The organism is Dysgonomonas sp. UBA7710, assembly GCF_002482385.1.
Lineage (GTDB): Bacteria > Bacteroidota > Bacteroidia > Bacteroidales > Dysgonomonadaceae > Dysgonomonas.
This window is the reverse complement of sequence record NZ_DLFW01000020.1, coordinates 1-94917: the sequence shown is the minus strand read 5'-3', so window position 1 is coordinate 94917 and position 94917 is coordinate 1. Positions and strand designations below refer to the sequence as shown.

Sequence of the window (94917 nt, the reverse complement as noted above, 5' to 3'; positions counted from 1 at the left end):
TTGAAGTCCCCTCGGCCATGACCCTGGATGAGATATGGGCATTGGTCAATACCTCGGAACAAACCCGCAGGCACTGCATGCAACTCGAGAACTGCGTCTATGACTTCTTCGAGCTGACAACCCTCAACATGGTTCAGCAGGGACTGCTTGGTGAGATTGTACACGGGGAAGGAGCCTACATACACGGGCTTCAGCCATTCTGGGATCAGTACTGGAACAACTGGCGCATGGATTATAACAGGAAGCACAGGGGCGACCTCTACCCTACACATGGATTCGGGCCTGTATGCCAGGCCATGAATATACACCGCGGGGACAAGCTGAATTACCTCGTATCGGTTGATGCAAAGCAGCTATCAAGTGTAAACTTCATAAAGGAGAAGACAGGCGAAGAGGTAAAGGATTTCCGGAACGGAGAACATACCTCAACCCTTATCTCCACGGAAAAAGGCAAGTCCATCCTTATCGAGCACAATGTAAATTCGCCGCGCCCTTATAGCCGTATGTACCAGTTGACAGGCACAAAAGGCTTTGCCAATAAGTATCCGGTACAGGGATATGCCCTCGATGGAGGAGCGATAGACCCTGAGGTCGCAGCCAATCACGAAAATCTGAGCGCGCACAGCTTTGTTCCCGATGATGTACGCAAAGCCCTGATGCAGAAATATAAACATCCGATTGCAAAAGACATAGAAGAAAAGGCAAAACAGGTAGGAGGCCATGGGGGCATGGACTTTATCATGGACTACCGCCTGATCTACTGTCTCCAAAAAGGACTGCCGCTGGATATGGACGTCTATGACCTGGCCGAATGGTGCAGCCTGATACCCCTTACCGAGATTTCACTGGATAATAACTCGGCTCCTGTGGAAATCCCCGATTTTACCCGTGGGGCATGGAATAAGCTGGACGGACTTAAATTCGCAGAATAAAGAATAATATCTCAACTTTGGATAATGAAATAATCAAAAGAAAGATAGAATTTATAAAGCAGTAATCTAACAATTATAGGCAACCCACATCCATCATATCATATCAGATCAGGCTTTTGAAATATTGGATCTTCCATACAATCAGTTTGGGAAACAGGCTCCGGGAATAAACGATAAAATTACCTCCTTTTGCGAAATGAAGTATAAAACGACATTTACCACATTTGGAAAGATTGAGGTTAACGGAGATAATGCCGATCCTCTTTATAAATACCTGAAGTAAAATAGCAAAGGAATCCCATGGGATTCTATAAAATAGAATTTTACTAAATTCCTGATCGACAGAGAAGGATATGTCATTGACCGATATGTTCCGATAACTAATCCGTTAAAGATTGCCGGACTATCGAAACACTTTTGGCAAAATACTATATGCGACTATGGTCTTTACATCCTCAATATCTGGATTCGGCAGGGCTTAATGCCTCCTGGCGTGAAGGACTATTGGCAAAGAATGTGCTTCTAGGTAATACAAAGGGATATACGAATCATCCTCAGTTGATCCGTTTCAAGAATAGCACCGATCCGTCTCTTTACATCGATGCCTTCCTTACTGAAATATACAAAGAAGCTGTAAGAAGGAATTTTTCATACAGTAAAGAAAAGATCCGTATGATTGAGGGTATTCCTTCAATTCCTGTTACGGAAGGTCAATTGGAGTATGAGCTTGAACATCTGAGGCGAAAACTCCAGAAACGAAGTCCGGAATTTTTAGTGAAGTTACCTTCATTAACTGGTCTAAAACCACATCCTCTATTTAAGACAATAGAAGGAGAAGTTGAGGACTGGGAGATCATAATATAATGCTAATAATAACTAATATCCATAAATATGAGAAAATCCCTATACGTGTTACTCCCTGTAATTATCTGTTTTTTAGTAGGATTTACGGCCAGCTATTTTCAATCGGAATCTATACAGACATGGTATCCGACATTGAATAAACCGGAAATAACTCCTCCCAATATAGCTTTTCCTATCGCATGGGGTATAATATACCTATGCATGGGTATTTCTATTGGCTTGATATTAAATTCAAAAGAGGGTAACAAGAAATTTCTTACAGCATTATTTGCGGTTCAGTTATTTCTTAATTTTACATGGAGCATTTCATTCTTCTATCTACAAAATCCTCTTTTAGGTTTTATCAATATTATCTTGTTGGATCTGGGTGTTTTATACTATGCTTTCAAATGTTATCCGACACAAAAAGTTAGTGGAATCTTGTTTGTTCCTTATATCCTTTGGCTATCCTTAGCAACATATTTAAATGCTTATATCCTTATATACAACTAACAAAGGTCAATCTGGCAATAAAGTCTTTTGAAAAGAGGCTAATAAATTATATACCAGTATCTTTGTATTGCAATAAAACTATTGAATTATGTCACAACAATTAAAAATCGCATTAGTAACAGGCGATAGCCGTGGACTAGGCAAGAATATGGCTATAAACACAGCCCGAAAAAGGACTGGATATAGTCCTTACCTACAATAGTAAAAAAGAAAGAGCTTTAGAAACAATAGCAGAGATAGAGCAACCCGGACAAACAGCTATTGCTCTCCAACTCAATACTGCCGATATAAAAAGCTTCCATTCTTTTTTTGAACTTCTCAAGCGAGAATTATCTAACAACTTTGGTCCTCAGAAAATAAATTATCGGGTAAATAACGCAGGTATTGGAATTAATTCGCCTTTTGCCGAAACAACAGAAGAGTATTCTGGTCCTCTTTTCAGAATGTATTAATGTCCTTACTTATATATTTATTGATCGTAAATATGTGTTTTTACTCTATTCTTATCTATTAATAAATACTATAAAAATTAGGTTTGATACATATTCCAATCCGTACATTCATTGAATACCTGTTGTAGTCTTGAAAACTATCTCCGTAGCCGTCCTGCAATCGGAGAAACAAATATTGGTTTGAACTCTTCGAAACCTTAAAGGCAATACTTGCCACAGTATTTATATTACCAAAACCCTTACGTTGGTTCAATTGTATTTCAAACCACCATTTTTGATTATTATCCACACAATTAATATTTATTTGCCCTAAGCCTTTGTAATCCAATAGATCTTTATTGTTTCCCCCATCCACATAAGGAATCCAAAACTCTCCTGAAATATTTAATCTGGAATTGATATAGTATTTTGCTGCTATACTCAGGTAATTCCAACTCCGGGAATCTGTTTTTTCTTTGCCGTTAGATTCGTGTTTGACCTGAAAAAAGATTGTTCCTAATAATTGATTTCCACGTAGAATGGATTTAGCAAGTCCAATCCCCGGATTATAATTCGTATCACGAAAAGGGCTGGATTCAGCATAAATATTCCAGAATGATTTCTGAGTATAAGTTATATAAGCAAAAGTTTTAAATGGTAGTATACTTTTAGTCAGGCGATGCCTTATACTTACCTGGAACATGGCATCTGCAGTGCTATTTGTCACTTTCTCGTTCAAGGGAATGCCGGTAATAAAATAATTGTCTTTGTATATACCAAATGCCGGTGTTCTATCCAAGGCTACCAGTGTTTCTTTCTCAGAATTGTATATTATCTCCCGTTTAAATATACTCAATAAGTCATGTTTTTTATGGATGCTATCATTCTCTGTCTGAGCTGATAGAATGAGTGGTGTAAACAAACAGACAAATAATACATATATTAAAGATCTATCCATCTCTTATTAAATTTATAAAAGAATCGGAAGACAAAATTGAATGACGTTTCCCAATCCTTTAAAATTTATCAATAAATGCCTCCTCCAAGTGCCTTATAAAGATCTACCGAGTATTGAAGCTGTTCGAGCTTATCACTTACCTTTCCTAACTGAGCCTGTAATAAGTTCTGCTCAGCAGTTAATACTTCCGTATAATTGGCTTCTCCTGCTTTTAGCAACTCTTGCGTAAAATCAACAGCATTATTCAATGAAGAAATCTGAGATTCCCTGATTTCATTCTTGCTGATAGATGCTTTGTAGGAATATAATATATTTGAAACTTCTTCTCCGGCTGATAATACAGTCTTTTCAAATGCCAGCAAGGCTTCCTGCTGTTGGGCTTTTGTTATCTTGAGGTTTCCGGTCAGCTGTTTTCTTGCAAAAAGCGGTTGTGTTAACCCTCCGATAATACTGGCAAAGATATTTTCCGGTTTAAAGAAATTAGACAACGTATTAGCTCCATAACCAATCATTCCCGAGGTAAGTGTAATGGAAGGATAAAAAGCTGCACGGACTGCATTGGTCAATTCAAATGCCGAACGAAAATCCAGTTCTGCCTGCTCTACATCAGGACGCTTGGCTAACAATTGAATGGGAACTCCATAGGCCAGCTGAGATACAATTACTTGATCTGAAATAGTAGTACGTGCCACATGAGCGGATTTTCGGCCGAGCAATGTACTGATGGAGTTTTCCATTTGCCAGATCTGACTTTCGAGGTCGGGTATTGTAATCCGGGTACTGTGTAGCAAAGATTTACTTTGTTCTACGGATGCAGCATTAAGCATACCTGCATCCATCAAATCTTGCATGGTTGCCGTACTCTCATCTAATAAAACAACAGTTTCTTTTGTTATTTTAAGCTGTTCATCCAGTGCCAGTAAGGAATAATAACTTGTGGCAATATTGGCAATCAATGATGTCTTTATCAAATTATGATAAGCATGACTGTTCAGAAATTGAGCATATTTAGCTTTCGACTGACGATTTAGTTTTCCCCAGATATCCAACTCCCAGCTTGTACTGACTCCCAGTGTATAGGTTGTTGAGTGGTAACCCAAAACATCTTTACCGTTATTCCCCTTACTGGAGCGGGAGTGTTCTACCTGCCCGACTAAAGAAACGTTCGGGAAATAAGCAGCCTTAGCCATCCCTAAGTTTGCTTCTGCCTGCTGTATACGGGTTACTGCAATCCGCAAATCGAAATTGTTCTGCAGACCCTCTTCTATCAATCCCTGCAAGACTGCATCTTTAAAATATTCCCTCCAGGGAATATCAGCGATTGTGGTTGTATCTGCCGAAAGTTTGTCTCTGAATAAGCTATCAGTATTTACTTCCGGCGATTTATATTGATTTGATACCTGGCAGGAAGTCAGTCCTATTGAGACTATAAGCCCCAACAGAACCAATCCTTTTATATATATATTCTTCATCTGATTATTTATTATCATCGTTTTCTTCTGAATTAACCAACCCTGATTTACTGAACTTTTCCTGTAAAGTCTGGAATATGATATAGAGGGAAGGTATTACAAGGATACCGAGTATCGTTCCCACAAACATTCCTCCGACAGCACTGATACCGATAGAGCGGTTACCTATTGCTCCGGCTCCGCTGGCAAACATCAATGGCAGCAGTCCACAGATAAAAGCAAAAGATGTCATTAATATCGGCCGTAACCGGGCAACTGCTCCATTAACGGCAGCATCCACAATACCCATCCCCGCCTGTCTCCGTTGTATGGCATATTCCACAATTAAAATTGCATTTTTAGCCAATAGGCCGATAAGCATAATCAGGGATATTTGCACATAGATATTATTGACAATGCCATCTTTTAACCCGAAGATCAGAATGAAGATATAAATTCCGGCAAGCCCAACCGGGAGGGATAGAATTACACTTAAAGGAATTATATAGCTTTCATACAATGCCGCTAACAAGAGATAAACAAAGATCAGGCATAAGCCGAAAACAAGCATTGTCTGGCTACTACTGTTAGCCTCCTCCCTAGTCATTCCCGAGTACTCATATCCGTATCCATCAGGCAGTGTTGTTGCGGCAACTTCTTCAACAGCCTTCAACGCATCACCGGTACTATATCCTTCCGAGAAGTTTGGAATAATCATGGCATCGATAGAGGTAAACATATTGAAGCGGGATAAGGCCTGTGGTCCCGTTACATCTTTTATTGTTATAAATTCAGTAATAGAGGCCATTTCCCCATTGGCAGTCTTAACGGACAGTTTATTCAGATCATCTAATTTAGTCCTGTATTTAGGATCAGCCTGCACCATGACCCGGAACTGTTTGCCATACAAATTAAAGTTAGACACATACATACTTCCCACATAAGCCTGCATGGAGATCATTACATCATTCAGTGTAATACCTGCTTCTTTAATTTTAGCAATGTTGGCATGTATCTCCTTTTGAGGAAAGTTAGGGTTAAAATTAGTCATGGCAATCATTACTTCTTTTCGTTGCTGCATGGCTGACAGGAAATCTTGTGCTACACTATAAAATTTATGAATATCCCCTCCGGTCTTATCTTGTAAACGCATATCCACACCTGTACTTAATCCAAATCCCTGTAAAGTTGGAGCGGGACTAAATAAGAATGTCGCATTATGTATGCTTTTAGTTTTCTGAGTCAAAATAGCTCCGACTTCCTGTACTGTTTTCTTGCGTTTACCCCAGGGCTTAAGCTTCACAACAACCGAGCCATAAGAACTTCCCACACCATTCATCAGGTTAAGCCCGGACAATTTCATGATATGTTCCACCTCTTCCATTTCACTGATGATCCCAGCAACCTCAGTCATTACAGAATCAGACCTTTCAAGGGATGCTCCCGGTGGTAAGGTTACCATTCCCATAAGAGCTCCGCTATCTTCCTGCGGAACAAAACCGGTCGGAATAAACTTCATAATTGCAATAAGTACAATAATGCTTATACCTATGATAGCTCCCGTAATCCAACGATGCCCTTTTCTTCCCAAAAAGTGCAGAGATTTCTTGTATTTGGATGTTCCACCATAAAAAAATGTATTGAAATTATAATAGAAACGCTTTATGAAACTTTTCCTTTTAGAGGATTCTTCTTCGTGAGGTTTTAAAAATAAGGCGCAAAGAGCAGGACTGAGAGTTAAGGCATTGACTGCTGATATAATGATGGCAATAGCCAGTGTAAGCCCGAACTGTTTATAAAATACACCTGTTGTACCTCCAAGAAAACTGACAGGGATAAAAACCGAAGCCATCACCAGAGTTATTGAGACTATAGCCGGAGCAATTTCTTTCATTGCATCGTTTGCAGCACGTTTTGGATCTTTCTCTCCTGCTTCCATCCGGGCATGTACAGCCTCGACGACGACGATAGCGTCATCGACCACAATCCCGATAGCCAGAACCAGGGCAAAAAGAGTAAGCAGGTTTATTGAAAATCCGAATAAAAGCAAGAAAAAGAATGTTCCGATAATAGCTACAGGAACTGTTATGGCCGGAATCAATGTAGAGCGTACATCCTGAAGAAATATAAACACAACAAGGAATACCAGAATAAAGGCTTCAATTAAAGTGGTTACGACTTTATTTATCGATACATCGAGGAATTCGCTGGAATCCATCACGTAAGTTACTTTCAATCCGGGAGGGAAAGATTTTGAAGCTTCATCGACTGTTGATTTTATATTTTTTATTAATTCACGAGCATTTGATCCTGCCGTTTGATTGACTGTTATAGCAACGGTTGCTTTTCCATCAAGATCACTTAATACCGAATAATTTAATGCGCCAAGCTCTACATCTGCAATATCTTTTAATTTTAATATTTGCCCGTCAACCGATCGGATTATAATATTGGAAAACTCTTCTGTAGTACTTAGTCTCCCGGTATATTTTAAGGTATATTGAAAACTCTGGTCACTATTCTGCCCGAGTTCACCGGGAGCAGCTTCTATATTCTGGTCACTCAGGGCGGCTATAGCTTCCGACGGATTTATCTTATATGTATTCATTTTATCCGGTTTGAACCAGATGCGCATTGAATAGTCTTTGGCCCCGAATACACTGGCATTACCAACTCCATAAACCCTTTTTATCTGAGGCAGGAGATTTATATTGGCATAATTCTGAATAAACTTATCATCATATTGTTTGTTGTCTGATGAAAAAGCAATCATCATAATGGTACTAGTCTGTTGCTTTTGTACGGTTACCCCAACCTGAGTTACCTCCTGAGGGAGTAATGGTACTGCTTTAGATACCAGATTCTGAACATTGACAGCGGCAATATCTGGATTTATTCCCTGTTTAAAATATACGGTTATAGTGGCAGCTCCACTATTGGAAGCAGACGAAGTCATATAGGTCATTCCTTCCACTCCGTTTACGGCTTCTTCAATAGGAACAATGACTGATTTCATTATCACATCCGCATTGGCTCCGGCATATGTAGTCTGTACCTGTACTGTAGAAGGAGCAATGTCAGGATATTGCTCTATAGGGAGTGACATAAGACCAATCAACCCTAATACTACAATTAAGATGGATATTACAGTAGATAATACCGGCCTTTCTATAAATATCTTTAACATTGTTATAATAAATATTTTAATTTATACTCCGGTTGTTTAATTCTTGATACTGATTTTTTTACCATCATTCAGCGTCGCAATCCCATCTGATATAATCAGGTCTCCATCCGAGAGGCCATCCGTAACCATATAATTCTTCCCGTCAGACAGTTCTGTAACAAAAACAATTGTCTGTTTCACAGAATCTCCCTGCAACTTATATACGAGAATTTTATCCTGTTGAGCAAAGGTTGCTTTTTGAGGAATGATAACAGATTCCCTGATTTGTTCCGGAATGATAACTTTTCCGCTGGCTCCACTCCTCAACTTTCCCTGATGATTTGGAAACTCGGCTCTGAAATTGGCTGATCCGGTGGAAATGTCGATAATACCGGATATAGTCTGAATTTTTCCTTTTTCAGAATAAAGGCTTTCATCGGATAGTCGCAGATTCACGTGAGGTAGATTCTTTATCTTTTCAGCCTGAGTTTTTCCTTGTGCTTTATTCAGAAAATCTTTCAGTTCATTTTCACTGAGAGAAAAGTAGGCAAATACATTTCCTGTACTGGCCACAGTAGTCAAAATGTCATCTTTATTAACCAGACTTCCTATACGGAATGACACAGTACCTACGACTCCGTCTACCGGGCTCGTTACATTAATCCAGGACACCGTCGCTTGCGCACTCTTTAAAGTGGCTTCAGATTGTTTCAATCTTGCTAAAGCTGTTTTATAAGCATTCTCATATGTCAATAGCTGGGTACTGCTGATAATATTCTTTTCAGCCAGCGGACGGATTCTCTCAACATTGAGTTCTGCCGTATTAAGTTCTGCTTGTGCACTGTTTAGGGCTGCTTCAGCGGTAGATAGCTTTTCTTCTGATTCCGGGGAGTCAACTTTGAACAGAACCTGTCCTTTTCTCACAGTTGCCCCTTCATCTACATAAATAGCGTTGATGAATCCTTCAAGACGGGGCCTTATTTCTACATCTTCCTGACCTTTTATCGTTGCCGGATATACAGACTCCAGAACAGCTTCCTGTTTGATGATTTTCAGTACAGGATACTCCTGACGTGAAGCATCTATCTTATTTTCATTTTTTTTACTGCACGCTGCAAGGAATAGCAGAATAGATATTCCACATAGAAATTGGTTGATTCTCATATGATTTTAATTATTGATTTTACCTAATTCGCTAGATAAGAGTAGTAATTCTTTAGTCAGGTTGTTAGAATTGATTCTTCTGTAAAGGGATTTGTTCAATACGATAATCTCTTTTGAAGCCTTTTTATAAACAGTGTATCCATTCGGAGATAATTCAACAAAAACAACGCGAGTATTCTGAATACCCCTAACCCGTGTAATCAATCCTTTCTTTTCAAGATTGCGTAATATGGTGGAGGTAGTCATCGGGTCTATTCCTGTTTTTTCGGAAAGATGTATCTGTATTATTTCATGCCGGCTTGCCGTAAAATGATAAATAGCCGATAGAATCTCGAATTGAGAATGAGTGAGTCCACAGTTATCCAGAATTTGCTTTTTAGTCCTTGTCCAGAGTTTAGTTATCCGGCCAAGAAGTAAGTCTATTTTTATACCGCTGTTTTCTCTCATAAATGATATTTTTTAATGTGGTTTTTAGACAATAAGTACACATATTTAAGAGTAAATAAGTTTTACTTGTATTGAAATTATTTGAAGAACCCAATTGAGTTACAAAAATGAGAGATTTTCATTTCTCGTAATTGTTCAAAAAAGCACTTTAATTGTTCTATTATGTAGTTATTTACATTGTTTTGATCTTTTTATATCATTTAGAATTGTTCCAAATTTTTATTTTTATACTTTAGTAAGCAGGAAACTGAATATTCAATAATTATAATTGATTATGAATAAAAAAGAGATATGGAAGTCGAAACAAACCACAAGGTTGGACTTAAAGAAACTAGGTTATCTGAATAATTTTATTCTATTAAAAAATCCAAATGCGGAATATCGAATAAATGAACCTTACGTGTTTGAGGAAATTACTTTTGCTTTGTGCACAAATGGTTATGCAAGTATTAGAATAAATATGGAGGAATATGCCATAGAAGAAGAGTCCATCCTCATTATACCATCTGACCATTTAATAGAATTGGTTGCAAAGAGTGATAATCTGGAGCTAAAAACTTTATTCTTTTCTTTTGATTTTATATCTGACCTTAGTTTACATAACCGTTATGAGGCTATTGAAAAAACACTTAGAGTCCCGTGTTTAAAAGTTTCACAAAAAGATATGTCTATCCTGGCAGAGTTTCACTCTCTAATATTGCATTTATATGACAGCGATGATGATGTAATTATTCGGGAGAATATGATAAAAGGGGTATTGTCCGGGTATCTGACTAAAATTAGCAGCCTGTATCTGTCCATCGATTTGAATCAATATAAAGTTCCGGTATATAAAAACAATGTCATGAAGCAATTCATAGACTTAATCGGATTATACCACAAAGAAGATCGAACGGTTAATTTTTATGCAGATAAAATGAATATGACAGCACGAGGTCTTTCTCAAAATGTTTATAAGGCAACAGGAAAGATGGCATTAGTTTGGATTAATGATTTTGTTATAACGAAAATAAAAGTTTTATTAAGAACAACCAACCTGACGGCAACACAGATTTCAGATGAATATAATTTTCCTACGCCATCTTTATTCGGGCGATTCTTTAAAAAACATACAGGTATGACTCCTAATGATTTCAGGCGCAATTGAATTTTTGTAGTACGGTTTTATAAAAAAAGAAGACAAAAAGATTGAGTTGAATAACAACTAACCTTTTGTCTTGTTTTGGGTTTCTAATTAAATATTTTTAGAAAATATAAAATATACTAGCCTGTAATACACTGTTCTTAAAATCAGGCTTTATATTAGAAGAGTCAAACTTTCCAACTTTAGTCAGACCGGCATAGTATCTTGCTCCAATTCCAATTTTATGGAACTGATAACCGATTCCACCTGTAATACCTAAATCGACCTTGTCCGCAAATTTATCAAATCCGGTATCTTTTACATCAGAGACTAACATATTGAATTGAGGTCCGGCTTCAATATAAATACCTATACTGGTTTTATATTTTAATAAAATAGGAACTGAGATATATGACAATTCCAGTTTATCTTTATCGAAAAGATTGTTATCATCTTTAATTTCCGCACCTTGCGTTGAGAAGAGGAATTCCTGCTGAACCGACAAACCCTTAATCAAATCAAAGCCAACGATAGCCCCTGCATGAAAACCCATCAAAGGATCTGTTCCAAAATCTGCATTTGTGAAATTACTGTAGTTACCACCGGCTTTAATTCCGAAATGAAGCCGACTCAAAATACCTTGAGCCGAGGCTCCGGTTGATACCATTACTAAAAGAATTAAAAGAATTTTTTTCATAACATCTCTTTTTTATTAATTACTTATTGATATTGGATTAATCCATTTCAGAAAAGTTATATCTTTTCCTGATTGCAAAGATCAATCCTTTCGCTCGATCTTTTTCGTTCTAAAAACGTCGTTTTTTGTTCCAAAAAGACATTTAGAATAAATCTTGAATGTTCAATAAGTATTATTTCTTCTAATTCAATTATATGCGTATAAATTACAACCCGAATCTGTCTAATTTCTGTTTGGCCTCATTCAATGTTTTATTAACGAACTTATTACCCCAGTTAAATCGTTTTATAAATGTAAGTTGTATGTTGAATTCATTTACACTCAGGTTATCTTTTCCATCAATAAATAAATACACACGGTTATAATAAGAAGATAGACCGAAAGACCATGAATCCAGATTATAGCCTGCAGCTATACGGCTATTTAGCGTCGGATAAATCTTCATTTTCTCATTAAATATTTGTTTGGGATTATTATGTCCCAAATTGACTCCCAGATCGATAGAACCTGTAACAAACCAAGATTTGCCCAAGACCCATGAGTATGCATATCCTCCTGTGATTCCTAATTGTATATTTTCATGTATATTCTCCATATTTGAGAATAATTTCACGGTGTCTGTATTAAGTTTTGTGTAATAGACAGCTGCTCCCAGAAGAAAGCTCCCGGCAGACTTTAGTTGTCGCTCATTTTGATTGAACGCAGCTTTGTAAGAAAATTTCTTATTATTAAAAACCCATTGAAAAGTCCCACCATACATATGGAGCTTCATTTTGGAGTATGTTGTATAACTTCCATCCGGGTTGATTATTTCATTATAAAATCCACTATGTTTTTGTAAAGATAAACTGTATGCAAACTTACGTCTATAACCATAATACTGAAATTCTAGTGAATTTGTTTTTCCTTTTTTAGGATCCCTTAGAAATCCAATCCTACGACTAAAGGCAAATGCATAATTCTTCCATGACGCACCAACACCTATCCCTACAGGAGCATTGATCCGGTATATGAATCCGGCGTATTCTTGTTTTGTCATTTTATCCAGGCCTGAAATCTTTGTTGTTATATAAGAACGTGCGGAGAAATCCCGATCAAAAGAGCTTATGTATGTACTGTCCGTCTGAGAAGAGACCTTGATACCGGACAATAATATTGGGAGAAGAAATAATAAACGGATTCGCAACATATATCAGAGAGTTTTTATTCTTTATAAAACGCAAAGATTAATTATTCTCTCTTCTCTAGAACTGTTCAATAAATGTCTTTTTTTGTTCCAAAACGGACTTTGTTAACAAGGTCTCATACCATTACATAATGGCCCTTTCTATAACTAAACCTACTTTTTATATTAATCTCATCACCAGAAGAGGATAATTCTTTGCAATATAAAATCTTCTCATAGGGACTTAATCTGTCAAAAATCATTCAGGAACATAGATAATTTCACCATTTTCAAGTTCGTAAGCAATCCCTACTTTACGTCCTTTCTGCTGAGATGATGATTGATCCTGTGACGGTGTGTATTTATTTATCTTGCCTCCTTCTTTGGTTATTATTTCCATATTTTCTTTTCCCGGATTCTTTACAATAGTATAGTCTTCCTTCGTAAATACCTCCGTCATACTCATATGCATTACCATAGCAACCATCAATGCTACGGCAAAAACCATTGCTACATCAAATAGATTGACTACTACACTTAGCGGATCCGTGTCCTCTTCCTGCGAAAACTTACTCATTCTTCTATGTCGACGACGCATAATTATTCTTCCCTTTCTTCTCTTTTTATTAATATTCTTGCCACGTAATCTAGATTATTTACATCACAAGCATACCAACGCTGTTTAAACTGTAACGTTACCAGTCCAACGGCACTTACCACTAAACCCACAACTGTTGTAGCAAATACTACTTGCATATTGTAAGCCATGCTTGAAATATCTCCTGTAGATAAGCCGACTAATGCAGGGCTCATCGCAATCAATGTACCTATTAAACCTAATACTGGCCCCATCTTTGCTAATAATTTAGATAGGGATATATCTTTTTCCGCTTCATTTTCAAAATTAGATATAAGGAAATCTGAGTAAGCCTCACTGGGTGGAATCGTTAGTAAGTCTCTCATATAGCTAATAAACAGAGAATTGTCTTGTTGGGGCAAGGCAGCCTTCAGTAATCCTATAGAAGAATAATTTAGATTCTTTATTTTATCCGTTAGCGCCTTATCATTTTTTCTTTTCACCATATATTGATTATAAAAACCGCCGATTAACAGCAATGAACGGGCGAAAAGAAACAGCAAAATGATAATATCAGGAATAAGCAGGCTATTGGCCACCCAGAATAATACTTTTGAAATAATCTCCATTTGTTAGTGTTTTATTTTAGTTGTTTTTAATATTTTCCGTCTCTGCCTAAGAGTCCATTTAATTTTATTCCATAAAAAACCGATAGAAAAAGCAAGGATAAAAAGAGCAAAGGATAATACCAAGGCTCTAATATTGACAGGTCCATCGACAGCAGCATAAGTCACATTGCCATTTACTGTAGTAATAAGACCGACAATACAAATAAATAGGCTTACAAGAAAATGAATTTCCAGTCGAAGTTCCTTCTCAGGATAAAGATACTTTATCAGAAAACTCAGAGCCGGTAATCCGACCAATAAACCTCCTGCCAACAGATAAGAAATAAGCCCGAAATCTGTTCCCGGCATAGTAAAAATGATTTGCGTCAATAAATAGAATATTACAGGAAAAATAAGCAGAGTAGGGTACCAGAACAAAGGTTGTATCCATTTTTTTAATTTTGTCCCGAATATCTCGCGCAAAGCTGTAAAACAAAAAGTGAAACAGATGGCAGATTCGATTGAGATAAGTACTGCAGCATCCTGTAAAATCTTAGTGTGCGTTAGGAAGTCTGCCAATTGTGTTTTAGACTGTAAAATCGCATATGGACACATTTTAATAATAAAAACGGAACAAATTGAACTGAAGATTATCGATTGCCACGGCTTCCAAAAACTTAGTTTCAGAATACAGTTTACAAAAATGAAAAGCATCAATATCCGGATAATAAGTTCCATTTTTTCTATAGCTTATATTTAAAATAAGTGGATGGCAGGATGCCTATCATCCACTTACTCAGATTGCTCTTTTTGTCTCTTTTTACGTAAAATAACCAGTAATACCACGAATATTACAAGCACCATTGATACGACAACTATACCGTTCAATGAATTTTCTTTTCCATCCTCAGACTGAGAAACCCCTTCTTTCTTCAAAACAGTGCCCTGCTTCATAATTTCGGAAGAGGCATCTGCCGATTTCATTTTCTGAAGTTGCTGCTTATAAGCATTTGTATTTTCCGACTTCGCTTTCTTTGCTATAAAATCCTGTAATTTAATATTTGAGCCTGAGAAGTTAGAACCTGTCGCTCCAAATTCTTTTACAAGGTCGGTATGCAAATTAGCAATATCCATCAGCTGTTGATCTGTAGCTTTCCATAAGCCTTTACGGGCTGTCTCTAACATTACAGCAGTAATCTCCTGCATGGCTGCCGGATTTTGCTGTCTGAAGAAGGATTGTATTCCCAGATTATGAGAATCCTTAACATATACTTCATATAACTGGTTCCACATTTCATTGTCGATAACATCAGGCTTCATCACATTCCATGCATATGTATTCGTAAAAGTCTTAGTAAACACCTGAGCCGAAGAACTCCCTCCTTTCATCTTTTCCTTAATAAAAGCAGGATTGAGCAATGTTGTGCGGCTTTCGACTCCGATTGCCTCTCTTAGCTCCTGCATCCGGATTTTATTCCGGTTACGATAATCGGATAAATAAGTATCAGGTTCTTTTCCTGTCACATTCTTAACGGCCAGATTTACGCCTCCCATAAATTCATACATATGATCGAGGCTCAAAGAACCCCAAGTATTATTCTGACGTGGCTGAACAACTATATCGGTTTTATTGAGGGCAATTTGAAACAAATCTTTAGTAAAAGCACCCCAATTTTTATCATCTCCATATATAGCACCCATATTATGCATATAAGTTTCGGCGACTTCGGTTGTATTTTCCCATGCATCACCCTTCTCTACCAAATCCATTATACCTGTTCCATAATGACCATTCACTCCGCCAAACACTCTCATGGTTGATAATTCGCGTGCAGTCTGAGGACTAACTCCTTTGTCAACCAACATTCTTTCCGAATCTACTGTACCTTGCGCTACATAATTATCAAAAACATCATCTTTTGCTCTGGCTGCCATAGATACGGCTTTAGTTATCATTATCAGTCTGGATGCAGCTAAATCCCTAAGCTGCCCGGAGGTTTGCACCACAATATCTATACGCGGACGCCCCAATTCTTCTGATGGAATAAGCCGTAAATCCGTAACACGATTCATCCGGTCTCTGACAGGTTCTACTCCTAACATATATAGTGCCTGAGCAACAGTTGCCCCTTCACTTTCTATAAATTCACCTGCCCAGAAAGTATAACTTACTTTGCGCGGATATTCTCCATGCTTTTTTTGATATAGAGATAGTGTAGCTTCTACCAACATTTTACCATTATCCCAGGCTCTCAAAGAAGGAGTAGCCTCGGCATTAATCGAATACAAGTTGCGGCCGGTAGGTAATGCATTGGGATTTCTTACAGCATCTCCTCCGGGAGAAGGTGCAATATATCCTCCATTAAGAGAGTTTAAAAGGGAATTCATCTCAGCTTCCGGAGATGTCTCTAATAATTTTTTATAATTAAATATATTTCGTATTGTTCTCTCTATCTCTAATACAGCTATGCTAAAATCTTTATCTTCCAGAGAAACAGATGGTCTTCCTTTGTCTTCTTTTCTATCTACTATTTGTTGATTTTTTTTCTCTTCTTCAATTTTTTTCTTTACAAAGTCAGGCATTTTTCCTGTCTTAGGCATATTAGCTGGCATCTTTATTTTAGACGCTGAGTTTTTATCTTCGGAAGAAGTGGGCATTTCATTCATCATCGATGTCATCGTCATCTCTCGGGGATTCAGTATTCGGTCTATATTATTAGCCTTTTTTATATCATTTTCTGAAAGATCTACGAGTGAATAGAGCGAAGAAGCATCCTCATCCTTCCCACTTAAGAGGGGCTGTATCTTTATTTTAATGGGGTTTAGATATTTTTGAGTGATGAAAGAATTATTCTCATATTGTTGCTTTGTTATTCGCTTCTTCAGCAAATCCAGTTTAGCCAGGCTGTATGCCAATGGATCTGCGCTGATAGCTACAGTAGTAGATATTATATCCTCTCTGCTGTATAGCTGCCCTAGGGTATACAATTTACCTGTCATTTTTTCATTGGCGACTTCTTCGGCAAAATTTTCAATATAACTGATATCGTCAGATGTATATGGTTTAGAAGGATTACCATCTAACTGTAAATCGCGATGAATACCCATATCAATAGCTATTGATTTTATCTTTAACGAAATTCCTGCCTGTTCCCTTTCTGATGATGCGTGATATTTTTCAATAGTTCGAAGTAGTCCATCAAATTGGTTACGGGTTTTACTTTCCATAAAAGGAGGGGTCAGGTATGAAATAAGTGCGGCGTGAAGACGTCGTTTCGCAATAATTCCTTCCCCCACATTCGAAATAGTATAATAATAAAAATGAGGCATAGTTCCCATTAGGCAATCAGACCAATCATTTTGGGATAAAGCAGTTTGTTTTCCGGGAGTGAATTCCAAACTGCCATGCGTACCAAAATGAATAAACGCATTTGCTTTGAATCCTTTCTGTGCCCATAAATAAGGAGCAATATAAGAATGCGGAGGCGCAACATCTGCTCCATGTATTATTTTAAAATCATCATCTCCTACAGCAGCTTTGGGTTGCGGAAAGATCGCAATATTTCCGAATCTAATACATGATACAGCCAATGCAGATTCATTATCATGTACTCCATTCATAAATTCTCCCGGAGCTTCTCCGTATTTATTCACAACCTCGTTGTATTTCTCAGAAGGAATTACCTCACTAGCCCAGTTTTCATAATCAGTCTTCTTTATCCATAAAGGATTTCCGTTTGTCATAAAGTTAGAAATCTCTCCTTTTGCATAATTTCCAAATAAACAACCTTGCTTATTTAGTAACTCTATAAAATCATTGAGTGACTCTGGTAGTCCATCTACTTTATAACCTTCACTTTTGAGACGTTTTAGAAATTCATAAAGAGATGGTGCAACTTCAAGTCCTGTAGCCACTAACGAACTTTGTCCCGGACCTTTAAAATATGCAATCGCTATCCGCTTATCTTTATTAGATATTTTCTTTAATTTCAGATAGTTGTCAACATTGGCTATAAAGTTCTTTAGACGTTCCGGCTCCGGATCAAACACAAAATACTGGTTGCTATGCTGATTCTGCGTAGAAATAGGCAGTGGATATATTCCTCCGTCTATTTCCGGCAATACAATACGCGCAGTAAGAAATCCCCCAACTTGTCCCCGTTTGTCATTTACCCATTCATCATGACTCTGCATAACAGGATAAGGACAAAACAGTGGTATGTTTTGTTGTTTCATCCATTCTACCAGATCATCCCCTCCCAACCGTCCCATTGGGAGATAGACTACTGCGTCGGGATTAATTTCTTTCAGAAAGGTCAGGCGTTTAGCTGATGCCGAAATAGGATATATGTTATATCCGGCTACCTCTAAGCCCACAATAAGACTGTCTATATAACTTCGGTTTCCTTCGAGGGGAGAAGTCATCCCTGATATAAAAGCAATTCGTGGAGCTCCTTCCTTATAGATATCGTTCTCTTTCAAATAAGAAGTGAGTTCTTCGGCTGTGTTATAGTATTTCTTATCATCCAGATAGTACAGGATATCGGAAGGAATAATAATTGGTTTTTCTGCTTGTTTGGCTGTTAGTTTCTTATTGTCAAATTCTTTACGAATATAATGCAGCATATTTTTGAAATTTTCTTTACATCTGTTCCCGTAATAAGTATCGAGTTCATTTTGCTGCAAGCTATCTATATTTTGATTTTTTATTATGTCAGATGAAAACACAAAAGTATATACTGCCGCCCCTTTTTTTCCTGCGATCTCTATGTTTTTCACTTGTCCTTCAGTCAGTCTCAATCCCGGTCCAAATAATAAAACCGCATCATAATTTTTCAGATCGGAAGCATTTTCTTCTCCGACTTCATCTACACAGATAAAACGGCTATCATTGGATAGGATAATATTAGAGACTTGATAAGACGGGAAATTAACTAAAGCTATTTTCGTCGGAGAAAGAAGAGTATTGTATAGCAGATATAATACTATTACAAGAAGTATAGCTGAAATACCTTTAACTAGTATTTTCCTTTTCAATAAATTTCTGGCTGACATAAAACTAAAAGATTGAATCCTTATAACCGGATATACCGGTTATAAGGATGAAAATTAATTATTGAAGAAAAGCTATTAATAGAAAGGATAAATATATTCGAACGTGATGTTTCCGGACTTATCTTTATCATCTAAGAAAGTTTTCATAATCACTTTTGCATATTTTCCACTTGCTGTGCGAATAATGAATACATTGTTATTGAAAGACCATACTGCAGATTTATTGTCGTACCATGCCCAACCTTGATTGTCGCCTACTTTAAATGCCGAGTTACCCGGCGTTGTTACATATTTAGGAGGCATGCCACCCGAAGCCATTACTTTAATTTCCGAATCTTCAATGAATCCACTTGAAGGAACGGTTGCCACATCTTCAAATTTTTTCTTGTCTGTACTTAATACAGCCCCTTGCCCTTTCCCGGACAATCCACCATTGGTTCTGATGTTAAAACGAAGAAAACCTAGATCCCAATTGGAATCATCGGCGTACTTCTCCTGATCCACAGTAACAAAATCTCCCTTGTCAAATGAGAAATATGTCCATTCTGTAAAACTCTGAGCCTCAAATTTCACTTCTTTTATGCCAGGAATGATTCCTGCAATCTGCGAGACCTCAATAACAATAGGTGCTAGCCCTGTTGCTGACAATAATATTTCAGCCTTACGAGCTTCTTTATAGTTGTCATATTCTGTAACGGTCACATTAACCTCCGACGTTCCATTTCCTGATGTTGGAGTGACTATGCACCAAGATTGGTCTGAAACAATTGTCCAATTGACATTTGAGGAAACCTGAAAAGTCTTATTCAATGTTTGAGAATCAAAAGATAGACTTTCTACTGAAACCTTTAATTTGTCATCGTCTTCATCACTACACGATGTAAATATCCCTATGGCAAAGAATATCGCAACAAGCGTAAGGGAATACTTAAAAAAACTAACTCTTTTCATTTTGATAATTTTTAAAATTGATTTTATTTAAGATTATTAAAATTTGAACATTACAGAACCAAACAGACGGCGTCCCGGGTCATATGTAGTAAATTTTTTAGCATCAGTATAATTGAAAATATTCTGAATACCTCCCGAGACATTAACTTCCATATGATCTTTTTTCCACGGAGTAAGTAGTACTGTCAGCTTCCACAGACTAAAGGCTGATTGAGGATTCGTTGTAATTATCTGGACAGTTTCTCCCGTTTCCGGATCAAGAGAAGTTTCTTCCGCATCATTAATTTTAGGTGAAGACCAATGACCTGCTAGTGAGATGGAAAAATCTTTTTTGAATAGTTGATCTTTATAAGTCGTACTATAACTAAAGGCATGCCGGGTATTTCCTTTTAACTGCAACTTTGTGTTCATGTTTCTGGCATCAGTATAAGCATAGCTTCCATGAAAATATAATTGTCTTAGAGGGTAATAATCTATACTCAATTCTGCACCTCGTATACGGGCCTTGTCAACATTACTATAACGCATTTCAGTACTTTCAATACCGTTTTCATCTTTTACGAGGACGTATGCCGATTGAATTTTGTTGTTGATATTATTTTGATAAATATCTACACTAATATTAAAAAATTGTGCTCTATATTCGGAAGAAATATAGAAATAGTCCGATTTCTCAGGCTTTAGATCCGGATTTCCAATATTATGAGAAACTGAACCCATCATAAAATCTGAGTATAGTTCGGTTGCATCAGGTGCCTTAAATCCCCGACTGTACCCACCTCTGAATCTCCAGTCTCCCGGACTAACCATTATATTTATCTTCGGACTGAATGCATTACCAAAAACAGAATGATGAGTATAACGGAATCCTCCAACAACATTAAATAAAGGTATAATTTGCCAATCGAACTGGCCGAAACCATTTACATCGTTTACTTTACGAGTCTTAACTTCCTCTCCATACTGAATTTCATTATAATCTTTGTTCCAGTTAAATTCCCCTCCGAAAACAGCCTGTAAATTAACCAAAGGGCTATATATATCTATCAGACGAATATTCTGGACATGAGACGTCGCATTTTTTTCAGATTCATTGAGTTTCTCAAATACGGTTTCCCTTGTGTAAAAATCTCCGTAGTAAGACATTCTCAATTGGTTGTAATTTCCAACTTTCTGATCTACTGAAGCTCTAAGAGTTTTATTGTTACTTTTATAATGGGTATTCTTGGTACTCTCTTCTGGATTAGTCACTTCGTTTAAGTATAGAATTCCTGATGCCATAACTTTTGTCAGATTATTACTCCATCCCAATTTCTGCTCTACATTCATATTCTCACCCGGGTTCTTTGTGTATGCTTGTGGAGTTTCAGGTGTTAGATCATATCCATCGTAAGAGTTTCTATAAAACAAAGTCTGGGAAGTTATATTCTTGAATTTAGTACCAACACTAGCATCAAATACCAAATCGTTAAACTTTGAATAACGGGCTTTAGCCCATCCCTCTAATTTTCTCTCAGGAGTTTTAGTTATTATATTTATTGTCATGCCAATTGCGCTAGACCCATATAAGGCTGACGCAGCTCCTTTAATCACTTCAATTTGTTTAACATTCGACATACTCAGACGTTCAAAATCAATCGGTCCTCCGGGAGTATTAGATAGACGCTCTCCATCGACAAGAATAAGGATATATTTATTCTCAAGGCCCTGTATGCGTATATTATCTCCACGAGGGTCACTGTTGAATTGTAATCCTGGGATATTATACTCCAAAGCGTCCATGATATTCTCAAAATCATTTTGGAGTAATTGCGAGGAAGATATCACACGGGTTAAGACAGGAGTATTAGCTAATGTTTTTTCTGTTCGGGTCCCTGTAACCACAACTTCTTGTAAGTTATGTGTATTCTGTGTCAATTTTATTTTTTCATATATAGAAGCTGAAGAAGATCCGATATCCTGTATTTTTTCCTGATATCCTGTAGAACGAACAATTACTTCATAGCTTAATGAATCCGGTAAATTCAGTTCATAATATCCATCTTCATTACAAGATACCCCAATATCTAAGTTTTTGACAAATAAGGTTGCATATGGGATTCCCCTGCCACTAATATTATCGACAACTTGTCCTTTTATAGCAATAGAGCTTAAAGTTCTTGTAGTCTGATCCGGTGTTTGGTTCTGGATGTTTTGAGCACATAGCCCTCCGCTCACAGACAAGCACACCAAGAACAATGCAATAAACGCATACTTTGGTTTCATAGTTATAATAAATATATTGGAAATGATTTTATCATTTCTTAATCATGTCCTAACCCCGGGACTAATGATTTAATATGATTAAGGCAGGTTTTCTGACTCTCCCAACTCACAAGCCTTCCCGATATTCATCAGTGGCTGAGGATTGTAATCTCTTCATATTTGTCTAAATATAAAGATGGGATCACAGCAACGGGTATTGTTCCGGATTTTCACCGGATTCCCTCTCATCAATTTACAGGATGTAAATGATTCACCATAATCGAGCGCAAAGGTATTGTTTTTTTTGTAAAATATACTAATAAAGAAGAATATTGATATCTTTTAGTCTATATAAAAAGGATTTACGACACCTTGTAAATCCTTAATTTTCAAAAAGTGTTTGTAATACTATAAAAGTATTAACCTAAATTATTTATAAAAATCAGCAAAACCTTTTTTTAATTCAGTCCATTTGATTGGATCATGCCCTGTTACTACCAATGCATTTGTTCGGTTGGCAATTGCTCTTAGTTTGGCTACAGACCGGGCGGTATCCTGAGCAGAAGTCAAAAATCCGGGCAAGACTTTGTTTTCCCAATGATCCGTTGTATAAGCTGCGTCAGCTGTTAAAATAATAGAACCACTTTGGGGTAAGTTAACGATAAAGCTACAATGTCCGGGCGAATGGCCAGGGGTTGGAGCCATAATAACGCTACCATCTCCCATAATATCATATATATCATGGTTGTTAATATTGATGATGTCCCAATTAAGATTCGGCCGATCGAAATCATTCCTTATATAACCACCCTTTGCAAACCAATCGGCTGTATAAGCATATTCATATTCTTTACGGTGTACGATATGTGTTGCATTTGCAAATCTTCCGACTGCACCTGTATGATCTAAATGTAAATGTGATTGTAATACATATTTTATGGAGTCAGGATCAATTCCTAAGTTCTTTACTGTATTATAACACCCCTCCTCTTCTGCCATTTCGGGCCAATATACATCACAAATGTCTCCCCAGTACTCTCTGGCTTTTGTAGCGCATTCTACTGCATTTCCTCCATCGATGATGATATTTCCTTTGGGGTGTGTAATAAGGAACCAAGGTACAGGTATTTCATATGGGGTTAAGGATGCATTCATCTTAATATTATTCTCTCTGCATTTCAATACTCCTGTATTGAACATATATAATCTGACGGATTGTTCTTTTTCCATTTTTTTATTTCTGTTTTTTAATCTATAAAATACCAGCCCCGGGAAATGAGCATTAGCCCCGGGGCCGGTAAGGCTCATACATATAGAACATCTCTTACGAATGCCATATTTCTTCATCCGTAGGTACACGCATACGCGTAGAAAGCGGAGCTATACGAGTGATGTTTAAAAGGTGTTTGTATGTGAAATTTTCAGATATGGAATTATTCCCCCAGCTACCACAACCCAACGTATTGGTTACAGGTAAGCCGTTTTGTAATGATCCTCCGGCCGTTGTTGCACTTGGCGCATTAACAATAAGACGGGAAACAGATAACTCGCTTCCTGCTTTAATTATATTTGCTTGGTTGTTTGAATGAATAGCTGCTGTATGTCCACTTCCTTCCATATTTAAATTTGTTTTGGCAATTTGAATAGCCTCTTCAAAAAAATCATAGGGAAAGGCTGCAAGTACAGGACACATTTTTTCTTTGCTGACAATATCCTCTTTTCCGATACCCTTGGCTTCGACGATCATTACCCTTGTGGTTCCCGGAATCGATATTCCAGCTTTTTGAGCAATAACAAATACATCCTGCCCTACGATATCACGATTGATATTTCCGTTTATAAATAATGTATTTACTAATTTCTCCCGATCCGTTTCCGGTACAAAATAAGCACCATGGCGAACAAAGGCTTCGAAAACATCAGACTTCTCCGCTCTTGGATAGATGATACTCTGCTCACCTGAACAGATAATGCCATTGTCAAAACTACGTCCGGTGATTACCTTTTCCGCTGCGTCGTCCAAATCAATATAACGATCCAGAATCACCTGTACATTCCCTGCACCCACACCGAAAGATGGTTTTCCCGAAGAATATGCCGATTTAACCATAGGCATACCTCCTGTTGCAACAATTACGTCACATTCTCTCATCAGTTCCTGTGTTTTGTCTAGTGTTGGTTCTTCTATTATTTGAATCAAATCTTCCGGTACACCATGAGGGCAAACAGCTTTTCTAATAAGGTCTACCGTATGTATACAAGTGTTTTTTGCTTTGGGATGTGGAGAGATAATAATCGCATTTTTAGTTTTCAATGCAAACATTACTTTTGACATGATGGTGACCACCGGATTAGTCATCGGGATGATACCCGCCACTACGCCGATCGGCTTTGCTATCTCAATCAAGTTTGTAACTTCGTCGATGCCGATAATCCCCATTGATTTCTTTCCTTTCAGGTCTTGCCATAAGCCTTTTGACTTATTCAAGACCTTGGCTCTTTTGTCCTGGTAATTTCCCATTTCGGTTTCGGTATGTCCACGATGGGCTAAATCATCAGCATTGTCGAACATTGCTTTTGCAGTAAGTCTTACGACAAGATCTGCTTTTTCCTGATCGAAATATTCGTCATAGATAACCTGTGCTTTCCTGGCAGCAACAACCATTTCTTTAATTTCCATTGTTTTTATTTTTAATATAGTTCTCGAAATATTCCTCTTATGTCCTCCCGAGCAAATGCGACATAATTATTTGCTAGCAATCGTTGTTGTGTTTTTTCAACGTTAGCGGTAAATGTCTCTATATCGGATTCAGTCATTCCATATTCCCGGAGTGTTTTTTTAGGGAGCATTCTTCCCAGAATGTAATCTAACTGTTCGTAAACATTATAGGTCGATACATGTAGGCCGTCAGCGAGTATCTGATTGAGTTCTATAATATCTCCTCCCGGCTTTTTCTGTTGATATACGTGCAGCACTTTGGTAAAAAACTGGTAATTGGCTTCCCCGTGAGGTACGTGATATGTTCCGCCAAGGGGATAGGAGAGAGCATGTATAGCACCCACTCCGGCATTCCCGAAAGCAATGCCTGCGTAATTGCTTGCTATAAGCATATCTCTCAGCCGGGTGAAACGATATTCTTCTCCCTGCATAGCGATATTGCGAAAGATATCAAGACTAATGCGGATTGACTCTTTACTGAATAGCTGGCTGTAAGCAGTTGCTTTGGGAGACAAATATGACTCTACGGCATGTATGAGGGCATCGATAGCACTAGCGGCATAGAACCTGAAAGGAAGTCCTTTTAGTAATTCAGGAATTAAGACAGCTTCGTCTGCCAATAACGCATCGTCCGCTAAGCCTAATTTTGTATGTTTCGATTTCAGCTCAGCGATAGAGATGTTAGTCACTTCACTTCCTGTACCGCAAGTGGTAGGTATAATGATTAATTGTTTATCTTTTACGATTGGTATCTTTCTTTCAAAAGCATCACAGACATCATCCACATCTTTAAGGACAAAGAGTTTGGATATATCGATCACGGTTCCGCCACCTACTGCGATAATCCGGTCATAGTTAATATTTTGAACATCTTTCAAAATACTGTTCATCATTTCGTCCGAGGGTTCACCCAATCCGTATTTTTCCTGCATAATATAATGGCAGGAGAGATTAAGCGGTTTCATAAATGGAGTGAAAAGAAACTCATTGGTTATCACCAAGTCATTTGGTCCGAGATCAAATTCTTTCGCAAATTGCATGAAAGAATTGAACTCGTGGAGCCTTGTTTTTAATTTAAATAGCTGCATACCATATATTTATTAATGTTTTTATAACAGTCTATTTCATTCGGGCATGGACGTAAAAAGCTATATGTTAAAATATAACATATCCTCATCAGGTAATTCTATTACCCGAAAAAGCAAAACAGGATAATAAAAGTATTACCTATGCCAAAACACGTCTATGCAAATCATTCATTTTGCATATGCCTAAATACTGCGGATACCAAGTATCCAAAATTGTGATTAATAAAAAGTGCATTTCTAATGTTCCTCTACCCCGAAACATAAGACAACGACTACCTTGGCAGGTCTTCTGACTTGTTCCGGATTTTGCAGTCTTCCCATTTTTACAAAATAGTGACTATTTGATTGCAAAATCCCATTGACGGAACTTACAGCTGAGGGGACAGTCCCGGACTTGCACCGGATTCCCTTTTCAATTCTTTCCTCCGATAAGAGGTTGAATCACCAAGACGGCACAAAGGTAAGAAAAGTTTGATATAAAAAATCTTTCCAATGACTTTTTATATATTTTCAAACGTGTTAAATAAAGGAGAAAAGAAATTTGTATATAAAGATATTCTAAATAAATATGGACGTCACTTTTTGCTATTGTAGAAACCCAAGACACTCTTTTGATTGTGAATCTAATGACGGGCGTATCAACTCTGGATGGCAGTAAGCCCTGTTTTCCGGTATGATGCATTCCTTCCGTGCAATACTGTCAGGTGCCCGTATAAGCAAAAGACTTTCCATTATACAGCGGCTCCATTTCATGTAATCTCTTTTGAATTTGCTTTTGTTCAGAAAGTAAAAAAGCTCGGGATTTAGAAAAAGGGATGTTTTTTTCTTCAGAAAGCTCTAATATAAATTATAATAGTTGATAACTGATTAATTATATAAATCAACTGAACTCGAGTATTCAATTAACTATTTGAATAAACTTGTTTTTATATATCTTTCTCCAACTCTATCAGTAAATCACTTTTGCTGGTCGTATCTCCATCTTTGAACCGTCCTTCCCATTCTTATTCGAACAGTGGATTTGAGTATTGTTCAAAGATTTCTGGCGGAACTTACAGCAGCGGGTACTGTTCAGGATTTGCACCTGATTCCCTCTTTCATTTTTCCGTGGATCGGAAGCATGATACCAAAATCCAGACAAAGATATTAATCTCTTTCAATAAGAGGTCAAGTTTTCAATAAGTCATTTTAAGTATATTTTGATCTGATAGGAATGGATAATTTCATCAGACGAACATATTGGTATTATTCACTGGAAAAAGGAATAAAAATAAAACTAACCATGAGCATTTTATCTTCATGGTTAGTTTAGTTACGTTCAATTGATCTCTTTTCTTAATATTCTTGCTGCCTCTACCATGTTTGTGAGGGCAGTCTTCGTTTCATTCCAACCTCTTGTCTTTAATCCGCAATCGGGATTTACCCACAGTTGCTCTGAAAGGATTACTTTTGCTGCTTTCCTTATCAGGTTAACCATTTCCTCAACAGATGGTATACGAGGGGAATGAATGTCATATACTCCGGGACCGATATCATTTGGATATTTGAATTCAGCAAAAGCATCCAGCAATTCCATTTGCGATCGGGAGCATTCGATGGTAATTACATCAGCATCCATCAGTGCAATATATTCAATGATGTCATTAAACTCTGAATAACACATGTGTGTATGTATCTGTGTCTCGTCATTAACAACACTCGCCGATAAGCAGAAACAATTAACGGCCCAGTCAAGATAAATTTTCCAGTCTTTTTTTCGTAAAGGTAGTCCTTCCCTGATAGCGGGTTCGTCTATCTGAATTACACTGATTCCTGCCTGTTGCAGATTGTCAACTTCTTTTCTTATGGCCAATGCAATTTGCTTGCAAGTTTCGGAACGAGGCTGATCGTTTCTCACAAAAGACCACTGTAGAATAGTTACAGGACCAGTTAACATCCCTTTCACAGGTTTGTCCGTAAGGGCATTAGCATAGGTAGTCCAATATATAGTCATAGGATCGGGGCGTGAGACATCACCATAAATGATGGGAGGTTTTACGCAGCGTGAACCATAGCTTTGTACCCAACCATTTTGAGAGAATGTAAACCCGGCCAATTGTTCTCCGAAATATTCAACCATGTCGTTACGTTCAAATTCGCCATGTACCAACACGTCCAATCCAATACTTTCTTGCCACTGAATAGCTTTTTGAGTTTCAGCCCGAAGCAGATCATTGTATTCTTTTTCAGACAAGTTTCCTTTCTTAAACTGTGCTCTCCACGAACGAACTTCTTTTGTTTGGGGAAAAGAGCCGATTGTTGTTGTCGGGAATAATGGTAAGTTCAATATGTCTTGTTGTTTTTTACGACGGATAGCAAATGGATTTTTGCGTCTGCTATCATCTGCAGATATATTCTCTAATTGTTTTTTAACATCCGCATTATGTATCAAACTCGAACTTTGCTTCTTCCGAATAGATTTTTTATTAGCTTCTAATTTTTCTAAAGTCTGATTTGATGGCCTTTCTTGTAATAACTCTTTCAAGGTTGCCAGTTCTTTTACTTTCTGCTCGGCAAATGCCATCCATTGTTTAATTTCAGGGGTCAATATATTTTCCTTTGTCTCTAACTCCAAATCGCATGGCACATGCAGGAAAGAAGATGACGCTGCAATAAAAATACGATCTCGTTCTAATTGGTCTGATGCCCTTTGTATCATTTTCAGAGATGCTTCAAAGTCATTTTTCCAAATATTACGCCCATCAACAATACCTAAAGAAAGTTTTTTATCAGAAGAAAATAAATTTAGAATGGTATCCAATTGCTGCGGACAACGAACCAAATCAACATGAAGTGTATCAAAAGGTAAGCTCAAAGCTAATTCTGTATTATCCTTTAACCCCTCAAAGTATGTAGTGAGTATTATTTTCAATTTTGGACAAGAATCTTTTATTTGCTGATAGACAATTGGATATAGCTGTTTAGCTTTTTCTTCTATATCCATAGATAAGAATGGTTCATCTATTTGAATATATTCTACTCCGGCGTCTTCCAACTCTTTCAACATCCGGGTGTAAACAGGGACAAGGCGTTCTGTTATATCTAATTTGTCAAATCCAGACTCTTTTTCTTTGCCTAATAAGAGAAAAGAAACTGGGCCGATAATTACAGGTTTTGTTTCAATACCCAAAGCTTTGGCTTCTTTATATTCTTCTAGAGCTTTATTATGGAATAGCGAGAATTGTTGTTCTTTTGTAAATTCGGGAACAATGTAATGATAATTTGTGTCGAACCATTTTGTCATTTCCATTGCAATGATATCATGGGCGTTTTTTTGATACCCACGAGCCATTGCAAAATAAAGATCTGTCTTTTTACTTAATAGAGGTATGTATCGTTGTGGTATGGCTCCTAATGAAAGAGTAAGATCTAAAACATGGTCATAGAATGAAAAATCATTCGAGGGAATGAAGTCTGTTTTATACTCTCTTTGCAAATACCAGTTTAAGACTCTGATCGATGCCCCTTCTTCGAGCAATTGTTCTTCACTGATTTTTCCTGCCCAATAATTTTCGCAGGCCTTTTTTAATTCACGATGGCTACCAATACGCGGATAACCAAGAATGTTCGTTTTCATTTTTTGTAAATTTAAATTATGAAAAATTAAAGGCTCTATCTTTACTCTTTAATCTAAAGGCAGGTCTCCTGACTTCCACAATTCTGCTTTCCTTCCCATTCCCTATATTGGAACAGTGGATAAACTAAACAGAATCTTTATAAGTGGTTACAGTTGCGCGACAGCTCATGATTTGCACAAGATTTCCTATTCTCCTATTTTACGAGGCACCTCTTGATTGCTGAAATAAAACAAAAGAGCTTCATATTGAAATATTTATCTAAACAAAGGTATAAATATTAGTTATATTTTCTTATCAGCATATAATATTTAGATATATATTCTAACTTTGAGAACAAAAGGGCAGTTTGATGGATTTTTATTCTTCAAACAGACATATTTAAAGAATTTCTATCTATGGAAAAATTAGATGCTACAGATATTAAGATATTGAAGATCTTGCAAGACAATGCAAAGCTAACAACAAAAGAGATTGCCGAAATGGTAAATTTATCACCAACTCCTGTTTTTGAACGTCAAAGACGGTTAGAGCGAGACGGTTATATCAAACGCTATACCGCAGAATTAGACCCCGAGAAATTAGGATGTAATCTAATTGTCTTTTGTAGTATAAAATTGAAACAACATACCCGGAAAAATGGGGCTTCATTTATGAAGGCAATAGATAAGATTGAAACAATAACCAACTGTTACAATATTTCCGGAGATTATGATTTTATGATGAAAATTTATGTTCAGAACATGAAACATTATCAGGATTTTGTTTTAAATACTTTGGGTGAGATTGATTGTATAGGAAGTTTGCATAGCATTTTCGTAATCGGAGAAGTAAAATATTCAAGAGCTATTCCAATTTATCTGTAAGAATCTTACCTATCCACCCGATTTCGTCTAATCCTTGTTTATAAAAACTTGCTTTCATATCTTTAAGGCATTCTAAACACACACATTCTGGATACAACTGATCTATATAATATGGCAATACCGCTCGGTTACTCAAAGGAAGATAGCCTCAACTAACAGATTAATTTATGGTACAATTGACAAAAGAATACCTCAAAGCGATGAATACAAGGTATATCCTTCAAAAAAGGAGATTATTTTTTCAAAGGCTCTGACATCGACAGAAACTTCAGTTATTCCAGACTGAATAAACAAGTTGAAATATATAAGAGCAGTAACAATTTCACTTTGACAATTTGTGCTGTTTATCTTAAATAATGAACTTTTTTGTGTTTTAATTTATATTTTATTATCTTTTTTGTGTTTTATTATAGAAAATAATATAAATTTACAATCTGAAAAAATTGATTATTGTAATTCTTCTTATAAAAGTAGTGTTTGGCAATGAATCTAAAGGTGCAGAAATTATCAAAATATACAACATTAAATCACATTTTTCTTCTTGAAAATTTGGGAGTTAGTGCTATTTTGCTAGAGAGAGAGAGAGAGAGAGAGAGAGAGAGAGAGAGAGAGAGAGAGAGAGAGAGACACACACAATTTATTAAGAAATAAAAAATATATAACTTTTTTTAAAGTACAATCCTTGTACAGTCTTTTCCGGACTGTACAGGGATTTTTTGTTCTTCGGCTGGGATATTTAGATTCCGGCCTTGCATGGCTTACTGCATATGGGACGATACTAGCCTATCTCTCTATAAAAATAAAAAGCGAACCTCACGGGTATGCTGGTATTAATATTAATAAAATTGTGGATCAAGTATGAAGAAAAGAGTAGTGTTAATTTTATCCTGCTTATTACTAAGCGTCGGATTTACAGTAGCACAGACAACGAGGATTTCCGGTACTGTTGTAGATAGTAACGGCGAGCCAGTGATAAGTGCTTCAGTTGTAGTAAAAGGAACTACCGTAGGTACAGTAACCGATTTAGACGGAAAGTTTTCTATTAATGTGCCTGTTGGAAGCAATACACTGGTATTTTCATTGGTGGGAATGCAAACAGTCGAAGCCAAACCTGCTCAGGGTATGAGGGTGATAATGGAAAATGACGATAAAGTTTTGGACGAAGTAGTCGTTGTCGGATATGGTACCCAAAAGAAAAAAGATGTAACAAGTGCTATTGCAAGAGTCAGTGGAGACGACATTAGTAATCTGGCTACTCCGTCTTTTGAATCTCAGCTAGCCGGTCGCGCAGCCGGAGTACAGGTTACGACTCCGAACGGAATGTTAGGTCAGGCTCCTACATTCAATATTCGCGGGTTTAGTACGATTTCGTCGGGAACCCAACCCCTGATCGTAATTGATGGTATACCTGTTACATCAGGGCAGAAACAGGAATTATATGGCAGGTATAACCCGCTTGCGGAAATCAATCCGAATGACATTGAATCGTATGAAGTATTAAAAGATGGTGCGGCAACTGCAATTTACGGTTCAAGGGCGGCTAATGGCGTTGTGCTAATCACCACAAAATCAGGAGGAAAATCTAAGACCAAAGTAACTTATGATGTTCAGACCAGCTGGGCTTCTCCAACAAAGCTTCATGACCTCCTGAACGCTACGGAATTTGTAGAAATAGCGAATGAAAAATATTCGAACTGGGACTCGGAAGGCCCTGCGGTATTAGATCCTAACGGGGTTAATACAAACTGGAACGATTATATATTTCAAACAGGTTTTCAACAAACTCATACACTTGCCGCCAGTGGAGGTACTGAAAAAAGCCAGTATTACGCCTCATTGGGTTATACCAATCAGAATGGTATTATAAGAAATAATGAACAGGAACGCTATTCCGTTAATGCCAAATTGACACAAACTGCAAATAGTTGGTTGAAACTGGGTATTAATGTATCTGCTTCGAAATCTACTCTGGAGGGAGTGATGAATGAAGAAAATTCTTTGGGAAGCGTTGGCTTTGCAAGCGTGCGTATGTTACCGAATGTTTCTGTATTCAATCCGGATGATATTACAGGATATAATATCGATGCGGCCAACAGGAAGGCTTTGGGACGCGGTGCTAACAAAGTATACATAGATAATGGAATCCAGAACATTGTATGGGCTATGGACAATAACGTGAACCGCTCACAGAGCCTTCATATTACCGGGGGAGGATTTGCAGAAGTCACTCTTGCGAAAGGTCTTTCATTCCGCACACAGGCTGGTATCGATTATACTACCCTTAATGATTTCACAAAATGGAATAGTGAATCGGGTGACGGATATGGATATGGGGGTCTGATGATGGATAACAGAGCTACTTTTTACAATTGGAACTGGCAAAATATATTGACTTACAATCAGACTTTCAACGCGCTTCACAATCTGAACCTTACTGCCGTTCAGGAGTATACTCATACCGATTACGAATACCTGTATGCAGATGTAACTCAATTGTCGGATAAATTTTTCTCCGATCACATCATTACCGGAACATTCGGTGATAAAAGCGTTTCGGGAAGCAAAACATATAATGGTCTGGCTTCCTATCTATTCAGGGCCAATTACAATTACGACAGCAAGTATTATATTGGTGGTTCTGTCCGTAGGGACGGCCTGTCCAAATTACCGAAAGACACCCGATGGGGGACATTCTACGGCGGCTCTCTCGCCTGGCGTGCTTCAAGGGAGAATTTCTGGGTTAACTCGTCATTAAATGAGTTGTTCGATGATTTACGCCTGAGAGCCAGCTTTGCGACTATCGGGAACTCTGATCTTGGCTCCAATAATTTCCCTTATTTAGGAACATATTCTGCAAAACGCTATGGTGCGCAAACCGGTATTGCCTGGAGCAATATGGGTAATAACAGGTTGAAATGGGAATCTACAACAACTTATGATATAGGATTGGATGGAAGCCTTCTTGATAATCGTCTGTCTTTTGAACTGGCTTATTTTAATAAGAATACGAAAGACCTGGTGCTGGAAGTTCCGACTGCTCCGACTTTAGGAATTCCGGGTAACAGTTATTATGACAACAGAGGTAAAATCAAAAACACGGGATTTGAGATTACTATCGGAGGCACACCTGTTATAGGAACCTTTACATGGAAAACAGATATTAACTTCACAACTGTATCCAATAAAGTAGTTGAGTTGGTCAACCATGAGCCGATAATTAACAGATATACCATAAATGAGGAAGGGAAATCATTCGAATCTATTTATGGCTATGAATTTTATGGTGTAAATAAAGTCAATGGAAATCCTATTTGGGTAAAAGGAGACGGATCGCTGGTTCAATTCGATACCTTCGGAGATTATGATTATAAAGTTTATGATCCGGCAAACCCCGGTGATGTTTCACAAGCATCTTCATTATCACCGACCAAAGACCGGAAAATATTAGGGTCGTCATTACCGACATGGTACGGTGGTTTTAATAATACCTTTACTTATAAAGATTTTGACCTGAATGTTTTCTTCCGTTTTTCAGGAGGAAATAAATTAATGAATGCTTCTGCTCAGGAGTCATTATTAAATATGGACTTTTCGAATAATGGTAAAATCGTTCTCGGAAGATGGCAAAGTCCGGACAAACCGGGTGATGGACAAATTCCGAAAATCGGTTACGGGGATAGCCAGGTATTATTTAATACAGGTTCTGCCGATTCAAGATTCGTTGAAGACGCCAGCTTCCTGAAACTGACAAACCTATCTCTGGGATACACTCTACCTAAAAATCTGGTTTCGAAACTGGATATGACAAAAATACGCTTATATGTGCAAGCTCAGAATCTGTTTACCATTACAAAATACTCAGGACTCGACCCGGAAACATCGACACGCAGAGGAACAGACTGGGATGGTATGCCGCAACAACGTGTTTTCAGTCTGGGCGCAAATGTTACATTCTAATTCAAGTTTAAAAACAGATACCGATTATGTTACAAAATAAGATATTAAAAATAACAATAAGCCTGTTTACTATTGTAGCGGCTTTGATCTTCACTTCATGTGAAAAGGATGTGATCGACCTTTCTCCGGTCGATAAACTGACTGATATCACGGCTTATGAAACGCCTGAACGTTGCGAATTATCTGTGATCGGCGCTTATGATGCTATACAATGCGGATTGTATAATGGTTCTTATTCGAGAGGATATCCTTTTGGAGCCGCAAGTATTATACAGGGTGAAATGCGGGGAGAAGATATGAATCTCACAGCAGTTTTTTATGACATTACTTATTCATCGACTTATACACCTTCCACTGCGAATAATCAATATTTCTGGGAAGCCTCATTCGAAGCTATCAACCGCATTAATACAGTAATAAGAGGGATTGAAGGTGCTATCGAGAATAATATTATAAGTGAAGAAAAAGGGAAATCGTACAAAGGTGAATTATTATTTCTTCGTGCTTTGACTTATCATGCACTGTTGATACATTTCGCTTATCCGGTAAATGTAGATGCTAATAATAATTATGGTTTGCCTCTTTATCTGACAGCTATTAATACTCCGGCGGAAATTGAAGAAGCTTTAAAAATAGGCCGTTCGTCGGTTACTGACACTTATGCACAAATACTCAAAGACCTTAATGATGCGGAGAGTTCTTTCTCTGGGAATGACAAAAATAGCGTAAACGGTATTACCCGCGCATCAAAAGGTTCCGTAATTGCTCTTAAGACACGTGTCTATCTTCATAAACGCGATTGGGATAATGTGATAAATGAAGCGAAAAAACTTGTACCGGGTACAACCGCTCCTTTCGAGAGTGCAATAGGAGGTTACAAACTCGAAGCTTCTCCAGCTACCCCATTCCTATCTTTTGCCAGCAATACTGAATCTATTTTCTCTGTTGAAAACAGTGCGGACGATGAGGCCAGTGTGAACGGAGCCATGGCTGCTATGATGTCGGCCCGTCCAAGCGGTCGCGCTATAGTAACATCGTCACCTACCTTGTATAATACATCATTCTGGCTTGCTGATGACAAGCGTCGTGATCTGCTATATTACAGTTCAGCTTACGATTATTATTATTGCGATAAATATCAGAATGTTCAGACGAGAGATGAATATGCCCCTATTATGCGTTATGCAGAGGTACTTTTAAATTATTCGGAAGCCGTTCTTAGAAAAGGAGGGAACGATGCTTTGGCTCTCGAATTATTAAATGCCGTAAGAAACCGTTCGTTGGCAACCCCGGCAACTCAGGCATATACGGCAAGTAACTTTGCTACTAAGAAGGCTTTTCTTGATGCTATTTTATGGGAAAGACGCATAGAGTTCCATGGTGAAGGCCGTCGCTGGGAAGATATACAACGTTTGGCAAATGACGATCTTTCTCCATCCGGAGGTATTCCTGCAAAAATAGATTATGCACGGGCTAAAGGCAAGGCAAATTTTGTTGTTGGAGGTGAAGTTAAATCTGCATGGTTTTCGCCAAGCAGACCGCTTATTCCATATTCAGATAAGCGATTCTTATGGCCTATTCCTGTAAATGATTTGGTACGTAACCCAACTTTGGCCGCCCAACAAAATGCAGGATGGAGTAATTAATAGCAATTTATGAAATAGGGGACAGGATACACTCCTTATAATGTTGCATCCAATTCATACAAACACACTCTTAATGCAGTGATGCATCGACATTGAAAGAGTCCGGGCCCGGGCTCTTTCGTTTTTATAAAATTACGCTTGGTCGTATGGTAAAACTTTAGAAGGAATAATGAAGGAATTACACATATGGGGAACTAATCACAGAAAGGAATTATTCAGTAAGTAATTTTTTTTTGCGATAATTATAAATAAGATTTCTCTAGGATTAGTTTGCAAACGGTTAAATATCAGTCGTCTTAAAATTCATTTGTCTTTCCATTCCGATCTTCACGAGCGAGAAAATTTTTGAGAAAATACAAGGCTTTAGATATATCAATGAAAGTGACGGGTTTACCTCTTTCATAGACGAACTGATCAGACAGTTTAAGGCTAACAGCAAATTCTCCCATATTGTCAATCCCTAAACCTTTCAACTTAGGGATAAAATATATTTCTGTTCTTGTAGATTGGTTTATTTCAGAGAATAATAATCGGTATTGCCAAACTTGTAGCTTTAGAAGCTCTATCCCAGAGTCAAGCAGCAAAATTCCTTTTTGTAAATACAGTTTTTTTAACGCATTTTTTCCCTGCTCGTATAAAACCTGTGTTCGTAATAATTGATACTCTATATAAGTAAAATTTAATAACCGATAGACGGTTGGATTATCTATTTCGGTTTGATTTAAGGTTTGTGCTTATTCTATAAAGTCTTCATAAGCATGTAGCATTTCATAGTTTGTAATTCCTCAATGATATAATTAATAACCGTTCCGTCCAAATCATATTCATATGTTGAAAATGGATTCACCTCTTTTTATAGATAATATTATTTTTTCTTACCAATAAGCGAAGACGGACTAAATGATATCCCAATATTAACGTAGAATGCCGGATCAGCACTCATTTTCAATACAGGATCACTATATGAATCCTGCTTTCTGAACAATCTGCCTGACGGAGTGAATCTCACACCTGTTTTACCAGTAACCAGAAAGGAGTTTGCAATAAGATGTTCATAAACAAATCCGGAATTGATATCCAATTGCCTGTACTGATACTTTTGATCCGTACCGTCTATATTATAGAGATAAAAGGTTGTTCCATCCATTTCTGCGCCTAATGAAAATCTGCCATTATCGAAGACATGTTTTCTCAGATACAGATTTTTTGGAAGGAGAATATCCACTATGAGTCCGTTTCTGAGTTTATGTTCATATGAGAAAGTCGGGATGAAAGGTACCTCAGACAGTGGATCGATGGGAATTGCAAACCCAATACTCATTTTTGTCCGTTCATTCGCTTTGAGCACCATTGTACCTGATAGCAATCCTCTTATACGCTCAAAATGCTTCTCACTACCATCAACAATTATACTGGAGGTAAAAACTGTCCTTTTTTTGAACAAGGTTGATATGTAAGTAATATTAGCTGCCGCATGGAAATAATGAAAATCATTATCGACATTCTTTGTTGTTTGCGAAAAAGACTCTGTCATATCAGCTTTTGCCGAGATATAATTATATCCGAGAGTAGTCCCGAAAAGCCAATTCTTTTTCTTTATAATATTGATATTGGTGTTGATTTTTGCTTGTGATAGTCCTTTGACTTTGCTTTCAGGGTATGAATTGTTTCCGTCCTTCAGGGTGAAGTTATATGGCATCAATTGAGTAAACTCGATGTTTAAAGGGCGAGCTATCGTGAATTTTGCGGCAGCAATAGCCGCAGCTCTCTGAGAAGGGTGCAAGCCTTCTTTTACTATTGGAGGTATACTGTCATTGTTCTGAGAGAAAGATTGAATAGAGAGAATTAGAATGCTAAGGACTAAGACCATTCTTTTAAACACTTCCATAAATATGTTATTAAATAAGATGAGTATATTGCCCGCTAAATATTATCACGTGGCAAAGAAAGAGATAATGCTAAAACCTTTTTTTTATTTTATACCAAACCTGCTTCATTTTATACTAAAGCCTTTTTAGTCTGCTTTCTAATTCGGATTTTGTATATCTATCAGGTTGTTTCGTATAATATTTAGATAACAGGGATATTATTCTTTTATCTTTGTTTAAATTTTATTTTTATAGAATATATGGGGCATGCACCGATTGTAATAAAGAATACAAAGATTCTCCAATTAATGGTTAATCCCCGATATAGGTTACTACGGCATGTAGTACTCTTATTGGGAGTTTTCATCCTTATATTCTGTTCCGGTCAGTTTTCAGAGCATTCAGGTATTTACAGATATATTCGATTATTCTTTGTCTATATTGTTATGATAATAACATTTTATGTCAATATGAATATTTTGGTACCCCGATTCTTCTTTAAAAATCGGTATATCATTTACATATTATTGTTGTTCCTGATCGTACAAATTGATCTCCTTATCATGAGATTTTTCTTTGATAATTTTTTCAATCCGATACAACCTCTAAACTCTAACCAAAATTCAGGGAACGAACATGCCTATCAAGGTATAATCACAATCGGAGCTGTTATATTAGTGACCACGATGATAAAACTCTTTCAAAGATGGGTGCATGATAATGAAAAAATAACTGAGCTGAATAATATTACATTAACAATGGAACTGAGTGAATTGCAAAATCAAATCAATCCTCATTTTCTATTTAATATGCTCAATGGTATCAAAGCTTTGGTGCGTACCGATCAGGAGAAAGCAATTATTGTTATTATGAAATTGTCGGAGTTCCTTCGATACCAATTATATGAAAATAATGAAGAAAAAATATTGCTTAAGTCTGAGATTGTTTTTCTCACTAACTTTCTCGACTTGGAGAAACTCAGGAGAGATAACCTATCAGTAGATATAAGTCCGAGTAAAGATGATCCCCTTATTTTCAGAAGCATATTTATTCCCCCGAACCTTTTTACCACATTTGTAGAGAATGCTGTAAAGCACAGTATAAATATTACTGGAACTGAATCTTACATTAGGATTAATATTGTAGTTGAAAAGGATAAACTGTATTTTACCTGTATTAATTCGATAGATCCTGAATATATTCCATCGAAAGGAAAAAGTAATGGATTGGGGCTGGCAAATATAAAAAGACGTCTGGAACTTTTATATGGAGAAAACCATTCTCTTGAGATTGATGTCTCAGAGAAAGAGTATAACGTTAAATTGATAATTCCGCTATGAATTGTATTATTGTAGACGACGAACCTCTAGCAAGAGAAGAACTGCAAGCGCAGATAAGAGAAATATCCAAAGTTGAAATACTAGGAAAGTTCTCTAATGCCCCAAGTGCATTGATATTCTTAGAAGAAAATGATGTAGACCTTATTTTCCTCGATATAGAAATGCCAATGGTCAATGGGTTAGAATTTGCGGCTCAGCTGCCGAAGAAAGCTCTGATCATTTTTACAACGGCATATTCACAATATGCATTGGATAGTTATGAACTGGATGCAATCGATTACCTTCTCAAACCAATTGCCAAAGAACGACTCGAAAAGGCAATAAACAAGGCTGAAACATATAAGAACCTTCTGTCGGATGATACTGAAAAAAGTATTATAGAAGGAGGAACGGATGATTTTTTAATTGTCAAATCAGAACGCAGGTTTCATAGAATCAATTTTTCTGATATCAGGTATATTGAAGGCCTGAAAGATTATGTTGTCATATATACAACCAGTCAAAAACTTATTACGGCAATGAATTTGAAGAATATTCATCAGAAGATGCCACAGAATATCTTTTTACGTGTAAGTAAATCATATATAGTAAATACAAACTACGTGGAATCATTTGACCATCACAGTATATTTATTGGTGGTTACGAAATCTCGTTGGGTGAGGTTTATAAGAAAGAATTCTTTTCAATATATTCTGGGGGAACCCTTAATCTTGAATAAATAGATATAGTGCTGATATTAAGATCAATAACTATGCTCTGTCATTTAGCTTAATAACCAATCCATCGTCTGTTTCCCAGTAGCTGATGATATCCTCTTTTGACAGCCACCCAAGAACGAGGCATATATAATCATTTCTATATCCGGTTATTTCTACTAGTTCTTCAATTGCCAATCCTCGACCTGAAGAAAGCAATTCTTGTATATATTTTGCATCGATACTTATCGCTTCTTTCAACATAGTGCAATAAAACTTATTCAGGTAATACAATATACTGTTGAGATTGTCGGTAGAATGCTAAAGTAGTACATATGATAATTGATATTCGAACTATTATACATATGCTTCTATTTTTTATACCAAGCTTGTATTTACAGCTACTTAAAAGTAGAATAGGGTAAAATGCAGTCTTATTAATTGAACATATTTTTCTTTCCAACTGATAAACCAACCCTTTAAAAAGAGAATAATAAAAGCAAGGTTTTGCCAAAAAATACTCTTTCTGAGAAAGGAAGATTCTTTGAGTAAATCCGAAGGACTTGACCTTGATTAAATTATTCTCTTGATATATCTTCGTGGTTCAGATGAAAGAAAACTTAGTTCGCTTGTTTATAATACTCTTGAAAAGCATCGAACTCACCTCTAACCTTATTGACCTCAACATAAATCTTCTCATTTAGTATCTTGGCATAAATCTGAGTTGTAGTAATGTTTGTATGCCCAAGCATTTTAGAAACACTTTCTATAGATACGCCTTTGGTCAGCATAATCGTTCCGAATGTGTGGCGTGCGCAATGCGTCGTCAGCTTCTTCTTTATTCCGCACAAATTTGCGATCTCTTTTAAGTATTCATTGATCTTTTGGTTAGTGTGCATCGGGAGCAATTTATCTCTTCCCAATTTCCTATATTTACGAATAATGCTCAAAGGAATTTCCAATAATGGAATATTGGCTTCTACATCTGATTTTTGTCGGCTGTTACGTAACCATCTTTTTCAAGAATGGACTTATAATGCTTGTCTAAGGCTATCCTTATTTTATCTAAAGCATCATTGATCGTTACAGCTTCTTTTGTTCTGCCGATTGCTCTGCCTGTTTGGCTCCACATTTCAGGTTTTACAAATTGCAGGGAGCTAAACTCAGATTTATCTCCACTAATAGAGATTCTAACGCTGATACTTGTTAGTCCATCTTTGTTTACATTCTTCCTTCTGACTAAAAAAAGGATTCGATAGGTACTGTTCATAACTCAAAATTTTCACGATTCGACAAAATTATTGACTATCGCTTAAAGATTCAGCACCTCGAATAAAGCCAAGTTAGGTCATTGTAAGTCATTTAAAACCAGTGAGTAACTTGTTAAAAAGTGACTGACTTTTAATTTTTGAAATTCAGTCACTTATTTTTCACTCCACTACTGTCTTTCTTTGACTTTTGTTGGCCTCGATGAAAAAGAAAAAAGTCCGTTAATCTACTGACTAACAGACTTTATGTCTTTGTTTGGCATTTTGTGGCTTTTGACCTTTTTGCCTTTCGGTGGGCGTTGACGGATTCGAACCGCCGACCCTCTGCTTGTAAGGCAGATGCTCTGAACCAGCTGAGCTAAACGCCCTATTAGGGTTGCATTTTCTCTCAAATGCGATGCAAAGATATAGCTTTTTTCAATATTACAAAACATTTGAAATCTTTTTTTGAAAAATATTTTGAAACGAAATGACTTCAAGCATTTTAAAATCTTAATTTTTATCAATTAGCTAAATAGATTGCAAAGATTTAACTAATTTCGCAGCAATATAAATATATGACTTTAAAACGATGAACGTAAAAATTATAAATAAATCACACCATCCGCTACCCGAATATGCAACACCTTACTCTGCCGGAGTGGACCTGAGAGCAAATATTACCGAACCTGTAACATTGAAGCCGCTGGAGCGGACTCTTATTCCAACCGGCCTGTATTTGGAATTACCTCAAGGATACGAAGCTCAGATACGCCCCCGCAGCGGGCTGGCTTTCAAGCACGGTCTGACGGTATTAAACTCACCCGGTACTATCGACGCAGACTATCGTGGCGAAATCCGTGTCATACTTGTCAACTTATCAAATGATGATTTTGTTATAAACGACGGAGAACGTATATGTCAAATGGTTATTGCTTCACATGAGCAAGTACTTTGGGACGAAGTAGAGACAATTAACGAAACAGAGCGCGGAGCGGGAGGTTTTGGCCACACAGGCAAACAGTAATATTTAGAAACGTCATTTTTGATATGCATAAAAAAGCACGTGTTTTTTATTTAGTCTTACTTGTTATTGCAGGTAATCTTTTCTCTTTTGCTCAAAACAGTGGAATATCCGGTCCGATTACAACAAAGCTCTCTGTTGACGATAGCCGTAAATTCGACTACTTCTTTTATGAAGCAATGAATGCCAAAGCTACCAATCAATACGATGCGGTTTTCGACTACCTCAAATACTGTATGGCTATCGATTCTACGAATGCAAACGTATTGTATGAGCTCGGCAATTATTATAATTCCATTGAAAGTAAAAATAAGGCTATCGATTATTATCGCAGAGCCACGGTATACGATGGCGACAACTACTATTACAATATGGCATACGGAAGCATGTGCCTCGAATTTAAGCAATACAGCGATGCAATAGAACAATTCGAAAAGTTGATTGCCAAAGACCCGGATAATACAGAGCTATACATCTACTTATCGGAGTCATACCGTATGGATGGCACTTTTAAAAGTGCCATATCAACGCTGGACAAACTAGAGCAGATAGTGGGAATGAACGAAAAAATAAGCCTGCAAAAGTACCAATTATATACGATGATGAAGCAGGAGAAACAGGCTTTTGCTGAAATACAGAAATATATAGACAAATATCCACACGAAATCAAATACCAGATCCTTCTCGGGGATTTATATTTACAGGCAGGGAAACCACAGGAAGCGTACATGGTTTATAGCCGTGCCAAATCGATTGACCCCGATGATCCCTACCTCATCTCATCTATGGCTGAATACTACCAGCAGATAGGGAACAAGGATGCTGCAGAAAACGAATTACACATTGCTCTTGTTAGCCCTAAAATGGACATTGATACTAAACTGTCCATCCTCGCGCAGTATGTAGGTACGCTGCAAAGGACTCAAAAAGATACGCAGGCAGCTAACGCCCTGTTCGATACCCTGATGATACAGCATCCGCAGGAACCGAAACTCAACCTGATGTATGGAAACCTTTTGATGATGCAGAATAAAAAGGAGGAATCCCGTTTTCAATATCAGCTGTTTGCAGAAGCTAACCCCACAAACCCTGTTGGGTGGGAGCAGATGTTGTATACCACTTTCCCTGACAGTATCGATTTATCTATAAAGGTATGCGAACAAGCGCTTTCCTATATCACCGACCAGCCACAGTTCTATTTCTATCTGGGAGTTTCCCAATATATGAAGGAGAACTATAAGGATGCACTCACGGCCCTGCAAAAAGGGGTTGTGTATGTAGACGAAAATAACACAAAACTCCTGTCTGATTTCTACGGGCAGATAGGAGACCTTTATTATCAGCTGGAAAAACGAGACAGCGCCTTTGTTATCTATGATAAGGCACTTTCCTATGACCCGAATAATCTCGGCGTATTGAACAATTATAGCTATTATTTGTCTTTAGTAAAAAAGGATCTAGACAAAGCGGAACGGATGAGTAGTATTACGGTGAAAGCCGAGCCCTCAAATCCTACCTACCTCGATACATATGGGTGGGTATTATTCGAACAGGGAGCTTATACAATTGCCAAAATTTATATCGAGAATGCAATAAAATACAGCCAGGAAAAGAAGGAAGAGGTCAGCGCTGAAGTGCTGGAGCATTATGGCGACGTGTTATATAAAACGAATGAGCCTGAAAAGGCCTTGGAATACTGGGAAAAAGCGAAAGCAAAAGGAGATAGCAAGTCCAAAACCCTTGAGAAGAAAATAGAAACCAAAACTTTTATTGCTGAATAATGAACCTAAACGGATTAAATAAAATAGCTATACTACTGTTCATCATATCCGCATTATTTGCAGGAAGCAGTTGTAAATCGAAGAAAATAATTACCACCGGTGGAACTTTGGAGGAAAAATCGCATAAGCAGGTAATTGAAGATGCGTTATCTTCGCAAGTTAAGTTCAAAACGCTAACGACTAAAGGGAATGTCGAATTCAAGGCAGGAAACTCTTCCCAAAAAGTACCCGCCGTATTCAAAATGGTAAAAGATAGTATCTTGCAGGTATCAATTCGTATTCCAATCCTTGGAGGAGAAGCCATGAGGCTGACCATCACCCCTGATAGTATCTTTATGGTAGACAGGATGAAAAAACAATATATCGCCGAACGTTTCAAAGATTCGGAAGCTATTGCCAGTTTCGACTTTAACTTCTACAATTTGCAGGCTTTATTTACCAATAAACTATTTATTCCGGGCAATAGGGAAGTAACTGAAAAAGATTTTCAGAAGTATGATATATCATCGGTAAACGATGTCTATATGCTGAAAACAAAAGGAAAAGGCGATTTATTATACAACTTTGCCGTAGATGCCACCAATCATATCGCGTCAACATTGATTTACAACGAAAAGAAAAAGATAACCCTGCAATGGTCTTACAATGATTTCATCAAAGACAACAATCTGGTATATCCGACCAACATGCAGGCTAAGGTCGATGTTGCAAAAAGACGTGTCGATATTAATATCACATATGACAAATTGGAAATAGACAAAAGTTTCAGCATAGATAATTCCATATCACCCAAATACACCAAAGTGGATTTTTCTGATCTTATAGGCACATATATCAAAAAGAAATGAGAGTAGCAGTTTTTCTCTTTATTCTCCTTATCAGCATTTGTTCTTTCGCTCAAAATTCGAAAATAAAAGAACTCGAACAGCAAAGGAAGAACGCCCTGCGTGAAATATCGAATACCGACAAGCTGCTGAAAGAGACTAAAAGAAGCACTACTACCTTGCTGGACAGGATACAGCTTATATCCAATCAAATATTCTCGCGGCAAAAAGTATTAGATCTTCTGGGACAGGAAATAGCAGGTATAAATGCAGAGGAGAAACGGATTGAAGCCGAAATAACAATACTGGAAGCCGAGCTTAAAGACAAGCAGAGAAACTACTCGAAAGCCATTGACGGAATGCTTCAAAATCGCCAAAGTGAGAATAAAATGCTGTTTGTTCTCTCTGGGAAATCTTTGACAGAATCATACCGGAGGCTACGCTATCTGCGCGATTACTCGGAATGGAGAAAAGAACAGGCCTCAGAGATTAAGGATAAAAGCGCAAAACTAAAAGAACGGAAAGAAGCCCTCATAAAAACGCGGCATGAAAAAACCGCTTTACTCAGTCAACGCACTACCGAACAGGAAAACCTGAAACGCGAAGAAACAAACTATCAGGAAGAGGTCAGTGAAGCTCAGAAAAAGCAAAAAGACCTGCAAAAGATACTGACTCAAAAGCGCCAGCAGGCAGAAGCACTCGACAGGCAGATAGCTAAACTGATAGCCGAAGAGGTAGCCCGTCAGGAGCGGGAAGCAAAACGCATAGCAGCTGAAAAAGCCCGGGCTGAAGCGGCAAAAAGGGCTTCAAAGAAAAGTGGCTCTTTAACAACGCCTGTAACACCTCCTGAAGATGACGCGGCAAAAGTCGTAGCTACACCTGAAAATATAGCTTTGTCAAATAATTTTGCGTCGAACAGGGGGAGGCTCCCTTACCCGATAACAGGCAATTATACCATAACCACACGATTCGGCTCCCATCAGCACAGCCGTTTCGTTACCACATCGAGCAGCGGGATAGATATTCAATCGCAATCGGGAGCGGAAGCCAAATCTGTCTTCAACGGCGAAGTGACTTATGTAGCGGCCATACCGGGCTATAACACTTGTATTATTGTGCGTCACGGAAACTACTATACATTCTACGGAAACATACAGAGTATATATGTAAAGCAAGGCGACAAAGTTAAAACAGGCCAGTCCCTTGGCAAAGTATATACAGATGCGGATACGGGCCTTTCGCAACTGCATTTCCAGTTGTGGCAGGGAACCAACAAACTCAATCCCGAGCCTTGGTTGAGATAACGTAACCGGACTGCTATGAAAAGAGAACAATTCATCGAATTACCGAGAATCACAGACCGGAGGGGAACCCTCTCTTTCATAGAAGCCGGAAATCAGATTCCTTTTCCTATTGCGTCCGTCTGTTGGAAATATGGCAGTCAGTACAATGACTGCGACATATACAAAGCCCGGGATAAAGTAATAGTCGCTTTATCGGGAAGCTTTACCTTTTTGCTTGACAATGGTAAAGACGAGCGAAGGTGCATACTAAACAATCCGGCTCAAGCCCTTTATATCCCGTCCATAATGAGTTGCAGGCTTGAAGGCTTTTCAGCCAACTCCATATATCTGGTTATTTCGTCAGCTTCTTCTCCTGCCGGGTTACCCGGTGAAACAGAGAAAAATCAGTTAAAGACGTTCTCTGTAGAAGATTGTACTCTCATTAAATTTCCTCTGATACAGAATAGCGCCGAAAACATTCCATTCGATATAAAACGCATATTTTATATATACGACATCCCACCGGAACAGACAAGAGGTATGCATGCCCATAAATATTGCCACGAAGTATTGGTTGCTACAAGTGGTAGCTTTCAGGTAGAGCTGGATGACGGGACAAGTAAAAAAAATATAGTACTCGACCGGCCTGACCACGGACTGTATATACCGCCCGGTATATGGGCAACAGAAACAGAGTATTCATCCGGGACTGTCTGCCTGGCTTTAGCATCTGATGTATATGACGCAGAAAATTATATACATACCTATTCGGAATTTAAAAAATACCGGCAACATGAAAATTAAACTCTATAGTTCAGAATATAAGGACGCGTGGGACAAATTTGTACGTGACTCCAAAAATGGGACATTTCTTTTCTATCGTGATTTTATTGAGTATCATGCCGGCCATTTCAGAGATTACTCCCTGATGTTTTATCTGAACGATGTACTGGTGGCATTAATGCCCGGACATATGGAGGATAGGATATTTTATTCGCACAAAGGGCTTACATACGGAGGCCTTATTACGGGCGATAAGACTACTGCTGCAGATGTACTTTCCATATTCGAATATCTTACAACGACATTCCGGCATCAGGGAATCAGGAAGATTGTGTATAAGGCTGTTCCGCATATTTATCATATTCGTCCTGCCGAAGAGGATTTATACGCGTTGTTCAGACATAAGGCGATACTCACATCATGCAATATATCTTCTACCCTATTACTTCCGGACAGAACAAAATATTCGGACTTGCGTAAACGGGGCGTAAAAAAAGCCCTAAAGAACAATTTGGCCGTAAAAAAAGCCACAGACTATTCCGGTTTCTGGCAAATACTTTCCCGGAATCTGAAAGATAAATACGAAACAGAGCCTGTTCATTCTTTAGCTGAAATAGATTATCTGAAAAGTAAATTTCCGCGTAACATACATCTGTTCACTGTCGGGAATACAGATAGTAACATAATAGGCGGCTGTCTTGTCTTCGAAACAGAAAGAGTAGCGCACGTTCAGTATGTAGCGGCAACGGAAGAAGGGAAAAAACTCGGAGCTATAGATTTAGTTGTCGACCATATAATAAATACAGCATTCGCTCACAAAACATACTTCGATTATGGCACATCGACAGAAAACGGCGGCTGGCACCTGAACGAAAACCTGATACACCAAAAAGAGGGATTCGGAGCACGGGGGACTGTATATAATATTTATACAATTGATTTATCTATATAGCGTAATTGACAACCTTCGACTCATAGTTTTTTTGAGAAAAAGGGCAGATGAAAAATAGTGTAAAATGTGTTAGGTTTGTAACCTTTTTGGATTGCTCCTACAAGAAAGAGAAAAGTAACAATAAGAAATTGTGTAAAAAGTGTCAAGTTTGTCAACTTTTAGAATGAATCGAAAACCCTCTTTAGAGTTATCACATAAATAGAATGAGTTTAAATTCCTTTTTTAGAAAGAAGAGTATCGATAGTATATCCGGAGATGGAGACTCTATCGGGTCAGGAATGAAAAGAGTATTAGGCGTGAGAGACCTCACTCTTTTCGGTATTGCCGCCATTGTTGGCGCGGGTATTTTCAGCACTATCGGGCGGGCGGCATTTCACGGAGGGCCGGCAGTATCGCTTCTCTTTGTATTTGTGGCTATCGCCTGTGTGTTTACAGCCTTGTGTTATGCACAATTTGCATCCATGATCTCGGTCAGTGGCAGCGCCTATACATATACATATGTATCACTGGGTGAGATATTCGCGTGGGTGATCGGGTGGGCGTTGATACTGGAATATGCCGTATCGAATATGGTGATCGCCATTTCCTGGTCGGAATATTTCACTACCCTGCTCGAAGGTTTTGGCATTATATGGCCCGACTGGCTTGGCATCGGATATTCGACAGCTTACAAAGCGTATAACATAGTATCACAAGGCGTTACAGATTTACCGTATCACACCATCAAAGCAGCGCAGACATACCAGAATGCACCCGAGCTTTTCGGTACGAAAATACTGATAAACCTGCCTGCCGGATTGGTTGTTACAGCCCTCACATTCCTTGTTTTCATCGGCATTAAGGAATCCAGGTTTGTGAACAACCTGTTGGTGTATCTCAAAATCGGTATCATACTATTGGTTATCGGAGTAGGAGTTTTCTTCGTAAAGCCTGAGAACTGGTCGCCATTTGCACCTAACGGGCTGCAAGGAGTGCTGGGAGGAGTCGCTGCCGTATTCTTCGCCTTTATCGGATTCGATTCTATATCTACTACAGCCGAAGAAAGTAAGAATCCGCAACGGGATATGCCCCGTGCCATGCTCTACTGCCTGGGTATCTGTACCGTACTTTATGTAACGATAGCACTGGTCCTGACAGGAATGGTCAACTACAAAGAGTTAGGAGTGGACGATCCTCTGGCGTACGTATTTCAGGTGGTGAATATGGACTTTGTAGCAGGTGTTATTTCCGCGACTGCAATTATTGCGATCACGAGCGCCATCCTTGTTTTTCAGATAGGACAGCCGCGCATATGGATGAATATGAGCCGCGACGGACTCCTTTGGCCTAAGTTTGGAAAGATTCATCCGAAATATAAGACCCCCGCTTTCTCTACCATTATTACGGGAATAGTCGTCTGCGTGCCGTCGTTGTTTCTGGATATGCAGTTTGTTGTAGACCTTACCAGTGTGGGCACATTCTTCGCTTTCATCCTTGTATGTGCGGGAGTGTTGTTCCTCGATCATAAAGGAGACAGTAAAAAGGCGAAATTCAAGGTGCCTTATATAAATGGACAGTATATCATTTTCATATTACTCATAGTTGCAGTATATTTGTTCGTCAGTAAGACCGATTTCCGGACAGTCATAAGCGAGAAACCGCTGTTGATTGTTTTCTGGGCTGTATGGCTGGGATTATCGGCGGCGGCATTCAAGTATAAGTTTTCGCTATTGCCTGTCATGGGGATTCTTACCAACTTATACCTGATGACAGAGCTTGGCTGGTCCAATTGGGTCATGTTCATCATCTGGCTGGCAATAGGATTAGTCATATATCTGGGATACGGATATCATAAAAGTAAACTGGCTGCTGCTAAAACAGTAGCGACACATATAAAAGAATAAGAAGAATGAAGGAAAAGGAAATGATTTTCGGCATACGTGCTGTAATAGAAGCGATCGAAGCCGGAAAAGAAATAGATAAAGTAATAATCAGGCGCGAACTACAAGGCGACTTGTCGAAAGAATTACTCGCACTCCTGAAATCCCATGATGTCGCTGTGCAACGTGTGCCGAACGAACGGTTGGACAGATTTACCCGGAAAAATCATCAGGGTGTTATCGCGTTCCTTTCGGCGATCACTTACGAAAAGATTGAAGATATCGTTCCTTTCCTTTACGAAAATGGGAAAGATCCCTTTATCCTTATACTGGACGGTATCACCGATGTCCGCAACTTCGGAGCCATTGCCCGTACCTGCGAAGTGGCGGGTGTTAATGCAATTGTTATTCCGGCAAAGGGGAGCGTAACCGTAAATGCGGATGCGGTAAAAACATCGGCAGGGGCATTACTCAAAATTCCGGTTTGCAAAGAACCGAATCTTACTTCTGCAATTCAATTCCTGAGAAACAGCGGAATAAAAGTTGTGGCCGCAAGCGAAAGAGGAGCAGACATCTACACCGAGGTAGATTATACAGGCCCCATAGCCTTTGTGATGGGCGCTGAAGATGTCGGTGTAGCGAACGAAAATCTGCGCATAGCCGATAATCTGGTAAAAATTCCTCAATTCGGCACTATTGGTTCACTGAACGTATCGGTGGCCGCGGGGGTGCTCATCTATGAAGTTATCCGCCAAAAAGGACTGAAATAAGTAAATGAGAGGATTTAATGCAATATTTTTTAGTTCTAACTAGCTATTAATGTTTCAGATATAAAAATAATAAAAAGGTCTGAGACCTTAAAACATAATCTTAAAATATAAAGCGATGAAGAAAGTAATAGCCACAGATAAGGCTCCTGCAGCAATAGGCCCATACAGCCAGGCGATAGAAGTAAACGGACTAATATTTATTTCGGGACAGTTACCGATCGACCCGGCTACCGGGGATTTTCCTTCCGAAGACATTAAGGAGCAGACAGCGCAATCCTTCAAGAATATCAAAGCCATACTTGCCGAAGCAGGGCTAACAGCAGATAATATCGTGAAAACAACCGTATTATTAAATGATATAGCAAATTTCGCCGGGATGAACGAGGTATATAACGCACAGTTTACCGGCACATTTCCTGCCCGTTCAGCTTTTGCCGTAAAGGATCTTCCGAAAGGCGCTTTGGTGGAGATAGAAGTGATTGCTGCACGGTAATCGTGGAATAAAAAATAGTTGAAATGAAATATCCTTTCGATTATTGCGTTTCTCATTGTGAAGAAACTCAGGAAAATGACTTTTGAAGAGAAATATATGTACCGTTGCCTGCAATTGGCTCAGAATGGGAGAGGCTTTACAAGCCCCAACCCGATGGTAGGTGCGGTTATAGTCCATCAGGGCAAAATTATTGGCGAAGGTTACCATCGTCAGTATGGCAAGGCACATGCCGAAGTAAATGCAGTAAAGAGCGTTGAAAACAAAGCATTGCTAAAGGATTCTACAATTTATGTTTCTCTTGAACCTTGTTCTCATCACGGAAAAACCCCTCCCTGCGCCCAGCTCATAATAGACAATAAAATACCTAAAGTGGTGGTTGCATGCCTCGATCCTTATCCTGCCGTATCTGGCCGGGGAATAAAGATGCTGCAAGAGGCAGGCATAGAGGTCGTTGTGGGAGTGTTGGAGAAAGAGGCTCAGGCTCTCAACAGAGCGTTTTTTACTGCGCAAACCCGGAACCGGCCTTATATATATCTGAAATGGGCACAGACTCTGGACGGCTTTATAGATAAAGAACGATGTGACGGGGAGAAGCCGCAGCCCACTCCTATTTCAAATGAATTTTCACGCATGCTCGTGCATAAGAAAAGGGCCGAGACCACAGGTATTATGATAGGAACTAATACAGCGGTAAACGACAATCCATCTCTGACAACACGCTTCTGGTATGGGAAAAATCCTGTACGGATCGTGATAGACAGACAAGGCAGAATACCTTCGGATTACCACTTATTTGATGGAAAAGTAAAAACAATCATATTTACAGAGAAGGATTTATACGAAAAAGAATCCGACAACGTTATTTATATCCGGACGAACTTTAATGAAAGTCTCCTTGAAAATATATTCTCCATATTGAAAAGTTACAAGATAGACTCGGTCCTTGTCGAAGGCGGACGCGAATTGCTACAAAGCCTGATAGATATACAAATGTGGGATGAGGCATATATTGAAACCTCAAAAGTCTGTTTTGGTAAAGGAGTAAAGGCTCCGGATATTAGAGGATATGTCTTAAACAAAGGATATTGGGGAACATCTGAATATGTGCATTTACGCACTACAGATACTTATAAAATTATATAAATATTAGATTTATTGAGGCGTAAGCCGAAATTCTTTCTATTTTTGCACATTGATACTGAATAAATCTGTTTAAACTAATGAGATTGAAGCAAATTACTAAATTATTATTCATCTTTTTATCTGTCTTTGCACTAAGTTCATGTAATGACAGTTCATCTGATTACGATACTTCCGGATTATCGGGAGACTCACAGATTTCGAGCTTCAAAATAGCGGCATTGCCCTATACTGCTATAGATACGGTAAATTATCCGTCGCTGGCGACAACAAGGTTCTCTATAGACCAGATTAGCCGGCTGATATACAATGCCGACTCACTACCCTACCAGACCACTCTGAGGAAATGCGCAGTTACTCTATCGTATGCGGCCGGAAGTATAGGAAAAGTAGAATTAGTATACCCTAAGGACTCTGTCGTTGATTGGAATACTACCGATTCGGTAGATTTTTCGACTTATCTGTATCCTAAATTCAGGATTACTCCTCTTAATGGTAAAGAACCAAGGGAATACACTATAAAGATATTGATACATAAGGAAGATCCGGATACATTGATATGGAAAGAAAATGTGCCAACAGGTTATCCGGCCTCCTTCGATAAACAAAAAACCTTACTGGTGAACGGGACATTCTATACATTCACCGCCCGCACAGATAATAAAATATATTTATCTAAGGCGAATAAGCCTGATAACATAGAGGCAGCTCTGTCTTACGGAGATAATCAGGCTCTATCCGGCGAGCTTGATGCATCTGCTCTGGAAAGCATAACATTCTTCAACAATAAATTCTATGCTGTCGATAAAAATAAACAAGGTTATACAGCAGGTATAGAGGGCATTTCATGGAGTAAAGACGGAATAAGCAACGATGTGACAAGCATTGTTGGAGTAGTGCCTACTTTAAATGCCGCTACTGACTTACTTCTTGTTGTTACTCGTGACTCGTTAGCAACAACTACCGACCTGAAAACATTGAAACCTATATACGAAATAGATAGCGATTTCCCGACAACAGGATATTCATCACTGACTCATAACGACAGAAGTAATCTGAATAATTGCGTATTAACTGTTACAAAGAATATTAGCGGCTTAGGTTATGTAAAGACATGGTCTATAAAGACAACCAGTGATAATAGCCTTCAGGTTACTTTTAATCAGTCTAATCCGGTAATTCCTAAAAAAGATGGAATTGTAACTTTCTTATATGATGGGTATATGTATGCCCTGACCGGAAACAGCTTTTACAAAACAGTAAGCTACGGATACAAATGGATTACTGCACCTAACAAGGAGATGTTAGACACAAGAATTCCTAAAGCATCGGGACAATCGGTTATTGTAGATGAAAAAAATTATATCTGGGTATTCGGCGGAGTACCGGATTCGGGAACAAGCCCTATACAAAAGGTTTGGATAGGCAGAATAAATAAACTTAGAACAAAACTCTAGGATCTGAGATTTGAGTGATATACTTTTAGTCCTGCTTTCTGCGTTAGATAAATAAGAACAGAATACAGATTAATAAATGAGTAAAAGGAAGATATTATTTACTTTACTATTGATTATCATCTATTCTCCCCTCTCATTCATCGAACTTAAAGCACAAGATGATTATAAGTATGAGATAGGAGGGATGGCCGGTACATCCTTTTATATGGGGGATGCCAATAAGAGTAAATTGTATCAGAACCCGGGATTGTCGGCAGGTGTTGTCTTCAGATACAACAAAGATCTGAGATGGTCTGTGAAAAGTAATTTTGTAATTGGAAAAGTTTCGGGTGACACCCGCGATTCGGGGAATAAATATCCGTTCGGGCAGGAAATCTCTTTTAGCCGGATGTTTTATGAACTGGGTAGTCAGATAGAGTTTAACTTCTTCAATTATAGTGATAAATTCGGTTACTTAGGAGCTAAACGCATATCTCCATATATATTTACAGGAATAGGCTTTACGTTAGGCTCGGGCAGTAAGACATTTTTTGACGCTAATATTCCAATCGGGATTGGAGTAAAATATAAATTGAAGGACAGACTGAATCTTGGATTTGAATTCTCTTTCAGAAAACTATTCAGTGATTCTTTCGATGTTACAAAGGATGGGGATGGACTGAGTCTGGATGCACCTTACAAAATAAATGGAGGCGCCTTTAAGAACAACGACTGGTATTCTCTTACTATGATAAGTTTAACATGGGATTTTGGAGCAAGAATATGTCCTTGCCTGAATATTGATTAATTATTAAACCAAAATACAGATGTCATATCTTGACCAAATAGATAAAACGCGGGTACCTAAGCATATTGCCGTCATAATGGATGGTAACGGGCGATGGGCCAAACGGCAGAATCTGGACCGTACATTCGGTCATAAAGAAGGGATTTCGGCCGTACGCAGAGCTATTGAAGGCGCATCAAGAGCAGAGGTCCGTTATCTTACGCTTTATACATTTTCTACCGAAAACTGGAAACGTCCGGAAGAAGAGGTGAAAGCCCTGATGAGCCTGATGGTACAGGCTGTAGCAAATGAAACACCGGAACTGGTTAAGAATAACGTCCGTGTAAAAGTTATCGGAGATATTGACCGGTTACCGGAAGATACAAAAAAAGCATTGGATCACTGCCTTGAAACAACATCTGTATGTACCGGTACAACCGTTATTTTAGCTTTAAGCTATTCTTCCAAATGGGAGTTAACCAGAGCAATGAAAAACATAGCTATTGACGTTAAGTCCGGAAAGATAAAACCAGATGAAATAACAGAAGACCTTGTCACATCTTATCTGGAAACAAAAAACATTCCTGATCCTGATATATTGGTAAGGACCGGAGGAGAATTACGCATAAGCAATTTTCTTCTTTGGCAAATCGCTTATTCCGAACTCTTTTTCTCCGATGAATTGTGGCCTGATTTTAATGAAGAATCCTTGTATAAAGCGATTGTTGACTTCCAGAACAGAGAAAGACGATTCGGAAAAACCAGTGAACAAATTTCAGGCAAATCCTGATCTTTTTGTGTCAACCCTATATTATAGATAATAAAAACAGGTTTAAAATATTAGAAAGTAACTACGAAACAAAATATGTTCAAAAAAAGTTTATTTTTTCTATTCATTATCTTCTTCTGCTCAATTTCAGTAGCCGTAAAAGCTCAGGGAATTACAGACAGCGCAGAAATTAAAAATGTGAATAAAGCCCTTCAGGTAAATGTGGACAGCCTGCCGGTTATCTCTTACAACACCAGTAAGAAATACGAAATAGCAGATATGAAGCTTTCCGGAATCGTAAATCCCATGTATGAAGACTTCACGTTGTTTGGCTTTGCCCAGCTACAGGTTGGAGACAAGATTGAAATCCCCGGACCGGAAATAACAAATGCAGTTAAACGCTTCTGGAGACAAGGCCTATTCTCTGATGTGAAAATCCTGGCAACCAAGATTGAAGGTAATAAAATATGGTTAGAAATAAACCTGAAGGAACGCCCTCGTATATCGGACATAGTATATACCGGGATGAAAAAAAGTGAGCGGCAGGATATTGAGGCCAAGATAGGGATGGTAAAGAACCTGCAAATCACACCGAACCAAATGGATCGGGCTAAAACTATCATAAAGAAATATTTTGATGAAAAAGGGTTTACCAAAGCTGAAATCACATTAAGTGACAAGCCCGACTTATCAAAGGAAAATCACGTTATCCTTAATATTGACGTAGTTAAGAAGAACAAGACAAAAGTCAACAAGATCACGATAGAAGGTAATACTGAAGTTAAAGCCAGAATACTGGAGAAAGCCATGAAAAAGACTCGCCACAAGAGTAATTTTAAGTCTTGGATAGCAAACTTCCTCCGCTCTACCAAATTCGTATCCGAAAGTTATGAAGAAGACAAAGAACTCTTAGTAGAGAAGTATAACGAGCTTGGCTACCGGGATGCTATAATCACATGGGACACCGTATATGCCGATGTGCAGAAACCGGACAAAGTGAACATAGAAATCAAAGTGGATGAAGGGAAACAATACTTTCTCAAAGATATTAAATGGGTTGGAAATACCGTGTATCCTACCTGGCAGTTGCAGCAATTGCTAAATATGAAACCGGGAGATGTATATAATCAGAAGAAACTGACTGAACAGTTGTCCGCTAATGAGGAATCTGTAATGAACTACTTCTATCAGAACCATGGTTACATATTCTCTAACGCCGACCCTGTGGAAGTAAACATAGCAAACGACTCTATTGACCTGGAAATACGTGTCTCTGAAGGGCCGAAGGCTTCTATCAGAAAAGTAACTATTGCAGGTAATGACCGTGTATATGAAGATGTTGTGCGTCGCGAATTACGGGTTAAGCCCGGAGCACTTTATAGCCGCGACGACATTGTGCGTTCACTGCGTGAAATCGCTCAAACAGGACACTTCGACCCTGAAAACTTAAATCCGGGCATTGTACCGGATCCTGAATCTGGAACTGTTGATATCAGCCTGCCATTAGTGTCCAAGGCAAATGACCAGGTAGAATTCTCTGCCGGATGGGGACAGACAGGTATTATAGGTAAATTAAGTTTGAAATTCTCAAACTTCTCATTAAAGAATATGTTGAACCCTAAATCTTATAAAGGGATTATTCCTCAGGGAGAAGGCCAGACACTTACATTGAGCGCTCAGACAAATGCTAAATACTATCAATCATATTCTGCATCATTTATGGACCCTTGGTTTGGAGGCAAGCGTCCAAACTCTTTATCAGTAGGAGTATATTATTCAAGGCAAACGGACATTAACAGCCGCTATATCAACAATAATTATGGATATGGATACGGGTATGGGTACGGATATGGATACGGAAGCGGATACGGAAGCGGCTATAGCGACTACAGCTTCGCAGCCGACCCTAATAAGTCTATACAGATGATTGGAGCCTCGGTAGGATATGGAAAACGCTTGAGTTGGCCGGATGACTACTTCTTTGTACAAGCTGAACTATCTTATCAGTTATACAGAATGAAAGACTGGGCATACTTTATTGTAAAAGATGGAGTTTGTAACAACCTAAGTGTGAATCTTTCATTGAACAGACGTTCTATCGACAATCCGGTATATACCCGCCGCGGTACGGATATATCCCTTAGCTTACAGATAACACCTCCATTCTCGGCTTTTGATGGCAAAGACTATGCCAGCATGAAAGCAGATGAATATGGTTATCAACCGGGCGAAAAGTTCAAATGGATAGAATATCATAAGTGGAAATTTAAAGCGAAGACTTTTACATCTTTATATGATACTAAAAAGACTCCGGTCCTGATGACCCGTACAGAATATGGATTTGTCGGATATTTCAACAAAAATAAGAAATCTCCATTCGAAACATTCTATATGGGGGGTGATGGTATGTCAGGATATTCAAGTACATATGCGACAGAAACAATCGGACTACGCGGTTACGAAAACGGTTCATTGGGTACACAGGCAAGTGCATACTCACGTTTGGCCCTTGAATTGAGATATCCTCTTATCCTGGAACCATCGTCAACGATTTACTTGCTTACATTTGTTGAAGCCGGTAACGCATGGAATGACCTGAAAAAATTCAATCCATTCGATCTTAAACGTTCTGCCGGCGTAGGCGCACGTATCATGCTCCCTATGATTGGACTGATGGGTATAGACTGGGCATATGGATTTGATTCAGTTAGCAGTACAGGAGAGAAGAGTGGTAGTCAATTCCACTTTATTATCGGACAAGAATTTTAATCAGGCCGGAATTAACATTATTTATAGAACCCGCAATAAACAAATGCATAAACTGTGTGTCTAATATATATCATCAAAAATCAACAGTTATGAAAAGAATTTTATTATTATTCGCTTTATTTATAGGTATAACCGCTGGAAGCTATGCTCAAAAGTTTGCTCTTATAGATATGGAATACATATTGAAAAATATAAGTAGTTATGAGACTGCACAGGAACAACTTAACGTAATGTCCCAAAAATGGCAAGGCGAAGTAGAGAAAGTGCAACTCGACGTAAAGAACATGTACAAGAAATATCAGGCCGATCTTGTTTTCCTGTCTGCTGAACAGAAGACCAAAAGGGAAAATGAAATAGTAGAGACAGAAAAAAACCTGCAGGAACTAAACAAGAAATATTTTGGACCTGAGGGGGAACTCTTCAAGAAGAGGGAAGCTTTGGTGAAACCCATTCAGGATGATATATATAATGCTATAAAAGAGATATCCGAAGCCAAAGGCTATCAGCTTGTTCTCGATAGGGCATCGGCGGAGAGCGTTATTTTTGCATCTCCAAGAATAGACATTAGCAATGAAGTTCTTGCAAAGCTCGGATATTCAAAATAATTATTTATATTTGTCCTCAATAATATAGAATTAACCACTTAAAAGAACTTATAACTATGTTTAAAAAGCTAATCCTATTGCTTATAGTAATAGCGCCTATGTCAATGTTCGCTCAGGATAAAATTGCATACATCAATGCAAATGAAATCTTCTCCAAGATGCCTGAACTAAAAGACGTTGAAACTAAACTTGCAGCAAAAAGCGAAACAATTAAAAAGAATGCAGCAGCTATAGAAGCCGAATACACTAAGAAAGTAGAAGAGTTCCAAAAAGACACCACAAATTTAACCGAAAGCATTCTTCTCGACAGACAAACTCAATTGGATGGACTAAGAGACAGATACCAAAACTTTATTCAAACCAGCCAGGCTGAATTTGAGAAAGAGCAGCAAACGCTAATCACTCCCATTCAACAAAAAATGAGACAAGCAATTAAGGAAGTTGGCGATGAAAACAACTATGCATATATCTTAGATGCCGCCACTTTATTGCACATAGGCTCACATGCGACAGATGCGAGCAAAATGGTAAAAACTAAATTAGGAATTACAGACTAATAGTCTCATACATAATAAGAATAGGCTAACCCGATAAGGATTAGCCTATTCTTATTTTATTTTGCTGGTCCGAATCTTTATATCTTAGCCAACGCTTGTTCCAGATCGGCCTTAATATCGTTGACATTCTCAATACCGACCGAAATACGGAGTAAGCCCGGTATAGCTCCCGTAGCCACTTTTTCTTCATCCGACAACTGTTCATGAGTAGTTGCCGCAGGGTGAATAATCAAAGACTTAGCATCTCCCACATTCGCCAAATGGCTTATCAGTTCAAGAGAGTTTATCACTTTATCGGCATTTTCCCCCGGGCCTTTTACCTTGAAAGACAGAACACCTCCAAATCCATTCTTAAAATACTTTTTAGCCAAAGTATGATAAGGGCTGCTTTCAAGTCCCGGATAGTTCACATATTCCACTTTCGGGTGCTGTTCCAGCCATTTTGCAATAACCAACGTATTTTCTACATGCCGTTCAACACGCAAGGACAATGTTTCCAAACCCTGTAACAAAAGGAAGGAATTAAATGGGCTGATTGTATTTCCCCAATCACGAAGTCCTTCTACACGGGCACGGATAGTAAAGGCAATATTACCGAACGGGCCATTTGCCCCAAAGACATCCCAAAACACCAAACCATGATAGCTTTCGGAAGGAGCTGTAAATTCAGGAAACTTACCATTGCCCCAGTTAAACTTTCCACTATCTACAATAACGCCCCCCAGGGAAGTACCATGTCCGCCAATCCACTTGGTAGCACTCTCTACTACGATGGTAGCCCCATGTTCCAAAGGACGGAACAAATAGCCTCCTGCCCCAAAAGTATTATCTACAATCAACGGAATATCGTGTTTTTCCGCCACAGCTGCAATAGCCTCAAAATCGGGTATATTCAAGTCAGGATTACCGATTGTCTCCAGATAGATCGCTTTTGTCTTACTGTCCACCAGCTTCTCGAAAGAAGCAGGCTCGTCATCCGGTGTAAAACGCGCTTCTACACCCAAACGCTTGAACTGCGATTTGAACTGATTATATGTACCACCGTAAAGATGAGATGTAGTGACAAAATTATCCCCGGCCGACAATATATTATTTAACGCGATGAATTGTGCAGACTGACCGGAAGAAGTGGCCAGCGCGGAGGCTCCACCCTCAAGGGCTGCGATACGCTTTTCGAAAACATCTGTTGTCGGATTCATCAGACGGGTATAGATATTCCCAAACTTGCGCAGACCGAACAAATCGGCTCCGTACTGCGCATCGTCAAATGTATACGAACTTGTCTGATAGATAGGAACTGCGCGTGAACGCGTTACCGGCTCTTTTTCCTGTCCGGCATGTACCTGAAGGGTTTCAAATTTATACTTACTCATCTCTACAATTTTTATATGATATATACTATTTAAAAAGTAACACAGGAAATAATTAATAATGAAAGAACAACGTTCGGCGAAGTCAATCAGGGGGTTCGTCCTGCCAGTTAAAAGCTGTACGCTAATAACTCGTAGGTATATAGATAAATATTTATCCGATAATAATTATTATAAGTATGAGTAACCGGCAGATAATGCCAATTACTCAACTAAATTTAATAACCAAACAATTTAACTATATACATGATTAAAGGGGATACTCCTCAAAGGCATACAGGACTGTAGATAAGTAGCGCTCGCCTGTATCGGGTAAGATAACAACAATGTTCTTACCTTTATTTTCAGGTTTCCTGGCCAACAAGGTTGCTGCATAAGCCGCAGCTCCTGAAGATATTCCCACAAGCAGGCCTTCTTCTCTGGCCAACTCACGGCTTGTGCGTATTGCATCATCATTACTAACCTGAATTATTCCATCTACAACAGAGGCATCATATGTTTTAGGAACAAAACCTGCTCCGATGCCTTGTATTTTGTGTGGTCCCGGTGTGCCTCCCGACAGGACAGGGGAATCAGCCGGTTCAACGGCTATAATCTTCACATTCGGATTGTATTTTTTCAACGCCTCTCCTACTCCGCTTACTGTTCCACCTGTACCGACTCCAGATACAAAAATATCGACTTTTCCATCTGTATCACGCCAGATTTCTTCAGCGGTAGTACGTTTGTGAACTGCAGGGTTAGCAGGATTGGCAAACTGCTGCAAGATCACCGCTTTCGGATTTTCTTTCTGCAATTCTTCAGCCTTCGCAATAGCACCTTTCATACCCTCAGGTCCTGGTGTTAAAACGATATTAGCACCTAATGCTTTCAACAAATTGCGACGTTCGATACTCATTGTCTCCGGCATCGTCAACGTCAGCTTATATCCTTTAGCCGCAGCTACAAAAGCAAGTCCTATACCGGTATTACCACTGGTTGGCTCTATCAACTCGCTGTCAGGCCTTAGGATACCCGATGCCTCTGCATCTTCTATCATCGCTTTGGCAATACGGTCTTTTACGCTGGAAGCAGGATTGAAATATTCCAGTTTTCCAATCACAGAAGCTTCAAGCCCGTGTTTCTTATTATAATTTGAAAGCTCCAGCAATGGAGTGTTACCAATAAGGTCTGTTAGTTTTTTAGCAATTTTTCCCATAAGATTATAATTTTAATATCTGATTTTCAATAATACAAAGGTATATGCTATTCTACATTTATGAAATCGCTAAAGTAAGGTATTTTCATACCATAAACATGGTATATTTCAGATTAAATGGGCTCTAAGTGAATAATAACGGTACATGGTAAAAATTTCACCTGTTCATACAGCCTATTTATTCTCCTGCCCTTACAGAATGTCCGGCCTATTAACTGACTATCTATCGGCAGATTATTAATCCATGATATTTCCGAAGATTTGTTGTTTATTATATTCACTTCTGTATTCTGAAGGAGTCCTGCCTACATGCTGTTTAAACATCCGGTTGAAATATGAAATGTTATCTATCGCCAATTCGAGAGCAATATCCCTGATGGAAATATCGGTAGTAAGTAACAGCAATTGAGCCTTTTCTATCTTTTTCAGATTTATATACTTCAAGGGTGTGCATTTCATTTCTTTCTTGAATATCCGGATAAAATGATCCTTGGTTATACAGGCTATATCCGCCAGTTGGTCTATAGATATATCTTTATCCGTATTTTCATGGATATATTTTAATCCGCTGATTATCCGGCTATCCTTATTATCCGATTTAACCTTGGCCGTTTCAAAAAACTTAGCTATCAACTGGTATAATATACCTTGCGTTTCGATGATGAAATGCGGGGGTATCTTATTGTTATCGGCTACATATTGCGAAAAATTCGGTAAGTTGTCATATAACTCCGGATCGATATTTCTTAAATGACGCTCAGGGTTAATCTTTAGTAACCTCTCTGTCAGCAATAGATCCAATGATTCAGCTTTTATTCCTACCGGGAAATCATATTTGTCGAATACCGATTCCTTATTCACTGCTTTTTCATAGAAATGAATGTAGTATAGCGAAAAATAGCCGTCACATTCATCATTATGCAGGGTAAAAGGCGGTGTCAGATAGATATGATCCGGTTTTAGTGTATATAATTTACCCCCGATCTTTGTACGTGCTTCTCCCCCTTTCACATAATATATTCTGGCAAAAGGACTATAGACATTTTTCCAGTTCCAATTTGCATTGAGCTCCGAATAGCCAATATTCAGGAGTATAAAATCAAGGTTACCGGTAATAGTATACATGGATATGTATCGCTTTAATGTTATTTAAACAGATCATAAATATACTTATTTATAATATATAATAGATTATTTCCGACAAAATATATCGATATAATACCATCCATCTATCGAAAAAGTGAAAGTAATTCTTGTATTTTATCTATAAATTCGCATTATGACCTGAATCAACTTTCTTAGACAAGAAGTAACTAAGATATACCGAACATAATAATTTAAAATCTAAATCAATATCATGACAGCAAAAAGATTTCAAGGCCAATGGCCGAAAATTGGCATCCGTCCTACTATCGACGGTCGTATGGGTGGCGTCCGCGAATCACTCGAAACTCAGACAATGAACATGGCGAAAAGCGTAGTCTCCTTATTGACCTCAACGCTGAAATACCCGGATGGCTCTCCTGTAGAGTGTGTTATAGCAGATTCAACTATCGGACGTGTCGCCGAAAGCGCCGCTTGTGCCGAAAAATTCCGGAAAGAAGGTGTCGGCGTTACTATTACCGTTACTCCATGCTGGTGCTATGGTAGTGAAACGATGGATATGGAACAACACACGGTAAAAGCTGTTTGGGGATTCAATGGAACGGAACGCCCCGGAGCGGTATATCTTGCGGCGGTATTAGCCGGACACGCACAAAAAGGATTGCCCGCATTCGGCATCTACGGACGCGATGTACAGGACGCAGGAACAACGGAAATCCCTGCCGATGTGAAAGAAAAATTACTTCGTTTTGCAAAAGCCGGCCTGGCTGTAGCTACCATGCGGGGTAAATCATATTTATCTATCGGGGCGGTTTGCATGGGTATCGCAGGTTCCATAGTGAATACCGATTTCTTCGAAGATTATTTGGGTATGCGTTGCGAAGGGGTCGACGAAGTGGAAATAATCCGCCGTATGACCGAAGGTATATATGATAAAGAAGAATATGAAAAAGCGCTGATCTGGGCAAAAGCTAACTGCAAGGAAGGCGAAGATAATATCAACCGGGCCGATTTGAAAAAAGATCAGGCCGGAAGGGATAAAGACTGGGAATTTATTGTGAAGATGACATTGATAGTCCGGGATCTGATGATCGGTAATCCGAAGCTGAAAGAAATGGGATTCGGCGAAGAGGCTCTGGGGCATAATGCGATTGCAGGAGGATTTCAGGGGCAACGCCAATGGACGGATTTTTACGCGAACGGTGATTTTACCGAAGCAATTCTGAATTCATCTTTCGACTGGACCGGAATCCGCTCTCCTTATATATTAGCTACCGAAAATGATGCACTGAACGGCACAGCTATGTTATTCGGCTATTTACTGACCAATACGGCACAGATATTTGCAGACGTACGGACATACTGGAGCCCCGAAGCTGTGGAGCGTGTAACCGGAAAGAAACTGGAAGGGCTGGCCTCCGCGGGAATGATTCACCTGATTAATTCGGGTGCGGCAACTCTGGATGGCAGCGGATGTCAGAACGATAAGGATGGAAAACCTACGATGAAGCCATTCTGGAATATTACAGAGGCGGAAGCAAAAGCCTGTCTGGATGCGACAACATGGATGCCGGCCAACCGTGAATATTTCAGAGGGGGAGGCTTTTCTTCCAAATTCCTGACACGTGGGGGCATGCCTTGTACAATGGTTCGCCTGAATCTGGTAAAGGGTTTAGGCCCTGTATTGCAAATCGCCGAAGGCTGGACAGTAGATCTGGACCCGGCAGTGCACAAAATACTCGATGAACGCACCGATAAGGGCTGGCCTACAACATGGTTTGTCCCTCGCCTGACAGATGATTCTAATTTTAAAGATGTATATTCGGTGATGAACAACTGGGGGGCTAATCATGGATCTATCAGTTGCGGGCATATCGGAGCCGATCTGATTACATTAGCTTCTATGCTTCGCATCCCTGTTTGCATGCATAACGTAAGCGCCGACGATATTTACCGTCCGTCTTCATGGAACGCGTTCGGTATGGATAAAGAAAGTGCTGATTACCGGGCGTGCCAGACATACGGCCCTCTTTATAAGAAATAAAAAGAATAATGAAAGACCTGAAAGAAGGGTATAAAAAAGAACCGGCAGGGGCGACAAAACGCTTCTGCCAGTTCCTGAAACTGAGTCCGGATACCTTAGAACAATATAAATATTGGCATAACAGCCATAATATATGGAAGGAAATTCCTCTGGGCATCCGTAAGGCGGGCATTCTGGATATGGAGATCTATATGATAAATGATATAGCCTTCATGTTATTGGAAACAGCTCCCGATTTCGACTGGGATGCTTCTTTCGGTAAACTGGCTACATACGAAAGACAAACCGAATGGGAAGAATTTGTATCTCAGTTCCAGATAGTGGGAGAAGGGCAACGTTCGGAAGAAAAATGGCAGCTTGCAGAGCGCATATTTTCCCTTACGGACGCCCTGAAGTAATCCGTATATAAACTAAATATTAAAATGATAACAAAAGAACATATTGCAAAATTTATAGAACAGGCTCATCGTGTCGGAAAAGAGCGATTGCAGCTTTGCAGCAGCGGTAATCTTTCGTGGCGTGTGGAAGAGCATACAGCATTGGTATCGGGTACAGGATCATGGCTTCCACGTCTGGCAGAAGAAAATGTAGCCATATGTGATATATCAACAGGATTGCGGATAGATGGCCCGAAACCCTCTATGGAAAGTGTTTTCCATCTTGGAGTATTGCGCGAGCGAAAAGACATGAATGTGGTGCTGCATTTCCAGTCGGAATATGCCACAATTGTTTCATGTATGAAAAACAAGCCGGAGAATTTCAACGTCGTGGCCGAAGTTCCCTGCTATTGCGGCCGTGAAATTCCGGTGATACCCTATTTCCGTCCCGGCTCTAAAGAATTGGCGGATGCTGTGACAAACGCCCTGAGAGAGCATGACTGCGTATTGATGAGCAAGCATGGCCAGGCAGTTTGCGGAAAAGATTTCGATGATGCCTTCCAGAAGGCGGTCTTTTTCGAATTTGCCTGCGGCATAATTGTACGTGCAGGTGAAGGCAATTATCAGACTTTGAGTGATGAGGAAATCCGCGACCTGGAGGTCTATATCCTAGGAAAAGCAGGATCATAATAGTTATGAGTCATAAGTGTTGCACTATTTGCTAATTAATTGGCACATTGGCATATTAATCAATTAGATCATTACCATGGCATATCTGGCTTTAGACCTTGGCGCAGGAAGCGGCAGGGCTATCGTAGGCTTCATTGAAAACGGAAAGGTTCATTTGGATGAAGTCCATCGTTTCAGCAATCCTCCCATCGGGTTAGGAGATACACTTTATTGGGATTTCCTGTCACTGTTCTCAAACATAAAAGAGGGTATCCGGTTAGCCGTAAAAAAAGGATATACGTTGAGAGGTATTGGAATAGATACCTGGGGTGTCGATTTCGGGCTGATAGACAAATCGGGGCATTTACTATCCAATCCTGTTTGCTATCGTGATCGCCGTACCGAAGGCATGTCTGCCGTAGCATCCGGCTCTGTATCTGCAGAAGAACTGTATGCAATTACAGGTATCCAGCAGATGGAAATAAATTCCGTTTTCCAGCTTTTAAGTCTTAAACAAAAAGAAGACCCGGTATTGTCAATCGCCGATAAATTGCTGTTTACTCCTGATCTCATCAATTATTTCCTTACGGGAGTCGCCTGTAATGAATATACTATAGCTTCTACGTCCCAATTATTAGACGCACGGACACGACATTGGAGTAAAGCTGTCTTTGATAAGCTGCAATTGCCATACCGATTGATGGAAAATATCATATATCCCTGCAATCTTATTGGTAAGCTGAGGAATGAAATTGCAGAAGAAACAGGCGCTGATGGTATTAATGTATTTTCAGTCGGCTCGCACGATACGGCCAGCGCTATAGCCACTATTCCGGCAAATGGTAAAGATTGGGCATTTCTGAGTTCGGGAACATGGTCCCTGTTGGGTGTGACAACAGACAAACCTGTCCTTACGGAAGAAGCCCGAAAAAATGACTTTACAAATGAGGGCGGTGTAGACGATAAGATTCTCTTTATGCGAAACATTACAGGGCTTTGGCTTTTACAAAGACTGATTGACGAATGGGAGAAGGCCGGCGAAGAATGTGCGTATGATTATTTGTTTTCCGAATGTGGCAAAGCCATACCTTTTTGCAGTATTATAAACAGTGATAATCCTGCGTTCACCCATCCCGTTTCCATGACGGAGGCTATCCGGGAATACTGCCGGAATACCGGCCAGGCTATTCCCGTATCGAAAGGGGAACTGGTACGCTGTGTACTGGAATCCCTCGCCGTTAAATATTATTTTGTAATGGCCAGGTTGCAGGAATGCACAGGTTTGGAAATAAAACATATCTTTGTGGTGGGTGGCGGAAGCCGCAATGAATTACTGAATCAATACATAGCCGATGCGTTGAATATGGAGGTGATAGCAGGCCTCACAGAAGCAACGGCAACGGGTAATATTATTCAGCAGGCTATAGCCGACAAACAAATACAGGACTTGAAAGAAGGACATAATATTATAAAAAACAGCTTTGAACAAAAAATATATTATCCCGCTAATACAAAAAAATGGACTGATGCAATAACTGAAAAAAAATATCTGTTCCAATAAATTTGAATCAATTTAACCTTTTTAATATCAATACATACCATGCAAAATAATATGAAGAACAGTTCTATGTTCAGGGGAAAAGATGGGCAAAACTACCTGTTCCCATTTATACTTGTCACCAGCCTGTTTTTTCTCTGGGGATTCGCACATGCTTTATTGGATGTGTTAAACGCGCATTTTCAGGAGATATTGCAAATCTCCAAGGCGCGCTCGGCGTTGGTACAGTTTGCCCTCTATGGCGGTTATTTTGTGATGGGTATTCCTGCCGGACTGATAATTAAAAGATATGGGTATAAGAAAGGAATTGTTTTCGGATTATTAGTTTTCGCCATCGGAGCTTTTCTTTTCTATCCGGCAACGTTAATCAAGACATTCTTTCCTTTCCTCATAGCGCTGTTTGTTATTGCCTGTGGGCTGACCTGCCTCGAAACCGCAGCTAATCCTTACACAACGGTTTTAGGGCCGGCCAAATCGGGAGCAAGGCGTATCAATCTGGCTCAATCCTTTAATGGTCTGGGCTGGATATTAGGACCTCTGGTGGGAGGATTACTTATCTTTTCGGATAAAGGTGATCCTTTTTCCGCGTTAGCTACGCCTTATATCGGCATTGGCGTGGTTGTATTGATTATTGCCGTATTGTTTATACGTACCCCTTTGCCTCAAATAGCGGCAGAAGGTACGGAGTTATCCGGAAGTGTTGTATCTGCAAATACTAAAAGCCGTTATAAAGACCTGTTGAAACATCCCCTTTTTATATTCGCTGTCGTTGCCCAGTTCTTTTATGTGGCCGGTCAGACAGGCATAGGCAGTTTCTTTATCAATTATGTAATTGAGGTGCGCCCCGACATATCCCATCTGGAGGCTTCCCAGATACTTGCATTCGGTGGAATGGGTATGTTTATGATCGGCCGTATATCGGGAAGTTATATGATGAAGTTCTTTAATCCCAGGAAGCTGCTGGCAATATATGCTTCGATGAATATTTTGTTGATGGTTGTTGTGGTTATGGGATTGGGTATGATATCGGTAGTTTGTCTTTTTGCGTCGTATTTCTTTATGTCTATCATGTATCCTACAATCTTTGCGATAGGCATAAGCGGATTGAAAGAAAATACGGAAAAAGGCTCCTCCCTTATCGTTATGGCCGTGGCCGGAGGGGCTGTTATTCCCATGTTGATGGGGCGTATAGCCGATTTGTATTCTATGGCTGCCGGATTTGTAATTCCGCTGGTCTGTTTTGCCGTGATATTAGCTTTCGGGGTAAGTAAGTTAAAGAATTAAAGGTTTATCTCTTTCATCGGGTTCCAGAATACAGCTTTCCAGTTCTTTATCCTGTCATTGACAACAGTGATTCCTTCGGCTTCGAGCAGTTTCTGCATTTCACCCGAATTGCCGAAAGCTTCTTTGGCCGATAATACCCCGCTGCTATTGACTACACGATGGGCAGGAATACCGCTTTTAGCGGAGTCGCATTGCCCCATAACACGCCCTACTATCCTCGACATATTGGGATAGCTGATGGCTTTGGCTATGGCTCCATAGCTGGTTGCCCGCCCGTAAGGTATCATTCTGACAATCTCATAGACGGCTTCGGTAAAATCTTCTTTATCCAGTTTAGACATGGTTTAATATTTATACAAATATAAGATTAAAATCGAATGGATAAATGATGATGTTTTCATAAGAAGTTTATCTATATAATCAGAGCCGATAGCCTTTAGCTGTTAGCTTATAGTTCTTTGAAGTATTGATTGGCCCCCTTAATCCCCGGAGGGGGACTTACAATGAGGGTAATAAGTAATAAGTAGAAAAAGTGTAACCTTTGTTACTTTTTAACAGTTACAAGTTACAAGTTGGCTGGCGCCTTATTTTGTTTCACGCAGAGACGCAAAGGCGCAAAGTTTTTACATCTTACCAGTTGTTGATTGCCAACTACCAACTGTTGACTGTAAATAGTGTTACCTTTGTTACCTTTTTTTAAGAGTTACGGATTACGAGTTGTTAACTGCTAACTGTTTACTGTTAACTGAAAAGGTTGTTACCTTTTTTTAAGATAAAGAAGGCATGGGCTTTTCCGCCCCCTCAAACATTAAAGGAAACAGGGGCGTCGTATTATGACCACCCCTGCAAACAGACTATATTTGTGTACTTTACTTTCTTGTTATTTTGATTATATAACCTCCACCCGGAGCCATAGATACCTGCAGCTGCTTATTCGCCGGAATATCTATTGTTTCTTTCTTGTAGTCACGGGCGGCACGGTCGGCATTTATCCCGTCTTTGAACACTTCACCTTTGAAGTTGCCTTCTCCTAAGAAGGACAGGTCTAATTGCATATTGCGGGCATCCCAGTTTGTCATAGCACCTACATACCAGGTGTTATCTTTTTGGCGGGCGACAGATACATACTTTCCGATTTCCCCATCCAATGAGATGGTATTATCCCACACGGTGGGTACAGCAGCGATAAACTCTGTACATTCCTGCTCCGACATGTAGTTGGACGGACTATCACATAGCATGTTCAGAGGCGATTCGAATATGATGTATCCGGCCAGTTGACGACAGCGTGTGCCCTGGCTCATGGCTTCATTATATACGTTTCTGTAATTGCCTTTTGTCGCGTTACGCATCGCGCCTTGCGTATAGTCCATCGGACCTGCTACCTGACGGATGAATGGGATAGTAACATCATAGGTGACCTGATCGAGTTCGGGACCGGACCATTTCAACTGCTCCAGCCCATTTACTCCTTCAAAGTTGATAACATTCGGATAGGTACGTTGCAATCCGGTCGGCTTATATGTACCGTGGAAATCTATAAGTACTTTGTATTTAGCCCCCATTTCGGCTGCCCTGCGGTGAAAGTCTACCATGATCTGGTCATCCCTATCCATAAAATCGACTTTAAATCCTTTGATGCCCATCTCGCTATAGTGCTTGCAAACCTTTTCCAAGTCTCTGTCGAAAGCATGATATCCGGCCCAGAGGATAAGGTCTACATTCTTTGCTTTGGCATAACTGACCAGTTCCGGAAGGTTGATCTCAGGTATTACCTGAAACAGATCGGCTTTTTTGTTGACAGCCCATCCTTCATCGAGGATTACATATTCAATACCATATTTAGATGCAAAATCAATATAGTATTTGTATGTCTCATTGTTTATACCTGCACGGAAGTCAACACCATACAGGTTCCAGTCGTTCCACCAGTCCCAGGCTACTTTTCCGGGTTTTACCCAAGAATAATCCCCTTGAGACGGAGTTGCTAGTTTGTACACCATATCACTGTCGGCGAGTTCCGAATCTTTTTCGGCAACAATAATCACTCTCCATGGGAAGTTTGTCAGGCCATCGGATTTTGCTATAAATGATTCACGGGAATCGACCAATATCTGGAGTTCGTTATGCCCTCCCTGACGGGTATCTTTGGGGTAAGGGGCAAATACACCCTTCAGGCCGTTTGCCGTTTCAGCCGGATATAGGAACATTCCCGGATAATCCATCAGGTCAGCTTCTGTGATACAAACCTTTTTTCCTTTCGCTCCTTCAACTACCAACGGTGAAATACCAAGGCGCTTTTTGTTCCATGCAGATAGAGCTATATTGTGATATGGCTGCTCGAACGAGTTGGAGAACTGGCCCTCAAGAGGCGTGGTTTCCGGTTTGTTGGCATAGGCAACAAATACTTTCTGATCGGCAGGGAAGTTAAACTCAGCTTGTTCATTCTCTATAATAAACGGCTTCTTTGAAGTAGAGACAAAGCGATAAGCAATACCATCGTTGTAGGCCCGGAATATGATATTGTAATCACCTTTGAACTTTAGGGTGAGTTCATTGTAGTTATCCGCGATCTTATTCCGTTTATAAACAGAGGCGTCAATGGTTTGGTTTACAGCTTTTTCGGATGAGCCGGACAGCCTGGCATTAATACCAAAGGCACTGCCATCAGCCAAGGTGATGGAAACAGGCGATCTGGAAAGCATTATGTCTCCTTCGTGAGATACGGAATATTCGACTGTTTTACCTACGCTGATACTGGTTTCCAGCTTGCCGTTAGGAGATTTCAGAGTGAATTGTTTCTGAGCAGAAACTGTCATTGTATAACAGAATAAAAGACAGAATAAAGACAGGATTACCGAATTGTTTTTTCTCATTATTAGTTATATTTGAAGGTTTATTATCCAATTTCTTTCTTTCAGATGACTGGTTACCTTACGGATGTTATCCATCATAGCTGAAACGTCCTTGAAGATATTCTTGTTTTTCTTTTGCAGTATATACTTCGGGCTATTTCCTACAATCTTTACAAAAAAAGTATCATTGATAAGTCCTGCACCTAAGGGGTGTATTTCCTTTACAGCCCCGTCGAAAGCAAAGTATTTCCCTACAGTCATCGGCTAATGGCGTTAATTTAGATATATAATGCTGGATGCATTTTAAGCTAAAGAATAGAACGAAGATAGAGGTTTCATTTATATTAACATCTATTTTTTATATTTTTTCTTAGAGTCTGTTTAAAAATTAATTGAGAGAAGAATAAAGGGCTTCTATATTCTATAGTATTTGAAGCTGTACCAACAAGATTGTAGATACAATCCTCAATGATTAATGAAGGCTACAGAGATAAAATAAAAAGACTGACTTCCATTACTGAAAGTCAGTTGCATCAAGTGATCCGGAAATCTTCTGAAATGTTATCCCTCATTTGTTATCATATTCTGGTTTTCAAATTTGTGGCAGTATTTTGGTTTCTGCCATGTTTTATAAGAGGTTGATATGTGTTTTTTACAAGCTTTTGTTTCTGAGAGAAGCAAAAAACTACAGGTATTAAATAAAATATTGAATATCAGAATATTGTGATATTTTTAGTTTTTTTATTTTTCTTCTAAAAGTCGTGAAGAAGAAATAACACTTAAATTAAAAGCAAATAATCAAATTGTACATATTTCTGCTTTTGTATATTAAATTTGTTAATTAAGATAGATTACACAGTTAAATAGTTTCTTTTTGTTGCTTATTGCTTCTAACCTGCATAGCTTTGTAAAATGGATGTAATTCCAACAATTTTTATAAGTTTGCATAAAGAATTGTATAACTGCGTAAATATTCACCTATGAATAAAGATAATTCTGTTTGGATGGATTTTTTGAATGGCGATACATATGCCTATGCAAAAATTTATGAGCTATACGCAAAGCAGATGTATATATACGCTTTACATTTTACTACTAACAAGGAGTTGATAGAAGACTCTATTCATGATATTTTCGTCAAACTTTACAATAATCGGTCAAAACTATCTCATATACACAATATAAAGTTGTACCTCTTCATTGCTCTTAAAAACGATTTAATAAACCAACTAAACTATTCACGCACAATAGCTTTTGAGCCTATCGAAAATATGGACTCATCCATAAAAAAGGGACCTGATACCGAAGAAGAGTATATTAAGCAAGAATCATCTCTATATAGAAAAGAATTAATACTTAAATATTATTCTATTTTGTCATTACGTCAAAAGGAGGCTATTCGCTATAAATTCGAAGATGATTTATGCTATAGCCAAATAAGTAAGCTAATGAACATTAATATACAATCAGTGAAAAACATTGTACAAAGTGCAATAAAAAAAATAAAGTCCGAGTTTTCGGCTGATTAACAATATTCTACTTTTTTATAAAAAAGACATATTCCTGTCTTTTATAATGCCCCTGAAAGTATTTTCTTGAAAAAAACAAAAAATAATGAGTACTTTTTGACGTTTTTTTTGTCCTATTAAGAAAAAGGGGTAACAATCGTAATTATTACTAATGACAAAAAAATATCAGTACAATAATATCTCGGATTTTCTGAAGGACGATTTCTTTATCGCTTCGACACTAAACCCAACTGATAAAACAGATCTTTTTTGGAATAAGTTAATTGAAGATGGATTGGTAGACATAGATGAATTTAATAAGGCTAAGAATGCATTAATAAATCCATCTTATAGCAGCAGTCCTAAGGATATAGACAATGAAGTCAATGCTTTGTGGAATAGAATAAATACCACAAATACTATTAACTCCCAGAAGAAGAAGGTAAAACTATATATAGCCTATTCGGCTGCAGCCGTTGCATGTTTCATTGGCCTATTTTTATTCGTTGACAAACAAATCCCGCTTCAGAATAATACTGAAATATTGGCAAGCGACTATAATTTTAGTAAAGCGTCAAGGATATCACCTTCGGGCAACGAAGTTGAGCTTATTGTAAATGATAGTAACGAAATAAAGATAGTATCAGATAGTGTGCACATAAAAAACACCCAAGGAGGAGTTCATGTAAATAATGACCTTATTGTGGAATATGATTTGTACAAAGTAAACTATCTGCAATTGATTGTACCTCGCGGAAAACGATCCAAAATAGACTTAATAGACGGAAGCTCAATTATAGTCAATGCCGGTACCCGAGTTATTTATCCCGATAAGTTCATCGGTAACAAGAGAGAAATATATGTAGATGGTGAAATCTATGCAAAAATAGCACACGATGAAGATAAACCGTTTATAGTTAGAACTAATAACCTCTCATTACAAGTACTGGGGACAACCTTTGATATAAGTGCATACGAAAGTGAAACTAGCAAATCAATTGTTTTGGTAGAGGGTTCTGTGAAAGTTATATCTCATCAACCGAATGTTTCAGATGTTATACTAAAACCGAATCAACAATATTATATTGACAGAGATGAATCTACAATTACGACAGTCAACCCTGAAAACCATATATCTTGGACGGAAGGTATCTACCGATTCAAAAAAGAATTTTTAAAAAACATTTTGTCTCGTGTTGCAAAATACTATGGTGTTACCATCCGTTGCGATTCACTATCTCAAGATAAAATTTGTTCGGGAAGTCTTGATCTTAAGGACGATATCAATGCGGTTCTTTATGATATCTCGTTAACGACATCGCTAACGTGTATATATGTAGACAACGAATATCAGTTTAAATAAAATATAACCCCCAAAATAGAATTAAGTAAGAAACAGAAAGAAAACCTAACGTAACAAAGAGGCATTTAGAGAAAAAGGCGAGTAATACTCCCAATATTACCCGCCAAATCTTAATTATACAATAATTGTATAACAAATTAGAAATCATACAAATTTATGAATTATTTTAGGAAAAAAAACTTTAGACCTTCCTTTCTTTTCAGGAAGATGGTCATTAAGACTTTATTTCTATTTTGCTGTCTATTTTTCAGTACACTTTCTATAGACGCAAATGAAAGTCAGACCGTTTCGAAAATTACAATCGAATTTAAAAACCAATCGTTAGAATCAGCTCTGAACAAACTCGAAAAGCAGAGTGGATATTTGTTCTTTTATGAAGACAACGTTGTAAAAGAATCTTCTAAGATCAATCAGAAATTTGAAGATAAAACTATCTCCCAAATCCTGGATGTGCTCTTTGCCAATTCAGCCAATAGTTACGCTATCAGCGGACGGCAGGTTATTATCTATAAAAAATCAACTACATCTACAGCCAATACAATGAGCCCAAGGCAAACACCGTTTACAGTAAAAGGCGTTGTAGTAGACGAATCCAGCGAATTACTTATTGGTGCAACCATTCATGTAGAAGGTTCGAATATCGGAACTGTAACAGATGATAACGGAGCTTTTACTGTTTTAACAAATGACATTGGGGCGCAACTAATAGTTAGTTATATGGGCTACAAGCCTAAGATAGTAAAGATTCGGGATGCGGGTCTGATTAGATTAGAACCGAATACACTAGAGTTGAAAGACATGGTTGTTACAGGTATGTTCGAACGTACGGCTGAAAGTTTTACCGGATCAGTGACAACCCTATCGAATAAAGATTTAGCTCGTGTAGGAAATCAGAACGTACTTCAAAGTTTGAAACTATTAGACCCATCGGTACATATCCCCGACAATCTTACAATGGGATCGGACCCAAACTCTATGCCCACAATATCTATGCGTGGTACATCCAGCCTGCCTTTGACCGAAACTAATTCGTTCAGAAGTAAATATCAGAACCAGCCTAATCAACCCCTGTTTATCCTCGATGGTTTCGAAACATCGGTGGAAAACATCGTAGACCTGGATATGAATCGGGTAGAAAGCATGACAATTCTTCGAGACGCCTCGGCAAAAGCGATGTATGGTTCTAAAGCTGCAAATGGAGTGATTGTAATAGAAACAAAGCGTGTTGAAGGAAATCAGCAACTTGTAACATATAACGGAAGTATCTCTTTGGAGGTCCCTGATTTGAATAGTTATAATTTGACCAATTCTCTCGAGAAATTGGACGTAGAATTAGCTGAAGGACTTTATACAAGTTCCGATGATGCTACTCAAGCGCAACTGACTCAACTATACAATAGCCGCAAAAAACTTGCAATGGAAGGATTTGATACTTACTGGTTATCTAAACCTTTACGGACAGGAGTTGGCCAAAAACATAATATAAGCTTAGAATTAGGAGACTCACGTAGCCTTCGTGCATATCTCGATATGACATATAATCAAGTAGATGGGGTAATGAAAGATTCGTATCGCCGTAATATTTCAGGTAGTGCAAATATTTCTTACCGAAAGAATAGTTTATTGTTCCGAAATATATTTACAATCTTATCGAACAAAGGACAAGCCTCCCCATATGGAGATTTTTCTGCTTACACAGTCCTTAATCCTTATTGGAGAGCTACTGACGAGAATGGGCAGATATTGCGTTGGGCTTCAATAGACGGACAAACGAAAGTAGCTAACCCATTATACGACGGCACTATAGGCACAAGTCTTGTTTCCACCTACCTTGAATTTATTAATAATTTCGAAACCGAATGGAGAGTAAATCCAGACCTGAAGGCAACACTACGTATTGGCATATCAAATAAACGAAACGATGCGGACAGTTTTTACCCGGCTCTACATTCCAAGTTTGCAAACTATTTGGGAGACAATTTAGTCAGGCGAGGTTCTTACACTATGGAGAATGGGAAAAACAGTTCAGTGTCGGGTGATTTTGCCTTACACTTCAACAAATCTTTCGACAAACATTCAGTGTTTGCAGTTGGTAGAGCTGAGATAGCATCCAGACAATATGAGGGATACGAATACTCCGCCGAAGGTTTCTCAAACAATCAGACCGCAGATATTACATTTGCCAGGCAGTTTGCTCTCGGCACTACGCCTAATGGGATATCAGGAATTAACAGAGAAGCCAGTTTCCTTATATCGGCATCTTACGACTATGACACCCGCTATACAACAGACGTTACAGTTCGTCAAAGTGCTTCATCGCTTTATGGGGCAGATAAAAGATGGGCTAATAGTTGGTCTTTTGGATTAGGATGGAATCTACATAACGAAGGCTTCTTCAAAGGAGTAGATCCTGTTAAGTTTATGAAATTACGTGGTTCGGTAGGTACCACCGGTAATCAGAAATTTAACACCAACGAATCTATAGCAACATATAAATATAATACAAATGTAGTATATGGAGGCATAACAGGATCTTATCTGAGCAATATGGCTAACCCATATTTACAATGGGAACAAAAGAAAGATTATGATATGGGGCTCGATCTTAAGATTTACGGGTTAAATCTAACTTTTGACTACTATGTAGGAGATACCAAGAATTTATTGACAGATGTAACAACGCCGACATCTACCGGCTTCTCTACAGTGAAAGGCAATTTAGGTGCAGTAAGAAATACGGGTATAGAGGCTAAGGTCAACTATACTGTATGGCAAAATAACAAAGGTTTCCTAAACATTTATGGAACGTTGTCTCACAACAAGAATAAGGTGGTTAATCTGTCTGAAAGTTTGAAAGATTACAACACTACCGTAAAAGAGCAAACAAAAACGTCACGTCCATTAACATTATATGAGGATGGATATTCCATGAATACCTTGTGGGTTGTGCCATCGGCCGGGATAGATCCTGCAACAGGACGTGAAATCTTTATAAAGAAAGATGGAACATACACCTATACACATAGTAATGATGATCTGGTTGCGATAGGAGATCAAGATCCGAAATTTAGAGGAACTCTTGGATTCACAGCCGAATATAGCGGTATAGGAGTGAATGCTACCTTAAGTTATTGGACAGGAGGGAAAATGTATAATTACACTCTGGTTCAACGGGTTGACGAAGCTGATATCTCTTATAATGTAGACCAAAGGGTATTTCTTGGTCGTTGGCAAACACCTGGACAGGTAACGCAATTTAAGAAATTTCAAGCGGATCAGATTACATATCCTACCAGCCGCTTTGTTCAAGACCGAAAAGAGTTAAGTATATCATCTCTAAGTGTATATTATGAAGTTCCATCATCATTTTACGAAAAACTTAAGATGAAGAGGCTCAGACTTACTTTTTATATGAATGATGTTGCGACATTCTCTTCTATAAAGATAGAAAGAGGATTATCATATCCCTTTGCTCGGAATATGTCATTACAATTAACCGGAACATTTTAATAAACGATCTCAAAATGAAAAAAATAACATTAAGCATATTGGTTACAATAATCTTCTCATTCTCTTCGTGTAACGATTGGTTTGACGTAACACCTAAATCAGAAATTAGAGGGGAGGATCATTATAGTACAGTTACGGGTTTTCAACAATCTCTCATTGGTTGTTATGTAGCAATGACAGACGATAACTTGTATGGAAAATATCTGTCATGGCATATGGTTGAAATATTGGCGCACCAGTTTCAGTCGGTTCCCGTTACCAGCATTACTACTTTCGATTACCGCCTGTTCAACTATACTTATGGGACAACAGATGTTAACGAAGCCTTTAGTAATATATGGGCAAAATCGTATAATGTTATTGTAAATGCAAATGAAGCCCTTATATATATAGAAAAAAATCGCCCGGTACTTGACGATATCAACTATCACGTGATAAAAGGTGAATTACTTGCTATTCGCGCTTATATGCATTTCGACCTCTTAAGATTATACGGATATGGAGATTGGGAAAACAGAGCATCCGAGTTAAACGAAAAGTTAACTATACCATATGTAAAAACGGTATCTCCAAACGCGACACAGCGATTATCCGGAAGAGAAACATTTAATCTCATAATGGCTGACCTGAATGAAGCTGAATCGTTGCTCAAAGAGTATGATCCGATAACAAAAGTTCACGACGAATCGTTTTATTCGGAAGTAAACAGCGATCTCTTTTTCAGTAATAGAACTCTACGGATGAATTATTACGCTGTAAAAGGATTACAAGCGAGAGTATTACTTTGGGAAGGGAGTAACGACAGTAAGGCCAAAGCTCTGAGTGCTGCCACGGAAGTTATATCTTTAGTTGAAAACGGAGGAGTAGTATTAAACACATTGCTAACAACTCTTATTCCTTTGGATGCTAATGAAATTGGGGCTTCCAATTCATCGTTAGCGGTTGAAAACCTATTTGGATTAAATGTATCCACCCTTCAGAATAAGATTTTAAACTATATCCGTCCTGTATATCAAGATACAGATTATTCTGCAATGTATATATCGGAAAGTGAAGCCCCTGCAATATATGAAAATGAAGTATCTGATGTTCGCTATTCAAAATTATTAGTTCAAAATACCAATCCTAATACATCTTCGCGTGGTTATGTACCTTTAAAAGTCTATCAATCTAATTTGAGCGATTCTTATAAAAGCAAAGTGTCGATGATACGTATCCCTGAACTATATTATATAGCTGCGGAATGCTATGCAACAAAGACAACTCCTGATCTGAATGAAGCTATGTCTCTCCTTAATACAATGAGAGAAAGGCGCGGAGTTTATCTGAAATTAGAAGACTTAGATAAAGATGAGGTAGTAAGCGAAATAAGGAAAGAATATAGAAAAGAATACTTGTCGGAAGGGGTAATGTTTTACTACTATAAAAGAACGGGTACTATAGATGTGCCTAATAAACCTGAGATAATGACGGATAACGAATATGTACTTCCAAATCCGGAATTTCAATAAACATCGGACAAGTTCAATGACTTATATAAACAGATAATTATGGAGAAAATACATAAATTAGTCTTTTTGCTTTTCTCATGCTGTATATTGATCAGCTGTGAAAAAGACGATATAAAATATTACGAAGAAAAGCATAACGCTATCAGATTTCCGGTAAATGCTCTTTCAAACTCAGAACCTTCAGGTTATGATAGTCAAACGCAACAATTTATTGCAGCATGTTCTTTTGTGGAAGATCCTTTTGCTACAGATTCCATATATGATCTGCCGGTAATGCTTATCGGGACAACAACGGATTACGACCGTAAAATTACGTTTAAGGTTAATGAAGAATCTTCCGCTCCCACAGATTCTTACGAAATCTTAGAAGCTGTGATCCCTGCTAAAGAAATAAAAGGATATATACGTTTTAAGTTGTACAATCTCGAGGCTTTGAATGAAGAAACATATGCAGTATCATTAACTCTTGAGGCATCAGATGGATTACATGTCGGCCCGGCCCAATATCTAAAAGCTTACTTTTCGTGGAATAACTCAATACCTGCGCCGACTAATACCAATTTCATCAGAACATATAATATGTTGATATTAAGCAGTCTTAATTTTGTTAGTACCAGCACGGTAAACTATAGTCCTAATGCTCTTAAGGCCATTGTTGCAGCTCTTAGCTGGAACGATTGGGATGATTATAGCGTACACGGAAGTAAATACAACTCTACGGCCTATGGTTCTTATAAATATTTACCCCGTTATAATATGATATATAGCGACAATTCATACAAGTCTTACGCGTTGAAACTGAAAACCTATATTGAGAAATATAATGCGGAACATCCCGATAGCCCTCTGGTTCATGATGCTGGAGGACTGAAAGGGCAACTGATAGAAGCTCGAACTTATTAAAAGAAATATTATGGGAAAAAGTAAACTTATATATATAGTCTTCGCATTATGGATAGTAACTTTCTATTCATGTTATGACGATAAAAGCACTTTTGCTACAGATAACATTGGTGAGGTAGTAATAGACGTATCAGGAACAAGTCCTAATATATACGTTGGGTATCAAGAAGAATTGTCGTTAACTCCTGCAATATCTGTCGGGAATAACAGCAATGTAGATTATCTTAACTATAAATGGTATCTGTCGAGAACATCCGGGAACGCAAACCCCGATTATGAATTACTTAGTACAGAAAAAGAGTTACATGCCATTATTTCAAGGCCTATCGACATAGAATATTATGTCCTGAAATTAACTGTAACTGATACGGAAAATAATAATCTTCAATACGAAAACAGGTGGTATATACATGTGCAAAGCTCTTTTATTGACGGACTATTAATAGCTGACAGTAAAGACGGAGTAAGCTCTGATCTTTCATTAATCCTCAATCGCACATTTACTACAAATTATAATAAGGATGAAACCATTTATAGAACAATATTAACGAATGCTAACGGGGAGGCTTATAATGGGTTGATATCTTCTTTGACCTACGAAGTATTGGGCTACCCTGAGATGAGTTCACATACAAATCAGGTTTGGGCGGTTACCGAAGACGGAGATGCCTGTAGATTCGATTGTCAGGATTTCTCGATAACCGGTAATACCCGGGATGAATCAATTATTACATATAAACCTGATAATCTGGAATTCAAGTCTTTCTTTTGTGCATCACAAATGCTTTTTGCCAATACTACTACAGGATTCTACAATTTGATGCGGACTTCCACAAATAGTTTTGGTTGGTACGACGCGATTGCCAGCAATAGTAAGCCAAATAATAATATTATTGCTTCGAATTCTTCCAGAAATATATCATACAATCACACAATCTGGTACGATAAGGAGCAGGCACGATTTGTATCTTATACAGGTATTCCAGCCTTTGGTAGTGCGCAGCTTTCATATTATCAGGCAAACAGCCAGTTCGACCCAAATGCACTGACAGGTAAAAGCGCTATAGCCGGTATTATATCCGAAGATGAAAAGATAGGAACATTCCTGCTTAAGGATGATGTGACAGGGCAATATACCATATACACATTAAATCAGTATAAGGAACAAGAAGGCTACTGGAATGACGATTGGACAGAATATACCGAAATTTCACCCGAGGTACCGGCTTCGGCGGGAAACAGATATTACATTCCAAATGAAGGCAAAACGCTACTGGACAATGCTATTTCGGTTTTCTTTTTCCAAAACTCATACGTACTTTATGTAGCTACTGAGAGTGGAATATATGCCATAACCTATGGAGCGGGAAATAACGCTGTTGTACAGACTGTTGCAAAATATACCGCAACAGGAGGTGAAAAGATTACTAAAGCCAAATTATATCAACAGGGGCACTTTACCAACGACATGTCTATGACAAGCGGTTCGGAACCGTCTGTGCAACCACTGCCATGGCATAATAAGGCTCTTATTGTAACAACACAAAATGCCAATTCAGAAGGCAAAGTATATGTTATTCCTATTACCCAGACTGGTATTGGAACTCTCGACCCGTCACAGGCGCTTTCATATGCAGGTTTCGGTAAAATACTAGACGTTATTACAATCGGTTATTGACACTTATCCAACGGCAATTCATTTTGCACATCACTCTATACTTCAACTCATTGGGGTAGAATACAAGTAAGAGATTTTACCCCAATACATTTAAAATTACATGGAAAAAACAATTGTAAAAGTAGAGAACTTATCGCACCGCTACAATCTGCAATGGGCTATAAAGGACATTAATTTCGAAATAGATCAAAAAGGCATACTCGGCCTGTTAGGCTCGAATGGTGCAGGAAAATCAACGACAATGAATATTATATGTGGGGTGCTAAACCAGACAGAAGGTAATGTTTTCATTGATGGCATCAACACGAAAGAGAATCCGGTAGAGGCAAGAAAAAATATCGGTTTTTTGCCACAAAAGCCGCCATTATATGGAGATCTTAATGTAGATGAATACCTTACATATAGCGCAAAGCTACGTCTGATGGATAAATCTCAGATAAAAAGAGCAGTAGAAGAAGTCAAGGAAAAATGTGGAATATCGCATTTTAGCCGGCGTTTGATACGCAATTTATCGGGAGGATACCAACAACGGTTAGGTATTGCACAAGCCATTATACATAATCCTAAATTTGTTGTATTGGATGAACCAACAAACGGACTCGATCCTAATCAGATATTAGAAGTACGTCATCTGATAGGCAATATAGCTAAAGAACATGCTGTATTGCTGTCAACACACATATTATCTGAAGTTCATGCCATATGCGACCAGATATTAATGATAGAGAATGGTAGTCTCATATTCTCAGGAACAATCAACGATTTCGACAATTATTTACAGCCTAATACTTTTGTAGTTTCTTTTCTACACACCCCGTCTATCGATGAACTGGAGTCAATCCCCGGAATAATACAAGTAGAAAGTATCTCTGATTTCGAGTCACGATTTCGAGTCTCTTTTGATGGCGATCCGGATATTACCGCACGTGTAGTAGAAAAGAGTGTACATAAAGGTTGGATATTGAATGAGATAACCTTAGAAAAAATATCAATGGATGAGATATTTGCTGAATTATCTAATAAAGCAAAGAAACCATGATCCAATCATAAATAATTAAAGCTGAATGAAAATCATATTTACAATAGCGAAAAATGAGCTCAAGATAATGTTTTACTCACCTATTGCATGGCTGATGCTCATTGTCTTTATTATTCAGAGTAGTATATTTTTTTCAGATATTGTTGAGAATATAGCTACTACGGTTGCTGCATCGGGACGAAAAATAAGTTATCTGTCTTACATCTTTTTCAACGACAGCACATACGGATTGTTCCCCAAAGTCCAGCAATATTTATTTCTTTACATTCCATTACTCACAATGGGCTTAATGAGCAGGGAAGTTAGCGAAGGTTCAATAAAGCTACTATACTCTTCCCCCATCAATAATACCAAAATAGTACTGGGTAAGTATCTGTCCATAATGATATATCTATTGATACTTATATCATCTTTATTTGCATTCGTCATATTAGGGCCCCTTACAATCAATAATTTTGACTATCCTCAAGTACTTGTCGGAATGTTAGGGTTGTATCTGCTGGCTGCAACTTATGCCGCCATTGGATTGTATATGTCATCATTAACCTCGTACCAACCTGTAGCCGCTATAGCTACAATGGCTCTTTTTGCCATCCTCAATTTTGTAGGAGGCTTAGGGCAGCAATATCTTTGGCTTCGGGACATAACCTACTGGTTGTCCATCAATGGGAGATGCGATGAATTTATAAATGGCCTGGTGTGTAGCGAAGATATTATTTACTTTATTACCATTTCGGTTCTATTCCTGATCCTTACCATACTACGAATGTATAATCAACGAAATAGCTTAAGCAAGTCGCGTAGGTTCAATCAATATGTTTTGCTATATATTGTCGTTATAATAATAGGATACATTTCTTCCACCCCTCAATTTATGGTATACTATGACTCTTCACGGACAAAACGCAATACCTTGTCGGAGAATAGTCAGAAAATAATGCGCGAAATAGGGAAAAATACGCAAATAACTACTTATGTCAACCTGATGGATAAGTATTTTAACTACGGAACTCCTGAGAATATGAATAATGACATTCGTAGATTCAGGAAATACCTGCGTTTCAGGCCCGATCTGAAGATGAAGTATGTATACTACTACATGAATGCCGACAAAGAAGGACTAGCTGCACGTTTTCCGGGAAAAACAGACAAAGAGATTGTTGAAAACCTTGCCGAAACATATGAGGTAGATAGCGAAATGTTTTTATCACCCGATCAAATTAAAGAAGAGGCAGACCTATCGAGTGAGAAATATCGCTTCGTAAGGAAGCTGGAAACACAAGATGGGAAATCGGCTTTTCTTCGTTTATATGACGATATGGAGGTATTTCCTCGCGAAAATCAGATATCTAATGCTTTCAAGCGATTAATAGAACCACCTTCTAAGGTTGGTTTTCTTACAGGACATGGAGAAAGAGATATCGTAAAAACGGGAGACCGCAATTATTCATTATATGCCAATGATATTACATTCAGATATTCGCTAATCAATAACGGATTCGAATGTGAAGAAATATCATTGTCCGGTTCCAAAAAAATTCCAGGCGAAATAGATATTCTTGTTATAGCAGACTTAAGAATACCTTTGGATAGTGCCGAACTGAAAGCAGTAGAAGAATATATTGCCAAGGGAGGAAATCTTTTTATTGCCGGCGATGTAGGCAGACAAAAAAATATGAATCCTCTTATTGAGTCTTTAGGTGTACGCTTTCTGGACGGTATATTGGCTAACAATGTTTCAACTGATGCCCAAAATCTTATCTACAATAAGATTACCAAGATAGCAGCCGACTCTTCGAAACAATATAAGGCATTAGCTACACCTAATAGCCAAATAACCATGTTAGGAGCAGTAGCTTTGGAATATGTTACCGACAAGGGATTTGATGTATTACCGATTCTAACATCAGACACAACTAAAAGCTGGATTGAATTGAATACAACGAATTTTATAGAGGAGAAAGCTACGCTAAATCCGGAAAAAGGAGAAGAGATAAAACCTTATACGACACTATTACAGCTAACACGTGAGATAAACAATAAAAAACAGGTAATAGTGATCTCCGGAGATGCCGACTTTTGTAGTAATAGCGAATTGATAAGAGGCAGAGGAGGTAGCCTTTCCAGAAACTTTGAGATGACTATCGAAAACTATCGGAAACTGTCAGGCGAAAGATACCCTGTATCAACATCATCCAAACCATCTATAGACAATGTTTTTAGCATGGATGTGGAGCATATACCTCATATCAGAATAGCATACATCGGTATTTATCCTTTCATATTTCTTGTATTGGGTTTAATAATATTAGTGAGAAGAAAATCTAGATAAAAGAATGAAAACAATATTTGAAATAGCCAAAAACGAATTAAAGATTCTTTTTTACTCTCCCATCGCATGGTTGATGTTAATTGTCTTCACGGTACAAACCGGTATACAGTTTTCAGACATATTTAACTCCATTGTAAAGTCCTTTGGGTTAGGGTTTGCTATAGGAGGAGGTATTACCGAAGCCATATACTCTAATGACCTGATGGGCTTTTTGCCCCGAATACAACAATACCTGTATCTCTACATCCCTCTTCTGACAATGGGTATAATGAGCCGGGAGTCAAACACAGGCTCTATAAAGCTGTTATTTTCATCTCCGATAAATAATTATCAGATAGTTATCGGGAAATATGTTGCTCTCGCAGTCTATAACTCTGTCTTGATGATACCATTGTTGATTTATGCACTATTTGGTTTTTTCACAATAGAGTCGATAGACATATTTCTGGTACTTACAGGTATACTCGGTCTGTACTTATTGGCATGTACCTATTCTGCTATAGGCTTATTCATGTCGGGGCTTACCTCATACCAAACGGTAGCAGCGATAGGGACATTAGCTGTATTGGCAGCCTTGACCTATGTGGGAACAGTAGGACAGGCCATACCATTGGTCAGAGACATAACATTCTGGTTATGTATTTCAGGCAGGGCGTCAGAATTTATTCGCGGACTGATATGCTCCGAGCATCTTTTATATTTTATAATTATTAGTTCAATGTTTTTATCTTTTGCTGTTCTGCAACTAAGATATAAAAGGAGTAAGATTGCATCATTATATAAAGCTCTGAGCTACATTGGAGTAATATTCGTCATCGTTGTAGTCGGATATATAAGTTCCCGTCCTTCACTGATGGCATATCACGATTCTACTCAAATGAAGTCCCAGACATTGACCAAAAATAGTCAGGAGGTCATTTCAAAATTGAAAGGGGGACTAACCATAACAACGTATGTAAATCTCTTTGCTAACGACTATACGTCGGTGCTTCCTCAGTACTATAACTCGGACTTGAATGCATATCGATCATATATGCGATTTAAGCCGGATATAAAAATGAATTATCAATATTATTACCACGACTCCCCGGGTTTTCCGGCAACAAACCCAAAGGATGCGGGTTTGACAAGCAAAGAGAGAGCCGAACGCCTGGCAAATGTTTATAAACTGAATTTTAGGTACTTCATGTCAGATAAAGAGAGTGAGCAAATACAAGGGCTCGCCGAAGAAGATTATCGCTTCACTCGTATTATTGAAACTGAAGATGGTCGTACTGTGCGTCTTCGCAACTATCTTGATAATATGAGAGTACCTCTCGAATCGGAGATAACAGCGGCAATGAAAAGACTGACGGTAAAACCTCCAAAAGTAGGGTTTCTGACCGGACATAACGAACGCAGTATCGATGGACAGACAGATGCCGATTATTTCACCTTTGCAAAAAGCCTTACATTCAGGTATGCACTCATTAGCCAGGGCTTTGATACCGAAGCTTTATCCATAAGCGATGGTAGTAAAATTCCTTCAGATGTGGATATTTTGGTTATCTCCGATCCTAAATCCGAGTATAATGAAACTGAGGTAGCTGAAATAAATAGATATATCGCTGAAGGAGGGAACTTATTAATAGCCACAAAACCTAATCGTACTCATTTTCTGAAACCTATCATAGAACAGCTAGGCATAGAATTTATGGATGGAGTATTGGTACAAAAAAGCGAAAACTTTGCACCTGATCTCATTTTCGGGAATATAACAAAAGAAGGGGCGTCGCTTTCTAAAACATTTATGGCAATGTCTGCGAAGAAAGAGAAAATAACATTTCCCGGCACGTCAGGTATAAGCTATCAGACCGATAAAGGATTCACTTTAATTCCGTTAGTTGCAACGGATAGCATTATCTCCGATTCAACCCTCTGCTGGAATGAACGAAATATAAGAAATTTCGATGATGAGATCCCTGAATTGAATGCTAACGACGGAGAAAAAGCGTTGACCTCAGTACCACTTGCTTTGGCGATGGAACGTAACATTAATGAAAAACGACAACGAATTATCGTGATGGGTAGTGCCGACTGTATAAGTAATGGTGAATTTGCCGTCAACAGGTTAGGTATGAATACTAACAATTATGCTCTTATCACAGAATCGTTCAGATGGTTTACAAATGGGGAATTTCCTATTGATACAAGTCGCGAAAGTGGCCCTGATAATGAGCTGAAACTCGTTGATACTTCGGATCGAAAAATAATAAAGAACGTATTTAGTTTTATTATTCCGGGCATACTTGCTCTTATGGGTATCATTCTCATTGTAAGGAGGAAAAATCATTAACTATTAGGTTAAGTAACTAACTTAAATAAACAAAAAGGATGAGTTTTATAATAGATAAACAGACACAAGAAGATTTGAACCTGCTTGGTAAGTTCAAAAAGAATTCAATAATTAATCTGTTTAATCAAACACATACACGACGGGGCGAACTTTTATTAGAGAGAATGTTTATGACCCCTCTTCAAGATACGGAGCAGATAAATCAAAGAAGTAGCATTATTAAATACTTCGAAGATATAGATATCGAATTTCCGGTTCCCAATTCGTTATATAGCGATGTTATCTCGTATATCGAAAGCTCTTCGGGTAGTAAGTTAAGTACAGTTTTAGGAACAATAAGTAAAAAGATAAATTTCTTTATTGTAGGAGATAATAGTTTCGAGATCATCCAAAAAGGTATTGTTTCTATGGCCAAGATGCTTAATATAGTTAAGGAATTCATAGACAAGATAAATTTATCCGACAATCCTTACCAAGCACAATCAGACGAAATAAAGTCTATATTCGACAATAAATTATCTGCCATAATAGCCAATCAAAATTTCGGACATCTGTCTTTTATCCAAACTCTTAGGTATGACAAATTGTTCCGGTACAGCTATAGATACCAGCTCGGTCGTTTAATCGAAATTCTGAGCGAAATAGATGTCTTTATAGCAGTATCAAAGACTGCCCGTGTGAAGAAAATGAGTTACGCCCGTGCCATCCCTAAAGAAGAACATTCCACTCAGATTAAGGACTTGTTTCACCCGTCACTGAAAACCCCTGTCTCGAACTCTGTCTCAATAAATCGTAATAAGAATATCATTTTCCTTACCGGCGCCAATATGGCAGGTAAATCGACATTCATGAAGTCGTATGGTATAGCAACCTATCTGGCTCACATGGGATTTCCTGTTCCTGCAAAGGATATGACATTTTCTGTGTTGGATGGAATGTACACTTCGATAAATGTACCTGACAATATCGCTCTCGGATACAGCCACTTCTATGCTGAAGTGTTACGAGTAAAACATGTAGCAGAAGAAGTAAGTAAATCGAAGAATATGCTTATCATATTCGATGAGTTGTTTAAAGGGACTAATGTAAAGGATGCATTTGATGCAACAGTGTCTGTTACCGAAGCCTTTGGCAAATGGGATAATTGTGCATATATAATATCGACCCATATCGTAGAGGCCGGCGAAGTATTGCTAAACAATAATAATATACAATTCCTTTATCTACCAACAAAACTCGACAATAACAGACCTCTATATACCTACAAATTAGAACAGGGAATATCGAGTGACAGACATGGTATGATGATTATCAATAACGAGCGTATTGTAGAAATCATAAAGGATAAATCAGAGACGATTAAGTTCGATAAATAAATTATATAAGGACATGAGTTTTATAATCGACAAACAAACAATAGATGACTTGAATATCTTTCCTAAAAACGGGAAGAATTCAGTTTTCAATATCTATAACAATACTCAAACAAGAGGGGGCAGCATATTGTTGGAAGAAATGTTTCGCCATCCTCTGGACAATCTTGATGTCATAAATAAGAGACAGGCTATTATTCGTTATTTTTATAAACTCCAAATAGACTTCCCTTTTCACGGCTCAATATTCGACGCAATAGAATATTACTTGAGCAATACGGATACCCGTACACAGATTAATGCAAGCGAAAATAAATTGAAAAAACAACTTCAACGCTTGATACAAACTGATACGGAATTTCAGACAATTCAAAAAAGTATTCTAGGTCTTATCGATGTAATTAATATTCTCGACGACTTTCTTAAAGGAATGACAAGCGGAGAATTAGCAGACACAGACATTTCTGAAATAGAAGACGTAAAAAGAATTATATCGGACGAGAAATTGCAATTCGTAAAAAGCGAATCAGGGACAAAAAAGCTATCACTCGAAAAAGCAGAGATATACGATACTATATTTCGTTATGACATGAATAAAGATATGCGGAAGATATTGTCATTTATTTATAAACTAGATATATACATTTCGCTAGCAAAAGTGGCTCAGAAGAAGGATTTAGCGTTTGCCGAAGCTCAACCGGCAGATAATAATATTCTTGATATGAAAGGGTTGTTCCACCCCTTACTAACCAGTCCGAAAGCGAATACGATAAAAGTTATATCCGAAAATAACGTCATTTTTCTTACAGGTGCAAATATGGCCGGAAAATCTACTTTCATGAAGTCTTTTGGAATCGCTGTGTTCTTAGCGCATCTGGGATTTCCTGTTCCCGCGGAAGAAATGACTTTTTCGATACGGAATGGCATGTATACAACGATTAACCTTCCAGACAATCTGAATCAGGGATATAGCCATTTCTACGCAGAGGTACTACGGTTGAAAAAGGTTGCCGGTAATATCAATCATTATAAAAATATGATTGTGATTTTTGACGAATTATTCCGCGGGACGAATGTAAAGGATGCCTATGATGCCACTATAGCCATCACGGAAGCTTTTGCCGAAAATAGAAACAGTATATTCATCATATCCACTCATATTATAGAATCGGCTGATATCCTGAAAGAAAGATGCAGCAACATAAATTTTGTTTATTTGCCAACGGGAATAGAGGATGGAAAGCCAAAGTATACATATACATTATCTCAAGGAATCACAAACGACAGACATGGTATGATGATCATAAACAACGAAAACATATTAGATATACTAATCAAAAACAATACACATGAAAAATAATATGAGAAGGCTCTTAATTGGTTTATTTGCTCTATTTGTATTTTCATATGCTCAAGGGCAGGATTTAATTCAATTGCCAGTAGATACAGCTGTCATTTATGGCAAGCTGGACAATGGTATGACATATTATATCAGAAAAAATTCTTATCCCGAAAATCAAGCGGATTTCTATATTGCCCAAAAAGTCGGTTCTATGCAAGAAGAAGATTCACAGGCAGGATTAGCACACTTTCTGGAACATATGGCCTTCAACGGGACGAAACATTATCCCGGAAGAAAAACGATGCTCGACTATTTAGAAAAAAATGGGGTGCAATTCGGATCTAATGTAAATGCCTATACCTCTTTCGACGAAACAGTTTACAACCTTTCGAATGTACCAATCACCCGCAGCGGCATTCTCGATTCATGCTTGCTTATTCTCCACGACTGGTCAGGGTTCATTTCACTCGAGAATAAAGAAATAGACCAGGAACGCAAAATAATCAAAGAGGAATGGCGAAACCGTAGCGGAGCAGGATCACGCATATGGGATAAAATACTACCCGTTTTGTTCGAAGGCAGTAAATATGCTAATCGCATGCCAATAGGAAGCATGGACGTTGTGGAGAATTTCGAATACCAGGAACTGAAAGATTATTATAAAGAATGGTATCGCCCCGATCTGCAAGGAATCATTGTTGTCGGTGATTTTGATGCCAAAGAAGTGGAAACTAAGATTAAGAATCTTTTCTCCGATATTCCTAAACTGAAAGAGGCAAAAGAACGTATTTATTATACCGTACCTGACAATGAGGAGCCAATAACAATAATAGCAACTGATCCTGAGCTAACATCTACCAGTATAGCGTTGCATTTCAAATATAACACTAAAAGTAAGGAATTTAAGCAATCGATTCAAGGCGTCTATTCCTCTATTCTTGATATGTTTATTTCACATATTCTTAGTGCCCGATATAGTGAAATTGCACAAAAGAGTGATGCCCCTTTTCTCCGCGCATCAGTTTCAAACGGGGCTTTTCTGGTATCCCGAACCAAAATGGCATGGAATATTAGCGCAAGCTGCAAAGAAGGCCAAATAACACAAGCCTTGGAGGCTCTGATAAGGGAAAGTGAGCGTGCAAAGAAATTTGGGTTTCTCGATTCGGAAGTAGACCGCATAAAAGAGAATCTGCTGCAAGCATACGAAAACTCATATAATAATAGAGACAAACAACGAACCGGAACTTATTCTAACGAATACGTTAACAGCTTTATAACGGATGGGCCAATCCCGGGTATTGAAACAATGTACAGTTTGATGAAACAGTTACTACCTCAAATCAATGCAGAAGTGCTAAACAACTATTTTAAATCTATCAATCTGACAAACAATTTATCAATCGTAGTAACCGGACCCGAGAAAAACCAATTAGTATACCCTTCGGCAGAAGAATTAGTAGCTTTAATAAAGAAAACGAAACTAGGAAATCTCACTCCTTATCAGGAGGAATCTTTAGATGAACCATTAATAAGCCAATTACCGGAAAAAGGCAAAATTGTGAAAATAGAAGAATCGGAATTCGACACAAAAACATGGACACTCTCAAATGGAGTAAAAGTAGTTCTCAAAAACACCGATTTTAAAGACGATCAGATATTGATGAGGTCTGTTTCTCCAGGAGGAATATCCTTATTCGACGATCACGAAATATTCAATGCTGCACTTATCCCAAATATTCCGTCTATCGGAGGACTTGGAAACTTCAACAATGTAAATATCGGCAAAAAACTGGCGGGCAAATCGGTAGATGCAGCATGCTCAATAACACAGATTACACAAGGTGTTAACATGAGTTCGAACAAGAAGGATATTGAGACAGCGCTACAGTTAGTTTATTTAATGTACACATCGCCACGACAAGACAAACAGGCTTTTGATGCTTATACTGAACAATTGAAAAATGCTCTCAGAAATGCAGGCATGCAGCCGTCTGTAGCCTTCAGAGACAGCATCAGCCATGCAATGTACGGAGACAACCCTCGTACAAAGAATATAGAGATCAAAGACATCGCGACTTTGGATTATAACCGAATGTTTGAAATGTATAAAGAATGTTTTGAGCACACGGCTCCTGCTATATTTACATTCGTGGGTACAATCGACGAAGAAACTTTACGCCCGCTAGTCGAACAATATCTGGCAACACTACCTGTAGGTGATAAGAATAAAGGTATAAAAGATCGCGATCTAAAAATTAACAAAGGAAAGACGATTGTGCATTTCACCCGAGATATGGAAACACCAAAAACATCAGTATACAACCTTTACTCCGGCATGTTGAATTATAATCAAAAGAACAAAATAGCACTCAATATTTTCAATCAGGTATTAGATCTTGTATTCACCCGCACGATTCGCGAAGAAGAAGGAGGAACATATGGCGTAAATTCAAATGCTGAAATATCACAATTCCCTTTAGGACAAACTACCCTGACAATGTCGTACACGACTGATTCAAGTAAAGTAGAAAATCTTAATAAAATAGCATTACAGGAAATTAAACGAATTGCAGAGGAAGGTCCCAAGCTTACTGACTTCGACAAGGTTCTGGAGTTTATTAAGAAAAATCACGCAGACAGAATAAAAACCAACAATTATTGGTTATCTATTATCAATACTTATAATTTCTATGGTGAAGATAATTATACGCTTTATCTCAATCTGCTAAATTCAATGACGCCCAATGACATAAAGAATATAGCAAAAGATATTCTGGATCAAGATAATTATATAGAAGTTATTATGTTCCCAATATAGTAAAGGAGATAAGAAAAGTAATAGTTTTCCTTGATATCCTCGAAACAGGAGTTAAGTACACTTACGCTCAGTATGTTTTGAGGATGGCTCTTCATCCCTTTTTTTAATATCCTAGACAATGTAGTTTTTGCTTATTCTGCAAATATTAGCAATTTCCTTCAAATAGCAGTTTTATTGATTTTATCTACTCTTTATCAATCAATTACAAATAGCAAAATTTATAGAGGTAACGATTTAGTAACAAGCCTATGTTTTTGAATTACTCCTCTCTGAATCAACTTGTTAAAGCGCAATAGATTCAGGATAGGTAACAGATAAGTAACGAGATAACTTCATCAATTTACTCCACTTAGAGCAGGTTGATTAGCTTGTGACAAAGATAAAAGAATATTTCTGTTCATTTGCAAATTCTTGTCAAAATACTACATGACCTTGTATTTTCTCGACTGGTAAATAATTAATAAACTATTGTCGATGTGAGAAACAAAAAGGGTATATTCAGATATTTTTAATACCCTCTTTGTAAATGCTGTTATCTCAATCCTTTAAACATTTGGTCAATACACTTCTTTTTTTGTTCCATATTAGGATGAACGTATAGATTCAGCGTTGTACTGATATTCGAATGTCCTAGAATTACGCTAACAGTTTTATAGTCACAATTACTCTCTATACACCTTGTTGCAAAGCTATGACGCAATCCATGAAATTTCAGTTCTGGCATATCCAACTCTTTCATCAATCGTTTGTAGTAATTTCTGTAAGTACGTGGTTCGGTAGGTTTCATGTCATTAGTTAAAACGTAAAAGGAGTTGTTCACTATTTTTTTTATCGGTTTTAGCATTTTTAAAAGATCTCGGCTCATTGGAATATCTCGAATAGAGTTCTTGGTTTTAGGACTATCGAGGATAAGTTCTGTATGCCTGTCAGAATCATCGATAATATAGATCCGCTGTATCGTTTTTCGAATGTGAATAACCCCCATATCCGTATCAATTTCGTTCCATGTCAAAGCACAAATTTCGCCAATACGTATTCCAGCACTCAAACAAATATAAATTCCTAAGTTTTTGAATGTAAAATGCTCTTGTACATAATTCATAATCTTTCTTTGGTTGCTTTTACTAAGCACCTCAATCCCATTATTTTCTCTTTCTGTTGGAAACTGGATATCAAATTGCTGATACTCGAAGACTTTATTCTTCATGCCGAACTTTAGGATCATTTTCAGTACAATCAAGATATCCTTAATCGTTTTTTGACTTAATCCCTCATCTAACTTAGCAAATACAAACTCCTGAACATCTGCTTCATGCACTTCATGCTTATGTCCAAAAGTTGGCAATAAATGATTCTCAATTAGAAGCATATAAGCCGAATAACTGGATTTTTTTACATAATGCTTTTTGTCTTCTTTCCATAGGTTGATAACTGTACTAATTTTTGTTTTTTCTGCCATATTAATCTGATTTTTATTATTAATCACAATAATATACACAAAAGGATTTGAGTATAAAATAAGATTAATGTTCCAAATTTGAGATTCCC

General features: G+C 38.3%; 70 protein-coding genes, 1 tRNA gene, 2 pseudogenes and 4 riboswitches. Of the genes and pseudogenes, 44 read left to right on the top strand and 29 right to left on the bottom strand.

Annotated elements, in window-relative coordinates:
* The 5 genes and pseudogenes from B3317_RS06415 to B3317_RS18220 form a co-directional block, all read left to right on the top strand.
* Positions 1–932: glycosyl hydrolase (locus B3317_RS06415; protein ID WP_291109769.1), on the top strand; the 932-nt coding region annotated here is incomplete at its 5' end.
* 106 nt (positions 933–1038) lie between these two features.
* Positions 1039–1358, top strand: a pseudogene (locus B3317_RS18175) (glutathione peroxidase); the annotation flags it as partial.
* A gap of 6 nt (positions 1359–1364) precedes the next feature.
* Positions 1365–1796: a pyrimidine dimer DNA glycosylase/endonuclease V gene (locus B3317_RS06405; protein ID WP_291109765.1), complete on the top strand. Its 432-nt coding sequence runs from the start codon at positions 1365–1367 to the stop codon at positions 1794–1796.
* Between the two features lie 27 nt (positions 1797–1823).
* Positions 1824–2288, top strand: a complete 465-nt coding sequence (locus tag B3317_RS06400; protein ID WP_291109764.1) for a TspO/MBR family protein — start codon at positions 1824–1826, stop codon at positions 2286–2288.
* A 176-nt stretch (positions 2289–2464) separates the two neighbouring features.
* On the top strand, positions 2465–2740 hold the full coding sequence (locus B3317_RS18220) for a hypothetical protein (protein WP_414647460.1): 276 nt from the start codon (positions 2465–2467) through the stop codon (positions 2738–2740).
* 58 nt (positions 2741–2798) lie between these two features.
* Here the strand turns inward: B3317_RS18220 and B3317_RS06395 are convergent, their stop codons facing one another.
* The 5 genes from B3317_RS06395 to B3317_RS06375 form a co-directional block, all read right to left on the bottom strand.
* Positions 2799–3677, bottom strand: coding sequence for a phospholipase A (locus B3317_RS06395; protein WP_291109762.1), 879 nt, complete (start codon positions 3675–3677; stop codon positions 2799–2801).
* Between the two features lie 68 nt (positions 3678–3745).
* Positions 3746–5149, bottom strand: coding sequence for an efflux transporter outer membrane subunit (locus tag B3317_RS06390; protein ID WP_291109760.1), 1404 nt, complete (start codon positions 5147–5149; stop codon positions 3746–3748).
* 4 nt (positions 5150–5153) lie between these two features.
* The gene (locus B3317_RS06385) at positions 5154–8315 is read right to left on the bottom strand and encodes an efflux RND transporter permease subunit (RefSeq protein ID WP_291109758.1); all 3162 of its coding nucleotides are present in this window, start codon (positions 8313–8315) and stop codon (positions 5154–5156) included.
* A gap of 36 nt (positions 8316–8351) precedes the next feature.
* Complete coding sequence (locus B3317_RS06380) at positions 8352–9458, bottom strand: efflux RND transporter periplasmic adaptor subunit (RefSeq protein ID WP_291109756.1); 1107 nt, start codon at positions 9456–9458, stop codon at positions 8352–8354.
* A 6-nt stretch (positions 9459–9464) separates the two neighbouring features.
* Positions 9465–9905: a MarR family winged helix-turn-helix transcriptional regulator gene (locus B3317_RS06375; protein ID WP_291109754.1), complete on the bottom strand. Its 441-nt coding sequence runs from the start codon at positions 9903–9905 to the stop codon at positions 9465–9467.
* 274 nt (positions 9906–10179) lie between these two features.
* On the opposite strand from B3317_RS06375, the gene B3317_RS06370 reads away from it, so the two are divergent.
* On the top strand, positions 10180–11052 hold the full coding sequence (locus tag B3317_RS06370; protein WP_291109752.1) for a helix-turn-helix domain-containing protein: 873 nt from the start codon (positions 10180–10182) through the stop codon (positions 11050–11052).
* Positions 11053–11149: 97 nt separating this feature from the next.
* On the opposite strand, the gene B3317_RS06365 is transcribed toward B3317_RS06370, so the two are convergent.
* From B3317_RS06365 to metE, 12 genes are all read right to left on the bottom strand, one after another.
* Entirely contained in the window at positions 11150–11725 is a 576-nt protein-coding gene (locus tag B3317_RS06365; RefSeq protein WP_291109750.1) for a porin family protein, read from the bottom strand.
* A 205-nt stretch (positions 11726–11930) separates the two neighbouring features.
* Positions 11931–12914, bottom strand: coding sequence for a DUF4421 family protein (locus tag B3317_RS06360; protein WP_291109747.1), 984 nt, complete (start codon positions 12912–12914; stop codon positions 11931–11933).
* A 235-nt stretch (positions 12915–13149) separates the two neighbouring features.
* Positions 13150–13488, bottom strand: a complete 339-nt coding sequence (locus B3317_RS06355; protein ID WP_291109745.1) for a DUF2149 domain-containing protein — start codon at positions 13486–13488, stop codon at positions 13150–13152.
* Positions 13489–13490: 2 nt separating this feature from the next.
* Positions 13491–14096, bottom strand: coding sequence for a MotA/TolQ/ExbB proton channel family protein (locus tag B3317_RS06350; RefSeq protein ID WP_291109743.1), 606 nt, complete (start codon positions 14094–14096; stop codon positions 13491–13493).
* 3 nt (positions 14097–14099) lie between these two features.
* The gene (locus B3317_RS06345; protein WP_291109741.1) at positions 14100–14654 is read right to left on the bottom strand and encodes a hypothetical protein; all 555 of its coding nucleotides are present in this window, start codon (positions 14652–14654) and stop codon (positions 14100–14102) included.
* A 213-nt stretch (positions 14655–14867) separates the two neighbouring features.
* Positions 14868–19130 (bottom strand): cobaltochelatase subunit CobN, encoded by a 4263-nt coding sequence (locus B3317_RS06340; RefSeq protein WP_291109739.1) that lies wholly within the window; start codon positions 19128–19130, stop codon positions 14868–14870.
* Positions 19131–19205: 75 nt separating this feature from the next.
* A complete protein-coding gene (locus B3317_RS06335) occupies positions 19206–20081 on the bottom strand; it encodes an HmuY family protein (protein WP_291109737.1) in 876 nt (291 codons plus the stop codon).
* Between the two features lie 36 nt (positions 20082–20117).
* On the bottom strand, positions 20118–22346 hold the full coding sequence (locus B3317_RS06330) for a TonB-dependent receptor (RefSeq protein WP_291109735.1): 2229 nt from the start codon (positions 22344–22346) through the stop codon (positions 20118–20120).
* Positions 22347–22411: 65 nt separating this feature from the next.
* A riboswitch (cobalamin riboswitch) is annotated at positions 22412–22619 on the bottom strand.
* A gap of 135 nt (positions 22620–22754) precedes the next feature.
* Positions 22755–23555, bottom strand: coding sequence for an AttM family quorum-quenching N-acyl homoserine lactonase (gene attM / locus B3317_RS06325; RefSeq protein ID WP_291109733.1), 801 nt, complete (start codon positions 23553–23555; stop codon positions 22755–22757).
* 94 nt (positions 23556–23649) lie between these two features.
* Positions 23650–25005 carry an aldehyde dehydrogenase family protein gene (locus B3317_RS06320; RefSeq protein ID WP_291109731.1) on the bottom strand — a complete coding sequence of 452 codons (1356 nt, stop codon included), beginning with the start codon at positions 25003–25005 and terminating at the stop codon, positions 23650–23652.
* 11 nt (positions 25006–25016) lie between these two features.
* Positions 25017–26132 (bottom strand): 4-hydroxybutyrate dehydrogenase, encoded by a 1116-nt coding sequence (locus B3317_RS06315; RefSeq protein WP_291109729.1) that lies wholly within the window; start codon positions 26130–26132, stop codon positions 25017–25019.
* 262 nt (positions 26133–26394) lie between these two features.
* Positions 26395–26596: riboswitch (cobalamin riboswitch) on the bottom strand.
* Between the two features lie 477 nt (positions 26597–27073).
* Positions 27074–27273, bottom strand: a riboswitch (cobalamin riboswitch).
* A gap of 177 nt (positions 27274–27450) precedes the next feature.
* The gene (gene metE, locus B3317_RS06310) at positions 27451–29748 is read right to left on the bottom strand and encodes a 5-methyltetrahydropteroyltriglutamate--homocysteine S-methyltransferase (RefSeq protein ID WP_291109727.1); all 2298 of its coding nucleotides are present in this window, start codon (positions 29746–29748) and stop codon (positions 27451–27453) included.
* A gap of 41 nt (positions 29749–29789) precedes the next feature.
* A riboswitch (cobalamin riboswitch) is annotated at positions 29790–29977 on the bottom strand.
* A gap of 167 nt (positions 29978–30144) precedes the next feature.
* On the opposite strand from metE, the gene B3317_RS06305 reads away from it, so the two are divergent.
* The 3 genes from B3317_RS06305 to B3317_RS06295 all read left to right on the top strand — a co-directional run bounded on the left by B3317_RS06305 (position 30145) and on the right by B3317_RS06295 (position 36215).
* Positions 30145–30612, top strand: coding sequence for an Lrp/AsnC family transcriptional regulator (locus B3317_RS06305; RefSeq protein ID WP_291109726.1), 468 nt, complete (start codon positions 30145–30147; stop codon positions 30610–30612).
* Positions 30613–31470: 858 nt separating this feature from the next.
* Positions 31471–34569 carry a SusC/RagA family TonB-linked outer membrane protein gene (locus B3317_RS06300; RefSeq protein ID WP_291109724.1) on the top strand — a complete coding sequence of 1033 codons (3099 nt, stop codon included), beginning with the start codon at positions 31471–31473 and terminating at the stop codon, positions 34567–34569.
* Positions 34570–34595: 26 nt separating this feature from the next.
* Positions 34596–36215 carry a RagB/SusD family nutrient uptake outer membrane protein gene (locus tag B3317_RS06295; RefSeq protein WP_291109722.1) on the top strand — a complete coding sequence of 540 codons (1620 nt, stop codon included), beginning with the start codon at positions 34596–34598 and terminating at the stop codon, positions 36213–36215.
* A gap of 865 nt (positions 36216–37080) precedes the next feature.
* Here B3317_RS06295 and B3317_RS06290 read toward each other — a convergent pair.
* Complete coding sequence (locus B3317_RS06290) at positions 37081–38103, bottom strand: hypothetical protein (RefSeq protein ID WP_291109720.1); 1023 nt, start codon at positions 38101–38103, stop codon at positions 37081–37083.
* Between the two features lie 543 nt (positions 38104–38646).
* Here B3317_RS06290 and B3317_RS06285 point away from each other — a divergent pair.
* Both B3317_RS06285 and B3317_RS06280 read left to right on the top strand, forming a co-directional pair.
* Positions 38647–39423, top strand: coding sequence for a sensor histidine kinase (locus B3317_RS06285; protein WP_291109718.1), 777 nt, complete (start codon positions 38647–38649; stop codon positions 39421–39423).
* Positions 39420–40142 (top strand): LytR/AlgR family response regulator transcription factor, encoded by a 723-nt coding sequence (locus tag B3317_RS06280; protein WP_291109716.1) that lies wholly within the window; start codon positions 39420–39422, stop codon positions 40140–40142. The genes B3317_RS06285 and B3317_RS06280 overlap by 4 nt, the downstream gene beginning before the upstream one ends.
* A gap of 31 nt (positions 40143–40173) precedes the next feature.
* Here B3317_RS06280 and B3317_RS06275 read toward each other — a convergent pair whose 3' ends face one another.
* The 4 genes and pseudogenes from B3317_RS06275 to B3317_RS06260 form a co-directional block, all read right to left on the bottom strand.
* Positions 40174–40383, bottom strand: a complete 210-nt coding sequence (locus B3317_RS06275; RefSeq protein WP_291109714.1) for a winged helix-turn-helix domain-containing protein — start codon at positions 40381–40383, stop codon at positions 40174–40176.
* A 356-nt stretch (positions 40384–40739) separates the two neighbouring features.
* Positions 40740–41138 (bottom strand): annotated as a pseudogene (locus B3317_RS06270) (site-specific integrase); the annotation flags it as partial.
* A complete protein-coding gene (locus B3317_RS06265) occupies positions 41099–41389 on the bottom strand; it encodes an Arm DNA-binding domain-containing protein (RefSeq protein WP_291109712.1) in 291 nt (96 codons plus the stop codon). The pseudogene B3317_RS06270 and the gene B3317_RS06265, both read right to left, overlap by 40 nt.
* Before the next feature lie 291 nt (positions 41390–41680).
* Positions 41681–41755, bottom strand: a tRNA-Val gene (locus tag B3317_RS06260).
* Positions 41756–41958: 203 nt separating this feature from the next.
* Here B3317_RS06260 and dut point away from each other — a divergent pair.
* The 16 genes from dut to B3317_RS06180 all read left to right on the top strand — a co-directional run bounded on the left by dut (position 41959) and on the right by B3317_RS06180 (position 59198).
* A complete protein-coding gene (gene dut, locus B3317_RS06255) occupies positions 41959–42393 on the top strand; it encodes a dUTP diphosphatase (protein WP_291109710.1) in 435 nt (144 codons plus the stop codon).
* A 23-nt stretch (positions 42394–42416) separates the two neighbouring features.
* On the top strand, positions 42417–44171 hold the full coding sequence (locus tag B3317_RS06250; protein WP_291109708.1) for a tetratricopeptide repeat protein: 1755 nt from the start codon (positions 42417–42419) through the stop codon (positions 44169–44171).
* On the top strand, positions 44171–45019 hold the full coding sequence (locus B3317_RS06245; RefSeq protein WP_291109706.1) for a DUF4292 domain-containing protein: 849 nt from the start codon (positions 44171–44173) through the stop codon (positions 45017–45019). Before B3317_RS06250 ends, B3317_RS06245 begins: the two co-directional genes overlap by 1 nt.
* Positions 45016–46299 (top strand): murein hydrolase activator EnvC family protein, encoded by a 1284-nt coding sequence (locus B3317_RS06240; protein ID WP_291109704.1) that lies wholly within the window; start codon positions 45016–45018, stop codon positions 46297–46299. The genes B3317_RS06245 and B3317_RS06240 overlap by 4 nt, the downstream gene beginning before the upstream one ends.
* Positions 46300–46314: 15 nt before the next feature.
* On the top strand, positions 46315–47082 hold the full coding sequence (locus B3317_RS06235) for a WxcM-like domain-containing protein (protein WP_291109702.1): 768 nt from the start codon (positions 46315–46317) through the stop codon (positions 47080–47082).
* On the top strand, positions 47072–48013 hold the full coding sequence (locus B3317_RS06230; RefSeq protein WP_291109700.1) for a GNAT family N-acetyltransferase: 942 nt from the start codon (positions 47072–47074) through the stop codon (positions 48011–48013). The genes B3317_RS06235 and B3317_RS06230 overlap by 11 nt, the downstream gene beginning before the upstream one ends.
* Positions 48014–48216: 203 nt before the next feature.
* Positions 48217–49896 (top strand): amino acid permease, encoded by a 1680-nt coding sequence (locus tag B3317_RS06225; RefSeq protein ID WP_291109698.1) that lies wholly within the window; start codon positions 48217–48219, stop codon positions 49894–49896.
* Between the two features lie 5 nt (positions 49897–49901).
* A complete protein-coding gene (gene rlmB, locus B3317_RS06220) occupies positions 49902–50642 on the top strand; it encodes a 23S rRNA (guanosine(2251)-2'-O)-methyltransferase RlmB (RefSeq protein ID WP_291109696.1) in 741 nt (246 codons plus the stop codon).
* Between the two features lie 115 nt (positions 50643–50757).
* Entirely contained in the window at positions 50758–51135 is a 378-nt protein-coding gene (locus tag B3317_RS06215; RefSeq protein ID WP_291109695.1) for a RidA family protein, read from the top strand.
* A 75-nt stretch (positions 51136–51210) separates the two neighbouring features.
* Entirely contained in the window at positions 51211–52278 is a 1068-nt protein-coding gene (gene ribD / locus B3317_RS06210; protein WP_291109693.1) for a bifunctional diaminohydroxyphosphoribosylaminopyrimidine deaminase/5-amino-6-(5-phosphoribosylamino)uracil reductase RibD, read from the top strand.
* A 77-nt stretch (positions 52279–52355) separates the two neighbouring features.
* Positions 52356–53732 carry a DUF6242 domain-containing protein gene (locus tag B3317_RS06205; protein ID WP_291109691.1) on the top strand — a complete coding sequence of 459 codons (1377 nt, stop codon included), beginning with the start codon at positions 52356–52358 and terminating at the stop codon, positions 53730–53732.
* Positions 53733–53808: 76 nt separating this feature from the next.
* A complete protein-coding gene (locus tag B3317_RS06200) occupies positions 53809–54519 on the top strand; it encodes a DUF6089 family protein (RefSeq protein WP_291109689.1) in 711 nt (236 codons plus the stop codon).
* A gap of 19 nt (positions 54520–54538) precedes the next feature.
* Positions 54539–55288 (top strand): isoprenyl transferase, encoded by a 750-nt coding sequence (locus B3317_RS06195; RefSeq protein WP_291109687.1) that lies wholly within the window; start codon positions 54539–54541, stop codon positions 55286–55288.
* Between the two features lie 75 nt (positions 55289–55363).
* On the top strand, positions 55364–58036 hold the full coding sequence (gene bamA, locus B3317_RS06190) for an outer membrane protein assembly factor BamA (protein ID WP_291109685.1): 2673 nt from the start codon (positions 55364–55366) through the stop codon (positions 58034–58036).
* Positions 58037–58125: 89 nt separating this feature from the next.
* Positions 58126–58641: an OmpH family outer membrane protein gene (locus tag B3317_RS06185; RefSeq protein ID WP_291109683.1), complete on the top strand. Its 516-nt coding sequence runs from the start codon at positions 58126–58128 to the stop codon at positions 58639–58641.
* 56 nt (positions 58642–58697) lie between these two features.
* Positions 58698–59198 carry an OmpH family outer membrane protein gene (locus B3317_RS06180; RefSeq protein WP_291109681.1) on the top strand — a complete coding sequence of 167 codons (501 nt, stop codon included), beginning with the start codon at positions 58698–58700 and terminating at the stop codon, positions 59196–59198.
* Between the two features lie 77 nt (positions 59199–59275).
* Here the strand turns inward: B3317_RS06180 and B3317_RS06175 are convergent, their stop codons facing one another.
* The 3 genes from B3317_RS06175 to B3317_RS06165 form a co-directional block, all read right to left on the bottom strand.
* Positions 59276–60571, bottom strand: coding sequence for an O-acetylhomoserine aminocarboxypropyltransferase/cysteine synthase family protein (locus tag B3317_RS06175; protein ID WP_291109679.1), 1296 nt, complete (start codon positions 60569–60571; stop codon positions 59276–59278).
* Positions 60572–60818: 247 nt separating this feature from the next.
* Positions 60819–61766: a cysteine synthase A gene (cysK, locus tag B3317_RS06170; protein WP_291109677.1), complete on the bottom strand. Its 948-nt coding sequence runs from the start codon at positions 61764–61766 to the stop codon at positions 60819–60821.
* Positions 61767–62003: 237 nt separating this feature from the next.
* Positions 62004–62891: a helix-turn-helix domain-containing protein gene (locus tag B3317_RS06165; protein ID WP_291109676.1), complete on the bottom strand. Its 888-nt coding sequence runs from the start codon at positions 62889–62891 to the stop codon at positions 62004–62006.
* Between the two features lie 232 nt (positions 62892–63123).
* Here B3317_RS06165 and B3317_RS06160 point away from each other — a divergent pair, with 232 nt between their 5' ends.
* The 5 genes from B3317_RS06160 to B3317_RS06140 all read left to right on the top strand — a co-directional run bounded on the left by B3317_RS06160 (position 63124) and on the right by B3317_RS06140 (position 68802).
* Positions 63124–64914 (top strand): L-fucose isomerase, encoded by a 1791-nt coding sequence (locus B3317_RS06160; protein ID WP_291109674.1) that lies wholly within the window; start codon positions 63124–63126, stop codon positions 64912–64914.
* Positions 64915–64922: 8 nt separating this feature from the next.
* Positions 64923–65312, top strand: coding sequence for an L-rhamnose mutarotase (locus B3317_RS06155; protein WP_291109672.1), 390 nt, complete (start codon positions 64923–64925; stop codon positions 65310–65312).
* Positions 65313–65336: 24 nt separating this feature from the next.
* A complete protein-coding gene (locus B3317_RS06150; RefSeq protein ID WP_291109670.1) occupies positions 65337–65981 on the top strand; it encodes a class II aldolase/adducin family protein in 645 nt (214 codons plus the stop codon).
* 76 nt (positions 65982–66057) lie between these two features.
* Complete coding sequence (locus B3317_RS06145) at positions 66058–67521, top strand: rhamnulokinase (RefSeq protein ID WP_291109668.1); 1464 nt, start codon at positions 66058–66060, stop codon at positions 67519–67521.
* 51 nt (positions 67522–67572) lie between these two features.
* Positions 67573–68802 carry a sugar MFS transporter gene (locus B3317_RS06140; protein WP_291109666.1) on the top strand — a complete coding sequence of 410 codons (1230 nt, stop codon included), beginning with the start codon at positions 67573–67575 and terminating at the stop codon, positions 68800–68802.
* On the opposite strand, the gene B3317_RS06135 is transcribed toward B3317_RS06140, so the two are convergent.
* The 3 genes from B3317_RS06135 to B3317_RS06125 all read right to left on the bottom strand — a co-directional run bounded on the left by B3317_RS06135 (position 68799) and on the right by B3317_RS06125 (position 71918).
* Complete coding sequence (locus B3317_RS06135; RefSeq protein ID WP_291109664.1) at positions 68799–69143, bottom strand: MGMT family protein; 345 nt, start codon at positions 69141–69143, stop codon at positions 68799–68801. The two genes, B3317_RS06140 and B3317_RS06135, sit on opposite strands and share 4 nt — an antisense overlap.
* A 528-nt stretch (positions 69144–69671) precedes the next feature.
* Positions 69672–71678: a glycoside hydrolase family 97 protein gene (locus B3317_RS06130; protein ID WP_291109662.1), complete on the bottom strand. Its 2007-nt coding sequence runs from the start codon at positions 71676–71678 to the stop codon at positions 69672–69674.
* Positions 71679–71684: 6 nt separating this feature from the next.
* Positions 71685–71918, bottom strand: a complete 234-nt coding sequence (locus B3317_RS06125) for a hypothetical protein (protein WP_291109660.1) — start codon at positions 71916–71918, stop codon at positions 71685–71687.
* 719 nt (positions 71919–72637) lie between these two features.
* On the opposite strand from B3317_RS06125, the gene B3317_RS06120 reads away from it, so the two are divergent.
* From B3317_RS06120 to B3317_RS06065, 12 genes are all read left to right on the top strand, one after another.
* Entirely contained in the window at positions 72638–73186 is a 549-nt protein-coding gene (locus B3317_RS06120) for an RNA polymerase sigma factor (RefSeq protein ID WP_291109658.1), read from the top strand.
* A 151-nt stretch (positions 73187–73337) separates the two neighbouring features.
* Positions 73338–74528 carry a FecR family protein gene (locus tag B3317_RS06115; protein ID WP_291109656.1) on the top strand — a complete coding sequence of 397 codons (1191 nt, stop codon included), beginning with the start codon at positions 73338–73340 and terminating at the stop codon, positions 74526–74528.
* Positions 74529–74735: 207 nt separating this feature from the next.
* Positions 74736–78038: a SusC/RagA family TonB-linked outer membrane protein gene (locus tag B3317_RS06110; RefSeq protein ID WP_291109654.1), complete on the top strand. Its 3303-nt coding sequence runs from the start codon at positions 74736–74738 to the stop codon at positions 78036–78038.
* A gap of 14 nt (positions 78039–78052) precedes the next feature.
* Positions 78053–79549, top strand: coding sequence for a RagB/SusD family nutrient uptake outer membrane protein (locus B3317_RS06105; protein WP_291109652.1), 1497 nt, complete (start codon positions 78053–78055; stop codon positions 79547–79549).
* A 39-nt stretch (positions 79550–79588) separates the two neighbouring features.
* A complete protein-coding gene (locus B3317_RS06100) occupies positions 79589–80452 on the top strand; it encodes a DUF4843 domain-containing protein (protein WP_291109650.1) in 864 nt (287 codons plus the stop codon).
* Between the two features lie 10 nt (positions 80453–80462).
* On the top strand, positions 80463–82130 hold the full coding sequence (locus B3317_RS06095) for a PKD-like family lipoprotein (RefSeq protein ID WP_291109648.1): 1668 nt from the start codon (positions 80463–80465) through the stop codon (positions 82128–82130).
* Between the two features lie 100 nt (positions 82131–82230).
* A complete protein-coding gene (locus B3317_RS06090) occupies positions 82231–83169 on the top strand; it encodes an ABC transporter ATP-binding protein (RefSeq protein ID WP_291109646.1) in 939 nt (312 codons plus the stop codon).
* A 25-nt stretch (positions 83170–83194) separates the two neighbouring features.
* Positions 83195–85501 (top strand): Gldg family protein, encoded by a 2307-nt coding sequence (locus B3317_RS06085; protein WP_291109644.1) that lies wholly within the window; start codon positions 83195–83197, stop codon positions 85499–85501.
* Between the two features lie 4 nt (positions 85502–85505).
* Positions 85506–87836 (top strand): Gldg family protein, encoded by a 2331-nt coding sequence (locus tag B3317_RS06080; protein ID WP_291109642.1) that lies wholly within the window; start codon positions 85506–85508, stop codon positions 87834–87836.
* Between the two features lie 38 nt (positions 87837–87874).
* Positions 87875–89212: a MutS-related protein gene (locus B3317_RS06075; RefSeq protein WP_291109640.1), complete on the top strand. Its 1338-nt coding sequence runs from the start codon at positions 87875–87877 to the stop codon at positions 89210–89212.
* A gap of 13 nt (positions 89213–89225) precedes the next feature.
* Positions 89226–90569, top strand: coding sequence for a MutS-related protein (locus B3317_RS06070; protein WP_291109638.1), 1344 nt, complete (start codon positions 89226–89228; stop codon positions 90567–90569).
* Positions 90559–93369 (top strand): M16 family metallopeptidase, encoded by a 2811-nt coding sequence (locus tag B3317_RS06065; protein WP_291109636.1) that lies wholly within the window; start codon positions 90559–90561, stop codon positions 93367–93369. The genes B3317_RS06070 and B3317_RS06065 overlap by 11 nt, the downstream gene beginning before the upstream one ends.
* Before the next feature lie 532 nt (positions 93370–93901).
* Here the strand turns inward: B3317_RS06065 and B3317_RS06060 are convergent.
* Complete coding sequence (locus B3317_RS06060) at positions 93902–94828, bottom strand: tyrosine-type recombinase/integrase (protein ID WP_291109771.1); 927 nt, start codon at positions 94826–94828, stop codon at positions 93902–93904.
* Positions 94829–94917 lie beyond the last annotated feature (89 nt).

Excerpts from the sequence above, each read along its gene's own strand:
- B3317_RS06405 (WP_291109765.1), top strand. The coding sequence starts at position 1,365 with ATGCGACTATGGTCTTTACATCCTCAATATCTGGATTCGGCAGGGCTT.
- B3317_RS06400 (WP_291109764.1), top strand. The coding sequence starts at position 1,824 with ATGAGAAAATCCCTATACGTGTTACTCCCTGTAATTATCTGTTTTTTA.
- B3317_RS06395 (WP_291109762.1), bottom strand. The coding sequence starts at position 3,677 with ATGGATAGATCTTTAATATATGTATTATTTGTCTGTTTGTTTACACCA.
- B3317_RS06390 (WP_291109760.1), bottom strand. The coding sequence starts at position 5,149 with ATGAAGAATATATATATAAAAGGATTGGTTCTGTTGGGGCTTATAGTC.
- B3317_RS06385 (WP_291109758.1), bottom strand. The coding sequence starts at position 8,315 with ATGTTAAAGATATTTATAGAAAGGCCGGTATTATCTACTGTAATATCC.
- B3317_RS06380 (WP_291109756.1), bottom strand. The coding sequence starts at position 9,458 with ATGAGAATCAACCAATTTCTATGTGGAATATCTATTCTGCTATTCCTT.
- B3317_RS06375 (WP_291109754.1), bottom strand. The coding sequence starts at position 9,905 with ATGAGAGAAAACAGCGGTATAAAAATAGACTTACTTCTTGGCCGGATA.
- B3317_RS06370 (WP_291109752.1), top strand. The coding sequence starts at position 10,180 with ATGAATAAAAAAGAGATATGGAAGTCGAAACAAACCACAAGGTTGGAC.
- B3317_RS06365 (WP_291109750.1), bottom strand. The coding sequence starts at position 11,725 with ATGAAAAAAATTCTTTTAATTCTTTTAGTAATGGTATCAACCGGAGCC.
- B3317_RS06360 (WP_291109747.1), bottom strand. The coding sequence starts at position 12,914 with ATGTTGCGAATCCGTTTATTATTTCTTCTCCCAATATTATTGTCCGGT.
- B3317_RS06355 (WP_291109745.1), bottom strand. The coding sequence starts at position 13,488 with ATGCGTCGTCGACATAGAAGAATGAGTAAGTTTTCGCAGGAAGAGGAC.
- B3317_RS06350 (WP_291109743.1), bottom strand. The coding sequence starts at position 14,096 with ATGGAGATTATTTCAAAAGTATTATTCTGGGTGGCCAATAGCCTGCTT.
- B3317_RS06340 (WP_291109739.1), bottom strand. The coding sequence starts at position 19,130 with ATGTCAGCCAGAAATTTATTGAAAAGGAAAATACTAGTTAAAGGTATT.
- B3317_RS06335 (WP_291109737.1), bottom strand. The coding sequence starts at position 20,081 with ATGAAAAGAGTTAGTTTTTTTAAGTATTCCCTTACGCTTGTTGCGATA.
- B3317_RS06330 (WP_291109735.1), bottom strand. The coding sequence starts at position 22,346 with ATGAAACCAAAGTATGCGTTTATTGCATTGTTCTTGGTGTGCTTGTCT.
- attM (WP_291109733.1), bottom strand. The coding sequence starts at position 23,555 with ATGGAAAAAGAACAATCCGTCAGATTATATATGTTCAATACAGGAGTA.
- B3317_RS06320 (WP_291109731.1), bottom strand. The coding sequence starts at position 25,005 with ATGGAAATTAAAGAAATGGTTGTTGCTGCCAGGAAAGCACAGGTTATC.
- B3317_RS06315 (WP_291109729.1), bottom strand. The coding sequence starts at position 26,132 with ATGCAGCTATTTAAATTAAAAACAAGGCTCCACGAGTTCAATTCTTTC.
- metE (WP_291109727.1), bottom strand. The coding sequence starts at position 29,748 with ATGAAAACGAACATTCTTGGTTATCCGCGTATTGGTAGCCATCGTGAA.
- B3317_RS06305 (WP_291109726.1), top strand. The coding sequence starts at position 30,145 with ATGGAAAAATTAGATGCTACAGATATTAAGATATTGAAGATCTTGCAA.
- B3317_RS06300 (WP_291109724.1), top strand. The coding sequence starts at position 31,471 with ATGAAGAAAAGAGTAGTGTTAATTTTATCCTGCTTATTACTAAGCGTC.
- B3317_RS06295 (WP_291109722.1), top strand. The coding sequence starts at position 34,596 with ATGTTACAAAATAAGATATTAAAAATAACAATAAGCCTGTTTACTATT.
- B3317_RS06290 (WP_291109720.1), bottom strand. The coding sequence starts at position 38,103 with ATGGAAGTGTTTAAAAGAATGGTCTTAGTCCTTAGCATTCTAATTCTC.
- B3317_RS06285 (WP_291109718.1), top strand. The coding sequence starts at position 38,647 with ATGAGATTTTTCTTTGATAATTTTTTCAATCCGATACAACCTCTAAAC.
- B3317_RS06280 (WP_291109716.1), top strand. The coding sequence starts at position 39,420 with ATGAATTGTATTATTGTAGACGACGAACCTCTAGCAAGAGAAGAACTG.
- B3317_RS06275 (WP_291109714.1), bottom strand. The coding sequence starts at position 40,383 with ATGTTGAAAGAAGCGATAAGTATCGATGCAAAATATATACAAGAATTG.
- B3317_RS06265 (WP_291109712.1), bottom strand. The coding sequence starts at position 41,389 with ATGAACAGTACCTATCGAATCCTTTTTTTAGTCAGAAGGAAGAATGTA.
- dut (WP_291109710.1), top strand. The coding sequence starts at position 41,959 with ATGAACGTAAAAATTATAAATAAATCACACCATCCGCTACCCGAATAT.
- B3317_RS06250 (WP_291109708.1), top strand. The coding sequence starts at position 42,417 with ATGCATAAAAAAGCACGTGTTTTTTATTTAGTCTTACTTGTTATTGCA.
- B3317_RS06245 (WP_291109706.1), top strand. The coding sequence starts at position 44,171 with ATGAACCTAAACGGATTAAATAAAATAGCTATACTACTGTTCATCATA.
- B3317_RS06240 (WP_291109704.1), top strand. The coding sequence starts at position 45,016 with ATGAGAGTAGCAGTTTTTCTCTTTATTCTCCTTATCAGCATTTGTTCT.
- B3317_RS06235 (WP_291109702.1), top strand. The coding sequence starts at position 46,315 with ATGAAAAGAGAACAATTCATCGAATTACCGAGAATCACAGACCGGAGG.
- B3317_RS06230 (WP_291109700.1), top strand. The coding sequence starts at position 47,072 with ATGAAAATTAAACTCTATAGTTCAGAATATAAGGACGCGTGGGACAAA.
- B3317_RS06225 (WP_291109698.1), top strand. The coding sequence starts at position 48,217 with ATGAGTTTAAATTCCTTTTTTAGAAAGAAGAGTATCGATAGTATATCC.
- rlmB (WP_291109696.1), top strand. The coding sequence starts at position 49,902 with ATGAAGGAAAAGGAAATGATTTTCGGCATACGTGCTGTAATAGAAGCG.
- B3317_RS06215 (WP_291109695.1), top strand. The coding sequence starts at position 50,758 with ATGAAGAAAGTAATAGCCACAGATAAGGCTCCTGCAGCAATAGGCCCA.
- ribD (WP_291109693.1), top strand. The coding sequence starts at position 51,211 with ATGACTTTTGAAGAGAAATATATGTACCGTTGCCTGCAATTGGCTCAG.
- B3317_RS06205 (WP_291109691.1), top strand. The coding sequence starts at position 52,356 with ATGAGATTGAAGCAAATTACTAAATTATTATTCATCTTTTTATCTGTC.
- B3317_RS06200 (WP_291109689.1), top strand. The coding sequence starts at position 53,809 with ATGAGTAAAAGGAAGATATTATTTACTTTACTATTGATTATCATCTAT.
- B3317_RS06195 (WP_291109687.1), top strand. The coding sequence starts at position 54,539 with ATGTCATATCTTGACCAAATAGATAAAACGCGGGTACCTAAGCATATT.
- bamA (WP_291109685.1), top strand. The coding sequence starts at position 55,364 with ATGTTCAAAAAAAGTTTATTTTTTCTATTCATTATCTTCTTCTGCTCA.
- B3317_RS06185 (WP_291109683.1), top strand. The coding sequence starts at position 58,126 with ATGAAAAGAATTTTATTATTATTCGCTTTATTTATAGGTATAACCGCT.
- B3317_RS06180 (WP_291109681.1), top strand. The coding sequence starts at position 58,698 with ATGTTTAAAAAGCTAATCCTATTGCTTATAGTAATAGCGCCTATGTCA.
- B3317_RS06175 (WP_291109679.1), bottom strand. The coding sequence starts at position 60,571 with ATGAGTAAGTATAAATTTGAAACCCTTCAGGTACATGCCGGACAGGAA.
- cysK (WP_291109677.1), bottom strand. The coding sequence starts at position 61,766 with ATGGGAAAAATTGCTAAAAAACTAACAGACCTTATTGGTAACACTCCA.
- B3317_RS06165 (WP_291109676.1), bottom strand. The coding sequence starts at position 62,891 with ATGTATACTATTACCGGTAACCTTGATTTTATACTCCTGAATATTGGC.
- B3317_RS06160 (WP_291109674.1), top strand. The coding sequence starts at position 63,124 with ATGACAGCAAAAAGATTTCAAGGCCAATGGCCGAAAATTGGCATCCGT.
- B3317_RS06155 (WP_291109672.1), top strand. The coding sequence starts at position 64,923 with ATGAAAGACCTGAAAGAAGGGTATAAAAAAGAACCGGCAGGGGCGACA.
- B3317_RS06150 (WP_291109670.1), top strand. The coding sequence starts at position 65,337 with ATGATAACAAAAGAACATATTGCAAAATTTATAGAACAGGCTCATCGT.
- B3317_RS06145 (WP_291109668.1), top strand. The coding sequence starts at position 66,058 with ATGGCATATCTGGCTTTAGACCTTGGCGCAGGAAGCGGCAGGGCTATC.
- B3317_RS06140 (WP_291109666.1), top strand. The coding sequence starts at position 67,573 with ATGAAGAACAGTTCTATGTTCAGGGGAAAAGATGGGCAAAACTACCTG.
- B3317_RS06135 (WP_291109664.1), bottom strand. The coding sequence starts at position 69,143 with ATGTCTAAACTGGATAAAGAAGATTTTACCGAAGCCGTCTATGAGATT.
- B3317_RS06130 (WP_291109662.1), bottom strand. The coding sequence starts at position 71,678 with ATGAGAAAAAACAATTCGGTAATCCTGTCTTTATTCTGTCTTTTATTC.
- B3317_RS06125 (WP_291109660.1), bottom strand. The coding sequence starts at position 71,918 with ATGACTGTAGGGAAATACTTTGCTTTCGACGGGGCTGTAAAGGAAATA.
- B3317_RS06120 (WP_291109658.1), top strand. The coding sequence starts at position 72,638 with ATGAATAAAGATAATTCTGTTTGGATGGATTTTTTGAATGGCGATACA.
- B3317_RS06115 (WP_291109656.1), top strand. The coding sequence starts at position 73,338 with ATGACAAAAAAATATCAGTACAATAATATCTCGGATTTTCTGAAGGAC.
- B3317_RS06110 (WP_291109654.1), top strand. The coding sequence starts at position 74,736 with ATGGTCATTAAGACTTTATTTCTATTTTGCTGTCTATTTTTCAGTACA.
- B3317_RS06105 (WP_291109652.1), top strand. The coding sequence starts at position 78,053 with ATGAAAAAAATAACATTAAGCATATTGGTTACAATAATCTTCTCATTC.
- B3317_RS06100 (WP_291109650.1), top strand. The coding sequence starts at position 79,589 with ATGGAGAAAATACATAAATTAGTCTTTTTGCTTTTCTCATGCTGTATA.
- B3317_RS06095 (WP_291109648.1), top strand. The coding sequence starts at position 80,463 with ATGGGAAAAAGTAAACTTATATATATAGTCTTCGCATTATGGATAGTA.
- B3317_RS06090 (WP_291109646.1), top strand. The coding sequence starts at position 82,231 with ATGGAAAAAACAATTGTAAAAGTAGAGAACTTATCGCACCGCTACAAT.
- B3317_RS06085 (WP_291109644.1), top strand. The coding sequence starts at position 83,195 with ATGAAAATCATATTTACAATAGCGAAAAATGAGCTCAAGATAATGTTT.
- B3317_RS06080 (WP_291109642.1), top strand. The coding sequence starts at position 85,506 with ATGAAAACAATATTTGAAATAGCCAAAAACGAATTAAAGATTCTTTTT.
- B3317_RS06075 (WP_291109640.1), top strand. The coding sequence starts at position 87,875 with ATGAGTTTTATAATAGATAAACAGACACAAGAAGATTTGAACCTGCTT.
- B3317_RS06070 (WP_291109638.1), top strand. The coding sequence starts at position 89,226 with ATGAGTTTTATAATCGACAAACAAACAATAGATGACTTGAATATCTTT.
- B3317_RS06065 (WP_291109636.1), top strand. The coding sequence starts at position 90,559 with ATGAAAAATAATATGAGAAGGCTCTTAATTGGTTTATTTGCTCTATTT.
- B3317_RS06060 (WP_291109771.1), bottom strand. The coding sequence starts at position 94,828 with ATGGCAGAAAAAACAAAAATTAGTACAGTTATCAACCTATGGAAAGAA.